The organism is Paenibacillus sp. J22P51, from assembly GCF_059692215.1.
The window spans coordinates 57,039-172,381 of the sequence record NZ_JCAUAZ010000009.1; the positions used below are offsets into that span (position 1 = coordinate 57,039).

Below are 115,343 nucleotides of genomic sequence, written 5' to 3' on the forward strand. Positions count from 1 at the left end.
GCGCGGGGCTTTAGTGCCCTTTTTGGGCGTTATGCGGGCCAGAAGCGCGCAGTTGCCAGGTCCGCCTTGCCTTTTAGGCCTTTTTTGGGCCTTACAGACGGTAGCGGGTCAAGCGCGCCGGGTTTAAGCGCCCTTTTTGGGCCTTATGCGGGCCAGAACACGCGGTAGCCAGGTCCGCCTAGCCTTTAAGGTCCTTTTTGGCCTTACAGACGCCCGCCTCCATCCTTACCCCTCCCGCTTCAACGTCGGGTCGGCATCCGTCCCTAGGAACGCGCGCGCCAAGTCGGTCACGCTTTTGCCCGTGAGCGTCTGGGTGATTTCCGGCACCTGGGCGATCATTTTGGCGATATCGCCGGTGATTCGATTCACCCCAGACGTCGAACCGTCCTGCGAGATCACAGTGATTTTGTCCACGTTGCTAAGCGGTGCCGCAATCTTCTCCGCAAGCTCCGGCAGGATGCGGAGAATTTCCACCGTCACCGCCGCCTGCGTGTACTGCTTGTAGGCTTCGGCTTTTTTCTCCAGCGCCTCCGCTTCCGCAAGCCCCGCTAGGCGCACGACCTCCGCGTTGGCCTTCCCTTTGGCAAGCTCCGCTTCTGCCGTGGCTTCGCCGCGCTTTCTCGTCGACTCCGCATCCGCCTCGGCTTCAAGAATTTGCCTCTGCTTGCTCACCTCAGCGCGCATAATTGCCGCCAGCTTCTCCGCTTCGGCTGGCTTAATGACAGAAGCCTCGAGCTCCTTCTGCTTCAGCTCGACCTCGATCTGGCGAACGGTTTTGTTCGCCTCTGCTTCCATCTGACGGATACGCACTTGTTCCGTCACGAGCAGCTGCTGAATTTGCTTTTGCTTCAATTCGTAGGCCAAATCTGCTTCCGCCTGACGACTCGTCGTCTCTTGCTTGAACTCAGCTTCCTTCATGCTGAGCTCCTTGCGGTACTGGGCCTCCTTCGCCGACGCGGCACTTTCCGCTTCAATGGTCAATTGATGCGCTTCTGCCTTGCGAATAGCCGACTCCTTCTCCGTATCCGCCTGCCGAATTTGAATATCCCGCTCTACTTCAGCTTTAGCAATGCTAGCGCTTTTGCGAATCCGCTCAACCTCAGGTACACCCAAGTTCTCGATGTAGCCCTGATCATCCGCTACCCGCTTCAACACGAAGGAAATGAGGTTAAGCCCCATTTTATCCAAATCCTCTGAACACGTTTCTCTCATCTTGCTGTTGAGCTCATCCGGGTTCTTGAGAATGGATTCTACCGTCAATTGCCCGACTAACCCCCGTAAATGCCCCTCTACGGAATGCAAAATCATCGCTTCCCGCTCAGCCATCGTATGGTCGAGAAATTGCTCGGAAGCGGTTGCGATCGCGATCGGATCACTTTGGATTTTGATTTGAGCGACGGCTTCGATTTTGAGACGAATACCTTGCAGCGAGAACATCGGCTGATCTGGCTTCACGTCAAAGCTCGTAAGCATCATGGAGATGGTTTTGTAGCTCTGAAAGCCTGGGATCACGAACGTCCCGCCGCCTTGTACGACCCTTTTGCCCCCTAAACCATACACGATCATAGCTTCATTCGGCGGCACTTTCTTATACGCTTTGACAATCGAAGCCAGTAAGATGAAAACAACAACTACTATAGCAACTACCATAATAAGCACAGAATACATCATATCTGCCGTACCTCCCCATCATTCAAATTCACTAAATTCCGTCACCGTAGCAACACCTTTGCTTATGTTCAAAATAACAACCTTCGCCCCTTTGGCCAGGGACTCACCGTTCTCTGAACGAACACTGATGGAGCGTGTTGTTCCTTGGAGCACATACACCATTTCACCCATGCCTTTCCCGATAATCGGAACCGTAAGCTTTCCCAACTGACCGCTAAGCTCAAAATCGCTCTCCTTCATGCTGTCATCATGCTTATAAATGACCTTGGCGTACAACAGAAAGAAGAGCCACGCCATCACAAGACCGGCAGCAATGGCAAGGAGAAGAATGAGTACACCACTCGTCATGCCGACCTTGTTAAGGATGTACCCCATGCCGCCGAACACGGTCAAACCCGCGAGCAGCGAGGACATATTGAACCAAGATGGGCCGTTATGCCCGTGTCCATGCGTACCGCCCGCATCGCCATGCAGCTCGAAGCTGTCCACACCGAAGAGTGTGATGAGCAACGTAAGTACAAGACCAACAAAAAAACAAACAATAAACAACGTCATCATCGGCTTTACCTCCCACATAAATATAGACGAATTTGGTAATAAAAGGTTTCGTTTCTGAAAATTAAGGAGTTGCTAGCGCATCCTTCTAATACTTCTTGCGTATAATCATTCGATGACTTATCGTTAATTCTATTAAAACGAAGGAGTAGATTATCCCATGCACACAAAAAAATGGACTTGGTTAATTTCGGCAGCGCTGGTAATCATGATGTTGACGCTAACGGGTTGTCAATCAATACAAGGCTTGGAACTCGGAAAAGCCATTCAAAATGGCGCGAACGTGAAGTCGTCCGAGTCAAAAGGCACGCTGCAGCTTGAGCTTATTCCTGGCGATACCTCAAAACTCACAGCAGAGGAAAAAGCAGCGCTGGCTGCCTTACAAAATGTGAAGGTTGAGCTTGCTGTAAAAACGCAGGATAGCCAGCACCTGTCCGTGGACGGAACAATTATTTACAGTAAAGGCACGATTCCTTTCAACGTTGCCACGGAAGGCACGAAGATCAATCTACATATTCAAGGCGCGCAAAAGCCGATTGTTATTGATCTTTTAGGCGGCGCCAATATTTCTTTCTTATCGTTCCTACCAAAAGCGGTCCAAGAACAATTCGGCAACAAAATACTTGAGATTAAACCAGCACTCGTCGGCCTTATTTTAGGTAACTCACCTGACCCAGCTCGTCTATCGATTGCACCGGTTACAGATAAAGTGAATGGCGAATCGCTTTCTTTGCAAAAAGCACACATAGAGCTTAGCGGCACTGAGTTGGCTTCCCTTCTGCAAAAGCTGCTTGCTAACGTTCTTGCAGACGAAGCTGGCCTCAAAGAAGTACTTAGCCAGTTGTACGATGCGCTCTCCCCTGTGATCCAAGAGCAAATTCAAGCAGGTGATAAAAGCATTACACTGCAGCTTCTAACGAACAAAGATCTGACACTTGGCTTCGTGTACTCCCCGATTCACAATTACCTTGCGGGGTTAACCGATTCCATAGATCCAACAAACGATATGTTTAGTGCTAATGCCTCACTTCAAGCAGATGTTTACATCGATGCTGATAAACAAGTTCGTAAGCAAAGCTTAGCGATCAACATGCCACTTACTAAATCAAAAAATGGCGCTTCCGCGATGAAGATTTCCTATGTAGGTGAATCTTGGAATTTGAATAAACCGGTTACGGCGAGCACGATTAATACGTCTGGTGCACTTCAACTTAAGCTAGATGCCACTGCGATCTATAAGGTGCTTGCTAATCAAGATAAGCAATCCTCCTTATACAAAATGCTTAAAGACGATCTGAAGGTGACGAAAAAAGATATTAATATGGCTACCGACGGGGCAGGCGCAACAGAAGATGCACCACAGCCATTCATTAATGCGAATGGGACAACAATGGTTCCGGTTCGCTTCGTTTCCGAACAGCTTGGCGCTGAGGTCGGTTGGAATGGCGAGCTGCGACAAGTGACGATTACAGATTTTGTAACTGGGAAAACGATCCTTTTAACGTTGGATAGCAAAAACGCAACGGTAAATGGCGCATCTGCTCCAGAACTAGAAAGCGCGGCTACACTTTCCAACAACTCTACTTACGTACCAATTCGCTTCATTGCGGAGCAGCTCGGCTGTGTCGTATCTTTCAATGACAAGACGCGTGTCGTCACGATCCACCGAGACTAAAACAGAAATAAGACCCATAGGCGATCACCCTTTTCGAACAGCTGAATAGTCTAGTATTGAACCTAGGCAAAAAGCCTGCTGCATGACGCAGTCGTACGAGAAGGAGTGATCGTTTTATGTATACAAATCCTATGCATCCCCATGGGCATCAAGGCCATCATGGACAGCAAGGACATCACGTTGTGTATCAAGCAGAACCCAATTGGCAGCACATGATGAAGCAAAAAAGAGACGGCATCATGCATGCTCTTCATCCGCATATGGGCCGCAAGGTCCGTATCACCACGATCGATGGGCATACGCATGAAGGTGTCCTGATTAATGCAGATGGTCACCACGTGTATCTTCATGTAGACCATCATGGTCACGGACATAACCCACACCACAGACCGATTTATACACCAGCGCAATATAACCAAATTATTACACTCGTGCTCTTTGAACTATTGGTTATTCTATTGCTTGCCTAAAACAAAAAGGCTCGCTCCTCAAGGTCCTCATAGGCCAAGTGGAGTGAGCTTTTCTACTGTTGCTGGATGGACCGTTGGGGGAATCAATATCCGATCTGCCTAAGATTTCAACCCCGCCTCTCGTTGCTACCGTTCTGAAAATAACTCTGATGTTTTTTCTGAAAAGTGGAATAAGCTTCCCTAATAATGGATATATTATCAAAGCTGCGTTAATGACTTACAAGCTCACCGGAACGATTTGATTCCGCTGATGAGGAGCGCAGGCACAAATTATTGTTGGAGGTTTATGAACACATGGAAACTGGTACGGTGAAATGGTTTAACGCAGAAAAAGGATTTGGATTTATCGAAATGGAAGGCGGCAATGACGTATTCGTTCATTTCAGCGCCATTACTGGGGAAGGTTTCAAAAGCTTGGATGAAGGCCAACGTGTGCAATTTGAAGTTGTTCAAGGTAACCGCGGACCGCAAGCTGAAAATGTAGTCAAGCTGTAGTCCTTCATCACATATTGCTTTAACTGCTTGCGCGTCAGAGTCAATTATGACAAGGAGGAGTTCGATTGTACTTTTCAAAAAAATCATTGGAACCAGTACCGGAGGAACAAACCAGCATCTGGACCTGCAGCACTGAACAGTGCTCTTGCTGGATGAGAGATAACTTTTCATTCGCGGATAGTCCCGCATGTCCGATTTGCAATTCATCCATGGTCAAGGATTTAAAGATGCTCCCCACCTTATCGAACACAAGCAGCAGGCGATGAATGCGTGATCGTTTGTAACGAAAAAGCTCTCACCGACTCCTATTGGAGTGGTTGAGAGCTTTTTCGTTGTTCGATGTGATACATTTGACAGACACGCTCACCTTACTTAATCTGCCTTCGGATGGACCATTTCTTCGGGACGGACGTAGCTGTCGAATTGCTCGGCCGTTAAGTAGCCGCTGCGAACAGCTGACTCCTTGAGGGTCAACCCTTCCTTGTGAGCTTGCTTCGCAATGCTGGCTGCCTTCTCATACCCAATATACGGGTTGAGGGCTGTAACCAGCATTAGCGATTGCTCGAGATTGCGCTGAATCACCGCGCGATTCGGCTCCATGCCTGCGAGGCAATGATCGTTGAACGAGCGCATGCTGTCGGCCAGCAGCCGCACGGACTGCAGGAAGTTGTGTATTATGACGGGCTTGAACACGTTCAGCTCGAAATTGCCTTGACTAGCGGCGAAGCCGATGGATGCATCGTTGCCCATCACCTGGCATACGACCATCGTCATCGCTTCGCTTTGCGTGGGGTTGACCTTGCCCGGCATGATCGAGCTGCCGGGCTCGTTCTCCGGAATCGTGATCTCACCGATTCCGCAGCGGGGACCGCTCGATAGCCAGCGAACATCGTTGGCTATCTTCATTAAATTCGCCGCCAACGCCTTAAGCGCGCCGTGGGCGTAGACGATCTGATCATGGCTGGTCAGCGCATGATATTTGTTCTCGGCCGAGACGAAGCGCGTGCCCGTCTCGCGAGTCAGGGCTTCGGCGACGCGGGCGCCGAACTCGGGATGCGCGTTCAGCCCCGTGCCGACGGCTGTGCCGCCGATCGCGAGCTCGCGCATCGTATCCACGGCGCTGCGCACCATGCGCGCCGTCATGTCCAGCATCGCCCACCACCCGCTGATCTCCTGCCCCAGCGTCAGCGGGGTAGCGTCCTGCAGGTGGGTGCGGCCGATCTTGACGATGTCGGCGAAGGCCGACATCTTGGTGTACAGCGTCGCCTGCAGCAGCTCCAGCGCAGGCAAGAGCTCTTGCTCTACAGCGATGACACCGGCCACGTGCATCGCCGTAGGGAACGTATCGTTCGAGCTCTGCGAACGATTCACATCATCGTTGGGATGGATGCGCGCGCCATCCCCGAGCAGTTCGCTGCCTCGGCGAGCGATCACCTCGTTGACATTCATGTTCGACTGCGTCCCGCTGCCCGTCTGCCAGACGACAAGCGGGAACTCGTCGTTCCAGCGGCCCTGCACGATTTCATCGGCTGCTTGCGAGATCGCCTCCGCTTTCTCCGATGGCAAGCCGCCGAGGTCGCGGTTTACGTGTGCGGCTGCTTTTTTGAGCAGCGCAAAGGCACTAATCAACCGCACCGGCATCCGCTCGGTGCCGATTTTGAAATTTTCGTAGCTACGCTGGGTCTGAGCCCCCCATAACTTATCCACAGGCACTCTGATTTCGCCCATGGTATCACGTTCTAATCTGTATTCTTGCGACATACATGCCCTCCTTGGTCTTTCGAAACGATTTCATCTTTATTCTGTACTCACGAATACCCACACTTTGGTAGCATAAACACGCCTCGCATAGTTTCCCCCATTATTGGCTTGTTATGAGCTGCAACTGGTTATCCTATTAACAAGCGAGCTATAATGGTGGATATTAGGTAATGCCCAAAGCTGTCTTGTGCTCTCCCACCGAGTTGTATTTGGTACAACTTTATGTTTAAAATTGTGCAAAATTCGTACGAATGTTGTAGTTAATACAACATTTTGAGCCGATTTGGGCGTATTTGATGAAAATAGGACAATAATGTTGTACAAAGTACATCATTCCTGCTATTTCATTGATTTTCTAACGATAATGTTGCATGAAATGCAACATTCGCTGACTGAGCGAGGGGGGCTGGGACACGATCTGGGTTTGGTTTGGTCTGGTTTGGTCTGGTTTGGTTTGGTTTGGTCTGGTTTGGTCTGGTTTGGTATAGTTTGGTCTGGTCTGGTCTGGTTTCCTTTGGTCTGGTCTGGTCTGGTCTGGTCTGGTCTGGTCTGGTCTGGTCTGGTCTGGTCTGGACTAGGCTCTTGCCCTGTCCCTGGCTCTGGCCCTAGCCCTAGCCCTAGCTTTTACTCTGACCTGAACCAAGCTCCAGTTCCGCCCCAGGCTCAAATACAGCCCCAGCTATCCGCCTGCTTCAGTCACTCACGACAACTAAACAAAAGGAGATACAATTATGGAAACAAAACTAGCAATCATCGTCCGTTCCACAGAGATTGATGTAAATGGACATGTGAATAATGCGAAATATTTGGAGTATCTCGAATGGGGGCGTGAGGAGTGGTATGAGGCCTGTGGGCTATCTTACGAGACTTTTGGTGACCTAGTGATTCAGACAGTAACGGTGAATATCAACATTAATTACCGCAAAGAATGCAAGCAAGGGGAACACCTAACCGTCAGCTGCCGACCTGAGCGAATGGGTCGTTCGAGCTATGTACTGCAGCAAGAGATCCGCAACCAACAAGGTGAGCTGTGCGCCGATGCACTCGTCACGAGTGTAACGATGGACAGTATAACGCGTACAAGCCGGGAGGCCCCGGCGGAGTTAAGGAAGTATTTTGCCTAAGAAGCCCTATCGGTTGCACCTCTCTTTTAACTAATCTTATGGCATTTTCACAGGACGTGTTATCGGACAATGAGCAAGAGACGGCGCGTCAGGTACGAATTCAGCCAGCTTACGCATGAAATAGCATGACTCTGGAAAATGATGTTCAAGAAAACGAAGTGTTGATTTCGATAGCAATTGGTTATTGCGGTATTGAACGACTATGCGCTGCACGAACTCATAGAAAGCTTTCACGGTCCCCAACACTTCCGTAGCAAATTGCATCTCTGCTGGGAAGCCTGGGGGCGTGAAGCGCAAGTAACCATGCATCGCGCGATTTTTCACCATGTAGGACGAAAATAGCGAAGCAAATTTATCCGTTTCTGCACCAAGTATACCCTCTACAGGGTCTAGCAGACCTTTTAGCAGCACAGCGTGCCCTAACTGGTCTTCCAGCCATAGATCCAACAATTGGGTCAACGCAAGAGGCACAGCTGGAGCCCCCTGAACCCAGTAGGTGAGCTGCCGCAAATACTCTCTATTTTCATTAATTGTCCCGTTAAAGTAAGAGGGAGTCAGATTTAGATTGACGCGATTCCACAGCCGCATATGCTGCATGTGCCCTTCTAGCCTACAGTAAGCGTCTGCAAGTGGATACACACTTCTCGCAAAGACCTGCATGTTGGGAGAATCCGCTGCATCTGTCCATGAGAGTCCCTTTGCTTGCTGAATCGCATCTTGAAATAGCGGGATGTACCTCTCTGCTTCCTTCCACCACTTCGTTTCAGTTGGAGATATATAATCCCTTAGAAAATGAGCATGATCCTCCAGTACCTCGAGCCAGAATAGATGCTCTTCCTTCACTGACATTCCCGTCTCTTGCATCTTCGCAGGTCCCTCCTCCGCACGCCATTCTTTCATAAAATGTATGAGGAGAATTAAGCCTCTAGACCGCATCATGGTTCAGAAGGCATGGGATGACTGCCTGCTCATCCTACGGCGAAACCATTGGAAATTTATACATATCCGTTTCACACACTATCTGTGGATAACTTCTGGCCAATAGGCGTTGGAAGACCATCCATGCTGGTCATATTTTTCGCTTGCCAGTAGTCCAGCAGTCCTTCATCGCCTTTCTTCGTTGCCCAATTCTGCAGCGTATTGCGCTCCCCCTCATAGGTGTAGAAAGGAATGCTGTAACCGCAAGACGATTTCACCTCATGGATATCTACGACCATGATCTGACGCGCACCCGGCAGCAGCTCGAACTTAGGCGCCAGTCGATCCCACTCTTCAGAGCCAGGCAGGACAACGCGTCCTTTGCCATAGAGCCTTATAATTTGAGGCGGTCCTTCGATGGCCATGAACATGATGGTAATACGGCCATTCTCCGCTAGATGCGCGCTGGTCTCATTCCCGCTTCCGGTAAGATCCAGATAAGCCACTTGATTCGCAGATAAAATTCGCAGCACATCATGCCCCTTCGGTGAAATATTGACATGCCCCTCGGCAGATAACGGTGCCGAACCCACGAAAAAGATATGTTGCTTCGCGATAAATGCCTCATGCTCCGGCAGCAGTGACTCGAATGATCTCCCCATATCGTCGCTCAACGCCTTTCCATTTTCTTCTATTATGCGCTCCTTTACCCTATTTGTGAAATATACAAATCAAGTATTGTTTATAGGAAATTCCTATAGATGACCTGCTAAATATAAGCATGAACTTGTTGTATATTTCCAGGCTCCCCGAGGGATACTTAGTTAGTTGAAACTTATAGGAGGTGATTGTATCATGTCAACAACCAACAGTAACGACAACGTAGTAAGTCATGCTATTAATGCTGCTGAGGCAAGCGCTGAAGACAGCCAATCGAAGCAACAAGTAGAAGAATTATCTTCATTGCTGCAAAGTGCAACAACAAATGCCAGCGACGAGGAAACCTCCTCACAGGAATAATCCGCTTCTGTTCCGCAGTATAAAGGGCCTCAGTCGATGCAATATTTGCATCCTAGCCAACACGAAAAAGAGCTTTCCCTTCGTTTAAACACGATCAAGGGAGAGCTCTTTTTGGTGCGTAATGTGAAATCGTTCCGAATCATTAACCAAACGCCCAGCGTTCGAATATGGTGTAGCAAAAACGTAGGGATGATGAAACATGAACGACCTGGACCTGGAATTGGAACACCAACCTGTAAGTATACAAACCTATAAGGTGCTGCGCGACAAATTAAATCTGTTATATCCTGCCGTGATCCACCTGGACCCACCAACGGTGCAGCATACCATCAACACAACCATTGTAGATGTCGTGAACAAGCAGCTGCATGATCAGGGCTACCCACATAACCCGATGACAGATGTTACCGCTTATTACGAAATCAAGACGAATGAACGTCGCGTACTTAGCCTGTCTTTGATCAATTATGCCTTCTCCGGCGGAGCCCACGGAATGACGATTCAGCATTCCTTGACCTTCAGCACGGAAACCGGGAAAAGTTATACGCTCAAAGAATTATTTAAGCCAGGCAGCGATTATGTCGCAAAAATTAGTGCAATGGTTGCCGCCGAGATCAAGCGCCGTGACATTCCTTTGTTGGTTGAGTTTAAAGGCATTCGCCCTGATCAAGACTTCTATATCGCGGATAAATCGCTGGTTGTTTATTTTCAGCTCTATGAGCTTGCCGCTTATGTATATGGATTTCTCTATTTCCCGATTTCGGCCTATGCCCTTCAGGACATCATTGCAGAGGACGGCCCGCTCGGAAAAATGATGTATTAATACCGGCTACACGCAAACGATAATCTGTCGGCTAAAGTTGCCTTTGTTCACGGCACAGCGTGAATCGATGTGGAAGCCCGCTTTGATCAAAAGAGGGTCGATCTGCTCGGTTGTTACAATCACCGCTCGCCGCGCTAGTTGGCGGGCGGTTTGCAGCATTGCCAGCTTCTCTTCCTCCGGAAGCACGGAGCAAAGATTGTAAGGCATGTCCAGGATCAGCGCATCGTAGATGGGCTGTGAACCGACAAGCTGCGGAACGAGCGACCGCATGTCTGCGATCTGGACCACATCCGGCATGCCGAAGTGGTCCAGATTCACCCGCGCGCCGCGCACGGCCAGCGGGTTGATGTCGTAGCCCACGATGTCGATGCCCATCGACATCGCCTCCACCAGCACCGTGCCCATGCCGCAGCACGGGTCAATGACCCGCGTGCCCGCCACCTCGGGCACGGCGATGTTCACCACCGCCCGCGCGAGGCGCGTACCAAGGGCGGTGGAGTAGTTCTGCGGCTTCTGCTGATGCTGAAGCCATATGGCTTCGCCGTAGCTGCCCTCGCCGAACAACCACCGGCCTCCCAGCTCCGTCACGGCGAACCATTGCTCCGGCCTGCGCATCTCGGCCTTGCCGCGCAGCCCTAGCCCCAGTTCGCGCTCGACGCTCCTTTGGCGGTCATAGCTGACCGCCGTGTCCGTCTCCGCGAACACAACCTTGAACGTTGCGCCGCGCACGGTCAACGTACTTAACTGCGAGGCCAGCGCCGGCAGGCTGTCGGCCTCAAAGGCAACATCCATCCGCAGCTTCAGAAACGGGCTGCGGCTCGGCTCTACCTTACGCGCGCTGACGGCGTAGCGCGCACCAATAAAAGCGTCTGCGCCCAGCAACGTGCGCAGCTCCAACTGACACAAGGCCTGCTCATCCTCATGACAGGCAAATACATAGATATGTTCCAATTTGCTATCCCTCACTCTTTCCTTCACACTAAGCAAATTCCTGAATAACCTGCTTCACGAACGTATCCATCGTTTTGCACAAAAACATATCCTTCCGATACACAATCCCCATTTCCTTCTGTGGAACGGGATCGATAATCGGGATCGCGCTAAGCTTCTGCTCACGCATCTGAACGCCCATGCCTTCCATATAGGATTGAGGCAGAATTGCACCGCACACATGGTTTTTCGCCATTTGCAGCAGAGATTCGAGCGTAGACAGCTCCACAATCGGCTTCCAAGCAAGACCTATCTGCGCGCAGCAATCATCCATCATTTGCCGAACGTAGAACTTCTGCTGCAGCATTGCAATCGGAATCTCTGTCAGCTCCGCCAACCGAATTTCCTTCACCTGATCCTGGGCATATGAATGCTGATCCGACACCACAAGCTGAAGCTTCTCTTGGTACAACGGCATACACCGCAGCTGCTCGTCCTCCTCCGGCAGAAATACCACGCCAACATCCAACTCATTGCTCAGCAGTTTTTCTTTGGTCTCCTCAGTGGCCAGCTCCATCACAGATAGCTCGATTTGGGGATATTTCGCATGAAACGTCATAATCGTCGCCGTCAGTAAATGATTCCCGGAACAGCCAATCCGCAATCGCCCGCGCTGCATCCCTTGCAGCTCATTCATCGCCATCTGGGCTTGCTCCAGCTCGTGAAAAATGTTTCGACTATGCTTACGCAGAATCTCACCCGCTTCGGTCACATAAATCTTTTTGCCGATACGCTGAAAAAGCGGAGATCCCACCCGATCCTCCAACAATCGGATCTGTTGACTGAGCGTAGGCTGGCTAATGCCTAGCTTCTCTGCTGCTTTGGTGAAGTGCAGCTCCTCACACACCGCCAAAAAATACACCAACAACCGATAATCCACCTAGCGTCCCCCGATCATAGTTATTAACTATGATAGTAATTGATAAATCGCAATTGATCAATGATTGCGAATTTTCTATAGTTAAGGGTAAAAGATTGTGAGAGCCCTCCAACTGAAAGGTGGCACAACATATGTACGGAAGCATTCGAATAGAAAAAAATCAAAGCGGCAAGCACATGCCTAATTTAGATGAGAATCTAGGATTTGGAAAGCATTTTACAGCGCATATGTTTATGATGGATTACGAAGAAGGCACAGGCTGGCACGATCCTCGCATCATTCCTTATGGTCCGATTTCTCATGATCCCGCGGCGATGGTCTTTCACTATGGGCAAGCGGTTTTCGAGGGAATGAAGGCTTTCCGCACCGAGAGCGATGATGTTGTCTTATTTCGCCCGGATCAAAATGCCAAGCGTTTAAATCGCTCTAGTGAACGTCTCAGCATCCCGCAATTGGATGAAGAATTCGTGGTTCATGCTATTCAAGAGCTAGTTCGCATTGATGCCGCATGGGTACCGAAGAAGAAGGGTTCCTCTTTGTACATCCGTCCGTTCGTCATTGCAACGGAAGCCGTTTTAGGTGTTCGCCCATCTACGAACTATTCCTTTATTATCATTATGTCGCCAGTCGATGCTTACTATGAGGAAGGGCTGCAGCCGATTAACATCCTTGTGGAAAGCTATTATGCGCGATCTGTGCAAGGCGGAACAGGCAATGCCAAAGTAGCCGGCAATTACGCAGCCAGCTTGAAGGCACAAATGCTGGCTAAAGAGCATAACTGTGCGCAGGTGCTCTGGCTCGACGCCATCGAGAAAAAGTATTTGGAAGAAGTCGGCAGTATGAACGTCTTTTTCAAAATTGGCGGAGAAGTGGTTACGCCTAGCCTTAGCGGCAGCATTCTCGAGGGGATCACGCGGGGAAGCATTATCCACCTGCTCAAAGAATGGGGTATTCCAGTATCCGAGCGCAAAATTTCCATCGAGGACATCGTGCAGGCCCATGCGGATGGGACGCTGGAAGAGGCCTTCGGCACCGGCACCGCTGCGGTCGTATCACCAATTGGCAGCTTACTGTGGAACGGAACGCCAATGGTTGTGAACCATGGGGAGATCGGTGAGCTCGTGGAGCGACTGTATACGACGATTACCGGTATTCAAAGCGGAAAGCTGCCGGACACGTTTGGTTGGATGTTAAAGGTTTAAATCTATTACGCCTGTGTCGCTGCGCGACATCTGGGCATGAACAGAACAAAAGACACCCTGCTGGGTGTCTTTTTATATCTTCTGCGGACTTTGGGTCCGGCAGCTGGTTTGAAAGGGAACGTGGTTCCGCTATTTCCGCTCTATAAGGCAATTATCTCTCCGAAGGGGAACGTAGTTCCCTTATTTCCACGAAAAACGAGTAAAACGACCGCAAAATGCACAAATAGCGCCCTCACGTTCCCTTTCGCTAGCCTGAAACCCTACCAGCTACTTCTCCTCGTCCTTCGCTTTCCCCTGCTCTTCCACCACATGACCATCAATATCGATGATATCCTTGCTGCTAACCGCATCATCGCCAAGGAAATCCCTCAGCTTGTTCTTGGCTTTACGCCTGACCTCATCATCAATACTTTTCGAAACTGCCGCTAAGGCAAAAGCTAACGCACTTAAATCATCCACATACCCCACAACTGGCAGCAGATCGGGCATTAGATCCAGCGGCAGGATGAGATATCCCAGCGCACCATAGATTTGAACCTTCGCGCGGAGCGGCGTTTTCGGACTATCCAATGCGTAAAAAAGCAGCAAGCCGGTATAAATCACTTTACTGCCAGCTTTCTTGGCACCCTTTTTCAACTTGGACCAGAAGCCATCAATAGAGAAGTATTTTTCATATTTGGAAGGATTCATTTCGCTACCACTCCATTCATCAGCAATTGCCATTTATATACCCACTATTTTACACCTATCTCACGCATTAAGTCTCGGTTTGATCTTACCTCTTATTGTTATGCTCTAATTGATTATAGTTAATCGCATCTGGCAACAATGGTGAGAAACCTCTACTTTCGGTCATACAAGGGTGTGACCGCGTTTTAAGTAGAGGATCCCTATATATAGTTTGATTATCGCCAAAGAGAAGAATGATTGCGGGAACCAAAAACTCATACTTTCTACTTTGGTAAAAAAATGGAGGCGTGTGGTTGTGGCAGAAATTAAAATTCTTGATAATGGTCCCTTGCTTGTAAGTGGAGTTACGTTACTGGACGGCGAAGGAGATCCCATGGAAACGAAAGAACAGATTCACTTGTGTCGTTGCGGACTCTCGTCCAACAAACCTTACTGCAACGGTGCTCATAAAGGAAAATTTGAAAGTCAGGTTCGCGACTAACCTTCCTAGTAAAGGTACGATCGTTCTATCCTTTCACTAACTAAGGGCTGCTCTCAAGTTGATACTTGAAGAGCAGCCCTTTGTTTATTTATCGTATAGACGATCGGCTTATCGCACCACTTTCGCTCTCAATGGTTATCGCCTGCGCGGCGCGCAGCTCATTCTGATCCGTGTACGCTTGCATGTCGAAAGGAACGTCTACAGAAGCAGGCAGAACCATGTACCAAACGACATACCCCTCATCCGTCTTTACAATTTCGGCCTCATATTCCTTTGCCCCTGTTTCATCGGCCTTCACAACGATATGCGTTATCGTCGTATCCCCTATTTCTCCGAACAACAGGGAGACCCCCTTAGACTTCCCCAAATCGAATGGCATCATCATATAGGAAAGTGCAGTATCCGATAATGCATCCATTTTATCTCCACCAAAAGCGTATCCCCCGCCAGAAGCCCATTTCCACCCCAGCCAAGTATTCCGTGCTATTTCTACTTGTAAATCTGTCCCACCATGATCTTGCAGTCGTTTACTGAATTGTAGAACGCCTCCGTGGACAGGCTCTCGAAGAATGGTCTTAAATGTATTCTCCAAGGAAGAACCTCGAAATTGTTGAATAGCCTCCTGCGGTGTTTGTCCGAGTGGAATACGTATGGTCTCTGTAAGACCCATCGCTTTGGACAGCCGCCAATCCGCTATTCCTCCTGGCTTTTCTATCACGTAGATCATGAAGTAGGTAAGGATTAGCATGACAAGAAGCATCCCCGTAATCAAAGCATACCGGGGCATTCGCTTAACTGAGATTAGCATATGCGTTCAACCTCCGTTCGATGGTATTCGAGCGCAACATGAGCGTATCGCCCTATTTTACCATTAGTTGGAAGTTCGTGTCACTCTGTTAGCCTCACCAAGAACCTTACACAAATCCAAGTTGGCTCAACTAACTTTTACCCAAGTCCATCCAAAGAATGTCCCTATACAAATGGCCGCTTATCCTGTAAGGTGTTGAAATTAACATCTTGCTGCAAGAAACGAGGGCTTACTTATGCGATCCATCTTGAATAAACTCACTTCCATTCGGCTGCCCTTCTGGGTCATGTTCATGAATACGTTCAGTATGGCCGTCGGATTTTATATGATGATCCCCCTGCTTGCCTCTTATCTATTGAACGACATTCTGCTGACAGTCAGCATGGTTGGGATTATCTCCGCGATTCGCAGCTTCAGCCAGCAAGGGCTTTCCGTTCTTTGCGGTACGTTGGCCGACAAGCTTGGATATAAACGCACGATTCTCATCGGGTTGCTCATCCGCACCTTCGGATTTGGGATGTTCGGCTTTGTCGACAGCATCCCAGGCTTTATCATCGCTTGCTTCTTCTCCGGCTTAGGCGGATCTCTTTTCAATCCAGCAAGTTATGCCTATTATGCGGCACTATCTACATCGAGTAACCGTATTACCATTTACTCCATTCGAGAAATGTTAAGCAATATGGGATTCGTCGTAGGTCCCGTCTTAGGCGCCTTACTCATGGGCTTTCATTTCAAATACGTCAGTTTGGCCGCTACACTGATATTCGCATTTTCCTTTTTCTTTAGCCTCTTCTTTTTGCCGACTATCCAGAGTGAGCAATCTCGCAAGGCCTATACGGGCATCTTATCACAAATGAAAACCGTGCTGAGCAATCGCCCTTTTCGTCGGTTTATGATATTCACGATGATCTCCTGGTCCCTTGTCACCCAGTTATATATCGCTGTTCCATTTCGTGTGCATCAGATCTCTTCCGATGCGAATATAGGGCTCATTTACAGCTGCGGCGCCGTCGTCATGGTCCTGCTGCAGGTTCCCTTATCCAAATTAGGTAATAATAAGCTCCATCCCTTTGGCGTGATGTCACTAGGTACCTTGCTGCTCGCAGGGGGATTATTTACAATCGGCATGATGGGTTCCATTTGGGGGATCTATGCGGGGGTTATCGCCTTCATGATTGGGCAGGTATTTTTACAGCCCATGATGAATACCATGGTTTCCGACTATGCCGGGGATGAGCAAATTGCCAGCTATTTCGGATTTAACGGCTTTGCCCTCTCCATCGGAGCCATCATCGGAAACGTAGGCGGAGGATATTTGTATGATCTGGGCAATTACCTTGGATGGCAGGGACTTCCTTGGATTTGTTTCTTCGTGTTTGGACTGATGAATATTGGTTTTATGCAAAAAGAACAAAGAACGAAGGCCACGGGAAGCTCAATTCGCAGAGCCATTTTATGAATTATCAAGCTGCTATTCGCCAGCTCTAACGATCTGGTAGCTTACGGCCATAACGCCGTTACTGTAACCTTTGGAGTCAATCATTTTGAGATTCACCACATTCTCGATCCCATCGAAAAGACGCGTGCCAGATCCAGCCACAACCGGGCAAATGTTGAGGTTAAGCTCATCCAGCAATCCCTCTCGCAGCAACGATCGCACAAGTGTAGGGCTGCCCGGAACCTGAATATTCAGGCCTGGCTGCTGTTTGAGCCTCGTAATTTCTTCTACGAAATCTCCTCTTAGCAGTGTGGCCGGTTGCCAGTCCAGCGTAGCGAGTGTCCTAGAGACCACATATTTCGGCGAGTGGTTCAAGAATTTCGCCATCGGTACATCACTGCTCTGGCGCTGCCAGAATTGCGCCAAAAACTCATACGTCTGCGGCCCCAAGAGTACCGCATCCGCTTTCGCCACACCCTCCGCGATTCGCTCCATGATTTCTGCATTGCCCCACTTCTTGGGCGAGTTTTCCGGTGAGTCGATGACTCCATCCAGTGACATGAATAGTCCTGCAACGATTTTTCTCATTGTGAATTTGCTCCTTCTACTTTGGCTTTAATGCCAATAACTCTGGTACTAGTGTTTCTAGCTGCATTCCGCGTGATCCCTTTAACAGTACAGCGTGCTGCTTCTGAACATTAGTTTCAAGTGTTAGAAGCAGGGCAACCTTATCCTTAAACGACTGAACTCTGCCTACAGGGAATCGTTTCTCTGCTTCTAACGCAATCTGTTCGGCGAGAATTCCAACGGTATATACATAATCGATTTTGTTAGGATCCATATGCTTACCAATAACCCGATGAAAGTCCCCTTCTTGCTCACCAAGCTCAAGCATATCGCCTAATATAAGATGTTTTCTATCGAAGCCATCTAGCTCTTCAAACGTTCGAATGGCAGCAGCCATCGAGATTGGACTCGCATTCCACGCATCATTAATGATCGTAAAACCAGCGGGCGCTGCGATTTTTTCCATCCGCATATTCGTGACCTTCAGGGTTTTGAACCCCTTCTGCATGTCAGCCACCTGCACACCTAGGCTTCTGGCGACGCAGATTGCAGCTAGTGCATTGGTAATATTGTGCTTACCAAGTAACGGGATGTAGTACTCATTGCCGTCTATCGTAAAATAGGAACCATTTGCATCCGTTCGTGTGGCTTCCGCCCGTAAGTCGTTACCGGATGCTCCTCCAAAACGGGTGCTCTGCACATTCTTCTTTTGACCAATATCCCGAAGCCCACTTAAGAGTAGCGGATCATCTCCATTGTAGATAATCAAGCCTCCATCCCTCAAACCATTCACAATTTCCATTTTCGCAGCAGCGATGTTTTCCTTAGATCCTAAGGTAGACAGGTGAGACACACCGATCATCGTGATAATGACTATGTCCGGCCCTGCAATATGCGAAAGACGATCAATATGACCTCTATCGCTCATTCCCATCTCAATGACAGCAACTTCCGTGCTTCGGTCCATCTCTAGCAGCGTCAAGGGTACACCAATTTGGCTATTTAAATTCCCTATCGTTTTATGAACTCGATAGGTAGCACCTAGTACCGCATTAATCATGTCTTTGGTCGTTGTTTTGCCATTGCTCCCCGTAACCCCAATGACCTTGACGTTCAACTCATTTCGATAGTTAGCAGCAAGCAACTGAAGGGCTTCTAAGCAATCCTCCACGTAAATCAAAGGAATATGAGTTGGTGGATTTGGGTGATCCTTTTGCCATAAAGATGCCACCGCTCCCTGCCTTATCGCTTCTTTTACAAATAGATGGCCATCCAGATTCCTGATAATCGGTATAAAAAGATTGCCTGGCTTCACTGTTCTCGAATCAATAGAAATACCTCGAATGATAAGCTCCTCATGTAAAGTCGATAAGCCACTCCCACCGGCCATTTGCTCAACTCTTTTTAACGTATGATCAATCATGGATTCACCTCATCCATCCTCATTGTTTTTCATATGGATAATATACCCAAATAGTAACATAAAAGAACAGGGGGGAGTTAGGAGGATAATTTTATAAACGCCTATTGCACTCTATATCACGCGATGATATACTCATCCCATGATATATCACAACGTGATACAACGACTCGTGATACAACAGACAATGATATAAGCCAAAGGAGATTTTATGGATAGCGAAAAGCTCTACCGTCAGTATTTACCGATGTCCGAAACGGCCTATTACATTCTGCTTTCCCTTACTGAGGTTCGGCACGGTTATGGCATTATTCAGTTTGTTGAGGAGCTGACGCAAGGTCGGATCCACCTAGGTCCCGGAACCATTTATGGCAGCTTATCACGAATGGAGAAAGATCGTTTAATTCAGGCTGTAGCTGAAGAAGAGCGCCGTAAGCTGTATCGCATTACCCCCTCAGGCAAAGAACTACTCAAGCTGGAGATCGCCAGAATCACGGAGTTATACGAAAACGCGAAGAAAGTAGAGGGATCTTTATATGAATGAGACCAAAAAGGTGTTCAAATGGTGGGATGGTTCGCAATCGGAGACCATTTCTGCATGGCTAGAGGATATGGAGGCGCAAGGCTGGCACTTACTTCGAGTGAACTGGAATGGCCTGCGGTTTCACTTTGAGAAAGGTGCTCCCCGCAAAATGAGCTACTGCGTAGATTACCAAATGAAGGTGGATCCTAACTACATGGGAATTTTTGAAGATACGGGCTGGGAGAAAATTTACAGCGGTGCAGGTTGGTATATCTGGAGACAAACCTATCAAGAAGCAAAGCCTGAAATTTTCACCGACATTGACTCCATGATCGAGCGGAATAAACGGCTTATCGGTGTATTTACGGCACTTACTGCCGCTCAAGTTCCTATGATCGTGATAAATATCGACAGTGCGATCTTTTATCCACTGCTGATCCTATATGTCCCTCTCATCGGCCTGCTTGGGGTTAGTTTATACAGACTAGTCGCTGCAAATAAAAGACTTCAAGCCAAAAAGGACATTCTCTGATTCGCTAGCTGCCTAGCTGAATGTCCTTAAATCACCTAGCTTCGTTCGGCGCCCTCTACTATCCAATGGCTCCATGCTCTCTCAGCATGGCAATCACCGCAGTATGTCCTTGCTCTTTGGCCAGATCGATTGCATAGACGCCGTCCTCCGACTTCGCATTTACATCCGCACCATGCTCCAGCAATAGCTCAATAATTGGTGTACTATCCTTATGGAAAGCTGCCACATGTAAACTCGTATGCCCATTGCTATCCATAATCGTCGGCTTCGCACGGTGAGCGAGCAGCAGTTGAATGACCTCTAGGCTCCGCTCGCCAGCGATTGCTGCGTGTAGTGCTGTATTAGAAGGAATATAGCTAACTCTGGAGTGCGATACGGCATTCACATCAGCTCCATTTTCCAAAAGCAGCTTGATCACTTCTACCTGACCGAAATGTGCCGCGAAGCCTAAAAGGGTTAGTCCGTCACTGTTCTCAGCATTGCTAAGCGAAAGATCCGTGTCCAGCAGTTCCTTTACTCGATTTGCATCGCCAGTGCGTGCCGCTGTAAATATGTCGTTGATCATGTAGGGGTGGCCTCCTCTAACTTGTATGTATGTCAATTCGGCGAAAATCTAGTTTTTTCCTTTTTTCCCTACTAAATAAATCATCCCTAAGCGGATTGCAAAAAAAGACCCCCAGCAACATCGCTGCAGGCCTTCCACGCTCCTTGCATCCCCCTATGAGCAACTAGGCTAATCGGCCGATATACATCAATTCTTTCGCTTCGGTTTGATCCTCAGCTCCGTCGATAATCCGTTGCACATCCTGAAGCGTTTCCTGCAAGGAAACCGTCACACCAGCTGCACCTGTCATCGCTTCAGCCACATACAAAGGCTGCGTAAGATAGGCCTCTAGACGTTCCCCGCGACCAAAGGTTTGGACTTCTGCAGCTGGTAGCTCCTCCAATCCATGTGCTTGTACCAAGAAGCGCAATTCCTTATAGCGGCGCAGCAGCTTCTTAGCCTTTTGACCAATGGATAGATGAAGCGCATCCGTATAGGACCCCTCGATAATTTCGGAGGTGGACAATACAGGATTTATCGATGGGTAAATGTGCCTAGCAGCTAAGTCCGCATCAAATTGCCACAGTGTTTCGAGTGGTCCATAAGGCAAATCCTCATCAACCGCCTCACCCTTCAGATCAACGAGCAGCGTAGTTAGGGATTGAACACCTGCAGCCTGAAGTCGGTCTTGCAATTGATAGAGCTCATTACTGAGCACATGTGAGCGGTCTGCGGCAAGAATGACATCACGTGCAGCACCGATCTTACTAATCTGCTGGAAAGCCTCCTCTACGTTGCTGCAAATGACATCCACATCACCTGTGACATCTTCGATTTCGGGGTGCTCCCCTTCAGGCTCCAGAAGAATGGTTGCATAGCCTTGCTTTTTCAACACATGTAAGAGCTCGGCAAGAACGACTAACTGGCCCATTTTCGGACGGGCAACTAAGCCCGTTGTGCCTCCTTTGGCTAATGGTGCGAACAAATCTAAGGTCTTAATTCCGGTTTCGATCATCTCGAATCTCTCCCCAACTAGAATAAGTTCATCCAAGCTGCAATTCGCCAAGGAAGCCAATGCGACAAGTGTTCGAACCTCGGCGCGGCCCACGGGAATTTTGCCGGTACACAGATTTGAAACTGTTGCAGACCGTAACCCAACCGCCCGAGCAGCACTCGTCAAATTAGGAACGCGCCCACGAAGCAATGAAACATTCAATCGAATATCATCCAATAGGTTCAATCTCCTTACTTTTAAGAGTAATACATTTTACGCCCAAATGCAACAATAATTACTTTGTAAGTTTTAATTTTTACTCCGAAGAGTAATTGCAGATGGATTCTCTCTACTTCAAGGTACATCTATATAGCACTTTTCCCTTTCCTGTCTGTACGCAGCCTTCCCCAGTTATGGATCAACATGTCCATCGCCAAGCCAACTAACCAATAAGCCATCACATAAATCACATAAGCTAAGACCGTTAATGGCAGCAAAGCACTACTGCCTGGCCACTTCGTCGTATTCATGCGATCAAACAACGTATGGTCAAGGAAATCCAACTTTGAAAGCAGGTTAATTGGCGGGGTAAGTCTTATCCATAAATTTGCCAACCCGATCCCCACACCATCGCACACACAAACCATACAGCTCAGTACGAGAAGCCAGAAGGCAACTCTTTTCAAAAATGACAATGGAAAGACCTTCTTTCTACCTTAGTTGGTGTAGTTCTTCTTCGACCGACTTCGCACTTCATGCAGATAAGTGGGCTATCAGGCTCCTTTTCTTTTAATTGAGCAGCATACATCTGCAAGGTCCCTGTTCGATCCACAAAAGCTTCTCAGCCGTTAGCTGTTCCAGTTCGATCGTCAGTGTCGTAACTTCTTGAAAGCCTCCTCCAAATAAAATGGACCATAATGCTAGGGGATTCGCAAGGGGGAGCTGGTTTTTCAAGTACTCGGAGAGCTGTTCTCTGCACTTCGCATCGAAACTGCCACCCACCCAATAGATATAAGGTTTGCTAATATACGCACCTAGCCCGTCTGGCGGGTACTTGCATACTGCAATTTGCAGCCCATCTATATCCAGTTTGTTGGCTGTGTACCTCACCTCGAGCTCATCATCCAGCTCGTCCCAAGGAACGGGACCGCTAGGGAGTGGATCCATCTTCTTGATTTCCTTGACTTTCATCGTTATGAGTCCTGCGAAATCAACAACAGGCAGCGGTTGTTCAGCGGAAAGGAATTTAAACACGCTCATATCTATCATCCTCCTTGATTAACGCCGTTTCCGGTCTAAGATACGTATCACTGACTACACACAAGGAATAACTGTAAAAATACAGTTAATTTTGCGGAATCCGGCAGCTTTGAGCAAATAACTGGATTTCCTGTAGTTAATTTAGCGTCATTTCCCCAATTTGCCGATTTAGGGGCAATTTAACTGGAGATTTTCCATCTAATTGGCGGTATTCAGCAAATCGAGTTAAATTAGCTGGAGGTTTTCCAGTTAGTCAGTTCGATGCGCGGCCAAATTTACCATATTGTCCCAATGTATCATAAAAGTGTAGCTAAGGCTCATTCTGTTCGAGTAGTATCCCAGCTATCCCCTTTCAACTTCCACTCCCAAACCGCAAAAAAAAAGCTACCCCCGAAAGAGTAGCCCAATCACTGCAAACAAACCAAACACCGATAACATCGCACCCGAGATGCGATTGATCCATAGGAACGCTGCTCCTTTGAGCCGCTCTCGGAGCAGGCCAACCAACAAGCTCAACAGCAACCACCACAGCGCGGAGCCTGTGAAGACGCCGAGCACCAAGGCGATGGCAGGCGTAAAGCCTGTATCCCCGCTGTCCCCCAGCCCAAGTCCTGCGAAGGCGCCCACGAACGACATGATGGTCATCGGATTCGTAATGGTGAGCAGCAGGGTGGATGAATACGATTTGAACAACGTGTCCCCTGTTGCTTTGGCGGCGTGGGCCGCAGGCTTGGAGCGGAAGGTTTGCACGCCCAAATAGATAAGGAACAGACCACCTACCAGCTGTAGAATCACCTTTTGATCCAACAGGAAGCTAGTGATTAAAGTCAGTCCAAAACCCGCGATGAAGCCATAAATCGCATCTGCCGTAGCTGCTCCAAGCCCAGATAGAAAGCCATGTAAGCGACCTAATGTCAGGGTTCTGCGCATGCATAATATCCCAATAGGACCCACAGGTGCTGCGATCGAAAAGCCAAGCAAAAGCCCTTTTAACAACGGGATCAGCATGAATTAGAACACCTGCTCACCGTCATAAGTAGCGATTTTCTTATATAGATCCGGACGACGATCTCGGAAAATACCCCATTCAATACGCTGAATTTCCAGCTGGTCCAAGTCAAACTCAGCAACGAGAACCGTTTCCTCGTCACGTCCAGCTTCCTGAACCAGATTACCCTGCGGTCCTGCAATGAAAGACGAACCGTAGAAGTTGATGCTTGATTCTTCATCTTCTTCCTTACCGATCCGATTCGATGCGATAACCGGCATCAAGTTGCATGCCGCGTGACCGCGCATGCACATTTGCCAGTGATCTTTCGAATCGATCGAGCCATCTTGCGGCTCCGAGCCGATGGCCGTTGGGTAGAACAAAAGCTCCGCACCCATCAGCGCCATCACGCGAGCAGCTTCCGGGTACCACTGATCCCAACAAACGCCGACGCCGATTTTGGCGTAACGTGTTTTCCACACCTTGAAGCCAGTATCCCCCGGGTTAAAATAGAACTTCTCCTCATACCCCGGACCGTCTGGGATGTGGCTTTTGCGATACGTGCCAAGAACAGCACCATCGGCATCAATCACAGCAAGCGAGTTGTAGCGAGCGTAATTCTTTTTCTCATAGAAGCTGATTGGCAGCACAACTGCAAGCTCCTTAGCGATTTCACGGAAGTGATTAATCGCTTTATTCGTCTCCAGCTCCGTAGCGTAACGGTAGTAGTCCGATTTTTCCTTTTGGCAGAAATATGGCGTTTCGAATAGTTCTTGAATCAAAATAATTTGCGCGCCTTTAGCAGCTGCTTCACGAACCAATTTCTCCGCTTTGGCGATGTTTTCTTCTATGTTGTCAGAACAGCTCATTTGCGTGGCTGCCACTGTCACTTTTCTCAATGGAATCACCCTTTCTTGCTGGCTGGCATTTGCTGCGTCGTGCAGTGAACATTGCCGCCTTCTTTAATGATGGACATGCCGTTAATTGTACGAATTCTACGGTCTGGGAACGTCGCTTGAAGCACCTCGATCGCTTTGCGATCCGTCTCCTCTGCTGTCCCGCCAAACACCGGCAATATAATGCCGCCATTCACGAAATAAAAGTTCAAATAGCTGAGTGTCAAACGCTGCTCTTCAAAGAATGTAAGCGGTGGTTGCTCGATCTGAATAATCTCGAAGGAGCGACCCTTAGCATCCGTCGCACTACGGAGAATCTCCAAATTCTCCTGCGTAATCGCATAGTTGGCATCCGAAGGATCGTTGCACACTTGCAGAATGATTTTGCCTGGAGCTGCGAAGCAAGCAATATTATCAACGTGACCATCGGTCTCGTCGCCGTCCAGCCCTTTGTTCAGCCAGATAATCTTCTCCACGTTCACGAAATTGCGGACATGCTCCTCAATCTCTGCGCGGCTCAGATCCGGATTGCGGTTCGTGTTCAGCAGACATTCTTCCGTAGTCAAAAGGGTGCCTTCCCCATCCACGTGAATAGAGCCGCCTTCCATGACGAGCGGAGCGTCAAAACGTTTCACACCATGATGCTCCGCGATTTGCGGGGCTACGTTATCATCGAGATCCCAAGGCGCGTATTTGCCGCCCCATGCGTTGAATTTCCAATTAACTGCCGCGATCTCCTGCTGTGCATTCAACACGAACGTCGGTCCATTGTCGCGGAACCAAGCGTCATTATGCTGGATCTCAAGGAAATCCACGTTGGACTCCGTGAACATCGCTTTCACTTGCGCTGCATCGGAAGGGTTAACGATCACGGTAACAGGCTCAAATTCAGCAATTGCCTTTACCAAATCCGCGTAGCCCTGGGACACAACCGCGTGATCCTCTGGGTAAACCATCGATGCTTGAACAGGCCAAGAGATAAAGGTTCTCTCGTGCTCTGTCCATTCTGCTGGCATGCTATAGTTTAAATCTTTAGGTTTCGTCATCATTCGTCATCTCACTTTATCTCAATATAGTTACTAATCTCGGGATTATTAAATAAAAAAACATCGTCTCCCATCATAACTCAAAAGTAGCTAAGGCTCAATGTAAATAGGTAGTTCCGTGACCAAATCTTTGTCGACAACCTACATCGCTTTACACATGTAACGGCTCCACCATTACCTGCCAGCATATTTCAAGTGCTTTTAATGAACATTAAAAGAGGATTCATTAGATAGCATACCCGAAAGGATGGATCACATTGGCAACTGTTCTGTATATTACCGCTCACCCTCATGACCATCAAACCTCTTACAGTATGGCTGTCGGAAAAGCTTTCATCGATGTTTATCGAGAAGCGAATCCCAGTGATGAAGTGATTCCTATTGATTTGTATCGTGTCCAAGTGCCGCATATTGATGCGGATGTTTTCAGCGGCTGGGGTAAGCTGCGCAGCGGGCAGGAGTTTTCCTCCTTAACAAGCGATGAAAGCTCCAAGGTAGGACGAATTAATGAGCTTACGGAGCAATTTATAGCCGCAGACAAATACGTTTTCGTTACTCCGATGTGGAATTTCTCGTTCCCGCCTGTGATGAAAGCTTATCTGGATGCTCTTTGCGTAGCTGGCAAAACGTTTAAGTACACCGAAGCTGGCCCTGTTGGCTTACTTTCTGGCAAAAAAGCACTTCATATCCAAGCCCGCGGCGGCGTGTATTCGGAAGGGCCGGCTGCAGCCATGGAATCTGGTCATCGGTATATCTCAATCATAATGGCTTTCTTCGGTATTACAGAAACGCAAGGTCTGTTCGTTGAAGGGCATAACCAATTCCCTGATAAAGCGCAGCAAATTAAAGCCGATGCGATTAGTAAAGCGCAAGATTTGGCGAAAAGCTTTTAAATAACGCCTACGTATTCCGCGAGTTAGTCGATTACTTCGACTTATTGCTGCCCCAGGGTTACTTTTGCTGGCGAGTTAGTCGATTTTTTCGACTAATTGCTGCCTCAGGGCTGCTTCTGCTGGCGAGTTAGTCGATTTTTTCGACTTAATGCTGCCCCAGGGTTACTTCTGCTGGCGAGTTAGTCGATTTCTTCGACTAACTGCTGCACTTGGGCGCTTCTGAGGGCGTGTAAGTCGATTTTTTCGACTTAGAGCTGCCCTTGGGCGCTTCTGAGGAAGTGTAAGTCGATTTTTTCGACTTACTGTGGCCTGAGGGATACTTTTGCGGGCGAGTTAGTCGATTTTTTCGACTTACTGTGGCCTGAGGGGTACTTTTGCGGGCGAGTTAGTCGATTTTTTCGACTTAGAGCTGCACTTAGGCGCTTTGAGGAAGTGTAAGTCGATTTTTTCGACTTAATGTGGCCTTGAGGGGTACTTTGCGGGTACGTTAGTCGATTTTTTCGACTTACTGCAGCCCAAGGGCTACTAGAAATAACACGAAGCTACCCTACCAGGGTGACCTCGTGCTAATTAACCTGCCGATGGTTCATTATGAACTGTCGGCATTTTTTGCGGAAAGCGAAGCACCTACTTATGTATCCCTCTGCCCATAGACACACTTTATTGCTATTCCCTGTGATTCTAATCACAGGGGTCCCCTCCTCTAGTTCGCTATACTGAAGGCATCAAGTCATTCTACCCGAAATGAGATGATCCGACATGCTAAGCGAACAAACCATCCGAATCATTAAATCCACTGTGCCTGTACTAGAAGTTCATGGTGTAGAAATAACCAAGCGTTTCTATGACAAGCTGTTTACGGCTCACCCGGAGCTCCTACATCTTTTCAATCACGCTAATCAAAAACAAGGCCGACAACAGACAGCTTTAGCTAATGCCGTTTATGCGGCAGCGAAGCATATTGATCGGTTGGAAATGATCCTGCCAGCTGTTAAACAAATTGCACATAAGCATCGCAGTCTTGGTGTTAAACCAGAACAATATCCCATCGTTGGGGAATATTTACTAGGTGCGATTAAAGATGTTCTGGGCGATTCGGCGACGGACGACATTCTCGGGGCTTGGGCTGAAGCGTACGGGGTCATCGCCAGTGCATTCATTGGCATTGAGTCTGATATGTATACGAACTCCGCTCTTCAGCCTGGGGGATGGAGCGATTTCAGACCGTTCATTATCTCAGGTAAAAAAAGAGAGAGCGACGTCATTACATCCTTCTACCTGACGCCGCAGGATCATGGTCCACTTGCTGCATTTGAACCTGGACAGTATGTCAGTATCCGTGTACAAATTCCAGGAGAAACGTACACACATATTCGGCAATATAGCCTCTCTCACACATCTGGACAGCCGTTTTATCGGATTTCAGTTAAACGCGAAGACACCAACCCGGCTGTTCCTGCGGGCAAAGTTTCTCTCTATTTGCACAACCAGATGCAAGAGGGAGACATTGTCTGGCTTTCTGCGCCGGCAGGTGACTTTACACTAGATCAAGCGGATACACGACCTGTTACGCTACTCAGCGGCGGTGTCGGACTCACCCCTATGGTGAGCATGCTGCATTCACTTGTAACCACGCAGCCGAATCGTAAGGTTACCTTTATCCATGCTGCTCAAAATGGTCAACATCATGCACTTCGGAGAGAGGTCGAACAGCTGGCTGAGGAGCATCCTCAAGTGACTGTTGCTTGGTGCTATGCTCAGCCGACAGATCTCGATATCAGTGAACGGGTATATCACAAGCTGGGCTATCTTGATCTGCCTTGGATCCAAAGCCTTGTGCCGACAGTGGATGGCAGCTTTTACTTCTGCGGACCCTTGCCGTTCATGAAAACCGTGAATCAATCACTTATCGCCTGGGGTGTTCCAGAAGCCGACCGTCATTACGAATTTTTCGGTCCAACAGGAACTCTCTCCTAAACAAACAAGGGAGAAAAGCCTAGTCGCTCTTTCTCCCTGTTTCTCGCAGCAGCCGATTCACGGTTTCTCGGCGAAGCCCAATGAACTGACCGATTTCCTCTTGGGTCAGCACGTCTGTCAGCTTCAATGTTCCTATATAATGTTGAAACCACGATTCCAGCTTCAACAATTTAGCCGCTGGAGCGATTTCTGTCAGCTGATCGATACGCTGCTGCATCATGCGCAGCTTGTCCTGCAATTGACGCGCGATCGTGCGAAAGTGGTCTGGGTTGCGTTCCAAGTCCTCATACCAGGGCTCAGCAGGCAGCACTTCAACATCACTTGTCACTAGCGCAATCGCTGTTGCATAGTAGGCGCTTGGACTAATCAGCGAATGATGCGGAATCGTCTCACCGGGTACAATAATATTGACGAGTGTCGTATTCCCGTCCTCATGCGATCTGACGATTTTCAACAGACCGGTATGCAGCTTGAATAGTGAGCCCGACTCTCCTTGGCGGAATAGGATTTCTCCCTTATGCAGTTTCATTTTCGTAGCTCCTTCAATATACAAAAAAGCGACAGCACTTTCTGCTGATCGCTTTTTCGATTTCACACTGATGACGGCGTGCTATAATTCTTTCTTCATCGGCTCGAATGGAGCTCGAGTCAACAGTCTAACCTGTGTTAATTTACCCGATAAGCTCACATACCAGTTCATCTGCTCAACCTTGCCAATAAGCCAAATCGAAATCAGCAATCCTGTTAGCGACACAAGCACCGCAATCGGTAAAGCCCACATCGAGACAGGATGAGCGAAATAAGGGATGAACGAGACGGACAGGATCGGTGCCGCATTCCATTTGAAAAATTGAATAAGAGTTATCGTTACAAGGGCTGTTAAAAAGAAAGAAATTGCGCCCGTACCTATCGTATAAAAAAGGCTTCCCATCGTAACTGCAATGATGGCTCCAATAATAATTCGTCGTATTTCTCTAATGTTATCCACGCGATGCATGAATAAAAAGCTGAATGCCCCCAGCGTTGGGTAAAAGACCATCTTCATCGATGGAAAGTGATAGGAAGCCCAGTAAGCGCCCATCAAATAGCAGCAAATAAGAAGTGAACGAAGAAACATCGTTGGTTCCCGTCCTTTTCTGTATGGGATATAAGAAGTCACAATTAGACCAGACCTCTCCCATTTTACAAATGATCCAAGCGTAGGTCAATGACTTTAAGTTGCCATTTGGAGACCTAGCTCCGATCCACCGACACCGTCGTCGAAGCAAAGAACTTCGCCACAGCAAAAGACGCCGCCCCAAGCACAGTCGACCGATCACCAAGCTCCGAAAACTCCACCTTCAGCTGCTTACGTGGATGTGGCAGAGATCGCTTTTCCAACAGCTCGAGCAAAGGCTTCATAAGCCATTTCTCACCGCCAGCCAGCCGACCACCGAGAATAATAAATTCCGGATTATACCCATTAATGATGTTCACCACACCGACCCCAAGGTAATAACCCAGCCGCTCAAAAAGCGAAATGACCTTCGCGTCGCCGCTTTCGGCTTTGCTAAGCATGGTTTCCAGGTCGACTTCGCGCCCTAATTCTTGCCCCGCTTGCTCCAATAACGCATGCTCCGATGCGTAAAGCTCCCAGCAGCCTAAACTGCCGCAGCGGCATTTGGGACCGTCATGCTGGATCGAGATGTGGCCGATCTCGCCAGAGAAACCAGTCGCCCCGCGATAGAGCTCGTTTTTAATAATAATGCCCGCACCGATCCCCATTCCGATGGACACATAAATGAGATTCGCGGTGTCTTTGCCTGCGCCAAACTGCTTCTCGCCCACTGCCCCAGCATTCGCTTCATTATCAATCACAACAGGCAGCCCGAATTCAGCTTCGAGCTGGCCCAGCAGCGGCACATTTTCCCAACCCAGATTCGGGGCAAACAACAAATTCCCCTCCTCATCGCAGATACCTGGCACGCCAAGTCCAATACCAATAACGCCATAAACGCTCTCTGGCGCTGTTTCTATTAGTTCACGAATCGTCGTTTTCAGCAGGCGGGTAACCTGCTCCACGCTCTCATTGTGATGCTGGATGCGATTCTCACGAATCACTTTTCCCGTTAGGTCCGTGAGCACAGCCAAGATATCATGCACACCAAGATCAACGCCAATCGCATATCCCGCTGTTCCGTTAAATAGCAGCATCATCGGCTTTCGCCCGCCGCTGGATTCCCCTACACCGATCTCCTCGACGAGAGAGCTCTCGATGAGTTCATTCACGAGACTAGATACTGTCGCCTTCGTCAGCCCTGTAATCTCAGCGATTCTAGCGCGTGAGATCGGTGAATCTGTGCGAATGTGATGCAAGACAATTGTTTTATTTATTTTTTTCACGAGGTTTAAGTCGCCTGTTTGTTTCATGGTTATCCTCCATACCGTTCCAAATGCTGCGAGTCATCGCTATGGAAATGATTCTAACATAGAAGACTTTTTCGTGCATCAACTAAGTTTGTTTAATGAATTTACAAACTATTCAAATGATGCTATGATGACTTCATAAGCATTTATCATTCATTTATACGGAGGCTGAATTCATGAGCTACTTTGACAACATTCAACCAGTTAATTACGAGGGCCCGACATCGACGAACCCACTTTCTTTTAAATTTTATAACCCAGAGCAAGTCATTCTAGGCAAAACAATGCGTGACCATATGCGTTTCGCAGTTGCTTACTGGCACTCCTTCTCTGCTAATGGTTCTGACCCATTCGGCGCTGGCACTAACATCCGTGCTTGGGACAAATACGACGGCTTAGAGTTGGCGAAAGCTCGCGTTGACGCTTGCTTTGAGCTTCTAAACATTCTAGGAGTCGACTACTTCGCATTCCACGATCGCGATATCGCGCCTGAAGGCAATACCTTGCAAGAAACCAATGCAAACCTCGACGAAATCGTTGGTTTGATCAAAGATAAAATGGCTTCCACAGGCAAAAAGCTGCTTTGGAATACTGCGAACATGTTCACGAACCCGCGCTTCGTTCACGGGGCAGCTACTTCTAACAATGCAGAAGTTTTTGCTTACGCTGCAGCGCAAGTGAAGAAAGCTTTGGATCACGCCAAAGAGCTTGGCTCTGAAAACTACGTATTCTGGGGCGGCCGCGAAGGTTATGAAACGCTTTTGAACACGGATCTTGGACTTGAACTCGACAACCTTGCTCGCTTCCTGCACATGGCTGTTGATTATGCCAAAGAAATCGGCTACACAGGACAATTCCTAATCGAGCCTAAGCCGAAAGAGCCTTCCAAGCACCAATACGATTTCGATGCAGCTACGACACTGTCGTTCTTGCAAAAATACGACCTGCTTCCTTACTTCAAATTAAACCTTGAAGCTAACCATGCTACACTTGCAGGTCACACATTTGAGCACGAGCTTCGTGTAGCTCGCGTTAACGGCATTCTTGGTTCCATCGATGCAAACCAAGGCGACTTGCTGCTAGGCTGGGATACAGATGAGTTCCCAACTGACTTGTACTCGACAACTATGGCGATGTATGAAATCCTTTTGAACGAAGGCGGCATCGGCCGTGGCGGTGTGAACTTCGACGCAAAAGTTCGTCGTACTTCCTTCGAGCCAATCGACGTCGTTTATGCACACATCGCAGGTATGGATGCATTCGCACGCGGCTTGCAAGTTGCAGCTAAATTGATCGAAGACAAAGTATTCGACAACATCCTTGACACTCGCTACGGTTCCTTCAAGTCCGGCATCGGCGCAGACATCGTGTCTGGCAAAGCGGACTTCAGGTCACTAGAAGCTTATGCACTTGCAAATAACGGACCAATCGTGAACCAATCCGGCCGTTTGGAATTGATCAAAGCAACTGTAAATCAATATTTGCTTAACGCTTAATCTATGTAGAACATGTGAAAAATCCCGCTTCAGCCGTCAGGCTGGGGCGGGATTTCTTTTGTTTAACACTTCGCTTCCTCCAGCAGTAGCTTGGCGGACATGCGCAGGTCTAAGCGATGAATGTTCGACTTTGCAGCTACTCAGTTGCTGAGACCAGAGCATACTTGCCCCCCACAATAAATTAACTGGATTTTATGTAGTTAATTCCGTCTCAATTACTGCCGCAATTGAAATAAATGGAAAATATGTTGCTAATTTAACCGCATTGGCTTGATAATCACGATAGTGGCAATTTTAACTGTAGTTTTTCCATCTATTCATCTAAAGTAGCCAATTTGAGAGGAATTAACTGTAGTTTTGCAGTTAAGTTAAGTGTCTGCCTCGGCGGGATTTCGCGTCACAAGTGGAACACGCCTATTTCAGTGCATCGCGGGCTGCTAGCGAATTAAGACTACTCTTCCACTTTAATTTCAGTTGCATGGGATGTTGCATTTACGTGTTGAACAGGAGTCAACGCGTCGTCATCATTGTTATCACGAACTGTTTTTTGCAGAACAAACGAGGACATCGTCAGGAACAAAGCGGTTACGGCGTAGTACCCTTTGACGGAAAGCAGCTGCTCTAGATTAATAATCCCGATGAACATGCCCAGCAATGCTAAGGCGAAAGAGCTCCATGCCAAAAATGTAAAGGCCGATGTATTCCGTTTGCGGGATTCGAACCCGTCCTCCAAATTGTCTCGAATGACTTTCTGCAGCACGAACGCCGACATGGTGAGAAACAGTGCACATACCGCAAAATAACCCTTCACGCTAAGTGATTCTTCCAGTGTATATATCCCAATAAACATTGCCACGAAAGCTCCAATAAAGGATGCCCACGCCATAAAAGTAAAGGCTGTTGTATTCCGTTTCCGCTGATTCATCATGTTAAAATCCCCCTATCGTTGCCCTGCAACGTTATGAATGACTTGCTCTTGATACTCAGTATAGGGTGCTCTGACCGCTCTAAATAGTACTATCTTCCAATAGTACCTACTCCTAAGACTTCATTACATACACATACGCGCAAAGTGACTCCCTAGTGATGAAATTCAACCTTACAGCACACATTTGCGCGCAAACTGGCGTTGTAGTGATGAAAAACATCACTACAGCCCAGATTGGCAGATGAAACAGCCCTTTCTCGCTCCGTAGTGATGAAATTCAACCTTACAGCACACATTTGCCCAAAAGCTGGCGCTGTAGTGATGAAAAACATCACTACAGCTCAGTTGGCAGATGAACAGCTCCGTCCGAGCACTTTTTACACAAGCCACAAACCCCTCTCGACTTTACCCCGCTCTACCTACCTGACGAGGAACCATTTGACACCCACTTTTTAGTACTGTATAGTACTAATCATGACAAAGACAAAAAGAGTAACCAATCGTGATGTTGTGCTTCAAACCGCTATGAACCTCTTTCTAACAAAAGGCTATTTGGCCACTAGCATGGACGAAATCGTACTCACAAGCACGGTGTCGAAGACGAACATTTACTATTATTTCAAAAGCAAGGAAGAACTCTTGGCCGCGATTCTCGATCAACTCATCCAAACCTATACGCAGATGATGCAAGACATTGCAGCTCGTTCAGATTTATGTGTTCAGGAGCGTTTTGACCTGTTGCTTCAAAACATGACAGGCACCGAGGCTAGCTTCTTAGCTGGCTGCCCCTTCCTCACCCTGTATACTCAAATGCCGCAGGAGGCGGACGAACTCAAACGGAAAGTGGGCTTATTTTTTCAGGATCAAATACACTTGGTCGAAGAACTGCTCCTCGAAGGTGTGCACAAAGGGGAATTCTCCCCTACTCTTCCTACTAAAGCTGTCGCTGGGCTCATCGTCTCTACACTCGAAGGTGCACTATTTCTGCAGCATGCGAAACAAGATCCGACTTTACTCGGTCAAACTCTTACTACTTTAGCTGGTTTGCTAAAGTAATTTTTTTAGCCATCATTAGTACTAATCAGTACTAATGATGGCTAAAACGAAACGGAGGCTATTCTTTTGGCTCATATTTTTATGACTGGCGGTACAGGATTTATCGGAACCCATACCTTAGATCAACTTTCCCGTGAGAACCACACGGTGTACGTGCTCGTTCGCTCAAAGTCGCGTTGGAAGCAGGTTTGTAAGGGGTTAGATTGGCCGGATGCGGAAGGGGAAAAAAGCAATACTTACGAGCATATCAGCGATTCACGCCCGTTCGCCAGTCGCATCCACCCGGTAATTGGCGATTTGAGTCTGCCCGGACTTGGCTTGAGCCCATCTGACAAGGAGAAGATACTGACTGCAGATGTGATCATTCATGCAGGCGGGCCCATGGATATCCGGATCAGCGAAAGCGAGGCACGAATCGTTTTCCTGCAAGCTGCGGAGGAAATGCTTCAGTTGGCTGCGGATTTTCAGCAGTGTGGGGGATTAAAGCATTTTATCCACGTGGTCGGGTTCAAAAGCCCTTGGACCGATGAGAATATGCACAATCCCGCTCCACTAATTGCGCATTTAGAGCAAGGTCCGCCTTATGAGCATATGAAATGTCTCGCGGATTTACGAATTCGAGAAGGGGCTAAGACGTTGGGATTCCCTCTATCTATTGTTCATCCTAGCGTTGTCATTGGTAACTCGCTGCATGGTGAAACCCTTCAAACCGGCGGGCTCGGCATTCTCGTCCGTGCTACCGCACGAGGTCTGATGTCTATCGTACCCGGTGGGTCTACACATTGGCTGCCGCTTGTCCATGTCGATCATGTCGCATCCTTCATCAACTTATTAACGAAAGAGGCTGCACCATCCACCCAAACCTATTATTTGTTGGATGATCCCAAGGTGAGCCCTTCTATGAATGAGCTTGTTACAATGATCGCCAAAGAGCTGCGTGTCAGTAAGCCACTTGGATCAATCTCGCCAAAGTGGTTGAGCAAGCTATTAGGTACTCCATTAGGACAAAAGCTCGGTATTCCCAAGGAATCCCTCGAGTTTATTGTGAACAAGACAACTCCTTTCCCGATTGCAGTCAAGGAAAGCTTGCTGCAACAACATAGGCTGCCTAATAAAGTTCAAGGTGAGATGCTGCCTTTTACGATCGCAGATCTTGATTTTCAGCTCGTGCATGGTCACATGCACAATGAGGGGTTTGTGCGTGGAAAGCGTGGGCCTTTGGCTTGTCTAGAGCGGAATGCGACCATTGAGCAACGTACAACGGAGCAGAGTCTGGGATGGAGCCAACTAGAGCGAATAGAATCGAAGGACTCAAGACAACGCGTAGAACGAATGCCATTCGGTCAGCCAAAGCCCCCCCTCCTCTTTGTGCACGGCACGCTAAGCGGAGCGGATTGTTTGCTCCCTTTGGCGGCGCAATTCCCAGAGCACGATGTCTGCCTGGTCGATCTGCCAGGCTTCGGGCGTTCGCCCTACCATCACGCTGCCGACGTGATGGAGGGCCACATCGCAGCGCTCGTCGAGGCGATCCGCGCCTTCGACAGCCCGGTAACGCTCGTGGGCCACTCGTTGGGCGGCCTTCTAGCCGCCCACGCCTACGCTCGCGTACCGGAACGGATCCACAGGCTGCATCTGTTGCAGCCTGCCCTGCAACCCGCCGCGCGCAAGTACCGCAGCGCGCGTCTCAACAGCCTCGCGCTGCGCTGGCTGCGCGAGAAAGGCCTGCGGAAGCAGCTGCTGGCGCAGGGCTGCTTCGTGGACATAAGTGACATACCGACTTCGTATGTCACTTATGTCCTGCAAGAGCTGCAGTCGCCGCGTGTGCGGAAGACGACTGCAGCGACTCTCTCTGCGCTGACCCGCGCAGAGGGGTTGCCCCCGCAGCAGCTGGCGGCGCTGCAGCGGGAGGCTTCGATCCTGTGGGGCACACAGGATCGCGCATTTGCTTTGGCGGAGGAACTCCGCTCCGCCAATACGGTGGAGATCGAGGAAGCGCACCACTTCCCGATCTCGCACCCGGAGCTTACAGCCAAGCTGCTGCGACAGCAAGGGCTGTAGCCTTTAGCCTTTTAGCTTTTAGCTTTTAGCTCTTAGCTCTTAGCTCTTAGTTCTTAGCCCATAGCCCTTTCCCCTCAGCTCTTAGCTCCTAGCTCTAAATCTTTTGCCATTACACACCTGCAATCTAGCTCGCCTATCTGCCCCTCAAGATGCAGATAAGCGAGCTTTTCATCTTTTTCCTCCAAGACATTCACCTATCGCCCACCAGCCGAATAGGATATAGAAAAGTAGGCTCGGATACAGTCATTTCCGACTCCCCATCTCCTGAGCCTCCCACTTTGGGCGTCTCAGATGCGCTTTAGCGAGTTTCACAAGCTGAGACTGCCTTCATGGAGGCTCGGCTATCTTTTTCAAGGAGGAAAACCCTATGCAAATTCACGTTGTCCAAAAGGGACAAACGCTGTATCGCATTTCGCAAACCTATGGCGTGTCGGTCGAAGAGGTGGCAGCGGCGAATGAGTTGACCCCCAGTCAAACGTTAGTCATCGGACAGGCATTAGTTATTCCGATTGTCGGCTCCTACTACTGGGTGCAGCCTGGCGAGGGCTTGTACCGAATCGCACAAAAGCTCGGCATAGACCTAGACACACTCGCTTCCGTCAATGGACTTACGTTATATCAAACATTACCCAGCGGCTTCCGTTTGTATATCCCCCCAACCCCGCGCAAACAAGCCGAGGTGAATGCTTATATTGAACCAAGAGGCGCCGATGTGTCGCCCGTTCTCGTGCAAGCTGCTCGCGAAGCGGCCCCTCATTTGACCTATTTAGCTCCCTTCAGCTTCCGTATTAACCGAGACGGCACCTTGGTCAACCCGCCGCTTAACAATATGCGAGAAATCGCCCAGCAGCATGGTGTCACCCTGATGATGGTGCTGACCAACCTGGAGAATGATCAATTCAGCGCAGAGCTTGGTCACGTTATCCTAACTGACGAAGCTGTTCAGAACCGCCTGCTTCAAAATATCGAAACAACTGCTGAGAAGCTCGGGTTTAGAGATATCCATTTTGACATTGAACACTTGCTGCCCGCTGATCGAGAGGCTTACAACAGGTTCCTGCGCAAAGCAGCGGATCGCTTTCATCGCAAAGGATATCTGATCTCCACTGCACTCGCGCCAAAAACAAGTGCCACACAAGCCGGTGCTTGGTACGAAGCCCACGATTATAAAGCGCATGGCCAAATTGTTGATTTTGTCATCATTATGACCTATGAATGGGGATATAGCGGTGGACCTCCTATGGCCGTTTCCCCGATTGGACCTGTTCGTAAGGTACTTGAATATGCACGCAGTGAAATGCCCTCTTCCAAAATCATGATGGGTCAAAATTTGTACGGCTACGACTGGACGTTACCCTTTGTCAAAGGAGGCGCCTATGCCAAAGCCGTTTCACCACAGGCTGCTATCGATTTGGCCCGTAAATATAACGCGCAAATTCTGTACGATTACACCGCGCAAGCTCCGCATTTTAATTATTGGGATGATGCTGGCAAGGAGCACACAGTCTGGTTTGAGGATGCACGCTCCATTCAAGCCAAATTCCGTTTGATTCAAGAGCTCGGTCTGCGCGGTATTAGCTATTGGAAGCTGGGACTCAAGTTCCCGCAGAATTGGCTGCTGCTTGAGGAGAATTTCAAAATCGTAAAACGTGGTTAACGCATTGAGCCCCCTTACCGCAAGCATGTGGAGATGGGGCTTTTCTCTTTTTCGACATAATTAACAAAATCTCAACAAATTAAATGCTCATTTCCCTTCATTTTCCTTACTGAAATGCCGATTAAAATAGATATCTATTTTCATCAAGCAGATTCTAGCAACAGTTGTAATGGAGGGAAATGAAGCATGAAGTTTAGTCACAGTAAGTGGTTGTCCCTGGTTATTATTTTTGTACTAGCAAGTCAGGCTATTTTCACAGGAAGTGCTTTGGCAGCTGATGAAATTTCGAAGCTGGTTTTGAACAAAAATGAACTCAGCTTACAGGTCGGCAATACAGCTAACTTATCGGCTACGGCTATATTTGTCAGCGGTTCAACGGAAAATGCGACTGTCAAAACAGACTGGAATTCTGGATCAGCAGATGTGGCATCCGTGTACGCAGGTGTCGTAACTGCCAAAAAAGAAGGAAAAGCCGTCATTACTGCTACTTACTTGGGTAAAACGGAAGTTGTCACGGTAACGGTCAGCAAAAAAGTGAAATCGTTAACCACAGATAAGCAAGCCCTTGATCTTCGTCTCGATGCGACGGCCCAACTCACAATCACCGCTTATTACGATGACGGCACCTCGGAGAATGTGACGAGCAAGGCCGATTACACGGTGAATTCGAGCTCAATCGCAACGGTGACGAATGGTTTAGTCAAAGGACAAAACCCTGGAAGTGGCACCATTACGGTTACCTATTTGAATCAAACCTTGGAGTTAGACGTTGATGTCGAGGTTGTTCGTCGTCTGGATGCTGATAAATCGGAAGTCTCTTTGCTCAAGAATGGTACTTACCAAATGAAACTGATGGCTACCTACCCTGACGGTAATCCGAGCGACGTAGCAAGTAAAGCCGTTTGGACAACAGATAATGCTAAAGTAGCTGATGCTGTTAATGGTAAAATTACGGGCTATAGTGTCGGTAAAGCGAAGTTAACTGCCACTTATGGTACGAAATCGATTACTATCGATGTTGATGTAGATAGCACACTGAAACTCGAATTAAATAAACAAAGCATTTTACTTAAGAAAAATGCTTCAGGACAATTGAAACTGATGGCTACCTATACCGATGGCGAGCCAATTGATATCTCAGATCGTGCTGAGTGGTCATCCAGTGACGATGATATCGTTCAAGTAACGAAAGGCAATCTACTAGGTACAGGAATTGGAGAAGCCACCGTTTCTGCCAAGTATGGCGATAAGACAGTCTCGGCTAGCGTAGATGTTGAGGTTCCTCACCGTCTAGTCGTTAGTAAAGATCTGGTTGTCATGCAAGCTACTGACACGAACCAGAGCCTAATTTTATCTGCAACTTATGCAGATGGGACTACGGATACCGTAACCGACAGTGCTACTTGGAGCGTAGATCATGAGGACATTGCTATTGTAAGCAAAGGTGTAATCAAAGCTTTTAAAGCAGGTGTTGCTACGGTAACCGCTACATATGGCGGTAAAACCACCACAACTCGTGTAGAAGTAGACGTACCTTCGATCATTAAAGCTCAGAAAGCTGTTAATATGCAGATTGGCGATTCTACCAATGTTAAATTAACCGCTTATTATAAAGACGGCCGCGGCGAAGTCGACGTGACGGAGAAAGCAACTTGGACGACAAGCGATGGGAAAATTGCAGAGGTTCGCAGCGGTGCGATTACTGGTGTTTCCACAGGAGCTGCAACCGTGACTGCTGAATACGGGACACGAAAAGCCGTTATTCAAGTTTCGGTAGGCGAATTGAAGAGTCTTACCATTAGTGAAGAGAAGTTAGACATGAAGAAGGGCGGATCCGTTACTCTTACTGCCGAAGCATTATACACGGACGATACTAAAAACAATGTAACAGCTGATGTTATTTGGACAAGCAGCAACGTCAAAATGGTTACAGTCGATAAAGGTGTCGTAAAAGCCATCGCGTCTGGTGAAGCGACATTGACTGCTGAGTTGGATGACCAAACAGTGACCATTCCGGTACGAGTGGATATGGCCAGTGAGTTGACAGCGAATGTGACTAGTCTGATTTTTGATTTAAATGAAACAAGACTTATTAAACTTGAAGCAACAGATGCTAACGATGCAGTAATTCCCGTGACGAACGAGGCCGAGTGGAAAACTAGCAATAGCAGTATCGTTACGGTGTCCAAAGGTCTAGTGAAGCCAGTTGCCCGCGGTAAAGCGACCATCACGGCAACCTACGGCGGTCAAAGCATTTCTATCCCGGTAGAAATCGGCGTAATTCAAGGACTTACAGCCGATGTATCCTATTTCGTCACCAAAACCGGTTCCAAAACACAAGTGAAATTAGAAGCCGTATTGTCTGATGGTTCAAAGAAAGATGTATCAGAAATTGCGGTATGGAAAGTCACTTCCTACAAGCTAGGTACCGTGGATAAAGGGCTTTTCACAGCGACAGCTTCAGGGAAAACGACGATCACTGGCTCCTATGGCGGTAAAACGGTAGCTATTCCGGTAGAAATCGACTCCCTGAAATATTTGAAAACCAATGTTGTCAAACTTACGCTTAAAGAAGGCGAAACAGCGAACGTGGAAGCATGGGCTACTTATACAGATGGATCCGAAGAAGATGTGACCAAGCCAGCCTTATGGACAACCTCCAATATCATGAACGCAGACGTGAAGGATGGCATTATTAAAGCAACGGGTAAAGGGACTGCCCGTATTACCATTTCATTTGCCAACATGAGAACAACGGTTCAAGTAACAATTACGAAATAACTCTATTGTAGAACCGTCGCCTGCCTGGGTATCCAGAGGCGGCGGTTCTTTTGTTTATCATCGAACCAACATCCATGCGTTCTCTCCATGCATAACTTCTTGTACACGGGGGAATATATGTTTACCTACCCGAATGACCCCTATCTACTAAATACCTGGAGGTATGGATAATGGTTACCCGATCTTTCAAATTAGCTTCTATTTCTTTCCTTACCTTTTCTCTTCTGCTCGGCGCACATCAATATCGGTTGCATGCGCATGGTCATGATCCGCACGTTACACAGACCGAAAACCTGCAAAGCTTGAAGACAGGCTCTGCCACGATGTATCAGACCAATCCCTTCGGCATGCCAGGGGCAGACGCGCGTTTACTCCCTGCAACCAACCTGAACGGCTATGCTGCTGCTTATGGGATTACGCCGCCAACGGCCTCGACTCTACAAGCTAAGTCCGTTGTCACTACACCCAAAAATAAAGCCAAGCCTTGGTACGCTTACTTCGGTTTATTGGGCTTACTCGGTTTACTTGGACTAGGATCCCGCTCCAATTCCTCTTACTAGGAATAACGTCAGGGCATGCTTCCTGGGCTTTGGATACGAGATTTCCAATTATCGTCTTTCACGAATGTGCTTTTCACAACTTAAAGGAGCCTAGTTCCTGTTCTGGGAATGGGCTTTTTTGCATTCTTATATAGACAAATGTTTATTGCATAGACTTTTGTTTTGGAGTGCGATAAGATAAGGAGAGAACGACGAAGGAGGGGAGCTTAGCATGGATCGTGAACAGCAAATTCTAGCGCTTATCCGTCAAAATCCATTCATTTCTCAGCATGAAATGGCCGGCATTATCGGTATTTCCCGATCTGCCGTGGCTGGTTATATTGCTTCGCTGACCAAGAAGGGAACGATTCGCGGCAGAGCGTATGTCACCTCGGATGAGAATATGGTTTTCTGCATCGGCGGAGCGAATCTCGACAGTAAAGCCATTAGCAAGCAAGCTATCCGCCTAGCTTCCTCCAATCCTGTGACGGTAACCGAGTCCTGTGGCGGCGTTGCTCGCAACATCGCTGAGGCTTTAGCCGGACTAGCTTGTCAAACAGCCCTCCTAACGGTGGTTGGTGACGATAAAGCAGGCCAGTGGGTGCTGGAAGAAACGAGGCGTAAAGGCGTAGACGTTAGTCAAGCCATCGTGCTGAAGGGAGAGAACACGGGATCATACACCGCCCTTCTCGACTCTTCAGGCGAGATGTTTCTCGCTTTTGCCAATATGGACATTTATGATACATTCACGCCTGTCATGCTCAGGGACAAATGGTCCCATATTGCCGCCGCCAAGCTCGTGATCGCGGATACGAACCTACCAAGTGACACCTTGGAGGAACTGATCCGCCGATGTCAGGAGGAGGATATCCCGCTCTTCATCGATCCCGTTTCCTCGGAGAAGGCAAAAAAGCTGCCGGCCGATCTTTCCGGAGTTACGGCTATTTTTCCAAACTTAGAAGAAGCCGTTCAACTCTCCCATACGCCCCTTACCATGGACCAGGATGTTATTGATATGTTTTATTTAGAGCCTGACTACACGAAAGTCGCTGGCGTCATTCGAGAACGAGGCGTGAAGCATGTTTTCATTACGCTCGGCAGCCAAGGGGTTCTCTATGTAGGTGAAGAAGGTGAACAATACTTCCCTCCGATTCCGACCAAAGTGGTTGAGGTTACAGGTGCAGGCGATGCTTTCTTAGCTGGTATTGTCTATGGCGTTACCCGCCAAGAATCGTATTTGAAATCCTGTGAATACGGCCTTGCAGCTGCACATATTACCCTTCAAACCAGTCAATCCACGTCCAGCGAGCTGAACGAGGAACGCTTACAACTTACGATAAACACGATGACTAAAGGAGATTAAACCCATGTTACCTAACTCATACTTAACTTTTACCAACGAAGTGAAAGAAGCACTCGCGAACAATAAACCCATCGTAGCGTTGGAAACGACGATTATTTCTCATGGCATGCCGTACCCACAAAATATCGAAATGGCGAAAAAGGTAGAGCAAATTATCCGTGATAATGGCGCTGTCCCGGCAACAATCGGCATTTTGGATGGCAAAATCAAGATTGGCTTAAACGAGCAGGAGCTTGAAGCCTTCGCAACGAATAGTCATGTCGAAAAAGTGAGTCACCGCGACTTCGCGTACATCCTCTCCTCTGGCAAAATCGGCGCGACCACGGTATCCGCGACGATGATCGGTGCTGCCTTAGCAGGCATCGAGGTTTTCGCTACTGGCGGCATCGGCGGTGTCCACCGCGAAGGAGAAACTTCGATGGACATCTCCGCTGACTTGACGGAGTTAGCCCAAACGAACGTCGCCGTCGTCTGCGCCGGCGTCAAATCGATCCTCGATATTGGACGTACGCTCGAGTATTTGGAAACCCACGGTGTGCCCGTGGTTGGTTACCAAACGAGCGAATTCCCGTCCTTCTACGCCCGCGAGAGCGGCTACGGCGTAGACTTCCGCCTCGATGAGGCAGCCGATGTAGCAGCCATGCTCCGCACGAAGTGGGAGCTAGGCCTCAGCGGTGGCGCCGTCATCGCCAACCCGGTCCCAGCGGAATCCGCTATGGACCATGTCGAGATCGAAGCCGTCATCCAGCAGGCGCTGAATGAGGCCAAAGAGCAGAACGTGACCGGTAAGAAGGTCACGCCGTTCTTGCTAGCGCGGATTAAGCAGCTGACCGAGGGGCGCAGCCTGGAGACGAACATCGCGCTCGTTTACCACAATGCGCAGACCGCCGCAAGGATTGCGGTAGCGTTGAAGAACTAATGAACTGACAAAAGCCTCATCCACTGGGATGAGGCTTTTTCTTAGCTCATACGATTATTCATTTTCGGAAGAACTCGCATTAGAGGATGAATTTGCTTGAAATACCTCAGCAGCTTCCTCAGAGGAAAATTCTGTATCATCTTGACCAGGGACAGGCAATTTATTTAATTCCGTGGATTGAACTTCTGCTTTGCTTGCCTGATTATTAGATTGGGGCATTACTGACACCTCCCTCATTAAATTCACAACAAAGGATAGTTTCCCACAACACTCGTTTTCCATACATCCACAATTTACTTATCTATATAGAGACTAGCTTATCGCGGGATGATATTCTTGTTATTAGTTGAGAGGCTCTCATCTGATCAATCCATATACAGCGGATTACTTACAGCCGCGAGAAGCGTCTCTTGAACCTCGGTGAAATAGCGCCATACCTCTGCACGATAAAAGGTTCTTCCTTCCATTTCACCCAACAATTCCAGCGATTGCTCATGGTACGCAACACACGAGACCTCAACGCCTCGGTCTGAGATCAGTTTCACCTTATCGCCTACCTGCAGCTCATTGACTACAAGCGTAACCCTTCCCTGACGCTCTGGTGCATGTGCAGGCACAACATCGCCCATGTGAAATGACCCTGCGTTAAGCTCTAGTGTAGGTCCTTCCGGCGAGAAACTTAGAAACACACGGCCTGTATCAATCCCATCCAATACCCCTTGGACTGTCCGACTAGCTGCATACACCCATGTTGTCGGCATGCTATGCCTGACGTGGCCTCCTTGACTATGGAAATCACTTCCTCCTACAGCAATCAAGCGTTTCCCGCTGCAAAGCTGCTCATGCCACCAAGTTAGCGTTCTTTGATTGGCCCCCCGCCAGGGTCCGTTCCAGATTTCAACCCAATCGTAATCAACTGTCCAAGCCCACTCCCAACCACAATTGGGACAATGCGGATGATTGAGTACAATGCGCGCGCCGTTATTCCTTGCTTCTTGCATACGTTCCTGTACCTGTTCCGAGCTTACAGCACGGAAATCCTCGATAGGGCGAATCGCTCCCAGAAAATTGGCATGTCCATGATTCGTGGTTAGCTCCATACCAGGGATCAATACGACACCCGTCTCCCTCGGATAAGCAAGATTCTGACTGTAGGTGTTATGATCGGTCATCGCTAGAAAATCACAGCCTAACTCTGCCATCATTTCCGCATTCTCAGCTACGGTCAATGCTCCATCGCTATGAACCGTGTGCATATGGAGATCGCCCTTAAGCCAACGGCCTTGCATCGTTGTGCATGTCACCTCTACACGCACCGTACAACCCGCAGGCGGAATCCGGTACGTCCCCAGTAACACAGACCACTCACCTGCCGCCAATTCACCGGGGATATAACCAGGAGTTGCATGTTCTAACGCTATGAAAAATTCGGTGCGCGCGCCGCCACTCCAGCCTCTTACACGCTCGGCATCCTTAACACCTAAATCAATAACACAATCCCCTGGTCCATTCGCTTCCACCTCGATACGAACGTGTATACGTTCCAAGCTGCTAGTAACCTGAAAGGGTACCTCCAAATAACGATCCATTTCTTCATTTGCAATCAGACGAGTTAAGATCATTGCGCCTCACTCCCCTATTCCTTCGTTGCTCCGACCATCAGGCCGGTTACGAAATATTTTTGAACAAACGGATAAATCACGACTAACGGTATAAGTGCCAGCATAACCCCAGCCATCCGTACATTAGGCGTCATAAATAAATTACTGCTGGTTGCATCAGACTGAATAACCAGTGCGCGCAGCGCTACTTGCAGCGTATATAGCTTTTGATTGGTAATATACAATAGACCCGGCGTAAGCTGGTTCCATCTGGACACGAATTCAAACAAAGTAATCGTTGCTAGTCCTGGTTTAGCTAGCGGCACATACATGGTGGAGAAAATTCGAAACTCTCCTGCGCCATCGATCTTGGCAGACTCCGCCATTTCATAGGATACAGCGCCAAAGAAATTTCGCATTAGTAAAATACTGAAGCCAGAGATCAAGCCATACAGAACTAATGCTGATACCGTATTTAATAGGCCTAGCTCTTTGTTTACCACGTAAAGAGGAATCATAACCGCTTCATTCGGTACCATCATCGTAAGTAGGATAAAGCTCGTCAGCAGCTTCCGTCCAGGTAAGCCCTTATGCAGCAGCACATAGCCCGCCATCGCGCAGAGCAGCACATGCGCGAATGAGCCTAGCAACGTGACGAGTACATTCATGCCGAATGGCCTCCATAGCTCAACGCGCTGCCACACCGTCCGATATCCTTCTATACTTAGCTCCGATGGCCACAACCGAAGCCCCGCATGCATAGACGAGATATTAGAGGAAATCGAAATCATAAAGGTATTCCAAATCGGCAATATCATGGTAGCCACAAGCAGCAGCAAGAATAGACCATTGGCTAATTGAAAGGGGAAATCTTGTCTAATTAACGATTTATTCCTCACACGAATTCACTCCTCGTCATAACGGGTTAATTTCCTAGTCACAAACACCAGAATTAGCGTAGCCAGTACAACCAGAAAGCCTGCTGCTGAAGCGACACCCATGTTAAACTCAAGGATCCCCTTTTGGTACGTGTATGTCATTAAGACATCTACCTTCCGAGCAATAACTGGATTACTCAGAATCATCATTTGATCAAACATGCGAAGCATACCAATCATATTCAGAAGTGTAACGACCTTCATGGTCGGAATAAGCTGTGGTAAGGTCACATAGCGAATTTGCTGCCAGCGTCCCGCCCCATCCATCCGAGCAGCTTCGTATAGGGAGGGGGATATCGAGACTATTGCAGCTAAGTAGAGAATGCAGGTAAAGCCCATTTCTTTCCACGTATTCGTCAGTATCATTAAATAGCGCGCATAATCGACCTCTGCAAAAAAATGAATCGGCTTCGCTGCTCCTAGCAGCTTCAACAGCTCATTGACAAATCCGCCATCTGGCGATAGCATCATGATCCAAATCCCGCCTACAACAACCCAAGAGAATAAATGCGGTAAGTAAATAACCATTTGCGTCAGCTTTTTAAACCAAGTTTTGAGTACCTCATTCAAGGATAAAGCCGTAATAATCGGAGCAAAAAAGCCTAATACGAGCATACCCGCTCCAATCACTAGTGTGTTTTCCAGTACGCGCCAGAATACCGGATCATGCCAAACCGTTTGGTAATTCTGAAGTCCAACGAAGGGACGATCCCCGATCATACGGAAATTTTGCATCGAGATTTGCAGGCCCTTAAACAACGGGAAATATGAGAAAATCGCAAAATAGATCACAATTGGTAGCATCATGACATACAACACACGATAGCGAGCCCATGCCGTCACTTGTTATTCCCCCTTGTCTGTGAATGGTAAAGCGGCGGCTGGGGAGTAGCCCCCGCCCCCGCTTCTGCTCATTTAGTCAATTAAGTTCACGGCTTTCAGCTCATCATGCATCTTCTTCACAGCATCTGCCGCTGGCATTTTGCCCATCATCGCTTGGAACGCATAGTTCGTCACGATTTTCTCGGCATTAGGCCAATCTTTCGTAGAGTTCTCAATCGTGGCGTTGCTATCAAAAATGATTTGGCGTCCTTCTAGTGCGCCCGGCAGTGTACCAATCGGATTCTTAAAATTTGTGTTGTTCGGGAATGGTGCTCCATGGTCCATCCCATGGCTAATACCATCAGGAGTTAACGTATACTTCCCGTCTTTCACTGTGTAATCTGTACCTTCAATCCCTAGTGTGCTCAGGATATTCCCTTTGTCCGACTGCCAAAACTCCAGAAACTTCATAGCGGTATCCACATGCTCAGCATTCACTGGAATTCCCCACACACTTGGATCTCCACGACGAAGCATAACTTTGCCATCAGGGCCAACAGCACCCGGAATTGCTTTCGCTTTAAAATTAGGATCATCCGTTTTCTTCATATTGTTAAAGAGACCTACCCATGCATCCCAGTACGTAACCATACCTACTCGGTTCGTTAGAAAAAGCTCTCTCATTTTGCCAGAATCATTCGTCGCAAAGTTGGGATCTAAAATGCCTTCCTTATACAACTTTGCAAACCATTCATAAATAGGAACTGCTGCATCTGTCGCGTAAGGAATCGTACGCTTGCCATTGGCATCGACCACATATTTATATTTCACACCCGCTGCGCTCATAAAGCCTTGAATATCATATAAACCTGCAGTAGACAAACCGTACGTGTCATCCTTTCCGTTGCCGTCTGGATCCTTCTCTTTGAAGGCCTTCAAGGTCTGATAGAAATCATCCAGCGTTTTCGGCTGCTGCAGCTTCAGCTTATCCATCCAATCTTGACGAACAGTCGGCAGTGTGCCGCCTTCTGATTTATTAAATACACTGTAGATCTTCCCGCCATTGTAAGTAATCATGTCCCATTCTTTGGTAGGAATCACTTTCGGATCCGATAATACTTTAGAAGCCTTAATTTTATCGTTTAATTGCGTCAGTGCGCCTTGTTCAACTAAGACGTCCATATTGCCCTTCCCCATGTAAATGAGGTCATACTTTTCTCCAGCTGCTATTGCTGCGTAAAGCTTCTTATCGTAATCTGCCGCTGGTTTCTCAATCGTCACCTTAATCCCTGTCAAGCGTTCAACTTCCTTCTCAAATAACGCGTTCTCTTCTGGCGTCTTCCCTCCGACAACACCACTGAGGATACGCAGCGTTTCTTGCTTGGCTGGCTTGGATGTCTCACTAGGTGAGCTTGCCTGTGATTCCGTTCCTGTTTTCGTGCTGCACGCGGTCACAAGTAAACTTGTCGATAGGGCAACGGCTGCGATCATTCCTACTTTTTTATTCAACATGGGTATGGCCTCCTATTTGGTTCTTCTCTATTTGTTAGTATCTGTTCTCACTTTGGCGCAGGAGTCTCTAAAAACGAGGCTCGCTGGAATTAATATGCGTTTTACATTGGTGTTCGGCTCACGCAGCTGTTCGATCAGCAGCTTAGCTGCTTCACTCCCTAATACTTCTCCATTCAGCCTGACTCCAGTAAGCGGCGGTTTAAATTCAGGAGCATATATCGAATCGTCGCTAAACGCGAACACAGATAAGTCTTCTGGTATTCGCAGCTTAAGCTCATCGGCAGCTTGGTAAACGCCTAATGCTACTTTATCTGTATCTGTAATAATGGCAGTAATCTGCGGGTAAGAAGTCAGTAATCGTTTGGTTATCTGATAGCCATAAGCCGTCGATGTTAATTTCCCATCTTTGTAGACGATGAACTTAGGTTCAATAGGCACGTCTGCTTTTTGGAAGGCTCTCATGAAACCCAACTCGCGATCTTGAGCCACTGTTCTTTCCTTCGGTGCGTTCAGAAATGCGATGTGCGTATGGCCTAGCTGCAGCAGATGTTCCGCAACAAGTTGTCCCATACCGATGTTGTCATTATCTACATAGGACACACTGGATTCGAACTCTTGATGTGGTCTTCCAATGACAACGAGCGGTAGATTTCGCATGATCCGTTCCGAGATTCGTTCATCATTCTCAGCTGGATCGAGAAGAATATCACCATCAACAGGATCTGTCGCTACATACTCAACTTGCTTGGAGAATTCGGTTGACAATGCGTTCACAAGTAAACGATAACCTTGGCTGTAGCACTCTCTTAGCACTCCATTAAAAAGGCTTAGATGAAACTGACTAAATTTCACCTGTTCACCCGGCATATTAAGTCCAATGATATTCGTCCGCTTGTTCGCTAAACTTCGAGCCCAATAATTGGGTCTATAGTTCAGATCCAATGCAGCATCCAGAACGCGCTGTGACACCTCCTTGCTAATGGGTCTCTTTTTGCTAAACACGTTTGAAACGGTGCTTTTCGACACCTTAGCTACTTTCGCAACATCATCTATGTTTGCCATATGGGCTCGCCTCACTTCTCTTTAATAGTAAACCGGTTTTATCAAGGCAGTTTCATGGTTGGGTAAATGAATTGTAAATAAAACAGGCTGTTTAAATAGGCGGTTTTCAGTTATATCAAGGGTTTCCTAGGATTTGCAGCATAGGAAATGAATTAAATCATGAAACCGGTTCGACGATTTTCTTCTTACGCTAAACAAAAAGAAGAAGAAGAACCCATGGCTTTTACCTGCCACTGGTTCTTCTTCTCATTTTGTATTACGGACTCTTCCATCTATTCGTCTACTTCATTAACCTGCAACAGCCTGCTTTTTCTTTTTCCACGGCCGGATCACCGAAACGCAAATAATAAACACCGTGACAGCGGCTTGTACGTAGATGGCATATTGACGCAGCCTCTGATTGTGCAGAAACTCTGGATTTGTTAATGCCAGTGCTTTTTCCGTCTCTAAGAGGGTCATATTAGCCAGCATCAACTTATCCACAACGAATATGCCTATGATGGTTTGTCCGACAAAAAGAATCCATTTCACGGCGACCCACCGATGCTTGAAAAATCCCCAGCTTGTTAGAAAGCCATACAGAAAAGCTACAAGCAGCGTGCCTACCGCCCCCGTTCGGATAATCATGTCACTGAGAACTACAATCCTTTTGTACGTAGCCAGCGTATCTTCATATGTCGCAAGACTGATGCCCATATTCAAGGCTAAAGAACTCATAATGCCGCCAAAAAATAGCGCAACAAGCGATATATGCACAATTTTCAACCATTTCATGCCGACTGGACTTAATTTTTTCATTAAAAATCCTCCCCCATGCGTTAACTAAGGAGCATTATACCTGCACAATGTTGTGAACTTGTGAAGATGCGTTGCGATTTGGATGAATGTCCTCACAAGCAGGTAGAGTAAAGGTATACTAAGCTTAATTCGTTATGGAAATGAGGATTATTGGCATGACACACACGCTTTTACTCGTCGATGATGAGCGGCAGGTGCTCGAATTCATGGAACCCTATCTGCGTCAGGAAGGCTTTCATATTGTTACAGCCACAACGGGAACGCAAGCTTTAGCACTCGCCCACGAACATAAACCTGCACTGGTTGTACTAGACTGGATGCTGCCGGAAATGAGCGGGATCGAGGTCTGTCGGCGTTTGCGCAGCGATTCCAGTCATGTTGGGATCATTATGGTGACAGCTAGAACGGATGAGACGGACAAAATTGTGGGGCTAGAAGTTGGCGCCGATGACTATTTGACGAAGCCGTTTTCCCTACGGGAACTGGCTGCCCGTATTCGTTCGGTCCTGAGAAGGCTCGCTGTCCATGAAGAGGGCGAAACGGAGGAGCTGCAACGCGGCGATCTGGTGATTCATGAGGCGAAATGCTTGGTACGTAAACGCGGCCAAGAGATCTCGCTCACGCCAACCGAATTTAAGCTGCTGCTCACACTGGCCGCAAGACCAGGCATTGTGTACAGCCGACTACAATTGCTGCAAAGCGCTTTGGAGGATGATTTTCTGAACGATGAACGCACCGTAGATGCGCACATTAGTCATCTGAGGAAGAAAATAGAGGACAATCCCTCATCTCCCCTTTTCGTGCAAACGGTATATGGGTTCGGGTATCGGTTCGGTGATCAGCTATGAGTGTGCGGCGCAAGCTGTTTATTACGATGATTTCCTTCATTGTGGGGATGGGCATCATTTTTGCGTTAGTCACGCAGTTCTTGACGAGGGATGTGCTGCAGGTCATGGTCGAAGCCTCGCGGCAGGATGAAATCGGCGAAATTTCACAGTCCCTCCTGCAATACTATCAAACGAATGGAGAGGCATGGACGGGGATTGATAGCTATTGGAGAGCTAACACGCCTAAGTTGCTTGATGAACGTGAGGCAAATGTGATCCTATTGTCATCGGATTCCCGTGTCGTGTTAACGAGTGGAAATACCCCTTCCAAAAGGGTGCGAACCTTCGGTATCCGCAGCAACCTCCTATTGGGTGACCAACGGATAGGCACGCTGATCTACCATGATGCAGGTGCGGAAGTGATGTCCCAGCTGCGCATCGGCGTTCTCAGATCGACCCGTTTCCTGCTCGTAGCCGGGACTTTCGCCTTCGTGGGGTTTTCCATATTCCTTATCTATTGGCTAGCTAGACGGCTAACCGCTCCTCTTCGCGTGCTCATTCCTGTTCTCGATCGACTGGGCAAAGGTGAATACGGCATTCAAGCTCCTATTATCAGCCAAGATGAGTATGGCAAGGTGGCTGCAGCTTTTAATGTCATGTCTGCCAAGCTTGGGCAAGCAGAGATGCTGCGCCGTAATATGGCCGCAGACGTAGCGCATGAGCTGCGAACACCGCTGACCATCATCAGCGGCAAGCTGGAGCTTCTCCAGCAAGAGGCGCGGCCTATTCTGCCGGAGGTGCTGCTACCGTTGCAGGATGAGCTCATTCGCTTAACGCGGCTTGTCGATGATCTTCATCAGCTATCGCTGGCAGAAGCCAAAAAGCTTCCGTTAGAGCGGAAGCCTGTTGATATGTATGGTCTACTTGCGCGCATAGTGGAGCATATTGCGCCTGATGCACAGAGTAAGCGTTTAAAGCTCTCACTTCATAGCGCTGTCGAGAACGCTGTCCTCAGGGTCGATGCTCATCGCATGACGCAAGTGTTCTATAATCTGCTGAACAATGCCATCCGATATACGCCCGAGGGTGGTGAGGTCGAAGTCCGTATTGAAAGACAAGGCGACCAGCATCTTCGTTTCTCCTTCTGTGACACAGGCATGGGGATCGATACCACGCATCTGCCGTTCCTGTTCGAACGTTTCTACCGGATGGATGAAGCGCGTGCCCGCAATAGCGGCGGTATGGGGCTTGGTCTCGCCATCGCCAAGCAATTGGTTTTGGCCCATCAAGGGACCATCGAAGTGAGCAGTCAGTTAGGTGAAGGCTCGGTGTTTACGGTCATCCTTCCTTTATCCTTGAACGCTATATCCGATGCGACAGGGTGATTACTCCGTGATCCATTGTGTTTTTAATGCAAAGGGAACACGTGCTGCCTTCGTTGGAATAACTTCTGGGTAACCAATGTAGATAAAGCCGACCATCTCTTCTTTGCCAAAGAGACCGAAGTTCTCTTGCATTTTCGGATGATACGTGGGATCGCCGGTACGCCAGATGCTACCCAAGCCCAGCGAATGTGCAGCTAGCATCATATTCTGTACGGCGCAGTGAACAGCTGCATACTCCTCAATCACGGGTACGACTGGCTTCTCGGCTGGGGAGACAGCCACCGCGATAACGAGCGGAGCTCGAAACGCTTTCTTCTCATTGCTGCTGCGCAGTTGCTCTTCTTCTTCCTCAGACAGCGCCGCATCTGCACCCGCCTTCGCTTCCGCAATGGCGACATCGGCATATCCGCGGCCCAACAGCTTTCTGCCTTCGCCCGACATCACCCAGAACCGCCAAGGTTCCGTATTCGCGTGATTCGGTGCCCAGACAGCAGCTTCCAATATCTCTTCAATCAGCGCGTGCTCGATGGGGTCCTGCTTGAGTTTCCCAATACTGCGCCGCTGGCGAATCGCTTCTTTCACTTCCATGCTTCCCACTCCCACTTCGGTTGATTTTTTTGTAGCCGCTCGCGGTATTGCAGGCGCTTAACGCCCTTTTGGGGCGTTAAATCCTTGCCTCGGCACACTTTTGGCCGCGATAGCGCCCTTTTCGGGCCTTATGCGGCGCCATCGCGCCACTTCAGCGGTGCTGCCGCCGCTTTAACGCCCTTTTGAGGCGTTAATGCCTTGCCTCGGCACACTTTTGGCGGCGGTAGCGCCCTTTTCGGGCCCTATTCGGCGCAATCGCGCCACTTCAGCGGTGCTGCCGCCGCTTTAACGCCCTTTTGGGGCGTTAAGCCTTGCCTCGGCACACTTTTGGCGGCGATAGCGCCCTTTTCGGGCCTTATGCGGCGCCATCGCGCCACTTCAGCAGTGTTGCCGCCGCTTTAACGCCTCTTACGATTTCATCTACACTTAAATGTACATGTTCCCACCCGTATTTTCAATTTCCGTCTTCTTCGGACACGATGCTCACACAGCCAACCAAGCCAAAAAAGGACCCCAACGAGCCTAACCTCGTGGGATCCTTCTACAAATCGTCTATGTGTGCCAAACCTTATTTATCTTTTTTAGCGTGTGAACCGTCGCAGTTCCCCTCCGTGTTTTGCGTGTTGCCGCATGCACATTTACCCATGATCTCTACCTCCTCCAAATGTTATGTTGTTGGGTTTATTATACCCACCTCACTTACATTTGTAAAGTAGTTAATTAAAAGTTAGTAAATGAGGATAATTATCATTCTCAGTTGGCCCATTCTCCCGCTAAATATACGTCAAATTCAGCTTTTTATCCGTGGGAAGGAAGGATACCAACAAGCCGGTAAATACGCACACAACCGAATCACGGTATGAAAGTGTATCATAGAAGCGAACTGTTTTTCTTATCTTAAAACCCATCTTGATTTAGCACTCTCTTAGTGAGACTGCCAGAAATTTGACAATGACGTGGATGATCGGGCAAGCTATAGTTATAGCAACAAGACAAGCACGTGAAATACTAGATGACTAGATACTAGAAACACCAAACTCGTAATATGCCAAGGAGGCCCTTCCTATATGAAATCTAATAAAAAACTTACGCTGATCTCGACGACTGCCATGGCTTTATCATTATTCGCTTCTCTGACACTCGTTCAACCTGCCTCCGCCGCTGTCAAAACAAGCGCTGATTTTACAGATTTGGCTGGAAGTAACGCAGCTTTGAAGACCAAAATCGATCGTATGATCGCTGATGGTATTTTCGAGGGAGTCACGGATACTTCTTTCGGAATCTCACAAAATATGACTCGTGCTCAATTCGCTAAAGTAGCTACGAAAATCTACAATATCCCGGTTGATCTTACTGTTAACGTGTCCAGCTTCACAGATGTTCACGCGGATGACGCGGCTAACGGTTGGGCGATCCCTTATATTGAAGCGGCCAAAAAAGCCGGTCTCATCGACGGCGTTACAGATACAACCTTCCAGCCTGGCGAATCGGTTACGGCGGCCCAGTTGGATACCGTGCTTCTTAAAGGATTAGGAAAAACGGTTTCTATGACAAGCTCACCTTGGTACACTGATGCGGTTAAGCAGGCCACTGCGCTTGGTATTCATCCAACTAGCAAAGCTGGCGACCAAGCCGCGACCCGTGAGGATCTCGTTCTTAGCTCGTATGGGGCTCAAGATGCATTCAAAGCTCAGAATCTGCCGATCGTATCACCATCGACCCCAAGCAATGTATCCATTGTAGGTGATTATCATTTAGCTAGCGTCATTGATAGTGGTTTGACTAGCTCCGCTACAGGTACCATCACACAAACGATGGCTGAAGATCCTACTCAAAGTAAATTTGCAAAAGAGATCAAAATTAAATTAACATCATCTGCTGGTGAAGATATTGCGATTCCGGGAATTGTACAGTCTGTTGTCTCCTCAGATCCTGGCATTGCCAAAGTAGGACTTACTTCCGACCATCATGCCTACGTACTGGGGAACAAACCAGGAACCACTGACGTAAGTGTTATTGTGCAAATTGGTAATGGAGAAGCCAAAATACTGCATGTCAGCGTAACTGTCCAAAGCGATCCTGTGAATGTGAAGACATTGACAGCAGGGGAAACTTCTCTTACTAAACCAATGGCAATAGATGTTGCTGACAATGTGTACAAAGCTAATTTCAACGCTTACACAGCCATGGATCTTACGGCTACAGATAGCTATGGAAACACGTACAAGGGCCTCGACATTCTAAATTACAACTTTGCTCTAGGCACTTTATTTCTCACGAATGATGTGCAAGGCGAAGCAGGCTCCACTGTTGGCTCAGTATCGGTCGATTCCGATGGTACCGTGGATGTAACGGGTAATGTGACATATTTTGAACTTACAGCAGTTTCAGCAACGGGTGTAAAAGTTACAAGCTACGTTACACTAACGAAATAAAGGTAAGTTGGACTAAGGAATGCAGCTCCCCGCCCGGGGAGCTTTTTTGTACGAGGACGCACACTAGCCCACATTTCACATATATTGCTAGTGCTCATCATTTTACAGAAAGGGGTCGGTCTCGATGTACAACGACCCAACCATGTATCCATATCCCCCGGTTCAGTATCAACAGTATCCTGTTCATCCCTACCACTATGCGCCTTACTGGGCGTGGGATCGCAACTTTCCGCCTGTTAATACCAAAATGCTTTCTAGCTCGGTTGTTACCTCTGAGCACCTGCTGAAGGATGCTTCCATCCTCGTCAAGAAGCTCACGGACCCCACAGTCGCCCAACAATTAATGACGAATGCTCAGAATGGCAATCAAAAAGAAGTAGATCGCATCGTTCAATCCTTTGGCAGTGAATCCGCTATTGAAACCAGCTACACCCCCAGTGCTGTACAGTTCGTGGTTGGCCCACGTATCACTGGAAATCCATGCTGCCGAATCACGCTAATGCTCAAATGGGGCGAATAACGTACAAAGAGCAATCCATTCCCACTTGGGATTGGGTTGCTCTTTGGCTTGATGGCTAACCACCCGACAGGGTGATATAACACATATTCAGGAAACCTCAACGAACATCCACCGCATGCCAAATCGGCCAAGTGACAGCTAGCCAATGAGCTGCTGCTATGAGCACAATCCAGTAGAGGCTATAATACACATCCAACTTGGAGTAAGAGGATACATAATAATACGTTCGTTTGCGACTCATCGAAAAACGCTTTGCTTCCATGGCAACGGCCGTCCTGTGGGCACGGCGAATGCTTTGAGCCAGCAGCGGGATCGCGATCATCCGCATCGTGGTATACCACGATGTCAGCGGATTCCGCTGCTTACGCTTGCCTCTGACCTTGAGCGCGTATCGGAGCGTCTGCAGCTCTTCGAGAATGACAGGCAGCATTCGCATGGCTGCCATGAAACTGTACGCGTACTTCGGCGCGACCTTCCACTGCTGCATCATCGCGTAAAACAACGCGACAGGCCGCGTGGTCAAACTGAACAGCAAGCCCACGGCGGCTACCTGCATACCGCGCAAACCAAGATGGATCCCGCGGTAAAAGCTTTCCTCGGTAATGCGTACAATCCCGAAGTGAAACCATAGGGTATCCCCGTTACCGAACATCATCATCCCGGCTGAGGATGACACAAAGAGCAGCAGAAATGGCGAAGCATACAGAAGCAGCCTTTTGGCTGGATGACCGGACAACAAGGCAAGCGGCAATAACGCGCCCAACGTCAAGATCAGCATCGTATTGAGATTATGTGTGAAGACGACAACGATGAATAGCAAAATCGATGAGATAAGCTTCACACCCGGGTTTACCCGATGCAGCCACGTTTCGCGAAAGCTGAATGTTATTTGCATAGCAGCGGCCCACCTCCCGCGACAACTGTCACTACGGGCGAGGGCGCGCCTTCCGTCACACGCCCCACTTCGACCTGCCAGACGCGCGTGGCCCAGCGCTTCACGATCTCGTGATCGTGCGTAACCATGACGATCACGGTCCCGCTGGCGCGCAGCCGCTCCAGCTGCTCGAGCATGCGCAGCGTGCCGCGCGCATCGAGCCCGAAGGTGGGCTCATCCAGCAGCAGGATTCGTGGCCCGCGAACCATCGCGGAGGCCACACTGAGCCTACGCTTCTGGCCCATCGAGAGCTGGAAAGGGTGCCGCTCGCGCAGCGCGAGCAGGTCGTACTCCCGGAGCAGCAGCTCGGCCGCTGCCCACTGTCCGTTCCTCGGCTGACCCTCTGGCAAGCCATAGGCCAGCTCCTCCTCTACGGAGTTCGTGACGAACTGGAACTCCGGGTTCTGAAACACAAAGCCGACTTGCTCCGCAAGCTGCTCGACTTTGTTGCCCTTCACACCCGCGATCACACAACTTCCGCGGGTCGGAATGAGCCGCATGATCGCTAGGAGCAGCGAGCTTTTGCCTGCACCGTTGGCACCGACAACGGTGATCCAGTCTCCTGGATATACGCTAAAGTTATCCACAGAGGTCCTGGTCTGCCCGCCGCGAAGCCCCACGAAATCTTGAAAAACCATAACGGGCTCAATGGACTGAGCGCTTTCTGGCGCTTTCCTTGGGTCGTCTACCCTCAAAGACGCTAGTAAGTTCTCGTCAGCAGCTCCCTGATGTTTCACTCTCGCTTTCTCTTGATTGATCCCCTGTTCCAGCTCTCCCTCAACAGCTCTAGTCCCTTGCTCCTTGGCATAATCCTCCCACACCTCGGGATACCAAATGCCATATTCCCTCATTTGTGCTTTGTACATCTCGAACATAGCACGTGGCGATCCATCCGCTAAAACCCTACCCTCGGGTGTCAGGATGATCAACCGATCGAGCAGATCCAGCATGCCGCTAATTTTGTGCTCTACGATGAGGAGGGTTTTGTCCCCGCTAATTGTCCGAATCGTGTCCCATACCTGCTTCGTGCCCTCTTCATCCAGCAGCGCCGTGGGCTCGTCGAGAAAGAGTACCTCTGGCTCAAGCGCCAGTACGCTAGCAATCGCTAGGCGTTGCTTCATCCCTTGAGACAGTGTGCTTATCAGCGTGTGAGCATTAGGCACCTGAAGCCCGACCAAGTCCAAATAGTACCGAATGCACATAGGCATCTCTTCCCGCGGCACTTCCTGATTTTCCAACACGAACGCGATCTCTTCGTCGATATAGGGCATACAGAACTGCGTATCTGGGTCCTGAAACACATAGCCCCACCGGCTAGGTCTGCGAATCTCATCCGCCTTGAGCGGCAGCTCGATCATGTCGGGTACGATTCCACTCAGTACTTGAAGCAGGGTCGATTTCCCGCAGCCGCTAGGTCCCAGAAGCAGCACCTTTTCACCGGGCTCGACGGAAAAGGAAACCCCCTGAAAAATCAGGGGGGCGTCATCGCCAGGATATTTTAACCTTAGGTTGGTAACGCTCATTCCCTCACTCATCTTGTTACCCCAGCACGTCGTAATCTTTTTTGGACACCGGACGAATCAGATTCAGCACACCTGTGCGAGACAATGCGCTCGTTAAATAATACGCGAACACCCCAGCAATCAAGGCGCTGCCCAGTAGACGCAGGCTAACAAACAATATGTAATTCCAGAAAGTAAGCTGATCGATATACCCATAGTACGTATCCACAAAAATGGACATAATGGCCGATGCAAATGCTGCGAGTATCGTTACCCCTACATTCGTGCGACGATAGCGGAAAGCAGCAAATATCAGCTCCGCACCAAGCCCTTGAAGCAAACCAAACACGAGCGTCGCCACTCCCCAATGGCCGCCATACAACGCCTCAATCGTTGCTGCCGCCACTTCTGCCAACAGGGCAACCCCAGGCTTACGAATGACGAGGAAAGCGAAGGTTGCGGCCATGAACCACATCCCGTAGCTTAACTGCTCCGCATGTATTCCTAGCGGTTTCATCAGATCATACAACGGTCCCCAAATCCGATAAATCACACCGAATACCGCCGATATGACAATTGTGATCAAAATATCGGTCAGCTTTAACCCTTGTTTACTTGCTTCCTTTTGCGCCATCTTCTACTCGACTCCTTTTCCCAAATCCATATTTGTCAATGAGATAGGCGAACACGCCAACCTTGGATACATGGTCCCTTTCGCCCCCTAAGGGACAAAAAAAGCCCACCGGATTAACGGCAGGCTTGAACATTCGTGCATAAAAAGCACATAAGGTCTCTACGCTGGCATTATCCAGATCAGATTAACGGTCAGTGGCATAGGGCCACTATCTCAGCCTGACTTCATCAAGCACCCGTGTTGCTATTCATTTGGCTTAACTGTAGCGGATTAGCCACCTTTTGGCAATCCTTTTTTTCCCAAAAGGATTTCGCGCAACGCTTACTTTTCGATCAGATGCTTCAGATCCTGCGTTAACCCGCTCAATTGACGGATGCTGTCCACAATATCCTGTACGCGATGCTGCTGTACTTCAGCGCTTGCCAGTACCTCCTGAACGGAAGCTGCCGACTCCTCTGTGATCGCTGCAACGGACGTCATCTCTTCTGCGACACGCTGTGAGGAAACTTGCAATTGTTGATTCATGCGCTGCAGATGCTCTGCTTGCTCCATGACTTCCGCTGTATTCGTGTTGATGACCTCGAACAATTGGCTTACGCTATCTGTCGATTTCTTACCTGATTCTACGGCTGTAATCCCAACGGCAACCTTCTCAACGGCTGTCACGACTTTAGCCTGAATCGAGCCTAGGATTTCCGAAATATCGGTCGAGGCGATGTGTGCATTTTGCGCCAGCTTTCGAATTTCGTTAGCCACAACGGAGAAGCCTTTCCCGTGCTCGCCTGCACGCGCAGCCTCAATGGAAGCATTCAACGACAATAAATTCGTCTGATTCGCGATCTCGGCAATGGTGGAAACAATGTTCCCAATTTTCACGTTCTCTTCGTTCACTTCATTCATGATGTTGGAGGTCTCGGTGACGATAACGGTAATATCATTGATTTTGAGCGACAAATCTTTCATCTGGGTCTTGCCTTCATTCGTCATTCGCGCCGTATCCCGAGATCTGCTGCTCATTGTATTCGATGCCGCAGTGGTCTGTTCAACCGTCTCATTCACATGCTGAATGGCTGAAGTAATATCGTTAATACTAGATGCTTGTGATTCAATACCGATGGTAATTTCCTGAAAAGCAGCAACCACTTCCTCAGTAATTCTACCTGTCACAGCGGCGTTCTCTTGTAAGTTTCCACTTGATGTACCCAGCACTTCTGTCGTCGTACGCACGCCTGATAGCACTTCGTCTGTTTTGGTCCGTGATAGCTCAGATTCTTTCGCGCTTTTGGCAACGTTCGTAAGCATTCTTGTCCCGATTTGGCCTTGACCGATGAGAGTCATGATCGTGAGCAGATAAAAAGCATTAACCCCAATCGTATCCACTTGCGGCGTAAGCGTTGTTATGTAAACATTCATAATGACCATCCCAAGCACACCATTCAGCACAAGCGGCTTGTAGTCCATATATAAAGAAATGAGGGCTAAACTAAGATACAAAATAAGTATACCAATTAAAGACGAGCTAGTTGACATGAAAAAATAAGAAATCACACTTAGCCCGACCGCAATAATATATTTCGTATAAGGAATTGCAGTCTTCTTCCAAGTTAATATCGAGCAAAAGATTGCAATTGGCACACCGGCCGAGAAGAGCGTTAACATCGTGGTTACAGATGTATACGCAGCCGCGACCCCAAGTGCAAGACACGCCCATAAAAGCTTAACCATTAAGCTATTCCTTCTGTTTAATTCGAGCAGTTGATCAGACATCGTTTATCCCCCTAAATAACTTCTACAAAATTAGACATTTTCCTACACTATTCAACATCAAGGTCTTTAAACCCTCTATTTTTGATGCCAAAATCAGGAACACATTAGAAGTTGACTTCTACCCCATAGAAAAACTACAATTTGTAGTGTCTTCATTATTTTTCAAATATTATCTAGGATGGATCATTCCACGATGCAGGAGGGACAGAAACGATGACAACGTTGCTTTATATCGGACTAGTCATGCTGATTGCAGCTATTATTGGTTATGTGCTGGCAGCTAGAATGAACAAAGATAACACCTCTCGGTTAAAAAAAGCCGAAAAGCAAGCCCTGAAAAAGAAGCATAAAACTTGGCTCCTTATTTCACACGCGCTGCTTATTATCGCTATTGGCAGTGTAGGTACTTCTCTCATTCAAAGCTCCGCCGGCAAGTATAGTCTAGACAAGCTAAATTTCCATGCACCTATTAAGGTCACTACAGATAAGGATTACGGACGCGATCACAAGGATGGTACCTTAATGTACGAGATGAAAATCCCTACCTCAGGCACACATAGCCCTCACGATTTGAAGTTCGGTTTCTATAAGGAGAGACCTGGTTACGAGATGCTTGTCCATAATTTAGAGCATGGCGACATCATCATCCATTACCATCCCGATGCACCGAAAGAACTGCTCGATCAAATCGAATATTTGACTCATTTCACGACGGCTGGTGCTGGCGTTCTCGCGGTACCTAACCCAGATGTACCTGCAGATCAAGAGGTTGTCGTGACCGCTTGGACGAAAACAATGGCGCTTGCTAAATACGATGAGGCCAGCGTTGGTACATTTATTTACGACTATATCAACAAAGGTCCTGAGCAAATCCCTGCTAACGTGCGACTCGGCGGCGGAACTATGTAGTTATTTGCGAATGGTTTCACGATCTGAAACTAGCTCAGTTGGCACTAAACCCGTGATTCTACGGAAGACGCGGTAAAAATATGAAGGATCGTTATAGCCGATAAATTCGGCTATTTCGGTTACGGTCAGTGCGGAATGACGCAGCATGTAGACAGCTGTTTTGATCCTCGTGACGTGCACGAATTCACTGATCGTTTGACCTGTGACTTGGCGAAAAAGGGATGCCGCGTAATTCGGAGACCGGCTAATGCAGGCGCCTAACTCGTCCTTGGTCACATGCTCGCGGTAATGATTCTGGATATACCCCTTCATTTGCTCCACGAGAAGTGCGGTTGCCGAGGTAGTGGCCGCTTGATCCCACTCCCGTTGGAGATACACAAACAGCTCTTGCAGATGCGCTTCGCATAGCGCCATGTAATAGGGCTGTTTGTCTTGCCATCCGCGATAGATCAGTCGCAGCCTGTCTGCGATAATGTCAAATTTGCCCGTTTGACGAGAAGTATGGGACGGTTGTTGGAGCAGCGGAAAGATGTCAGCAGCTGCTTGTGCATCTATATGGAGCACAAATTTTTCATGAATTTTTGTAGGCACACTTCGACCATAATATGGGGTAGCTCTCGGAATGAGCAGCCATTGACCCTTCTCAAGCACTTGTTTTTTCTCGTTGATCCAATACACACAGCGGCCATAGATCACGAAAATCAGTGTCCAAACCGGACGGTTATTGGGCTGTTCCTCGTTCCAAGTGCTGCTTTTATCATAGTGAAACCCTGTTAGCTGCATAGGATCCCCGTCTCCTTTTTCGTACTATATTACATATATCATACTATAGTTCATAGAAACTCACATCAATAAGGCATATAATGAAGCCAACTAATCTCTTACATTCGAAAGGAAGTCCTTCACGATGCGTAAAACGAAAATCATTTGTACGATGGGTCCCGCGTGTGACTCCGTCCCTACCCTGAAAGAATTAATTCGCTCTGGCATGAGCGTTGCCAGATTAAATATGGCTCACGGCGATCTGGACGAGCACCGCGGTCGTATTCAGCGCGTGCGCCAAGCTGCGCAAGAAATGGGTGTTATTATCCCGATTCTGATGGATATTAAAGGCCCAGAAATCCGCATCGGTCAATTGAAAGATGCTTCTTATGACTTGCAAACGGGCGATCGCATCGTATTGACAACGGAACAAATTATCGGAGACTCCAGCCGCGTATCCGTGAACTATCCAGGCTTGCCGCAAGATGTTAAACCGGGCAATCTCGTGTTGATCGACGACGGCTCCATCGAGCTGCGCGTTGAAATGATCGATGATACAGAGGTTACTTGTACGGTACTGAACCCTGCTCAGTTGAAACAGCGCAAAGGTGTTAACTTGCCGGGTGTACGCACTTCCCTGCCGGGTGTAACAGAGCGCGATGTCATGCACATCAAATTCGGTGTTGAGGAGAATATTTCGATCGTCGCAATGTCCTTCGTTCGAAACGGAAACGACGTTCGTGAGGTTCGTGCGCTTCTGGAGCAGCACGGCGCTGGCTTAACGCCGATTATCTCCAAAATTGAGAACGAAGAAGGCATGACGAACTTCGCCTCCATCTTGGAAGCGTCCGACGGCATCATGGTTGCCCGTGGCGATCTGGGTGTTGAAATTCCGACGGAAGAAGTTCCGATTGCACAAAAAGATATGATTCGCGCTTGTAACCTCGCTGGTAAGCCTGTTATTACAGCTACGCAAATGCTGGATTCCATGCAGCGCAATCCACGTCCGACTCGCGCAGAAGTGAGTGATGTGGCCAATGCCGTGCTTGACGGCAGTGATGTTGTGATGCTCTCTGGTGAAACAGCCGCAGGCAAGTATCCGATCGAGTCCGTGACGATGATGGCGACCATCGCTGAGCGCGTTGAGCAAACGATGGTGCGCAGCTCCTTGGTTGATGCACAGCTTCAGTCCAACAACGAAATCACTGAGGTGTTGTGCCAAGCGGTAGTATCTTCCGCGAACAAGCTGCATGCAGCGGCGATTCTAACACCGACCGAGACTGGATTTACAGCGCGGATGATCGCGAAATATCGCCCAGAAGCACCGATTATCGCGGTGACGAACAGTCAGCATGCGATCAGCCAATTGAGCATGGTACAGGGCGTTATCCCTGTTCTGGGCGAGTTCTGCGAATCCACAGATGCAATGATCCGCTCTGCGATCAACCAAGCGGAGACGCTTGGTTATGTAAAAAAAGGCGACCTCACCGTCGTCTCCGCCGGTATTCCGGTTGGGAAGTCCGGTACGACCAACCTGTTGAAGGTTGAGCGGGTTTAGGGTAGCTCGCCTGTACAGTTCTCTTCTGCTGCGCAGCAATCAAAGCCTGTCCTACGGGAGCATGTCGCAATCCACGCCCACTCGGCGTCGACTGAAGGATTAGATGGAAAACCTCCATCTAATTCCGTTCATTTCCGCCCGCGGGGCGAAATAACTGGAAAAGCTCCAGTTATTCTCGAGGAATCGCGAGGAAGTCGGCGGAATACGGAAGAATAGATGGACATTTTCCATTTATCGGTGAATTTCGGCCGAATTCCGGCAAATTAGATGTACTTTTTACAGTTAAATTGCCTGCATAGCGCAAACTTGATAGCCCCCTTCCACCTTTGTCCTGTGGAGTGGGGGCTTTTTGATTTATAGAAGGCGGGTGCGATGGCCTTGGATTGACCTGCGTGTTGAACGCCTAAATTAGTTGGAAAATAGGGTACACTAGCGCTAGAGTATCACTTTACTATCAAGTAACGGAGGCCGCACGTGATTATTCGACTTGGATTTGTATCCACCGCAATGGCGATTTTCAACAACACACCTAGCTCGACGTTCACGTACAAGCTTTTCTCGGAGCGGCCGCGCGAGGAGGCCATGCAGCGGGCCATTGAAATTGGCCGCAAAAACCTTCAAGCCACACAGCGCATACTCTACTATAATGCCGCTCACGGCATTCGGTTGTTTCGGCTGTCATCCGCACTGATTCCGCTAGCTACCCATCCGGATGTGAGGATTGATGTTGCCGCGGAGTACGCGGATGAGCTTCGCAAGCTCGGTGACTTCGCAAAGGAGCATGATATTCGGCTCAGCATGCATCCGAACCAATTCACGCTGCTTAACGGAAGCGATAAGGTTGTCGATGCCGCCATCGACGATTTGAATTATCATGCGGCCATTCTAGATGGCATGGGGTTGGACGAGACCGCCATCATTAACATCCACGTTGGCGGAGTGTACGGCGACAAGGAGGCTGCGACGCAGAAGCTACTCGACAACGCACCGAAGGTGCCCGAGCATGCGATGCGGCGGCTTACGTTCGAGAACGATGATAAAACGTACACGTTGGAGGAAACGCTCACCGTGAGTCAGAAGCTGCAGCGGCCGTGCATGCTGGATTTGCACCACGACTGGTGCAATCCCTCCGCCGTTTCACCCATCGAGCTAATTCCCCAGATCGCGCAGACATGGGGCGACCTGCCGATGAAAATCCATGTCTCCTCGCCAAAAAGCGAGAAGGAATTTCGCTCGCACTCGGACTACATCGAGCCGGAGATGCTGACGGCTTTTCTAAAAAGCTGCAAAGAGATCGACCTCCCGCGCATCGACGTCATGATTGAAGCGAAGGTGAAGGATTTGGCGCTGTTCCGCTTAGCCGAGCAGCTTGGCAAAATCCGCGGCGTTAAGCGACTGGAAGGCGGGGTTTTGAGTTGGTGAGGCTGACTTACCGTGACCAAGAAACAAAAAAAGAACCGATTCTGATAAGATCTCAGACACGGTTCTTTTTCGTCGTATCAAGGGCTGCATTGGCCATGTGTATATTTTTCACATGACGCAAGGCGTTAATTTCACCGCCAATAATGATAATGAGCGCAGAGATGTAGAACCAGGTCATCAACACGATGACCCCGCCGATACTGCCATACGTCGCGCTATAGTTCGTAAAGCTGTTGACATAGAAGGAGAACCCCAGCGACGTACCTTGCCAACCGATGGCCGCGAATAAGGCGCCTGGCAGTACACTTTTGCATGTTAAGCAGGTATTCGGCGCGATGTAGTAGATACCTATGAAAACGACGAAAATGATGACAAAGTTAATAATCCACCGCAGATGGTTCCACAGCTCAATATGTGCTGCCGCGATATGAACATGCTCCGCTGTCCAATCGCCAATCCTATGGCCAAATACGCTGAGCAGCAGCGCCGATACGATCACAACTAGCATCCCTAACGTAAGCATAACAGCTAGGAAGCGAGAATGGATGAAGCTTTTACGCGCCGGCAGTCCGTACGCTTTATTAACTGAACGCACGATCGCATTCATCGCCGCGCTAGCACTTACTAAGGCCAAAATTAATCCGAATGAGAGGGTTCCGCCTCTTTTGACATTGAGCAAATTACTAAGCGTTTCCTCTAACCAGCCCGCTACAGCACCTGGAATATACTCACGGATTAAACCAATTACATCATCAGATGAGAACGGTAAGTACCCTAGTAAACTTATCACAAACAGCAGCAGCGGAAATATGGAGAGCAGAAAGTAGTACGCGCACTCAGCTGCAAGACCCGTGGCATCGTGTTCGTTAAACTGTTTCCACAGTAATTTAGCGTAAGATTTAACCATACGTCTATTTTTCCTTTCATACGGCTTTATTTGTGATATAATCGATGGTTCAGTCTTTCAAAGGCATGCAAGAAACATTGTTATGAAACAGGTGGTCACATGAATTCAATTCCTATGTATACAACGCCATTAGGCTTTAAACCAACCGCAGAGCGTCCCGTGCCCCATGCGAAAATGGCGCTTCTTACGAATAGCACGGAGCTCGTGCCCGAAACGGATCCGGATGCTTATTTTTTTCGCGATTTGGAGCAGCACGGCATCCTACTAAATGAAGCTCAAATCAAGGCTGTGCGCCATTTCAAAGGCCCTCTTCTCACACTTGCTGGCGCAGGTTCGGGTAAAACGACCGTACTTGTGTGCCGAGTCGCTTACTTGCTACGTGTCCATCAGGTACAAGCTGCGAATCTGCTTCTTATAACGTTTTCGAAAAAAGCCGCTGAAGAAATGCGTGAACGTCTCACGACGATGCCTGGTCTTCATTCTAGTATGGCTAACGTGATGCAGGTACGAACGTTCCATGCTTTTTGCCTGCGATTACTGCGTATGAACGGGCTTCAGCAGGAGATTATGAGTGATGGGCGCTTTCAGCAAATCGTTTTCAAGCGAATCATGCTTAGTATGGGCTTACAGGATACGTATCAGCCTGAAGTGCTCATTTCACTGCTTTCCTCCTACAAAATGCAGCTCATGGAGATCGAGGATCTCCCCGAAGGTACGGAAGAGGAGCAGGAAGTTAAGAAGATTTTCTTGCAGTATGAACAGTGGAAAATGGAGCAAATGAAGATCGATTTCGATGATATTTTGATCAAAGCGTACCAGCTATTGCTCCATAATCCCGATATATTGCGCTCTATGCAGCGGAAATTCACATACATCAGCGTCGATGAATTTCAGGATACGAATACGGTTCAGTATGAAATTATTAAAATGATTGCGGCCGCCCACCAGAATTTAATGGTTGTAGGTGACGATGATCAAACAATTTATTCGTTCAACGGGGCGAAAAATGAATTTATTTTGCAATTCCATGAGCAATACCCTACCGCAACAACTGTTACGCTGGATATCAACTATCGCTCAACGTCGAGTATTGTTGGTTTGGGCAATGCGATTATCAAGCACAACGTGCAGCGGAAAGCCAAAACGCTTCTTGCAACAAAGGAAAGCACGCTAAAGCCGCATTATGTTAAACCTGCGAACAGCGACGATGAGGCGGATTGGCTAATCAACGACCTTCGGCTTAAAGTCGCAGAGGGCGGCAGCCAGTATGGGGATTTTGCGATTTTGTATCGGACTGCGAGCAACAGTCGGGCCATTATTGAGCAGCTCATCCTGCATAACCTCCCTTTTGTGGATTATGGCACCAATGATTCCTTCTACGAACAGTGGATGGTCAAGCCAATTATTGACCATTTGCGAATTGCGCATGAGCGGCGGAATTTCGAAGCCATCGAAGGTGTCCTCCCCTCATTATATATTGGACGAGACCAAGGCATGCGTATTATTCAAGATCAGGAAGCGATTCAGGCGAAAAAATGGCCCTTAATCCACCTGCTTGGGCTTCCGCAGTTGAAGGATTTTCAGAAAGACAAGCTGAAAGCCCGCATTCGTTTGATCAAATCTCTCGTGGAGATGACGCCGTTGGCGGCGATTCAAGCGATTCGCAAGGATTTCTACGATGCGTTCCTCGAAACGAACAAGCGCAGCAAGCTCACACAGCATCGCGAGATGCTGAAAGAAACGCTGGACGAGCTGGAGTCCTCTGCCAAGCGATTCAATACGGTGGAGCAATTTCTTTATTTTATCCATGAAGTGGCGGAAAAACGCACGGAAATGAGGGTGCAGAGCAAAGAACAATTTGCGGACAAAATTTCGCTCATGACCATTCATAAATCAAAGGGACTCGAGTTCCCGATCGTGTACCTGCTCTGTGCGATTGAAGGCAATATGCCGCATAGCTCGGCACTGGATGCAAGCCATTTGGACGATGTCAAAATGGCCGGCGTTGCGGGGCGCGACAAGGGAACCGCCGCGCTCGAGGAAGAACGGCGACTGGCTTATGTCGCCGTGACAAGGGCGAAAGGCGAGCTGCTGATCAGCTCGCCGGCGTTCTATCGCGGGAAGAAGGCGGAGCCTTCCCGGTTCCTGCTGTCCGCGTTCCCTGGCGCGGACGCAGGGGTTGTGACCAGCCGCAGCAAGCCGGCTGGCGGGTTTGGTGCGGCCGCTGGCGGAGCGGCGGCCGGGCGGTCAGTCGCTGGCGGAGCTGCGACTGGAGGGCGGTCAGCCACCAGCGGAGCCGTGGCTGGCGGTAGTGCTGCGACCGCGACCGAGCGGGTCGCGGCGTGGTTGTGCGGCGCGACCGGCTGCAAAGCCTGGTCGCGGATCTCTTCGCCGCAGGAGGCACGACTCGCGGCGAAGGCGTGCCCGCTCTGCGGCGCGGGCATGGTCAAGGGCAGCCGCGAGATCGCGCTGGCGCGACGGTAACAGGCGGCGCGATCTCGCGCGCCGTTCACATTGCCCCAACCATGCATGTTGTACTCCGTACAACATTTATCATCCAAATCCACCTTGTTCGGCTCGGATGTTGTAAAAATACAACATTTTAGAGGATTTTATGTCCTTTTCGGCCAAATCGAGTATTTATGTTGTATGAAATACAACATCCCCTTCTAAATGAAGCTTCAATCGATATAATGTTGTACATTCTACAACATCCGCTCTCTTCAACGCCAAAGAGCAGCCATCCCACATGGGATCGCTGCTCTTTTTCTTTTCTCCCAACTACCTCTTACACTAACTCCCTCAATGCACTTAACGCCGCATCATAATCCGGATGATCCTTCATTTCAGTCAAATACTCCACATAACGAACCGTGTCATTCGCATCCACGATGAAAATCGCACGCTGATCCAATTGAATCTCTTTGATAAGCACGCCGTAAGCTTGGCCGAATGAGCGATTTTTGTAGTCAGACAGGGTGACGACTTTATCAATACCCGCAGCGCCGCAGAAACGGCTTTGAGCAAACGGTAGATCCACGGAGATCGTCAAGATGACTACTTCGTCACCAAGTTTGTCGGCTTCCACATTGAAGCGGCGCGTCTGAGCGTCACATGTTCCTGTATCCACGGAAGGCACAACGGATATTAGCTTTATTTTGCCTGCATAATCCGCTAAGCTTACTTCGGTCATCAGATCCTTATTTACTCTAAAATCTGGCGCTTGATCCCCTACTTTAATTTCTGGCCCAAGCAAAGTGATCGGGTTTCCTCCAAGTGTAGCTACCCCCGTGCGCTCGTGTACGTGTGTTAGTGCTTGTGTCATATCAAAATCCTCCTAAGATATATTTGAATGGTTAAACCCCTGCAATAACAGCCTTCAATTTCTCTTTACTCTGCACCCCAACAAGCTGATCCACCACTTGCCCATCTTTGAAAATAAGTAAAGTCGGAATGCTCATCACGTTGTACTTAGCAGCGGACTCTGGGTTATCGTCTACATTGATTTTAACAATTTTGGCGGTGTCACCGACTTCGACAGATAGTTCATCTAGGATCGGAGCGATCATTTTGCATGGGCCGCACCATGGCGCCCAGAAATCGACAAGGACGGTACCGGTCCCAGTTTCTTTTTGAAAGGTAGCATCGGAAATGTGATTAACGGACATAGCTCATTCCTCCTTGAATTGTTTGTTCTTCTTGCTCTTGTGAAGCATGTTCAGAGATAAATCGTTCGGCATCGAGTGCTGCCATACAACCACTACCTGCTGACGTAATCGCTTGACGGTAGATACGATCCTGCACATCGCCACAGGCGAACACACCTGGTATCGACGTTTGTGATGTGCCCGGGATCACCTGCAAATAACCGAGCTCATCGGTTGGCAGCTGCCCGCCCAAGAAGCCTGTGTTCGGGGTATGCCCGATCGCGAGGAAAATCCCATCCGCCTCCAGTAGCTCCTCTTCGCCTGTAACGTTGTTGTGGACTTTCAGTCCTGTCACACCCAGCGGTCCCGCCACCACTTCAAGCGGTGTACGATTCAAGCTCCATGCCACTTTGTTATTGCCGCGAGCATGATCCTGCATGATTTTTGAAGCTTTGAGATCATCTCTGCGATGCACAACTCGCACTTCAGACGCGAATCTCGTCAGGAATTGCGCTTCTTCCATTGCAGTGTCGCCGCCGCCAATGACAATAATTTTTTTGTTCCGGAAGAAAAATCCGTCGCAAGTTGCACAGGTACTGACTCCTTTGCCGATATTGTCGGCTTCACCAGGAATCCCTAATTTCTTAGCTGTTGCACCTGTCGAAATAATTACCGAGTCTGCGGTCAATTGTCCGCCATCCTCGAGAAATAAAGTAAATGGACGTTTGGAGAAATCCACCTCCGTTACGCGTCCTGACTGAATCGCAGCCCCGAAGCGCAGTGCCTGTTTCCGCATGTTGTCCATTAACTCTGGTCCTGTGATTCCATCCGGGAAACCTGGGAAGTTATCTACCTCTGTTGTCGTGGTCAGTTGACCACCTGGCTGTATCCCTTCAATAACAAGCGGCGACATGTTGGCTCTCGCTAAGTAGATAGCTGCCGTTAGTCCCGCGGGTCCTGTTCCGATAATAATCGCTTGGTGATGCATAGGAATCCCTCCTTTTTTACTACCGTTATGCATAATATCATTTTTATATTTTACACAATTTAATTTACAGCAAACTTTATGAGTAGATCATATCAATCTTACTTTATTTTGTCAACAATTAAATTGCACGCAATCTATTTTGATGTACCAAACATGTATTAATCTCATCTTCAGCTTACGCTCATACTCCCTTCAGCTTGGACAGGCATAATGGGTTACAGAACGAGAACGACACAAACAGCCACATCACGAGAGGAAGAATATAAATGAATTCAAAAAATAATCGCAAATGGGTATGGACATCATCCGTGCTTTTGGTAAGCTTGATCGCTTATGCCTCCATATTTCCACCTGTTTCTAAAAATGTCGATACGAAAGCCGTTGCCAAAGTCAACGGAGTTGAAATAAGCTCGGCCAAGCTTTATGACGCTTTGGTAGCCAGCGGCGGCGCGCAAACATTAGACTCTATGATCACGGAAGAGCTTGTCAGCCAAGAAGCCAAAAAAGCCGGAATCCAAGTAACAGATACGGATATTACGAATGAGATTCAAACGATTAAAGCCACATATGGCTCCGAGGACGAGTTTAACCAAGCGCTTAGCAGCTACGGAATGACACTGGATGATTTGAAGAAAAACATGCAATCCCAAGTGATGCTCAAAAAGATTTTGGAACCACAAGTTACCATCACTGACGATGAAATCAAGAAGTATTATGATGAGAATTTAGAATCGTTAAAAACACCTGCGCAGGTTAAGGCTTCTCATATCTCTGTAGCAACGGAAGCTGAGGCTAATGCTATTCTAGCGAAGCTGAAAAGTGGCGGGGATTTCGCAGCTCTTGCGAAGGAGAGCTCAACGGATACAGCGACTAAGGACAAAGGCGGAGAGCTTGGCTATATTTCAGCAGGACAAGTGGATCCAGCTATGGAAGCCGCGGCGTTCGCTTTGGAAACAGGCAGCTTAAGCTCAGCAGTACAAACGGCTACAGGTTACGATGTTATTAAAGTAACGGATCGTAAAGCTGCTTCAACACCAACACTTGCGGACAAATCCGCTACGATTAAACAAACCTTAGTTGATCAAAAGATCACAACGCTTTCCCAAACTTGGTTGGAACAGAAAAAATCAGAAGCGAAGATCGAAAATAATCTTGCTAGCTTTGCCAAGACAACCTAAGCCAGACATCAACAAAAACCCCCTTAGCTGTCATTACAGCCAAGGGGGTTTTCCTCATGCTATGGTGTGCGAAGCTTCATCTCGTCCAGACTCTTGAATTGATACCCCTGCGCACGGGCAGCATCAATGATTCTGCCAAGCGCTTCCGTATTATCACTGGATACGGAATGCAGCAGGATAACGGCGCCTGGATGCAGCTGGGCCATCACGTTTTTGAAGGCATATTCCCAGCCCTTTTGCTGCTTAGGCTCCCAATCGCGATACGCAACGGACCAGAATACATTCGTGTAGTTAAGCCCTTGGCTGACAGTTAGCGAACGGTTATTGAAAATGCCCCGCGGCACTCGTAGATAGTGCATCTCCTTTTGACCGGTAACCGCGGCGACCTCATCTTTCACTTGGTTAAGCTCTTTCTGAATTCGTTCCGCTGGAATTTGACTCATATCCGGATGGCTCCATGAGTGGTTACCGATCAGATGCCCCTCCGCCGTCATGCGCTTCAACAGCTCAGGCTCCGTTCGAATATAATGGCCTGTCACAAAGAAAATAGCCGGGACTTGCTTCTCTTTTAGCACATCCAGAATTCGACCTGTGTAGCCTTGTTCATACCCGTTATCGAAGGTTAAGTACAATTCCTTTTGCGACTGATCGCCTGTAAATACAGCCCCATGCTGCTTTAATAGCCCCTTAAAGCCCTCTTGATCGATTGACGGCGGCTGACCGTTAACGCTCTTTTTGAATCCAAAATGATACGTCCCATCCGCAGACACCATAGTCACTTGCCCCACCAATAGTGCCAGAGAAAGCATTAGAATTCGCATGATTTTCACGTGGATATCATTCACTCCTTGCCTGGTATGATGAGTTGTTGTGAGTTACAGCCAACTTGGACTGTTACTAATATGCCACACCACGGCAGAAGATTATGTGCAAACCGCATGGGTTCAACCCACATTAAATTTTTTCTCATCCGATTTCTGTGATATCCCCCCATTCCACTTGGCTTTAATCTGAATACAATAGAGTACATGATCTGTAGGGGTGGAGATTTCGATTCGTAGACGTGATACTAAACCAATCAAGGAAGATTTACTGCATATCCTGAAGCTATCGTCCGAGGAAGACATTTATACAGCACAATATAATGGATTTTCACTAGCCGACATCGCGAGAGCTAACCAGGTTGATGTACAGAAGGTCATTGAACTCCAACTAGCGGAGCTAACGGAGCAGCTTCAGGCTCGCCTATTCAATGGCAGCATCACTCCCGAGCAATATTTGGCTCAGCGCGCTGAATTGCCAGAAATCATAAGTAAAAGTGTATATGCAATGTGAGCGCGGCACCCCTATTGGGGTGTTTTTTGTGTGTGGAGTCTTGTTGCCGCCCTGTTTTTGTGTCAGTATGAGAAAAACTCATCTCGACTTTGTGGAGACCCCTACCGTTTACGTTATTTCGAAAGGACTGCATGCCTTGTGAATTTTCATCAAATGATCCAGCTTATCCCGCTAATTGACCATATTCAGACACGCCGGCCATGAACCTATTATTTGCTCGCAAGCTTATGCTTGTCATCCCGATCAAGGTGATTACACCATTCAAGTACCGGAAAACCAAAGTCGTCGATTACGTCATCATTACATATACCATGCTGCCTGAGGATCATTCTTGGACCGTGCAGGGGCATCTCACAACCTTAAGCGAAATCAAAATTCATTATATGCTCGATGAAATTATCCGACGAACGCAGGAGCTTGATCCTTTGACTGCCTGGGAAGACACGACACATATCATGCGAATGAGAATGATGCTGGAGCGTATTCTGTTTATCTATCTGCACGAATCCGATTTGACTCAGGAGAAAAAGTCAGCCACGGAATCGATCGAAGGCACGGGCAAGTTGCACTTTGTGCAACATTATTGCTACATAAGGGCATATTGAGGTCTCTATGTTGCATTTCGTGCAACATTATCTGGTGTTTGGGGCGATTTCGTTTAATTCTTCTTAAAATGTTGTATCAAATACAACATGAAGTGCGATCAGCCCCGAAATACCTTGTTATGTTGTATGAAATACAACATAACAGAGGCCAGCTACTCTTCACCAACTCTTACTCTTACTCTTACTCTTATTCTTACTGCTACTTCTACCGTTGATCCTTGCCGTCACATGTAGCTCCAATTGTTTCAAACTAGTTATTCCTGAAGAACTTATCGCGCGGAAACCTCCGCTAATGCTAGATTTTTAGGCTTGTCCAGGGGCGGTAGGTGCCTTGACGCACAACCTATGTCTATCAAACAAGGCATGCGGTGCCTTCCTTAGTCTTTAGCTGTATAACCTACAGTTAATTTATGCAGATCTGATGATTTTGCAGGAATAGCTGGAAAAAATGCAGTTAATTTCTTGGAATTTTGAAGAATCGAGCTAAAACTTGAAAATTAGCTGTAGGAAATACATTTAATCCGTCGTTTAAGTGAAACAGGGTTTAATTAGATGCAGTAAATCCAGTTACATGTTAAGTCTGTGCAGCTTACTGGGGTTGGGAGCAACGCCAAAAAAGGATGCCCAACCGTCACCACGGTTGGCATCCTTTTCGCTTTACCACGCTAGATCATGCCTCGCAGGCGATCCGCTATTACACGCATCATACTGCGCAGCACATCGATGTTCTGGAAGCAGAAGCTCAGCATAAGATCACGATGCAGCTGGAGCAAAACGGTCGGTTCCTTCGCGGTGCAATCCGCTGAGCGAGGGCCGCTGTCGATGATCGCCATTTCGCCGAAAAAGGCTCCTTCTCCCAACAGCGCGAACTCTTCGCTGCCACGATGGACGCGGATGCTACCCTCGACGATCCCATACATGGTATCTCCGAAGTCACCCGCGCGACAGATCGCCTCGCCGGTCTCGTAAGCAACTTCCTCAACCATTTGAGCCAGCCAAATGAAGTCATTCGGTCCCAGATGGGCGAAGAGGTCGATCTTCTGCAGCACGAGAATCCGACGTAAAATGATTTCGTCCCTCGTCAGTTCCGTAGTACCCCGAGATTCCTGTAACGCCGCTGCGGCAGCCTCTACCAGTGCAAGTTCAACCTCCGACTGTGCCGCTTCAAGCTTTTTATCTCCTGCTTGCTCTCGCTCTTGTCCTACCGCTTGCTCCACCACGGAAGCCTGACCTTTCCCCTGATCACGCTCCAGTTCGGAACGCAGTCTGCGCGAAAGCAGCTTCATCATTTCAACAGCAATGCTCGTCTGATCGAACATCATATCGTAGAACACGGACGAATCCAGGCGCCACAGCACCATATTTACTTCCGCTTTAATCGTTGCTGTCCGGGCGCTGTTCGTCAGAATCGCCATCTCACCGAAGCAATCACCGAGATTTAGCTCACCTAGAAGCTGATTTTTGCGATACACACCAGCTCGACCTTCATCTACCAGCATAAGGGAATCTCCTGGATCTCCCTCTTGAATGATGGTATTTCCTTGTTCGACGGCCATTTTATGCAGTCTCTTGGCAATAACAGATAGATCTCTACTCGTGAGTCCCTGGAATAACGAAACACGACGAAGCAGCTGCACCCGATGCATCAAATCTGCGAGCTCGACGTTCACAGACACTTCTGACGACTTCCGAAGTGTATGGTACTGAATCGTTTGTGTCAGCCATTCGTCCCCTTGCTCAGCTAACCAGTTCAAATGCAGAGTAAGTTCTGCCTTGCTTGCTGATACCCTGGCAAGCTTCCGCGAGCCTGCCATGAATTTAGCCATTTCCGTACGCAAAGCCCCTTGAAGCGTCTGATCGATGACCTCCTCAGCATTAGCCTGCTGACGTGAGTCACCTTCTGACCAGTCTAGATACACCGCCTGCATCGTTTGTCCATCATGTATGAGCGCCAGCAATAAAAACACACGCCGAGTAATCGCTGTACGAATCTCGCCAATCATATTCGCAATTTCCGCATAGTCATCTACGCCATTGACGCTTGCACCATGCTCAGCGAACTGTGCATAGAGCTGCAACTCTTGGAAAATATACGACTCCACTCGTCGACTATCGGGCTGAGGCAAGTACTTACTCATGCGTTGCAACGACTCTAGCATACGGTCACGCAAGGCATAGGGGGCTTGCTCATAGCAAGTAAACAACATATCCATCGCCCGCGGTGTGGCCATGCGTTCAAACACAGCAGGTACATACAAGCTGATTCCCCGATGCTCCAAGTAGGGCGCCAGCTTTGGCAACACATCATCCTCGTCATAGGCTGCGAGCGCGTCGATGGCGTAGCGCCGGGTATTGCTATCTTTTAGCATATCAATTATCGGTACAATTAACGGTGGCACGTGAAGGATCGCCGCTGACTCCAATGCACGAATTCGAACTTGCGGGCTATTATCCTGCAAAAGCGAAATGAGCGGCTTGTAGAAATTTTTCACACGGATCTGTCCGAATAACGCAGCCATGGCGATCCGTTCCTCTTCGTGTCCGCTCTCCATCATCTCTTTGAGCTTCCCTACCGCGCGGAACATGCCTTCAATGCTGTAATATTTGACTAACCCAGCGATTGCTGCTGCTTGAACCTCAACGGCTTTATCTTCCAAGTGCACCGTAATCTCATCTACATACTCTTCTTTCGCATAGGCCGAGAGGGCAATGATCGCTCTCGCTCTAACTTGTACATGTTCGGATGCTGTCAGGGTCTGCAAGATGGGTTCGAATCCCTCTGGCACCTTCATCTCCACATACGCCAAGGCTTCTAAGCGAATTTCGGGTATGGGATGACGCAGCAAACCGTCCAAATGCGGTGTTAGGTCAAATGAACTTGTCGCCTTCAATAGACCGAAAGCATACAGCGCTTGCTGCTTGTCCGAGCCGTTCAGCGCATCGATCAGGATTTGCCGAGTAACGGAATCCATGAGGTTAAGCTCGACCTTTTGCAGGTCGTCGCCGCCTGTTTTGAGATTCGATAAGAGTGTTGTTAAGTACGCTTTCTTTACCTTGATGCCCGCAAAAATCCCCACAACGAGCAAACCGAGTACAATATAACTCAGTTTCTCTGGGGCTACGAATCGTGTAACGAGGAGAAGGCAGATGGCCGCAAGTCCTTTGGCACCATTACGGACAATCCCGTCCAAAAAGCCCTTCGCTTTATTCCGCCATTCCGGAGGAACAGGGAACATCACCAATTGGCTCACCGAAGAGTAAATCGTGTCGCCAACGACCTTATCGCTTCCTTTGACAACAACCGCCATAGCAAGGATCGGCAGCACTAGAATCCCAAGACTCCCTGCAAAGAGGGCTATCGGGAAAATCAACAGCGCTGTCATCACGCCGAATCGCGTAATCACACGCCCTGAAACGAACAATTGCACAGAGAGGGCAATCAACCCAGAAAAGCCGTAGAAGCTTCCCATGAAGCCGGCTAATGCCTCATTTTGCAAGGTGCCGCGCAGAATAACCTTGAACTGATAATCGATTAAGGTTAGCGAAACAACGAGTGCAGCCGCCAATATCGCGACATATTTGAGATGCGGTACGCTCGCGAAGAGGCCTTTTTTTTGCTGGACAGATGACGGCTTTGATGCTGCTTTGCGCACCAGATCTGGCTTCGAATCACCGCTGTCTTTGGTCATACCCAAGATGACAATCACGGCGACAAGGCCGAGTAACTGCAGACCGGCATACACATAGATTAAATTCGCCGTTCCTACGAGCGGAACCAGGACTTTTAGACCGAAGCCGCTTAATATCCCGCCCATAATGCCCCCGCTGCCAACGAGTCCAATCATCTGCTTCGCTTTCCGCTGGTCCATTACCGATGTAGCAAACTGCCAGAAACAGACGATCATCAGAAAATTGAACACATCATAGCCGATATAAATGACGGGAAATACCCACCGCAGCTCCAGCCCTACACCGAATCTTGAGATCAGCACGAAGGTTGAAATCAATGGAATCATCAGCTTTAAAAGAGTTTCAAGGCGTACCTTGGGGGAGAAACGTTGGAACACGACGCCTGCCGTAATCATCACGAGTGCCTGCGGCAAGTACATCAAGGACAAATAGGAATTGTCGAATCGACTTAGGAAGAGGGTATCTGCCGCCGTTCGCCCGATTGTTGAAGCAGATACCACAAAGAACAAGTAAGCAAATAACAGAAATACTTTCCTGTATTCCTTTTTATCCTCGGTGAATTTATCTAAAAAAGATTGGTACCTCTTACTAATACTGATGACCACACGACACCTCATTTTTCAAATCAAACCATTAGACTCTCCCCTAAAATTGTACCAGAAGTCCTAGGAAAAAATAACTACTTTTTCTGCAAAATACACGTTAGAAGCACAAAAAAAGACATCATCCGAAGATGTGTCTTACTCTAGTAGACATCTGTTATATTCTAAAATTGTCGCCTCGCCAGCTGCGAATCGCTTTCTTAATCGCATCCGGAGCCATCCGCTCCGCTGCCGCCTTTTTACATAGAGCAGGAAATTCCTCATCTGATGCAAAACGCAACGCCGTAATTTGACTCATCGTCAGCCTCTTATCCAATAGCTTCTGCGTCAGCACAAAGTGCCGAAGGTTCTCTTCTGCTCGAATCGCTCTGTCCTGTGCCTTAATCGGGTAAGAACGGATCAGCAAGAAGATCACAACCACAATCACAGCAAGGAGGACAAACATGATCGCAGGCAGTACCTGATCGTCGGCCTTTAAGGCGCTAACTAGCTGCATGATGGATAGCACCACTAAACCTAGCGCTAACAATGAGAAAATGTAATGAAACAACGGATGCATACGCCGATGATTGACATAATTTTGAACCTTCATCTACTTATTTCCCCACAATCTCAGTAATCTCACTCTCTAATAACAGATAACGGTGCACACTACGCATGATAGGCACTTTCGTCAAATTGTTCTTGTCCACATATTGCTTCATCTGATCTTTCGACAGACCTAAGATTTTACCCGCTTCCATTACCGTGAGTACAGCTTCGTTGCTAGTCGCGTTGAAGGTTGTCTTCACCTTTTGATTCCAGTCTTCAAATGATTGCATGTTTTCGCACCCTTCTCAATCCGATCCTTCTATTATAGCACGAAAACACCTGTTTCACCCAATTACCTTCATCTGCCACCTAGGACTCCTCTTCACTCATCAGCGCCAACAGTGCTTTCGGCAACGCGAATTGCTGATTGCTTATCATAATCTGATTCAAGGCATCCTCAGCAATATCCGCCTGTTCTTCCTTAATCAAGCCGATTTCCGCATGCAGCCGCTCCATCTGTGAATCGAGTGCAGCCGCGGAGGCTGCTGCTTGCTTCAACTCCTCTAAGAGACGGGCAGGTACAGCTTGGTTGCCTTCACTAAATTTATAAAATATCTTATGCTCCAAGCTCGCCCAACAGTCCATGGCAATCGTACGAATTTGAACTTCCATACAGACGCGCTCTTCGCGGTCCGACATATGTACAGGTACCTCAATGAGCAAATGTAAGCTTTGGTACCCATTCGGCTTCGGATTTTTGATATAGTCTTTTTCGCTCAAAATATTGAGATCATTCTGGTTTCTTAGCATCTTAGAGATGACATAGATATCGGAAACGAATGAGCACGTAATTCGCAGGCCGGCTATGTCCTTCACGCTGCCCTTAATGCCTTCGAAAGAGAGCTCTCCCCCTTTGCGCATCAGCTTTTGAAAAATACTTTCGGGTGATTTCAACCGAGACTTCGTGTGTTCAATCGGGTTATATTCATGCAGCATCTCGAATTCTTGGACGAGGATTTCGATCCTAGTCTCCATTTCATCCAGCGCAAACTTATAGGTCATCATGAAGCGAGTAATGTCGTGCTTAAACTTCTTCAAATCATTCATTGAAAGCTGATTGCTGATCATATTCATGCCGAATTCCATCCTTTGATCATGGTTAGTTGCCATTCTTTTCTAGTTTAAATCACAAAGATCGCCCGAAGCAAATTCAGCGAGTAGAAAAGACACCGCTAGGGTGTCTTAAGTGTCCGTTGTATGAATTAGTGCATTTTATACGTGTTAATCACGTCTTGTAAGTCTTGGGCAATGCTAGCTAGCATCTGAGAAGATGAAGTTACTTCCTGCGAGGAAGCTAGCAGTTCTTCAGTAGCTCCGGCCACATTTTGCGACAACTCGGATGTAAGCTTCGCTACGTGCTCCATGTTGGTGACCGTTGCTGCGACTTGCTGCGAGCTTGCTGCCATTTGCTGCGCAGCTGCAGCTGTTTCCTGAATTTTGGAGGCAACTTCTTCGGCAGAACGAACAATTGCTTGGAAGCTTTGTTCCGTCCGGTCGACGGATTGGAGTCCTTTGTGCACCTCAGCGAGCCCGGCATCCATAGCCTTGACTGCCTCTTGCGTATCCTGCTGAATGTTGGTCACCACGCCTCTGATCGCTCCAACCGACTCACCGGTTTGCGTAGCAAGCTTGCGAACCTCTTCCGCGACAACCACGAAGCCTTTGCCAGCTTCACCGGCACGGGCCGCTTCAATCGCCGCATTCAGGGCGAGCAGGTTCGTCTGGGTCGCGATCTCGCCGATCATTTGCGAGACTTTGCCGATGTTCTGCGAGTGCTCAGCCAGTTGGTGAATCGTTTGATTCGCCTGCGTAACCGCGCTGCTTAAAGCATTCATGCTCATCGTCACATGGTGAACGTCCGCTTGGCCGTTACGAGCTTGCTCCGATGCGTTGATCGACAGGTACGACACGTCCGACGTGGTCTCGGCAATGCGCTGCACGCCAACCGCAATCTCGTCCATCGCACGGGCACACTCCTGCGCGTTCATGCGCTGTGCTTCCGCTTCCGCGGCAATCGTTTGAATGTCCACAGCTACATGCTGGGAGGCTTCACTATTTTGCTCCGAGCTGGCAAATAACTGCTCCGAAGAGGAAGCTACCGCGCTGGAGGATTCCTGCATACGGCTCATGACCTCACGCATCTGACGCGTCATGCCATTCACAGCTGTAACAAGGACGCCGATCTCGTCTTGATTGCTGAAGCGAAGCTCGGAGACGGTTAGATCTCCTTCCGCCATGCGATCCAGCACCTTCGATGCCGCAATAACGGGTCTCGTAATGTTGCGAATCATGATCCAACTAATCGCAATGGACAACAGCACTGCGCCGATCAGCAAAATAATCGCACTGACAATACTGCTGCGATACAACGAGGCGTTCTCCTCCACGCTTTCATTCGCGCCTTGCACGTTGAGGGTAACCATCAAACGACTGATCGTTTGTACACTATTGTAGCTCTGGGTTAGCTCCTCATATAACCTGTCCAGCTCTTGTTTGTCTGGTACTTTGGTGTATTTGAGGTAATCGCTTTTTAGCGTGCCCCAACGTTCCAGAATCATGTTGAAATTTTTCGTATCTTCGCCTCCCGTGAGGGTACCTTTGTAACTTTCAAGCGTTTTGTCGCCTTTGATAATTGTAGCTTCAATGTCACGCGTTAACTCCAGCTTCGTTGCAGCGTCCTTCGGGCTATGAATACCTGAAAGGTCCTTCGCGAAATGCTCCGTCAAATAACTAAACTCTTGAATCAGCTGCGTTCCTGTCATCCAGTGCTGAGCAATGTCCGTAATATCCTGCTTCATATTCTTCATTCTTACCATATCGGTAAGACCCAAAATCGCCATAAACAGCAATACCACCGCAAAGGAACCGATTAGCTTTTGTCTCAAATTCATTTTCAATCTCGTATTTCTAAACCATCCAACTACATTCCCTGCCAATTTCATGTATATCCCCCGAAAAATTCATTTTATGAGAGCGACTTTCGATCCCAGTTTACCTTATCGGAAAAGTATGAGGAGAATTCAATAGAAAATATTAACCGCGTGTTAATTTTCTTAATACATTTCTCGTATGGACACATAGGTGTCATATCCGTGAGAGCGGATGGGAAAGTGGAGGGGGATTCTTGCGCAGAGTTCACGGCGGCGGAATATCGGCTTGGCCTTGGCCGCCAGTGTATGGGCGAGAGATGAGTGACTAACTTTGGTGGCGGGGCGGGATGTAAATGAGTAACGTTACCTTGTTGGGCGGGCATGGGTGCGACTAACTGTAAAAGCTACAGCTAATTTCTTGAAAACTAGCCAAATTGAGCGAATAACTGGACTTCCTACAGTCTTCCAACCTTCTATACCACCCCCTCCCGCCAAAGATGACCATAAAGCCCCTTCTTTTTTCCCAAGGTTGTACATAGAAATGGAAGGAGACACCCCCGAAAGGATGTGCTTTCCTACTATGGCGATGCAACACCTGCTGTCAAACCAAATGGAGCTCTTCCTGCAATATGGACTAGCCATATTTTGGACAATCACTTATATCCTCATCATTTTTCAAGGGTTCAAGGATCGTGCCTGCTGCATGCCGCTGCCAGCAATTTGCGCTAATATTACGTGGGAGTTTCTGTTCGCGTTCGTGATGCCTTTTCACCCGCTGCAGATGATCATTTCGCTTGTCTGGTTCTTGCTGGACTGTGTCATTCTGTTCCAAGCCGTCTACTTTGCAAACCGTCAATTTCCGCCACGCCTACTCCTGCCTGCGATTTTCTCCTTACTTGTCATTTCTCTGCTGCTCCATGTAGGGATGGTTGTTGAATTTCATGATCCAGAGGGGAAATACACCGCTTTTGGCATCAATCTGATGATGTCGATTCTGTTTATCCAGCTGCCATTCAAACAAGGCCTCAAAGGCCAGTCTATCTACATCGCCTACTACAAAATGATCGGTACCCTGTGCGCATCCGTGCTCTGCTACTCGTTGTATCCGGACTCTTTTCTACTTACGATCATGTGCGTGTTAGTGACAATTGCGGATATTGTTTATATTGTGATCGTTCATCGGGCGGTTTTGGCGGCTCGGCTGGCTTCTAGCTTAAATATCCATAGATAGGTATAGGTTTAAACTCAACCATTTTGAATAATAATAACTAATAACTTTAAATTACTTTAATCTCATTTAAATTAATTGAAAAACATAGCTGAAAGCATTAATATGGAGGTATGGGGTGATGTTAATGCCGATAACCTATGCGGAAAAAAACTTATTTAGTAGGAATGCACAAGAAATCGTAGTTGAGCTACTTGATCGAAGCTACGATAACAGTGTTTTATTATTTAAAGTTCTAGCACATTCTGTGCAGAATAATGCTACTCTTGTACAAGCATTAGATGAGTCAATATTCGAAAATACAGAAGTGTTTAAGGAGCAATTTTCAAACTTATTACAACATGCACTGACCCAAGCATATACTCAAAAAGAGGTAGTTGCAGAGTCAACGAAAGATTTTAGTATAAAGGAGCTCTCGAAATATTTTGGAGTCTCTGTCGTTTCCATACATAACTGGTTAGACCAAGGCCGCTTTGAGGGTATCGAACGTGCGGGTGACCACAAACACAATCGTATTCCTGGAGATACATTTTACATGACAGCTGCGGGTAAAAAACTCAAAGTCAATGATGTAGTTAAAATGTGGGAACAACAACAGCTAGAACATGAACAACAGAATCAACTAGATGACAATTTAAGCTATTATATACGCCAAATCGCGATGTATGAGCATAAATATCATGGCGAATATGATGCGACGCTCGGCGCTAAAAATGAACTCACTCCCGAAGAAGAAACAGACGCTCAAGTTTGGAAGCACTTGCTAAGGAGGCAAACACTTGAGTTTAGAAATACCAAAGAGTAACTTCATTTTTATCGAGAAAAACTTTTCTGATATTATTCAGGAAGTTCGAAATGGTGCACAAGGCCTCGCAAGCGATACTAGAACAATTCGTAAAACAATCGTTTTTCATGATTTCTCCAAAATGTACTGTATCGAATTTCTGGAGGAAACCAAAACAGAAATTGAGCTTTATTGGTATGATTGGTATACAGAAAATCAACAACTAATTATGAAATTCCATGCTCACTATCATGCCGATGGAACACCGGCGAATATTACTGTTCATGATCCATTCCACATTCAAAATGATACATATCGAGGGCCTAATACTCATTTTCGTGAACTCACTCATATCTTAGAATTTATTCGATTAAGACAACATACCCTCAAGAAATAAAAAAAGACACCCAACAGGTGTCTTTTTCTCTCTGCCTATGTCAAAATCGGCAGCTTCACATGGCTCGGATATGCCTCCGAGTGATAGATCTTCTGCGTCACCACGACCGGCTGCGGATCCTCATACGGATTCAAGCCGGTATTGGTGTTCGGGAACGCAATCATTTTACTGGACGAAGTCACAGTAAATCTCAAACGGTGTCCTCGCGGGAAGGTATGCGCGATATTTTGCATAAAAATCGCATACTTCTCCACCTGCCCTGGCGTCAGCAGCTCCGGCGCATCCAAGCCGTTGCGATACTTTGCACGTACGATGTAGTTGGACAGCTTGATGGAGTTCCCCTTCGAGTCCACATCGCTTAAGGTCACAACCCAATCCGTGTCAACGCCGCTGCTCGACGCGTACAGCTCACAAGACAGCTCGCCTGCCACGGTCACTGCCGCCTCCAACACCTCGCTCGTGTACACGAGGATGTCGTTCCGCAGCTCATGCTTCCGCATGTTCTCCGGCTCACGCTCGCCGCTGTCCGCGACCGGCTCTTCCGGGTCGTACACGAACGCGTCCGACTCGCTTTCCCCATGTTGCGTCTGTTCCCCAAGCGTCAACACGCCATCTCCAAGGCTGGAGTTGGCTCGTCCGCTGCTGCCCAAATACCACTTAGTCGCCTTCGCCTCGCTCGGCGTCCAATCATCGGAGGTCCGCCACTCGTTGGTGCCGACCACATAATAACTAGCCCGAGGCTCCTGCTCGATGCCATTGGCAATGCCCTTCAAGAACCGGTCAAACCAGCGCAATACGTTCACATCATAATTATACACAACGGCATCATTGCCGAAGCTGGTGTCCAGCAGATCTCGTGCGCGGTTCGGGCCGTGCTCCCAGGGGCCGAGCCAGATTTTGCGATTCGGCACATCGTGCTTGGTGAGCATCCGCCACGTCTCCGAAACCCCGGCGCTATCGCCGTCATACCAGCCCGAGATAACGAACATCGGCACCTTCACATGCTCTCCACGCTCACTATACGTACAATTGCGCCAGAAATCGTCGTAGTCGGGATGCTCGCTCCAGAGATCCCACGGACCCGAAGCTTTCCCAATCATCTGCTGCGGAATCTCGCGGATCGGCCTAGCGTCAACAGCCTTCTCAGGGCTGACGGTTTTGCCTGCGAAGATATCAAAATCCGTTCGCGTCCCCACCGACTGCGCCAACGTCCAGCACAGCAATGGCCACGAGCACACGGTCCCGCCCTTGCGCACCGTATCCACGAACGGCGAACCGACGTTCACTTCGTTCACTACCGCCTTCAAGTTGGGGTGCCCGCTCGTCGCTGCTGCAGTGACCACGTAGCCGAGGTAGGACGCACCCCACATGCCGACGTTGCCATCGGACCAGTCCTGCGCGACGATCCAATCGATCGTATCCGAGCTATCGTCACGCTCATAGAAGAACGGCACGAGCTCTCCTTCGGAATCGGCACGCCCACGAACATCCTGATTAACGACTGCGTAGCCTTTGTTCGCCCACCGTTTAAAAAACGTCTTCCGCATATTACGGTCATAGCACGTGCGGATCAGAATCGTCGGCAGCTTAGCGCCTGGCGCTACGCCCTCTGGCAAATACACATCCGTCGCCAAACGAACGCCATCCCGCATCGGGATCAGGTCTGTTCCGAGGTCATTTACCCCATACTGTGTAGCGGACAATAAAGGATCCGCATATTCCACCAGTGGTGTTAGACCTTCATATCCCTCCACGACCAGTACTTCCATGCCATAGCGGTTCGGGGCTACGAACGCCACGATGCCGCCATCCACCGTCACGATATCGAGGGCAGTATCCTTACGCAAGGCCCATACTTGCGAGGTCACCATTCTACCCTCTACCTCTGCGGAATACTGGATATGCTTCTGATACAGCTCACCGTTCCCCAACGTAACGGAATCACCCTGCCACTCTGCACCAGCATAATGCGTCTGATTCGCCATGATTTTGTGCAAAGGAAGAATAAAGCCTGCCTGCTCCGCCAGCACATTTTCCTGCATCTGCGTCCGCCGACGTGGATCCACTTTGGCATGGAGAATCGCGCTCTCCGAAAAACGAATCGTCCCCTCATATACGCCAGCTGCATACAGCTTATAACTGCTCGTCCATCGCTCTCTCGTCATCTCTGCCATCTCCTATCCACACACCGCTTCAAACACACGCAGCCAGTTGCCGCCCATCATTTTCCGAACATCCTCATCCGAGTAACCTCTTGCTACCAAACCACGGGTAAAATTAATAAAATAGCTGTACTTCTCCAGCCCCTTCACCGTTTCCGTCGAAGGCCCGTCCCCTTTGGCAAAGCCAATACGAGGCGCAATATGTTCTTTAAAATAGACCAAGGACCACGCCACATCACTCATCGGCCAGTCCGTGCCAATACCGACATGGTCGACGCCGACCAGTCGGACGAGGTAATCCATATGATCGAGCACATGCTCAATCGTCGTATCATTCGGATCCCCGTGGACGAACCACGGCATCGCGAACACGCCAATTACGCCGCCTATTGCGGCAATGGCCCCAAATTCTTCATCGCTTTTGCAGCGCATATGGTTATAAATCGCCTCAACACCCGTATGGGATGCGATCACTGGCGCTGTTGAAAGCCTGCACGCGTCTAGCGTGGTTTGTTTGCCGCAATGACTCGTATCGACGAGGATGCCCAGCTCATTCATTTTGCTAATAAAACGCGCACCGAACTTGCTCACGCCGCCGTTGGCCTCTTCCGCACAGCCGGAAGCTATATAATTCTGATTGTTGTACGTAAGCTGCAGCACTCTCAGCCCAAAATTGTACATCGCCTCGAGCAGCTCCAGATTTTTGCCAAGACCGTCGGTTTCCTGTGCGGTTACGATCCCCGCTTTTAGGCCGCTAGACTTCGCTTCGCGTATCTGCTCCGCCGTCACAGCTTTCACAAGCCAATCGTTCGCATCGAATTGACGCTGGATGTCGCCCATGCTGATCAGAATTTTCTCCACGCTGGATACATCCAGTTGACGATTCCCCGCCGTGATACCGGAGCGGTACCACTCCTCCTTAAACTCGGAGATCTCTCCGCGAGCCGCCATGTCGTGAATAATTTTGCTTGGCATAGCGCTATATGTCCACGGATCCTCCCTATGAGGCTCACACGCTTCCCGAATGCTCTCGGACACTGCCTCCGGAATAGCCTTAGGGGACAGCGGTCCCTGGAACAAAAGATCAATAATAATCGAGCTCTCATGCAGCTCCCGTGCGTGTGCCTCTTGCTCTGGTGTAAGGTTGAATGGATAAAGTCCTTCTGTCGAATTCATCGATGCTCACTCCTAGAAGTCAATGTGGGTTCCTTTGTGCGTGCGAATCGCTTCCTTGTAAATATAAGCGGCCGCTGCCAAATCCTCGCAAGCAAGCCCTAATGATTTAAACAGTGTGATGGAGGCGTCGGAGCGTCTCCACTCTTTCGCGCCTACCAACAACTCACCAATTTCAGCTAAAATGTGGCCCTCCCCAATCGCTCCCTCCTGCAGAGGGATCAGGTAATCACCCGCTTCATTTACAGCGGATTCCGTGCGGTCCACGAACAGCTCTGCCCGGCGCACCAGCTCGGTATCAAGCTCGCGGTCCTTCGCCCGGCAGGCACCGACGGCATTCAGATGCGCGCCTTCTTTGATCCAGGCACCCTGTACGATTGGCGTCGTCGACGCCGTTACCGTGCAGATAATGTCCGCATCGGCCACAGCCGCCTGTGCGGATGAGGCGACCTCGACAATGACAGCCGGATAGCGACTTTCCGTCTCAGCTTTGAGCTTCTCGGCATGGGCTGGGCTCGGCCCCCATACCTTAATCTTCACGATCGGTCGCACCAGCAGCATCGCCTCGATATGCGTGCGGGCCTGCTCGCCGGTGCCAATCACCGCAAGGGTTGCGGCCTCGGGCTTAGCGAGCAGCTTCGTTGCTACTGCGCTGACCGCTGCCGTTCGGATGGCGGTGATTTTCGTGCCATCGACAATCGCCTCCAATTGGCCATTGGTCGAATTGAACAGTGACACAAAGCCTTGATGCGAAGGGAAGCCATTGCCATGATTACCGGGGAATACAGTGATCACTTTGGCACCAACCTTCTCATCTCGCTTCAAGTAGGTCGGCATCAGTCCCATCACATTGCCGCCTTGCAGCGGAACAACGGATCGTAACGTTTGTACGGCTTGTCCATTCGTCAAGTCGGTGAGCACAGCTTCCATGATTTCGATACAGGCTGACATCGCAAGCAGCTCCAAGACTTCGGTTGACTTGATGACTAATATGGGAAATCACCTGCTTCTATGTTGTTTTTAACATTATAGCAAAGTCAGAGGACATGGCGCGAAAAATGCGGCTAGAGTTACAGGCCAATCAGTCTGCAACAAATGCCCTCGCCCGAGCGATGGCCTCATCGTAAGTGGCCTCTCGCCCGCTGCTCCATGCAGCGGGATGGTCGGCTTTTAGCTTAGGCCAGATTTCTGTCGCCGTCGCATTCGTAAACCCGCCGCCGCCAATGTTGGCAGATAGCTCCTCATACGCGCCTCCTAACCATGCAGCAAGCTCTGGTCGCCTGCTGGCTTGCGCCACGAGAGAAGTACCTGCCAAGCCGCTCAAGGTACACATTTTATCACTTAATTCATAGGTTATCTCCATACTCTCACGGCAATAGCGTCTTGCATCATCCACCTGCTTATCCGCCAAAGCGATCGTACCTAACATCCGAAATAAAGCGGCTTCTTCATGCGAGTCCCCAAGTTTTCGGCACAGCTGTAAGCCTTGCTCGATGATGCTTTGAGCATCGGTATAGTCCGACTGGTTCATCAAGGCATAAGCTTTAAACCTTAGCAAGGAGGAGATCTCCCATTCCGCATGTAACTCCTTCAAAATCACATATGCTTCATCAAAAAGCGCAACAGCCTGCTGGTATTGTCCTATCACATTGTAGCCAAGAGCCATATAATAAAGCGCCTTCGCCTTCAAAGATGGAACACCGAGCTTATTCGCCGTATCCAAGGCTTCCTGGATGTATTGAATCGCCCGCTGCTGGTCCAAGTTATACGACATATTTACTGCTACCAGCAGTGCACGAACTCTCGTATGGGGAAAAGCAGCCGTATTTGGCACATCCAACCACATCTGCAGCCTATCGTGGCCCTCACGGGATAAACCAAGCATCGTCCAGAAGCTCCCCGAGGCGGAAATCAAACGCCCTGCTGTCTCAAGCATGGTTGGTTGTGAGACCGCAGACTGCTGACTCCAATCCATGGCTACACGCAAGTTAGGCATCTCTTGCGCCCACTCCTTGATCGTGGAGCCTTGCATATGAGGCGTGCGTATGCCTGCAGCACTTTGTTCAATAAAAGCCAAATAATAGTGACAATATACATCCATAAGCTGATCCTGTTCGCTAGCTTCGATCAGCTTCTCATGTCCATACTGGCGGATAGTAGATAAAAGGCGGTAACGGATTTCACCTTCGCGTTCTTCCGAAATCACGAGAGACTTGTCGATGAGCTGACTAATCAAATCAATGACTTCGAAATCCTCCACACCATCTCCACTGCAAATCGACTCCGCAGCCGTCAAAGAAAAACTGCCTGCGAAAACGGATAGCCGGCGCCAGAGGATGCGTTCGGCATCATTTAATAACTGATAGCTCCAGTCCATCAAGGCACGCAGCGTCTGCTGACGCGGGAGTCTCGTCCGATCCCCACCGCTCAGTATGCGAAAGCTCTCACCTAAGCGCTGAGCGATTTGTTCAACGGTCAGCGCTTTCACCCTGGCAGCGGCTAGCTCTAGTGCAAGAGGGATACCATCCAGACGTTGACAGACTTCCACAATTGCAGCGGCATTCTGGGCCGTCACTGTAAAGCTAGTCTGTACAGCCTGAGCTCGGTCTACGAAAAGCCGAACAGCTTCATAATCCAGAAGCTGTTCGACGGATGGTTGCTCATCGGGACTAGGAAGAGATAAAGTCGGAATACGCCATAGCGTTTCCCCAGTAATATTTAATGGCTCCCTGCTCGTCACCATGATTTGGATGCGCGGGCATGTTTGGAGCAGCATAGCAGCTAGCTGTGCGCATGCATCAATCAGATGCTCACAATTGTCCAGTACGAGCAACAGCTGTTTCACTTGTAAATACTCCGCTAGCGCTTCCTTGATCGACTGCTGATTCCGCTCCTTAATGCCGAACACGGCAGCTACAGCTTGGAACAACAAGGCAGGCTCCTGTAAGGGTGCTAATTCCACCAACCACACCCCATCAGGATAAATGGCTGTAGATTCATGTGCCAGTTGCAAAGCTAATCGTGTTTTACCAGCGCCACCTGGGCCCAACAAGGATAGCAATCGTGTATGCGGAAGACGTTCATGCAGCTCACTTAATTCATTGTCACGTCCTATGAAGGGCGTAGTTTGTACGGGTAAAGGATTCACAGGACCCTGCATAGAGCGCAGCGGCGGGAATTCATTTTTCAAGCTAGGATACATCAGTTGATACACCTGTTCAGGCGCGGAGATATCCTTTAAACGGTGCGATCCTAAATCGATCAACTGGATCTCCGACGGCAGGTGACTGTTCACTAATTCGGCTGTTGCTGTAGATAGTACCACCTGGCCGCCATGCGCTATTGACCGCAAACGAGCGCAACGATTGACGGTTACCCCATAGTAATCCCCCTCGCGCAGCTCGGCTTGACCTGAATGCAGAGCCATTCGCACACAGATCGGTTGCGAGATTGGCCATTCGGTATCCGCCAGCTTCATCTGCACAGCTGCTGCAGCACGAACCGCGTTCGAGGCCACGGAGAAGACGACAAAAAAGCTGTCTCCCTCCCCTCTATGCTTTACGACAATGCCGCCATTCTCGGTGAAAATAGTCGATAATATCTCATCGTGGCGTCGCAGCGCTTCCTGCATCTCAACAGGATACGCTTCCCACATTTTCGTGCTTCCTTCAATATCCGTAAAAAGCAACGTAACAATCCCCGTCGGTAAAGACCGCATATCTCTCGCACTCCCTCGGCTTTCCTCTATGTGGTCTAACAATGTATCTCTGATTGTTACCTAGATTATATCAGAATTTACCACCTCTCGACATCGAAATCCTTTCTTCGACAGCTCGAGGAGCAGCAAAAAGAGCGCCCTGAAGGCGCTCCTTTGAGGTGAATCATTAAGCTAGCTAGCGCTAACCTTACGGTACTTGAGGAAGCTGCCAATACGCCATACACAGATGTACAAATACGCCAAGACCATCGTCAATACGGCGAATTCCGAAGGATCCAAACCTTTGAAATACTGGGATAATATCAAGCGCACGGCAATGACGGCAATGATCACATACTTGAAGTTGGGGTTAGGCTTCGCATACACCAAACCATCCTCCCGCTTCTCATAACCGGTATGGTACAGCATAATACTGCCAAGCCCTACGCCGAGCACACCTGCACAAAGTAGTTCCCAGAGAGCTGGGATATGAAATGGTTGATTCGGGATATGTGTGAGCGAGCTAATGCTAAGTCCGAACACAATGAGAAGCAGGAAGACTGGAATCAGCATGCCTCTCCCTTTGTTCCGAATCGGTTTCGCTTTGCCTCGCGTTCTTAGCCAAATGACTAAAATAATAACGACAGCACCAATTCCATAACCGATGAGTGTTTCAGCATTCATATCATCGTGCCCCTTTCAATAACTAGTTGTACGAAAATTATAAGGTCACTTGTAAGAATTTACCTCCGTCTTGAGACCGACACGAAGTACTTGGATGAAAAAAGCACCCCGCGGGGTGCCTGTTTTATGGTTTGTATGTAGCTTATCCAGACTAGGATTGAAACATTTGCTTCACTAACTCTTTATTGCGCTTCTTAAATGCTTGATTATGTGAAGAGACCATCGCGAACTTCTCAGCTGTAGGCTGGATGTACTGTTTGGCTTTATTCACCGCATTCGCCGCGTCTTGGAACGCTCCCGCGATCAGATGCACTTTGCCTGGATGATGAAGAATATCCCCCGCTGCATACAGCCCTGGCACCGAAGATTCGCTGTTCGCGTTACCCGCGATATAGTAATTTTCAGCTCTCTCGATTTCAATTTCACTGTTTTCGAGCAGTGTCGTATCGCGATCATAGCCATGGTTGATAATCACTTCATCCACGTGAAAGGAGGTCACTTCGCCCGTCTCATGGTTCGTTAGCTCAACGCGTTCAATGGATGCGTCCTCCCCAGAAGCAACAAGCTTCGTAATCGAGGTGTTCAAGTAACACTCTATAGAACTATTCTGGAGCTGCTTCACTTGGGCTTCGTGCCCTGTCAGCTGCTCTTTGCGATAGCTCAAAATCACCTGCTTCGCGAAAGGCTCCAGCTCATTGGACCAATCCACAGCCGAGTTGCCGCCGCCCGAAATGACAACAGTCTTATTCTTGAAGCGCTCCAGTGACTTCACCGTATAGTTCAGATTCGATACTTCGTAGCGCTCTGCGCCTTCGATCTCCAGCTTTTTCGGGTTAAGGATACCGGAGCCGACAGCCACGATCACGGTTTTGGAGTAGTGAAGCTGCCCCGATGTGGTGCGCAGGACGAAGATATCATCTTCGTTTTTAGCGATAGCTTCTACCTTCTCATTCAACACAACCTCTGGACTGAAAGTAAGACCTTGCTCAACAAGCTGTGTGATCAGCTTCGCTCCTGGGGTCGGCGTGATGCCGCCAACGTCCCAGATCATTTTTTCGGGATACACATGTATTTTTCCGCCTAGCTGCGGTTGGAACTCAATAATTTTGGTCTTCATTTCACGAAGCCCACTATAGAAAGCCGAGTACAGCCCTGCAGGGCCCCCGCCAATAACCGTTACATCAAACAATTCGTTCTGTTCCATGCTTATTTCACTCCTTACCACCAATTGCAATTGAGAATCATTATTAATGAATGATACTGCGTTTTGATGATTTTTTCAACTGAAATAAAATGGGGAGGATGGCGATGGCGTTGCACCTAACTACCTCCCACCACTTCACATTATCAAACTAGTCAAGTAACCTCAGCTCGCCAGTGGTCCGAGAAACACTTAGGGCAACCGCTAACGGAACGTAGTTCCGCTATTTGGTCACTTTGTGTAGATTCCGCCAACTTGCGGAACGTCGTTCCGCTATTGGAATGAATTTAGCCTGCAACGAGGGAGATACGGCGCATTAGCGGAACGTAGTTCCGTTTCACGTGGCAATTGCCCCATTTCGGCAAAATAGCGGAACGTAGTTCCGTTCCTTCTGGAAGGTGCCTGCTTCTGGGGATCCGCGCTTCAGATCACTCCTACGAAAGACCAAAACGCCTGAGCACAATTGTGCCCAAGCGTTTTCCCACTCCCTACACAGGGATCCGCACACGAAATGTGCTGCTTACACCCAGCCGACTCTCCACATTAATGTTCCTATGCGTCGCATCCACGAGGTTCTTCGCGATCGCAAGTCCAAGCCCATAACCGCCCGCCTGGCGTGTTCTTGCCTTGTCCTGCCGGTAGAACCGGTCAAAAATACGCGGAAGCCCCTTGGGCGCAATCCCCCTACTGTTATCCCTCACGTTAAGCTGAAGCCGTTCACTCTCTTAGCTGCCTTGTTTCCACACGAAGAATGGTAGTATGATAGGGGGATACTTATATTAACCAGAGGTAAATTAAACAATGAAGATTCGAGATTGGGACATTAATTTAAAAATCCGCCTCGGCGGAGAAACTGCATTTAACGTTATTTTTTGGGCATTCTTTCCGTTTTTATCGATCTATTTCGCCAATTCGTTCGGTAAAGGCTGGACGGGTATTCTTCTGATCTTGTCGCAGGCGCTTTCTGTTTGCGGCAATTTATTAGGCGGCTACTGTGCGGATCGCTTCGGGCGTAAACGGATGATGGTTATCGCAGCCTTGGGCCAAGCGCTTGGTTACGGCATCTTCGCAGTCGCCGCTTCCCCATGGCTCGCCATGCCAATTATCAGCTTTATGGGCTTCAGCTTGGCTAGCTTCTTCGGCTCCTTGTACTGGCCTGCCAGTCAAGCGATGGTTGCGGATGTCGTAAAAGAAGAGCATCGCGCCAGTGTATTTGCCATCTTCTATACGACCGCGAACATGGCTGTAGTTGTGGGACCTTTACTCGGCTCCCTCCTCTATAAGGACAATCCGTATCTCGTGCTGGTCGCGGCTTCTGTGATTTGCGTATTACTGGCGCTTATGATGTCACGGCGCTTACACGAAACACTTCCCAAACAGCTAGCCGATCGTCATCGCTCACAAGCTGATACACATTGGTACCAAGCCATCGCCGCGCAGCTTCGTGACTACAAAATCATTGCAACGGACCGCGTATTTCTGTTGTTCGTCATCGCGGGGGTGCTGCTTTCTCAAACCTTCATGCAGCTGGATTTGCTTTTTCCCGTATTCTTGGAAGAAACCATGCCGTTAACGACAATCTTCTCCTACAACGACTGGGATCTCCAGCTAACAGGTAAGCAGCTATTCGGCTTGATCGTCTCCGAAAATGGCCTATTCGTAGCCCTCTTTACCGTCATCGTGACCAAATGGATGCTGGCTTACCGCGATCGCTATGTATTCATCGGCGGGGCCCTATTCTACGCGCTAGGCATGGTGATGTTCTGCCAGATGTCAACCTTCTGGGGATTGACCATCGCGATAGCCGTCTTCACGCTTGCCGAGCTCATGTCCGCAGGACCACAGCAAGCCTTCGTGTCCAGATTGGCGCCAGACCATATTCGCGGTCAGTATTTCGCAGCCTCCAGCTTACGCTACACACTCGGACGCACGATAGCCCCGTTATCTATCCCGATCAGCAGTTGGATTGGCTTTACGTGGACGTTCATCTTGTTGGCGGCGCTTGCTGTGTTGTCTGCTGCCATCTACAACATGATGTTTAATCAGTATGATAAGCAAACTGCGGCTCAGTAGGCTCGGTTGACTAAATAAAAGCACCCGCAAGGGTGCTTTTTTTGGAGGGGGCATCATCATGTACAGGTTCATTTCATTTATCGTTGCGGCCTTAGCATTTATCTCGATTTATATGATTTCTTTGAAAATCATACGGTTTGCGATCTTAGATCATTTAACATTGCGCTTACAGCTACAAAGTATGGTTGAAATATTGAGCCTACTTGTCATCGCAGTTACCTCTCTGGTCTCAACCGTAACATTGCTGAGGTATCTGCTGCGAAAATAGAGAACTCCCCAGTTAGCCTCCACTCACCAAATAACTGGAAAATACGTAGTTAATTTCGGAGATTTTCGCTTCCAATTCACTTTAACTGGAAAAAATACAGTTGTATTCGCGCATTCTCGCTTGTCGGCCAAGATGGATGAATTTAGATGGAGGAAATCCATTTATTCATCTAATTTTGCAAAAATACTCAAAAATAGCTGGAGAAAATCCATCTAATTCGAGCTGCACGCTGAAGCGGAACATATCGCCTACCTCTGGTCGGTTACCTTACGCTATTCCTTACTTCTTTTCACAAGCAACGCCATCGTTGTCTCCATCCAGCTTCGAGCTGTAGCCAGGCTCGCCTCTTTTGATATTGTAAGCACCAGCCGCATTCGCCTCTTTGCAGGAGTTGTAGGACACGGTTGGTTTTGGCTGCGACGTAGCAATTGGTTTAGGTGTAGCCGATGGAGATGACTTTGCCGTTGGCGTTACACTCCCCTTCACCACACCCTCGTGATACCCATCCTCTTGCGCATAATTCTCTACGCTCCAGATGTTCACCCCTTTTTGCTGAGCTGTCTTCTGAATCTCCCGGAACTGATCGACATATTTCACGTTCGGTGGGTAAATATAGGCAACTCTGGCGTAGCCCTTTTCGAGCAGCAGCTCGTTGAACATCTTATCCCCAATGTATAAGTAACACAGTAATCTGCCGTATTTGTCCCTCTCCGATACATCCAATTCAAGCTGGACGTCCTTGCCTGTTAACATCGTTTTCGCATAGTTGGACGCATCCAACGCAAAAGGCTGAACCGGCTTTTCGGGATCCACGCTTTCTGGCGTATCTACAAGAAGTAAACGAATCGTCTCTTCTTTGACTTTTCCACCCTCAGTAAAAGAGACCTTCATAGTATCGCCGTCGACGACCCGAACAACTTTAGCCTGAATTCGCTTATTCGCTAAAGGCACGGCTGTAGTTGCTGCGGGGGTGGCCGTCGCTGATGCCGAAGGACTAACGCTTGGTGACGTGCTAACCGTTACGGAAGGCTTAGCACCCTGAATGTTCTCTACTTCTGGAGCACTGCAAGCCGTTGACAGCAGGATGAGTATACTGGCTCCAGCAGCCATGAGCTGTCTTTTTGCTTTTTGGGTCTTATTGAACAAGATGTGTGGCATTTGATAAAACCTCCATGTGATGACTGTTTTCTATCTGTCTATGAAATTATATCAGACTTCAGACTATGATGAATTCAAAGATATGAGAAACGCACCCTTATGGGTGCGTTTTCATATCTGTAGGTCTTTTAACAATCTTCCGATGGTCCATGTTGCCCGGATCCCAGCGTCTGGTGGCGGAGGAAATACAATACGATGATCGGCGGACTTAATGTGCGGTGCGATTTCTTCAAAAATGCTCTGTAAAGATCAAAAAATAGTTTATTTCACTAAGTTTAATTGTATAATTGTACTAACAGTTGAATAACATAATAAGGAGTGAATCCAATGACTAAGGTGATCGATATGGAGCGGAAAGTTACGAAATTTGGGAATAGCCTAGGTATCACCATGACCGAAGCATTGAAGCAAATAGGTCTTGAGCTAGGTGACGCTGTTCACATTGAGGTGAAAGAAGAAAATGGTGAAATTATTCTTCGAAAAGCAAACAAAGTTTCCTTGCCTGCAGGAATAAGCCCGGAGTTTATTGAAACGTTGTCGAACGTCATGGAACGTTATGACGATACATTGAAAGGCCTGAAGGATCGTTAGTATGAACACAATTCGTTATTTGACTGTTAAAGAAGTAATTGCTGTCAATGTGGCCCTTATTCAGAAATATAGCCCTGGCGAGGATATTGGGGTCAAAAGTACTCCTTTACTAGAATCGGCGGTTCTCCGCCCTCAATCTTCTGCTTTTGGTGATGATGCCTATCCATCTGTATTTGGGAAAGCTACAGCACTTTTTGAATCCTTAGGCCAGAACCCTCCCTTTCAAAATGCAAATAAGCGAACAGCTTTCACCGCGCTAGTCATATTCCTACAGCTGAATGGATATCGCTTTGATATGAATCAAAAAGCCGCTGAGGATCTTACAGTCGATATGGTTAATCATCATTTCTCGTTTCAAGATCTTACACGAATAATCAGTGAACACTCCGTGGAACAAAATTAAATTTTTTTCTAACTTAAACGAAAGAAAAAGCACCCCTGAGGGTGCTTTTTCCATTCATTCAACCTATTCCTTGCTACCCTAAGGTGTACCGCCTCGATAAGAAAGCGCCAAATCCAGCACATGCGCTGCTTCGTCATAAGAGCCAATATCGGTCTTCCGATTGCCATCAAAATCAGCGACGACACCACGCCTACCTTGGCCTTGTGCCCAGGGTCCAAACTCGTTATCCAGCGGCTGGAAACGGTTCTCTCCTTCATACTGGAACACTCGCCAAATGCCGGTCTCCGCCGTATAGGCAATCAAATCGCTTCGCCCATCACCATTCGTATCGCCAACTAGCAGCTGATCATTATTTCCAAAGGAAACGCCGCCTGCTGTCTGGGGATCAGCGAACATGCCATGCCCTTGGTGATACAGAATGGATACTTGCTTCTCCTTGCGGGAGACACAAAGAATATCATCTGCATCAGGGTCCTTGAATTTGGCTGTGAAAAACTCCGTATCTAGCGGGAGAGACAAGTCAGATTCTGTATAAGCCAACTGCTGATTGCGCAAGTCGACTTGCACTAGGCCTCTGTCCCCTTTTGCGATTAAGCCGTTACCAGCGGTAGAGCGCAGTGATCGAACAGAGCTTAGACCTGTAGGTAAAGTACCGATGCCCTTAGCTGGCAGGAACTGTTGCTTATCCGCCAAGGCCACACGCACATTTCCCGTTTCGGCGTTATAGGCTAGCAGATCTTGCTTCCCGTCGCCATTGGCATCGACGAGCAGCAGCGTTTCTTCCGGTGCAAACGCTTCTCGTAACCAGACCTGCGAAGCTTCCTGCTGTCTGTTCCTCGGCATAGCATAGTTACCAGGAATAACCACAACGCGGTGCATCTGTCTCAGGACCACATCCGCATGCCCGAGACCTGTGACGTCGCCTAGCATCACATTTTGCAGCTTCGTTCCCGGTGGCAGCGTAACCCGATGCGCAGGGGTGAACGGGACGACATCATACAAGGACATCCAGCGATAGTCTAGCTTCTTGAAGCCCGTAATCAACTTGTGGAGTAAGGAAACCGTGTCCCCTTCTTTATATTGATAGACGGGAAAGCCGTCTCTCTCTTCCGGTTTCCCCTCTGCGTCCACAACAGGTTCCAGATGCGTAAACTCCAAGAAGGGATGGAAGTAAAAGGAGGCTAGCTCATCATCCGTCGCAGCTTTCTGCAACATCTGATCGACCGAATTCGCATCGCTTACGTAGCGATAAGGCGCCGGAATATAGACAGAACCCAAACTATCTTGGCCGAACGTATTGACCGTATCATAGGTATTAATATCGTCGCGGGCATTTTTGGCGTAGAGATCTGGTTGATACATAAGACCGACGAAGGAGCGGAAAACGCCCTCCTGCTCACGGGTATCTTTATAGTGTGGAGACTCCCAGAACGCGGGATGTAAGTCAGCCCTAGCGAAAGCAGCTAAGCTCTCTTTCATCCGCTCCGCCGCATAGGAGATTTCCTGCGTTTCTGGTGCACCTTTGATATTAAATTCAGAACCTGTTCCCGAATTATGCTCGCCATCGGACCGATACGTCTCTCCGTACTGATGACGGTATCCATGCATCCCCAATACACCGCCATGCTGCTCAGCCTGTTGGAGAAGCTTTATAAATGCGCTTACAACTTCATCCGGATTAGGGTCGTCAATTCCTTTCTCCTTCCATACACCGTCCGCTTGCAAACTCATCCTTCTCGGAATCACAGCGACATGAAAAGGCACATGCTCAGACTCCACATATTCCATCACGGCTCGCAATTTACCGAGACCTTCCAGTGTGTTGTAATCACCGCCAAGTCCGACATCCTCCAGACGGATCATCACGTGACGTTTATCCCTATTAGGGGAGATATTCGACTCTGTATTCGTAGGGATATAAGCGGCCAGCGCAACGGCTGCGATAACGCCACCAACGATGCCTATTCCAATTTGCTGCCACAATTTACGTTTCACGCTAGACTGCTCCCCCATTTATGTAAAACGTAGATTATCTCTATGATTTCGACAATTTCCTCTAAATTATATATGAATTTATGGCGTCTTACTAGAAGAGTTTGAACTAAGGTTAAAAAGAAAGAAAGCTAGGCACAGAAGACTTGAAATCGATTCCAATTTATTGAAAATATGCCGTTCAAGGATGACTTTTAATACCGTCTCTTCAATGTCTTACGGACACTGGAGACGTTATTCTGCCACAACAGCCATGCTATCAATTTTAACGGACTATATCGCTGCTATTCTATTCAATTAAGCTTCAAACAGCCAACAAATCGAATTATAACGGCGCTGAAGTCCGTTACATGATAAACGCAGCCTAATTTACCATATTAGCGGCTTTCATGTCCGTTAGCGCTAGGATATTAGCATGTTGACGGGGAAACTAGACGTTAGAGTTGTCATATCGTTGGAAGACATCGACTGTAACGTAAGCAAGCTTGTTGGTTTTCCGAATTGTAAATATGATCTTTACGTTGGGATAATACGCCAATAACATGGGCACTCTATGATAGAGATATCTTATTGTGACGGAGGCATCTGAATATGACAGCAAAAATAGGTCTCGTATTTTTCTGTATATTTTCCCTATCGGTTTTAGGTGTTGCTGCAAAAGAGAGTCAGCCCGACAAGCTTTCGGAGAAACGCACAGATAAGCACATTGTTCGTCCGTACTCACCTGCACTTTATGACTCCACGGAACAATTTGAATACGAATTTGAGTGGCAAAATGGGAAGATTGTTGCGAATCCTTGATGGAATCGTGTATAGATGAGAAAAAGCACCCGCGAGGGTGCTTTTTCAATCTTACTCTCTTCTCTCTTCCCGAACAGGCTTCACATGTCGCGGAATCTCATTCCCTTCCGTAGAGACATATTCAATATCGAAATAACCACTATAACCGAAAAGCGGTCCAAAAAATCTATTGTTCACCTTCACATCAATTCGAAACTTCTCTTTCTCATCATCATACCACTCACAAACATCCGCATAACCGGAGAACAACATTGGAAACCGAAACCCTACAGCTCCCTCATAAAAATATTGCTTCCCTGACCTAAGACTCATACCCCCATTATTTGCAACGCGCATATCAATTTCCACAGCCAAATGCTGGTGTGTCCCAAGATAGTCGATGATTTTTCGTTTCTTCGGACTGTAAATCATCGTGGCATCAAAGCGTCTCTTCCGATTGGGAAAATGATAGGTTCGAATCCAAGTAACCGTCTCTCGCCCAAAGCTATCCTGGTACGCGTAATTCTCAATTGTGAAAGGGATATTTCCCCCTCCTTGTGGAAAAAGGATGTTCCTCCAACTACCGAGGGCTAGGAAGGGTAACGTATACCATTTCCCGAACCAAACCTTCTCCATTACCCCTTTTCCAATAGATGCGATGTGATGTTTACTACCAAAGCCGAATCGCTTCTGAATCTGGGGGTGGAGCTTAACAAAATCCTCACCGAGAACTTGTTCGTAAATGGACATCATGCCTGTTTTCTCCCTTCAGAGGGAATGCGATGGCATCTTCTTGCACTCGGAAGCTCGAATGAGCTCAGCAAGCTAATCATCGACAACGTAATCATTGCTAGATTCAGAGTGACCGGATTGAATGGTGCGACATAAGTCGCTGGGTGTGTCCATGCACTAACGCCAAGTAGGACTAAAATCACTATATTTATCTGATGGAGTTTCCTACGCTTCTGTCCTCGCAGAATGAGGAACAATATTCCGAATCCAATTTCACCTAGTCCTAATAAAGTCAGGATGGGCCTACCATAAGCGGCGCCTACAATTCCCTGTAAAATATCCATTTCCCCCGAGTCTGGTACTAACAACTTAGGTACCAGCCCTTGATACACCCAAATGAGAAACAGGCTGAGCGTTTGAATCATTTCTATTATAGCGCGCCTAAACGATGCTTGAGGGGAAATGCCCTGCTCTAGCCATAAACGTAGACTATCAAAACTCCAGGCTGTTGCCCAACCCATGATAGGTCGGAATACGAACCGATCGATCCAATAACCGATTACACCGAATCGTGATCTGTAATCATATCTAGTTAAAAAACGAATACCGTCATCTATCGGTTCATATCTCCAAAAGCCAGCCCCTTCAGATATGAGCGATATCGGATTTCCTGAACTGAACTTTAGACTAGATGTCTTAATGCCATCCTTCTCAACCGACCCAGCGGTCTCGCCTTCTCCAGCAATACTGAGTCCAAATCCGATATTGGTCTTATATATAAAGCGTTGTGGCTGAGCTTCATCAGGCTTGGGGAGATAAGTGATCTCCGAGAATCTTAAATCCCATTGTTGATGCAATTCGGGCGTCTGCGTATGTGTCCACAACTTATCCATCGATGCCTTCATGTAAATTTCCACGTAAATGGGTTTTCTTTTAGCCATAGTCAACCTCCTACTGCCTCCCTTATTCGCCTATTTTCCAGTTAAACCCTTTTATTATCATTTTAATTTAAGCTTTGCAGACTGAATCTTCTACAAGAAAAAGCACCCGCGAGGGTGCTTTTATTTTATTTCATTGACCATCCTTATTACTCAACCCATGCTTCTTCCCCCACTCCCCCATACTCTCTAGGATCGGAATAAAGCTTCTTCCCGCATCCGTAAGTGAGTATTCCACCTTGGGAGGCACCTCTTGGTATACTTTTCGATGGACCATCTGATCCTTTTCTAACTCTCGTAGTTGTGCGGTTAATATGCCTTTGGATACACCTGGTACCAGTCGTTGAAGCTCGCCAAATCTCCTTGTTTCCCGTAAATGCCAAAGTATAATGATTTTCCATTTGCCTGCAATGACATTTTGGGTTGCTGTAACGGGGCAGACTTCGATTTGTTCCTCTGGAATTTCACCCTGAAACGACGTTCGGGACATGCACAATCCCTCTCTCTCCTTATGGTTCTATTTTTATGACTAGATCACATTATAATGACTACTTACAAATTTCAACCTACTATAATAATATATGACTATAGCTAATTTTCCAACTACAACATTCATTTTATAAATAGGAGGACATCTACCATGTCAAAAATCGTGGTTACCGCGGCAACAGGTGAATTAGGCAAATTGGTGGTTCAGCACTTACTGACCAAGGTGCCGGCAAGCGATCTTGCCGTTAGCGTTAGAAACGTTGAGAAAGCATCCGTCTTTGCTGATTTAGGCATTGAAGTTCGGTATGGGGATTTCGATGATTCCGCATCGATGGAGAAAGCTTTTGCAGGTGCATCCAAGCTTTTACTGATTTCTTCACCACAAGATGAGTCCGTCAGTCGCGTTCGCAAGCATGTTAGTGCCATTGAAGCAGCCAAAAAAGCAGGCGTGAGGCATATCGTTTACACGAGCTTCGCATTTGCTGATGTAGATGCTTTTGCCCCACTCGCTCATGTACATCTTGCAACGGAGTATGCGCTTAAGGCTTCTGGCATTCCAACCACTGTCTTGCGAAATACCTGGTATCAGGAATTGTACATTCACCCAGGACTGCAAGCTAACATTGAGAGTGGCCGTCTGATAAATTCAGCAGGAACAGGGAAAATTAATACAGCAACACGCGATGATTTAGCCTTGGCTGCAGCAACGGTCCTTGCAGAAGATGGACATCAAGACCAAGTCTATGAGTTAGCATCTTCTGAATCTTGGAGCTATAATGAATTAGCAGCCATGTTATCCCAGATTTCAGGCAAAAAAGTAACTTACCAATCCGTCTCCGACGCCGACTCCTATGCAGGTATGCTACAGGCTGGACTTCCTGAAGGGCTTGTACAGTTCTTAGTTGCCATCGATAGTAAAATGGCCGCTGGAACGGAAGGGCGTACTTCCAAAGACCTTGAAAGACTTATCGGGAAAAAACCGACTTCCATCCAAGAAAGCATAGCGCAATTATTCAATAAGTAATCGTTTTATAAATTCAACATAGAGGTGAATCCTATGATGCAAGTAGAAATATGGTCGGACTTCGCTTGTCCGTTCTGTTTTATTGGCAAACGCCGCTTCGAGCAAGCACTAGCGGACTTTGCACACCGTGATCAGGTCGAAGTTATCTATCGCAGCTTTGAGCTAGATCGTCATGCACCGAAGTATGTTCCACATGATGTGTACGATATGCTCTCTTCAAGGTATGGCATGAGTCGTCAGGAAGCCATTGCGATGAATGAGAAAATGCGTCAGCAAGCCATTAGCGAAGGTATCGACTTTCAATTCAGCGGCATCGTGCTGACGAACACATTCGATGCTCATCGTTTACGGCTATTTGCCGAGAAGCAAGGCAAGGGTGCCGCAATATCGGAGTTGCTGTTCCTCGCTTATTTCAGCGAGTCCAAGAACATAAGTGACCACGGTATTCTTGCAGACATCGCAGCAGTCACAGGGCTTGATCGGGAAGAAGCCCTGTCCGTGCTCGCGAGTGATCAGTTCGCCGAGCAGGTACGGGCTGAAGAAGAGGATGGCAGCCGCCTCGGGATCCGTGGCGTTCCGTTCTATATCATTAACCGGAAACATACGTTGTCCGGAGCTCAACCAAGCAGCGTTTACCTGAACGCCCTGCAGCAGATATGGGATGCCCAACAGCCGCCGCAGGCTGCAGCCACGGCAAACGACGAAGCTTGTTTAGACGGCACTTGCGTCGTTCCGAACAAGCCATAACGATGGCAAGTCCAGCGTCTTATTAAGAGAATTAACATGTACTGATACAAAGAAGAAGCACCCTCGCGGTGCTTCTTCTACTTTTATGTTTTCGCTGCAAAACCCAATTGGCGGTCTATTTCGATTGTGCCACGAATCCTCTGAAAGCTCACGCATCGCTTCTACTCTACCCGAAATTCGCAATTGCAAGATCGTGTAGTCTTTTTTATTCCGTTTTATGGTAAAGTAAGTGTGATCGACATTTTTCTTCACAATATCCAAAACTTCCAACATTCAGATGAGGTTTCGAAATGGGTCTATACTTAGATTTGAAAACCATGCTGCTGACTCTTGTCATCGGGCACCTGTTTACCGCTGTGTTCATTATCGCTTATTGGCGTCAACATAAGAATGAAAAAACAATAAGGTACTTTTTCTATGCAAAATGCATGCAAGCGGCGGCGTGGCTGATTTTAATGCTTCGTGGCGGCCTATCGGATACGCTTACAATATCCCTTGTGAACTCGTCACTTTTTATCGGCTTTGCGTTTGAAACCATCTCCGTACTGAAAGTTCAGAATATCCTGAGCAAGCTGACACGCAACGTGTATATCGCTTTGGCAATCACTAATATTGTCGCCTTTCATGCCATCCTTCTTTTTCACAACGAAGAGAAATTCAGAATTTTCTTTGTTTCCATTGGTATAGCTGCGGGACTTCTATTTCCAGCATACAAAATGATTCAAAGACGAGCCGCATCCACGTTAACCCATGTCATAGGCTATTTCTATCTTACGATCTTATCATTTCTTCTAATTAGGGCTGTCTTTGCAGTATTCTTCGATACATTGATAAGCTATTATCATATTAACGGTAATCAGACCATGGTGCTGTTAGGCCAATATTTCGTTATGATTGCGGGAAATACAGGATTCTTTCTCTTGATGAAAGAACAAACAGACCAAGCCCTGCTTCGACTAGCTAATTATGATGATTTAACCGGTACACTTAATCGCAGGACGTTCATCACACGTACTAATCAATACCTTGCCGCCTATACGAAGAAAAAGAAACCGATCACCCTGCTGCTTTTTGATATTGACAATTTTAAATCGATTAATGATTCGTTCGGCCACGATGTGGGAGATCGCGTGCTTGTTGATCTCACCACACGTCTGAAGGAGAACTTGGGCTCAGATGATCTATTCGCTAGATATGGCGGGGACGAATTTGCCATTATCTTGCCTGGCATGGATGAAAAGGAATCATCGCGTTATGCTGAACGGTTTAGACAAGCCGCGGAGGAATCGCAGATTCCCGGGTTACCTCTCTCTTATACAATCAGTCTGGGTATTCTTACGCTTATCCCTGATGAAGAGACCCATCTCGAAGAGCTTTACTCCACTTGTGACAAAGCCCTCTATCGCGCAAAAAGAAATGGTCGAAACGGCGTGTTTCGAGGGTATGTGGACAGGCAACTCATGCATGCTTAGGAGCATTCATGTAGATAGATTTGAATGAAAGGCTGTCGCTGTTGCGGCGGCCTTTTGTGCTTCGCTCCGTCATTGCCGACTAGCCTCCTAAAGGAAATGCCGAGGGTCTGACCGATGTTTGTGACAAACTGTTTAACATTTGCTTTTTTAATAACTTGGACGACAATTTTCCTGATACTTTTCAAACCATTCTTGTTAATTTAATCCTAAGCGCAATAACCTTGACAGAGAGTAGGTAGGTAGGTAGGATGATTTCTCTAAATGATAAGCCCATGTATCTAACACAATTCGCAAAGCTAATCCAAATGGATGAGCATCGGCTATTTCGTATATGCAAGGGGATCGAGGAAAACGGGTATAGATTTAACCGTAACGAACACGGGCATATCGATCTATCGGAGAGTGATATTACGGTCGTGTTGAGTTTTTGTTGGTAAAAGTGGTGGGGGCGCTCAAGCAGTGAGAAAAACCCGCTCCATGAGCGGGTTTCAACGTCATTTATGATCTTTGGGGTCCTTTGGATCTTTAGGATCTTTAGGATCCTTAGGCTTCTTCGGTTTCTTGTCATGGTGCTTGTCGGTGTACTCGACATTAGGCGCCTTCAACCCGCCTGCAAGAACAGTCTCTCTGATGTCTTCACCGAGGTAGAAGCTCAAATGCGGCGGCTGATTGTAAGCCGTGTTCTGCCATGCGATACCGTTCCTATATACTGGGTCATGCATGAGCGTATAAATTCGGTACTCCGTAGGAATCGTGGTACTGTGGATTCTAAGCTCCGAGCTGTCTGTTGTAGGCAAAAGAACTTCTTCACGCCAGTCTCCTAAGATATCGGCCTGTAAGGTCGGAGTTGCCTTTGTTCCATTGTTGCTGACAACGTCTGCGAAGCTTTTCAAAGGCTCTGATTTCTTCGTAATTTGATTAAACTTCGTAATCGATGTACTATCTAGCAATTCATTTAGTAAATCCCCATCCCAGTGAAGGGCGAAATTCACGGACACTCCCGCCGTTCTAAAGCTATCGGCAACGACTTGGCCCTGTACGTTGTAAATGCCTCCACCCGATGCTGGAGTTGTACCGCCAGTTCCCCAGAACTCAAATCCAGGGCTAGCAGTAATATTCGCCGCCAAACCACGTCCTGTGTCTACGTAACCATTGTAGGACATCAGTGTTTCCCCAGTTGCAGCGTCGTGGAGCTCTACAGATGCAACGGATGGAACTTCATGTACCGCCATAACCTGAAGACCTTCTCGCGCAGGGTCAAATGCTCCTACATGAAGCGCGTCACCGTGTGAACCTTGTTCGCGCTGCATCTCGCCATCCATTTCATAGAGAATGGTGCCGTCCTGATCAAGGGTCAGCGAACCTGCTATGATTTCGTCATAGCCGTCATTATCCACATCTGCCGTGGCAAGATTATGAAAGCCTAAGCCTCCACCTCTGCCCGCTTGTGCGGAGTCAAATGTCCACTCCTCCTTGAGCTTGCCATGAACTAAGCTGTAGGCTACATACGTCGTCCTTTCATAATAGCCTCGGCCATAAATGGCGCTCGGCTTCACGCCGTCCAAATAAGCTAATCCTGCCAGGAAGCGGTCCGAACGATTATGCCAAGTATCTCCCCATGAAGCAACATCTCCAAGCGGGAATGCATAATCAATCGTGTCAATCACCTTACCGGTTTCACCTTTAAATACGGAGATATATTCGGGCCCGCCGGATATATGACCAGCCTCATTCACCCATTTGCCATTATCTGCAGGGTTGCCGATTACGCTGATAACTTTGCTGCTGTCGAATTTTCCATCCGTTGTCCCGTAGACCGTTGTTGCATCCGCGGTTTTAATGAGAAATTCGCTTTTGCCATCCCCATCATAATCCGCGATGATAAATTGATGATAATGGGCTCCTGATGTGAGGTTAAGCCCCATATTCATCCGCCACAATAGCGTGCCGTCCATTTTATAAGCATCAAAAATCGTCGGCCCCGTCATCGCGTTCTGTGAACTGTCGATTGCGTTGGATGGGTACCATTTCACAACAACCTCGTACTCACCGTCACCGTCCAAATCCCCTACACCAGCGTCATTGACACTATACGTGTAGCTGCCGGTGGCCGTTGTTCCTCCCTCTGGCTTTTGCATCGGGATAGAAAGATAATCGTTAGCTGCTGCTACAGCTTCGTCTGTATCAGCTGAAACTCCCTGAACAAGTGTCTCCACTTCATAGGTGTCTCCGGCAACGCCAGTCGTGTCCGCATAGTTGGTAACAGTCAATGGTGCCGTATTCAGCTTTTGCCCATTGCGGTAAACATTGAACTTCACATCTCGCTGGTATTCATCTGCAAGCAAGCGCCAGCTTACAAATATACCTTCATTCGATTCTAGAGCGATAACTCCCCTATCCAGCCACTCTGTCTGCCGTGCCGTATTCGGCGGGGTGAGACGGTTGTACACATATTGGGTGGCATATCTGCCAAAGCCATTCTCCAGGCTCGCAGGAACTGCAAGCTCCCCCTTAAATGTGTAAACGCCAGGTTCATGCGGATTCCAAGGCTTCCCAACGTTCGTCCACTCGCTTACAGGCACATTTACCTTACTATTATTAGCTATGGTAACACTGACGGATTGCGGTAAACCGATGGAATGGATGTCCGGTGTTGTTTGATCAACGTACACGGTTTGATACTGTAATCTATCCACCTTCGTAATACGATTGTCGGGGATCGGCTTATGATACACACCGAAATTATCGAGGTATGTCGTCCAGGCAATATTATTACCCGATGTCCGCATGCCCACCAATTTAACCGAAGCGACTGATCCATCAAAAGCTACACCATTCAACGATGACGTAAATTCTTGACTAGTCCCCGCTGCTTTATCGGTTAGCTTGAATTTGACGACCTCATTTTCCACATCAAGATTAACCCCTACCGTATACCACGCTTGGGGATTCGTAATTCCCGTGCTAGCCGCAGGCTGCTTTCCGGCAAAATATTGCAATGGTGCCTGATTCGTGTTATTTACCGTAAACACCGTATTGCCGGAGCTATCGAGGATCCTGAACTCGCCGCCGTTCTCGCTAGGATTGCTGGCCGCTTTATCATTCACCTTGCCAGGGTACCAGTCGAATTGAACGAGAATCTGGCTCCCTTTCACAGACGTGCCAAAGTTCTTCGTTGCCACACGCCCCCCGCTTTGGTTCGACTGGGTGAACTGAAACATCGGGGTGCTATTCCCAGCCACTTCATATGTATTAATCGATACGGTAGCATTCGCTGTCGTAAATCCCCAGAATGCAGGATCCAGCGCAGCCGTATCGCCAAAATCACTATAATAAACGCTGTCGAGTTCGGTCCCATTATTTCCTTCAGCTGCGGACGCTATTGTCCAGTTTGGTATAAAGAGAACGCTTGCAAGAAGTAACGAAACGACTTTTCTCCATTGTCTGCTAGTTCGCACTGTTATTTCCACTCCTTCTGTTCGAGCTATGAGAGGATCTTGAATACTCTCGCTAATTCCTCATCGTGCAAGGTTTTGCATATCCTAAGAATCACTTTCTGCCATCCATCAGAACCGTTCCTTACCATCCCCTCTCCGCCAAAAAGAATCCATTACGATGACCCATACAGCTCATACTTGTTGGTATGATTGGCCCGTGTACTAACTGTAGGACTTGACTGGCTACGCCGTCTATTAGACATTTTTTCAAAAATGAAATTCTCTTGTAGGAAGCCATTTGGCAGTTATATGACATTTTTGACTAAACTTCTCTTTTCTTGATCCCGTATGTAAAAAGGTGATAAAAGCATAAAAAAATAGACCTCCTTGGCCGATTAAGGCAAGTAAGGTCTATTTCTCAGTAGTTATTAGTTTCCCCATTACAAGGTCATCTAGCTCAAGCCATAATTCGTAACTAGCGCAGCCAAGCCACCTGCGAAACCACTGCCAACAGCTTGGAATTTCCAGTCACTACCATGGCGGTAAAATTCACAGAAGACGACAGCTGTTTCTATAGAAAAATCTTCACCCAAATCGTAGCGAAGAATCTCATTCTTATTAGCTTCATTTACTACCCTTACGAATGCGTGGCTAACCTGTCCAAAATTTTGAGCACGTTGATTTCCATCGTGAATCGTAACTGTTATGCCAATCCGACTGATTGACGGTGGGACTTTGGCAAAATCGATCATAATTTTTTCATCATCACCATCACCTTCACCCGTACGATTGTCTCCTGTATGAACAACAGCGCCATCATAGGCTTTAAGGTTATTATAGAAAACAAAATCAGCTGCTGATTTCGCTTTGCCATCTTCATGAAGAAGAAACGCAGATGCATCGAGATCGAAATCTCCACCGCCATTATATTTATTGGTATCCCAGCCAAGTCCTACAATTATTTTCGTTAGACCTGGGTTTGTTTTGGTTAGGTCAATTCGTTGACCTTTGGATAAATCAATCGACATCGTTATCGCACCTTTCAGATCAAATAATAAACATTGAATCATTGGCCTTTAATACCAGTATATAGGGTTGCCTACATACACCGCAATGATTCGACTCCTAAAATTCCCCCAAAGAGGTACATATTCGAACCGCATTGACTAATCACCAGTCACTTCTTCCCATGCAAGATGTTCTTTATATAGCTGGGCAATACAAAGGAAGCCTGAAACGTTTCAGGGTTGATATACTTCGTATCCTGCCACTGCAAACGATTCAAATCCGCCTCCAGAGGGTCCCACTTTTTAGATGCAATTACAAAGCTCCATATCCCGCCGGGAAACGAAGGGATAGAACATAGATATGGTTTCACGATTGGAAACAGCTTGTTCAAGCTGCGAACCGTGTTCCGAAAAATACTCTGATTGTAATAGGGAGATCCTGATTGAAAGACAACTATACCGTCATCTGTTAGACTATCGTATACGTATTGGTAAAATTGTTGTTTGTATAGACTGGTGGCTGGTCCATAGGGATCAGACCTATCTACAAGAAGCACATCAAGATTCTTCTTCTGTTCTTGAATCCACTTATATCCGTCCCTATAGATCATACGGATACACCCTTCCCGCTCATGGGTGTTTTCCTTTGTCATCCATGTCTTGCAAACGTCGACAACTCTCTGATCAATTTCCACTACGTCTATCTGCTCCACACTTGCGTACTTCAGCGCTTCGCGGGAAGGGCCGCAATCGCCCCCGCCGATCATGGCCACTTTTTTAGGTTCTTGATGAGTGGTCATAGCCAAGTGAGTAATCATTTCGTTATAAATAAAGCCATCTTTGGATGTGACCTGAGGGGTTCCATCGAGAACAAGCATACGGCCGAAACCTTTCGTATCCACGATACTTATTTCTTGAAACGGCGATTGTTCGTAATACAGCAGCGCTTCAACCTTATAGCCGACTTCCATATCTAGCTCCGGTATATCATCCCACAGCCACAGATCCTCATTTGCTTCTTTGTAATAGCCAGTCAATGAATTCTTGATGTTCGTCACGCGCTCGTCCCCCTGCGCTGCCATTTAGAAACTCTATCCAGAAGCAGCCCGTCAGATCCAATATTTTCACCTGTAATGAAGTCTTTCATATAATAGGAAAGGTATTTACCATAGCCACTGTCGGTTTTAGACAACAATTCGTCAACAAAATAAATACCATTAGAAATCTTATCCAACAGCAACGTGGATATGGCCCCATAGATGCCGCATGCTACCTGGAAATAGGTCGCGTTCGTCTTGAACTCGGAAAATACGCTTTTATTACTCATGACGTTGTACATATATCGTTCCTTATCTCTATAAACGAGAAGCACGCCTACCAAATCTTCTCCATCCAGTTCGGCTTCAGCAGGGTCTAGCACCTTATGCTTCCAATTCCAAAGATCGTCCGTATTGCCGAGATTGGCACGAATTAACTCCGTCGTATAATCATTCACGCGATATATAAAGCCTGTCTCCATATTGTAAGCATATCCCATAGAAAGAACCTCTTCATGCGGCATCAAACATCCGTGGAACTGTTTGTTTCCAAGCGATACCTTAAACTCCAGCTCGTAAACATCATGATAAAGAAGCATAGGCATATGCTGCCTCATAAACATCGGATAGTTTAATATGGCTTCATCTAGGAAGCATTCGGGAGACCATGTGCAGTATATCGTTTTCTCCTGAGCTAGCGACCGATCGGCATAAAAGGAAGTATCATGCTCGATGATATAGCAGCCGAGCGGCGTTTCACCGGGAGTTTGCTTCATCATGTCCAAAGCCATCCATTGCACGACACCCGGATTCATGCCGGATCCGATAATCGCTTTCAAATTCGTGAAGCGTCCTCTATTTTCTTGAAAAATGCGAAATCGTTCCAATAATGTGAATCCCTCAAGCTCTTCATTTTCGTCTACCATTGTATTCTCTAAAGCAGAGTTAATATATGGAATGCCCAATTCATCGCAGCATTGAAGCATCTCAATGGTATCTGCCCAAGATATGTCGATGACAAGCGTTGTCTTCGTACGGGTTAAATGCTTTCGAAGCATTTTCAAATTGCTCAAATCGAACTGATGTAATGTAATTACATGGCTTAAATGGGGGAGAAATGATTCGTAATAGGCCATCTCCTTTTGTTTCCAATCAATTAAATGAATATTACACCGGCTTATAAACCCATGGACAGGGTCATTGATATCCTGAAACGACTTGTCTAATATGGCAAGAATGGATTTAGCCACTCCACCGGCGCTGCCAAGAATACTTATAGTTAATTTCTGGTTGTCCACATCTGCTCACCTCCTATTTACCTAAAATACAATTAATTAATGATGTCCGTGTATGACCCCTTTCCTTCTACTTTTTCGTGTTTATCATTGATAGAATATGTAAATCTATAATGATTTGACAGAGGCAGCTATCTTGCAAAGAGAGTCATTCTGACACACAATTTATATGTAACATCGAAACTATTTTCATATTTTTCGGTTCCTATTAGGCATTAAACGTACCGTTCTACTAGATTCGAATAAATAGTAGTAATACTAGTCAAGGGGATTGGTGGCTTATCAAAACATTCCGGGCAATCTTAAGAGGTCGAAATGAGGTTCCCCCTGTACGAACTATAGCCAGTGGAAATGCCTTATTACAGCTGAACAACAGAGGGAACCAACACAGTTATATTCTTGTTGTACGAAATATTACTCGTGTAACGCAAGGACATATTCATCTTGGACGAGCAAGTCAAATGGTTCCGTTATTGCTTTCCTATTTGGTCCATCAAATTTGGTATAACTGTTAGAAGAGGAGTCGTTCGAGGTATCCTGACGAGTGCAGATTTAGTTGGTCCACTTAGAGGAAGATCCCTCCAAGATTTGGTACGCGAGTTCGAAAACGGCAATGCCTACGTGAATGTCCATACTCATCAAAATCCTGATGGTGAAATTCGCGGCCAAGTCACTCGCTAAAGATTCACTCTGCTAATCGGACCGTATCCAAAAGCAACCGAACCATCGATCTTTACACATGATTTTGCTTCACGGCTTTTAGCGTTTTCCACACGTCCGTTTTCTCCCATTCGTCCGCTAGAGCAGGTAGCCGCAAACTTAAAAAGACCACCATCATTCCCAGTTTTTCGGGGGTGAGGGTGGTCTTTTCATTCTCTAAGCAGGCCTGTATAGTTTGCTTTCTTACTGCATTAACTTCAATATTCTCTTTAGATTAACCGTGAATATGGCCATAGCGCCTTGTAACTCCATACCCCAAGTTTTACTGCTTACGATTTATAAAATAGAGCTGTTTGACTTTCTCGAATCCATCTACATAATCAAATGTAAAATTGGCAACAGGCGGATGCCTTTTAAACCACTGATCAAAGACCCATAACGCACTGGGCGATTCGTCGACGCTGCCTATATTGCCGTTATCATACTCCTGGGAGAGAAACCTAAGCCAGTTATTGGTGTTCTCATGGTCTTCTTGAATTGCTGTCCATAAAATCCACCTGCCTGTATACATCGTATGCAGATCGCCGGAATTACCTCTCTCATATTCCATCTTGGCCCAACGTGAAGCGATGGTGCTATAACCGTTCTTCTGGGCGCCTTGAAAGAAAAGCCACCATGCGGAGTAGGGCTCATTGATTGAACCGTAATTGCCTTGATCGATCTCAATCTGGGCGCGAAGAATCCACCCGGAAGAGGAGTCCGGAATAAAATTTGTCGCTTGTTCGGCAATCCATCTCGGCGTATTGGGGATATCTAAACGGCCAGGGTCCCCAAGAGACAACTCTAAACGCGCCCACTCTTCCCATAAAGTATGGTACCTCGGCAACTCCTTGGTAGCTTGAGCGAAGATCCAACGTGCGGTATGTGGCGTGTTTATATCTCCGATTGTACCCCTTGTCCACTCCAACACACCCCATTCTTTCCAGATCTCGCCGTTCTTGTGGTTATGGTCAATTCCTTCCTTGAGCAGCCATACGGCGGAATACTGTTGATGAACACTGCCAATGTTTTGCTGCCCTTGTTCAAACTGACTCCAGGCGATCCACCCCTCTGCATACCGGGGACATTGTGAGGTGAACTGACAGGCAATCCATCGCGCTGTATACGGTTCCTCCACAGAGCCAATATTGCCGCTCTCTCGCTCCATGCGTAACCAATATCCATAAACGTTCTGATCATGATGGCCATTATCGCAAAAGGTTTTCAATATCCATCGCGCAGTATTCTCTCGGTCCACTGCCCCTTCATTGCCGCTCATCCATTCAAATTGAGCCCATAGACTCCACAATTGGCCGGAACTCGGGTTTAGCGTCGCCCCCTTTTTAGCAATCCAACGCGCGCTGTTAGGTATCTCGATGCTTCCAATATTATCTAACTTCGCCTCTATTTCGCACCAGGTATCCCAGCTCTCCGGATTGCTGGGGAAGTGAGTCGTCATCTGGGCGGCGATCCATCGTGCTGAGTACAGTTGCTCTACGGAACCGAAATTATCACTTTGCCGCTCCATGTGAAGCCAGAACGCATAGACGTTCTGATCATGGTTGCCGCTTGTCAAGTATGTATATAAAATCCACCTAGCGCTGTTCGGTGTATAAATAGCCCCTTTGTTCTCGCGCATTTC

107 protein-coding genes, 2 pseudogenes and 1 riboswitch (1 of these 110 only partly in view) are annotated in these 115,343 nt (G+C 48.1%); of the genes and pseudogenes, 46 read left to right on the plus strand and 63 right to left on the minus strand.

Features of this window, described 5'->3' with window-relative positions; all coding sequences use genetic code 11:
* Nucleotides 1-225 precede the first annotated feature (225 nt).
* Nucleotides 226-1,671, minus strand: coding sequence for a flotillin family protein (locus tag AC58QC_RS19390; protein ID WP_477589095.1), 1,446 nt, complete (start codon nucleotides 1,669-1,671; stop codon nucleotides 226-228).
* Between the two features lie 18 nt (nucleotides 1,672-1,689).
* A complete protein-coding gene (locus AC58QC_RS19395; RefSeq protein ID WP_497416749.1) occupies nucleotides 1,690-2,229 on the minus strand; it encodes an NfeD family membrane protein in 540 nt (179 codons plus the stop codon).
* Between the two features lie 157 nt (nucleotides 2,230-2,386).
* On the opposite strand from AC58QC_RS19395, the gene AC58QC_RS19400 reads away from it, so the two are divergent.
* The 4 genes from AC58QC_RS19400 to AC58QC_RS19415 all read left to right on the plus strand — a co-directional run bounded on the left by AC58QC_RS19400 (nucleotide 2,387) and on the right by AC58QC_RS19415 (nucleotide 5,132).
* A complete protein-coding gene (locus AC58QC_RS19400) occupies nucleotides 2,387-3,901 on the plus strand; it encodes a copper amine oxidase N-terminal domain-containing protein (protein ID WP_497416750.1) in 1,515 nt (504 codons plus the stop codon).
* Between the two features lie 116 nt (nucleotides 3,902-4,017).
* Nucleotides 4,018-4,371 carry a hypothetical protein gene (locus AC58QC_RS19405; protein WP_497416751.1) on the plus strand — a complete coding sequence of 118 codons (354 nt, stop codon included), beginning with the start codon at nucleotides 4,018-4,020 and terminating at the stop codon, nucleotides 4,369-4,371.
* A gap of 294 nt (nucleotides 4,372-4,665) precedes the next feature.
* The gene (locus AC58QC_RS19410) at nucleotides 4,666-4,866 is read left to right on the plus strand and encodes a cold-shock protein (protein ID WP_028555458.1); all 201 of its coding nucleotides are present in this window, start codon (nucleotides 4,666-4,668) and stop codon (nucleotides 4,864-4,866) included.
* 65 nt (nucleotides 4,867-4,931) lie between these two features.
* Nucleotides 4,932-5,132, plus strand: coding sequence for a cold-shock protein (locus AC58QC_RS19415; protein WP_082562262.1), 201 nt, complete (start codon nucleotides 4,932-4,934; stop codon nucleotides 5,130-5,132).
* A 106-nt stretch (nucleotides 5,133-5,238) separates the two neighbouring features.
* Here the strand turns inward: AC58QC_RS19415 and fumC are convergent, their stop codons facing one another.
* A complete protein-coding gene (gene fumC, locus AC58QC_RS19420) occupies nucleotides 5,239-6,627 on the minus strand; it encodes a class II fumarate hydratase (protein WP_497416752.1) in 1,389 nt (462 codons plus the stop codon).
* A gap of 731 nt (nucleotides 6,628-7,358) precedes the next feature.
* Between fumC and AC58QC_RS19425 the strand changes: the two genes are divergently transcribed.
* Nucleotides 7,359-7,751: an acyl-CoA thioesterase gene (locus AC58QC_RS19425; RefSeq protein WP_497416753.1), complete on the plus strand. Its 393-nt coding sequence runs from the start codon at nucleotides 7,359-7,361 to the stop codon at nucleotides 7,749-7,751.
* A 36-nt stretch (nucleotides 7,752-7,787) separates the two neighbouring features.
* Here AC58QC_RS19425 and AC58QC_RS19430 read toward each other — a convergent pair whose 3' ends face one another.
* Nucleotides 7,788-8,615 (minus strand): DUF2935 domain-containing protein, encoded by an 828-nt coding sequence (locus AC58QC_RS19430; protein ID WP_497416754.1) that lies wholly within the window; start codon nucleotides 8,613-8,615, stop codon nucleotides 7,788-7,790.
* A 146-nt stretch (nucleotides 8,616-8,761) separates the two neighbouring features.
* Nucleotides 8,762-9,331, minus strand: coding sequence for a pyridoxamine 5'-phosphate oxidase family protein (locus tag AC58QC_RS19435; protein ID WP_497416755.1), 570 nt, complete (start codon nucleotides 9,329-9,331; stop codon nucleotides 8,762-8,764).
* Between the two features lie 193 nt (nucleotides 9,332-9,524).
* Between AC58QC_RS19435 and AC58QC_RS19440 the strand changes: the two genes are divergently transcribed.
* Entirely contained in the window at nucleotides 9,525-9,689 is a 165-nt protein-coding gene (locus tag AC58QC_RS19440) for a hypothetical protein (protein ID WP_497416756.1), read from the plus strand.
* A gap of 199 nt (nucleotides 9,690-9,888) precedes the next feature.
* Complete coding sequence (locus AC58QC_RS19445; protein WP_497416757.1) at nucleotides 9,889-10,512, plus strand: DUF3298 and DUF4163 domain-containing protein; 624 nt, start codon at nucleotides 9,889-9,891, stop codon at nucleotides 10,510-10,512.
* Nucleotides 10,513-10,518: 6 nt separating this feature from the next.
* Here the strand turns inward: AC58QC_RS19445 and AC58QC_RS19450 are convergent, their stop codons facing one another.
* Together AC58QC_RS19450 and AC58QC_RS19455 are read right to left on the minus strand one after the other, a co-directional pair.
* A complete protein-coding gene (locus AC58QC_RS19450) occupies nucleotides 10,519-11,463 on the minus strand; it encodes a TRM11 family SAM-dependent methyltransferase (protein WP_497416758.1) in 945 nt (314 codons plus the stop codon).
* Nucleotides 11,464-11,491: 28 nt separating this feature from the next.
* On the minus strand, nucleotides 11,492-12,382 hold the full coding sequence (locus AC58QC_RS19455; protein WP_497416759.1) for a LysR family transcriptional regulator: 891 nt from the start codon (nucleotides 12,380-12,382) through the stop codon (nucleotides 11,492-11,494).
* Between the two features lie 131 nt (nucleotides 12,383-12,513).
* Here AC58QC_RS19455 and AC58QC_RS19460 point away from each other — a divergent pair, with 131 nt between their 5' ends.
* Nucleotides 12,514-13,584 (plus strand): branched-chain amino acid aminotransferase, encoded by a 1,071-nt coding sequence (locus tag AC58QC_RS19460; RefSeq protein WP_497416760.1) that lies wholly within the window; start codon nucleotides 12,514-12,516, stop codon nucleotides 13,582-13,584.
* Between the two features lie 267 nt (nucleotides 13,585-13,851).
* Here the strand turns inward: AC58QC_RS19460 and AC58QC_RS19465 are convergent, their stop codons facing one another.
* Nucleotides 13,852-14,274 (minus strand): DUF1232 domain-containing protein, encoded by a 423-nt coding sequence (locus AC58QC_RS19465; protein ID WP_497416761.1) that lies wholly within the window; start codon nucleotides 14,272-14,274, stop codon nucleotides 13,852-13,854.
* Nucleotides 14,275-14,569: 295 nt separating this feature from the next.
* Between AC58QC_RS19465 and AC58QC_RS19470 the strand changes: the two genes are divergently transcribed.
* Complete coding sequence (locus AC58QC_RS19470; RefSeq protein WP_497416762.1) at nucleotides 14,570-14,755, plus strand: CDGSH iron-sulfur domain-containing protein; 186 nt, start codon at nucleotides 14,570-14,572, stop codon at nucleotides 14,753-14,755.
* A gap of 88 nt (nucleotides 14,756-14,843) precedes the next feature.
* Here the strand turns inward: AC58QC_RS19470 and AC58QC_RS19475 are convergent, their stop codons facing one another.
* A complete protein-coding gene (locus AC58QC_RS19475; RefSeq protein WP_497416763.1) occupies nucleotides 14,844-15,563 on the minus strand; it encodes a hypothetical protein in 720 nt (239 codons plus the stop codon).
* A gap of 235 nt (nucleotides 15,564-15,798) precedes the next feature.
* On the opposite strand from AC58QC_RS19475, the gene AC58QC_RS19480 reads away from it, so the two are divergent.
* Entirely contained in the window at nucleotides 15,799-17,022 is a 1,224-nt protein-coding gene (locus AC58QC_RS19480; RefSeq protein ID WP_497416764.1) for an MDR family MFS transporter, read from the plus strand.
* Between the two features lie 12 nt (nucleotides 17,023-17,034).
* Here AC58QC_RS19480 and AC58QC_RS19485 read toward each other — a convergent pair whose 3' ends face one another.
* Together AC58QC_RS19485 and AC58QC_RS19490 are read right to left on the minus strand one after the other, a co-directional pair.
* A complete protein-coding gene (locus AC58QC_RS19485) occupies nucleotides 17,035-17,589 on the minus strand; it encodes a dihydrofolate reductase family protein (RefSeq protein WP_497416765.1) in 555 nt (184 codons plus the stop codon).
* Nucleotides 17,590-17,605: 16 nt separating this feature from the next.
* Nucleotides 17,606-18,991, minus strand: a complete 1,386-nt coding sequence (locus tag AC58QC_RS19490; protein WP_497416766.1) for a UDP-N-acetylmuramoyl-tripeptide--D-alanyl-D-alanine ligase — start codon at nucleotides 18,989-18,991, stop codon at nucleotides 17,606-17,608.
* Nucleotides 18,992-19,199: 208 nt separating this feature from the next.
* Between AC58QC_RS19490 and AC58QC_RS19495 the strand changes: the two genes are divergently transcribed.
* Together AC58QC_RS19495 and AC58QC_RS19500 are read left to right on the plus strand one after the other, a co-directional pair.
* Nucleotides 19,200-19,532, plus strand: coding sequence for a PadR family transcriptional regulator (locus AC58QC_RS19495; protein WP_497270453.1), 333 nt, complete (start codon nucleotides 19,200-19,202; stop codon nucleotides 19,530-19,532).
* On the plus strand, nucleotides 19,525-20,043 hold the full coding sequence (locus tag AC58QC_RS19500) for a DUF2812 domain-containing protein (protein WP_497416767.1): 519 nt from the start codon (nucleotides 19,525-19,527) through the stop codon (nucleotides 20,041-20,043). The genes AC58QC_RS19495 and AC58QC_RS19500 overlap by 8 nt, the downstream gene beginning before the upstream one ends.
* Before the next feature lie 58 nt (nucleotides 20,044-20,101).
* Here AC58QC_RS19500 and AC58QC_RS19505 read toward each other — a convergent pair whose 3' ends face one another.
* The 7 genes from AC58QC_RS19505 to AC58QC_RS19535 form a co-directional block, all read right to left on the minus strand.
* Nucleotides 20,102-20,608 carry an ankyrin repeat domain-containing protein gene (locus AC58QC_RS19505; RefSeq protein ID WP_497416768.1) on the minus strand — a complete coding sequence of 169 codons (507 nt, stop codon included), beginning with the start codon at nucleotides 20,606-20,608 and terminating at the stop codon, nucleotides 20,102-20,104.
* A gap of 163 nt (nucleotides 20,609-20,771) precedes the next feature.
* A complete protein-coding gene (locus AC58QC_RS19510) occupies nucleotides 20,772-21,818 on the minus strand; it encodes a P-loop NTPase family protein (protein WP_497416769.1) in 1,047 nt (348 codons plus the stop codon).
* A 128-nt stretch (nucleotides 21,819-21,946) separates the two neighbouring features.
* Nucleotides 21,947-22,276, minus strand: coding sequence for a hypothetical protein (locus tag AC58QC_RS19515; RefSeq protein ID WP_497416770.1), 330 nt, complete (start codon nucleotides 22,274-22,276; stop codon nucleotides 21,947-21,949).
* Nucleotides 22,277-22,370: 94 nt separating this feature from the next.
* Entirely contained in the window at nucleotides 22,371-22,841 is a 471-nt protein-coding gene (locus tag AC58QC_RS19520) for a hypothetical protein (protein ID WP_497416771.1), read from the minus strand.
* A 384-nt stretch (nucleotides 22,842-23,225) separates the two neighbouring features.
* On the minus strand, nucleotides 23,226-23,849 hold the full coding sequence (locus AC58QC_RS19525) for a LysE family translocator (RefSeq protein ID WP_497416772.1): 624 nt from the start codon (nucleotides 23,847-23,849) through the stop codon (nucleotides 23,226-23,228).
* Between the two features lie 3 nt (nucleotides 23,850-23,852).
* Nucleotides 23,853-24,728, minus strand: coding sequence for an N-carbamoylputrescine amidase (gene aguB / locus AC58QC_RS19530; protein WP_497416773.1), 876 nt, complete (start codon nucleotides 24,726-24,728; stop codon nucleotides 23,853-23,855).
* 5 nt (nucleotides 24,729-24,733) lie between these two features.
* Nucleotides 24,734-25,774 (minus strand): agmatine deiminase family protein, encoded by a 1,041-nt coding sequence (locus AC58QC_RS19535; RefSeq protein ID WP_497416774.1) that lies wholly within the window; start codon nucleotides 25,772-25,774, stop codon nucleotides 24,734-24,736.
* A 254-nt stretch (nucleotides 25,775-26,028) separates the two neighbouring features.
* On the opposite strand from AC58QC_RS19535, the gene AC58QC_RS19540 reads away from it, so the two are divergent.
* Both AC58QC_RS19540 and hmpA read left to right on the plus strand, forming a co-directional pair.
* Nucleotides 26,029-26,664 carry an FMN-dependent NADH-azoreductase gene (locus AC58QC_RS19540; RefSeq protein ID WP_497416775.1) on the plus strand — a complete coding sequence of 212 codons (636 nt, stop codon included), beginning with the start codon at nucleotides 26,029-26,031 and terminating at the stop codon, nucleotides 26,662-26,664.
* 759 nt (nucleotides 26,665-27,423) lie between these two features.
* The gene (gene hmpA / locus AC58QC_RS19545) at nucleotides 27,424-28,641 is read left to right on the plus strand and encodes an NO-inducible flavohemoprotein (RefSeq protein ID WP_497416776.1); all 1,218 of its coding nucleotides are present in this window, start codon (nucleotides 27,424-27,426) and stop codon (nucleotides 28,639-28,641) included.
* 19 nt (nucleotides 28,642-28,660) lie between these two features.
* Here hmpA and AC58QC_RS19550 read toward each other — a convergent pair whose 3' ends face one another.
* From AC58QC_RS19550 to AC58QC_RS19560, 3 genes are all read right to left on the minus strand, one after another.
* Nucleotides 28,661-29,170 (minus strand): Crp/Fnr family transcriptional regulator, encoded by a 510-nt coding sequence (locus AC58QC_RS19550; protein ID WP_497416777.1) that lies wholly within the window; start codon nucleotides 29,168-29,170, stop codon nucleotides 28,661-28,663.
* A gap of 81 nt (nucleotides 29,171-29,251) precedes the next feature.
* Nucleotides 29,252-29,758 carry a hypothetical protein gene (locus tag AC58QC_RS19555; RefSeq protein WP_497416778.1) on the minus strand — a complete coding sequence of 169 codons (507 nt, stop codon included), beginning with the start codon at nucleotides 29,756-29,758 and terminating at the stop codon, nucleotides 29,252-29,254.
* Between the two features lie 116 nt (nucleotides 29,759-29,874).
* Complete coding sequence (locus AC58QC_RS19560; protein ID WP_497416779.1) at nucleotides 29,875-31,050, minus strand: ROK family protein; 1,176 nt, start codon at nucleotides 31,048-31,050, stop codon at nucleotides 29,875-29,877.
* Between the two features lie 173 nt (nucleotides 31,051-31,223).
* On the opposite strand from AC58QC_RS19560, the gene xylA reads away from it, so the two are divergent.
* Nucleotides 31,224-32,543, plus strand: coding sequence for a xylose isomerase (gene xylA, locus AC58QC_RS19565; RefSeq protein WP_497416780.1), 1,320 nt, complete (start codon nucleotides 31,224-31,226; stop codon nucleotides 32,541-32,543).
* 451 nt (nucleotides 32,544-32,994) lie between these two features.
* Here xylA and AC58QC_RS19570 read toward each other — a convergent pair whose 3' ends face one another.
* Both AC58QC_RS19570 and AC58QC_RS19575 read right to left on the minus strand, forming a co-directional pair.
* Nucleotides 32,995-33,315, minus strand: coding sequence for a YiaA/YiaB family inner membrane protein (locus AC58QC_RS19570; protein WP_497416881.1), 321 nt, complete (start codon nucleotides 33,313-33,315; stop codon nucleotides 32,995-32,997).
* Nucleotides 33,292-33,471 (minus strand): annotated as a pseudogene (locus AC58QC_RS19575) (YiaA/YiaB family inner membrane protein); the annotation flags it as partial. The gene AC58QC_RS19570 and the pseudogene AC58QC_RS19575, both read right to left, overlap by 24 nt.
* Before the next feature lie 474 nt (nucleotides 33,472-33,945).
* Here AC58QC_RS19575 and AC58QC_RS19580 point away from each other — a divergent pair.
* The 7 genes from AC58QC_RS19580 (at nucleotide 33,946) to AC58QC_RS19610 (ending at nucleotide 43,844) form a co-directional block, all read left to right on the plus strand.
* Nucleotides 33,946-34,527, plus strand: a complete 582-nt coding sequence (locus tag AC58QC_RS19580) for a TetR/AcrR family transcriptional regulator (RefSeq protein WP_497416781.1) — start codon at nucleotides 33,946-33,948, stop codon at nucleotides 34,525-34,527.
* A 66-nt stretch (nucleotides 34,528-34,593) separates the two neighbouring features.
* Nucleotides 34,594-36,585, plus strand: a complete 1,992-nt coding sequence (locus tag AC58QC_RS19585; RefSeq protein WP_497416782.1) for an alpha/beta fold hydrolase — start codon at nucleotides 34,594-34,596, stop codon at nucleotides 36,583-36,585.
* 367 nt (nucleotides 36,586-36,952) lie between these two features.
* Entirely contained in the window at nucleotides 36,953-38,242 is a 1,290-nt protein-coding gene (locus AC58QC_RS19590) for a glycosyl hydrolase family 18 protein (RefSeq protein WP_497416783.1), read from the plus strand.
* Between the two features lie 186 nt (nucleotides 38,243-38,428).
* Nucleotides 38,429-41,023: an Ig-like domain-containing protein gene (locus AC58QC_RS19595; RefSeq protein ID WP_497416784.1), complete on the plus strand. Its 2,595-nt coding sequence runs from the start codon at nucleotides 38,429-38,431 to the stop codon at nucleotides 41,021-41,023.
* Nucleotides 41,024-41,193: 170 nt separating this feature from the next.
* Nucleotides 41,194-41,583: a hypothetical protein gene (locus AC58QC_RS19600; RefSeq protein WP_497416785.1), complete on the plus strand. Its 390-nt coding sequence runs from the start codon at nucleotides 41,194-41,196 to the stop codon at nucleotides 41,581-41,583.
* Nucleotides 41,584-41,794: 211 nt separating this feature from the next.
* Complete coding sequence (locus AC58QC_RS19605; protein ID WP_497416786.1) at nucleotides 41,795-42,925, plus strand: carbohydrate kinase; 1,131 nt, start codon at nucleotides 41,795-41,797, stop codon at nucleotides 42,923-42,925.
* Between the two features lie 4 nt (nucleotides 42,926-42,929).
* Nucleotides 42,930-43,844, plus strand: coding sequence for a pseudouridine-5'-phosphate glycosidase (locus AC58QC_RS19610; RefSeq protein WP_497416787.1), 915 nt, complete (start codon nucleotides 42,930-42,932; stop codon nucleotides 43,842-43,844).
* Between the two features lie 54 nt (nucleotides 43,845-43,898).
* Here AC58QC_RS19610 and AC58QC_RS19615 read toward each other — a convergent pair whose 3' ends face one another.
* The 7 genes from AC58QC_RS19615 to AC58QC_RS19645 form a co-directional block, all read right to left on the minus strand.
* Nucleotides 43,899-44,063 (minus strand): hypothetical protein, encoded by a 165-nt coding sequence (locus AC58QC_RS19615; RefSeq protein ID WP_497416788.1) that lies wholly within the window; start codon nucleotides 44,061-44,063, stop codon nucleotides 43,899-43,901.
* 146 nt (nucleotides 44,064-44,209) lie between these two features.
* Nucleotides 44,210-45,466 (minus strand): CehA/McbA family metallohydrolase, encoded by a 1,257-nt coding sequence (locus AC58QC_RS19620; protein WP_497416789.1) that lies wholly within the window; start codon nucleotides 45,464-45,466, stop codon nucleotides 44,210-44,212.
* 14 nt (nucleotides 45,467-45,480) lie between these two features.
* Nucleotides 45,481-46,344, minus strand: a complete 864-nt coding sequence (locus AC58QC_RS19625; protein WP_497416790.1) for a carbohydrate ABC transporter permease — start codon at nucleotides 46,342-46,344, stop codon at nucleotides 45,481-45,483.
* A 6-nt stretch (nucleotides 46,345-46,350) separates the two neighbouring features.
* Nucleotides 46,351-47,226: an ABC transporter permease subunit gene (locus AC58QC_RS19630; protein WP_497416791.1), complete on the minus strand. Its 876-nt coding sequence runs from the start codon at nucleotides 47,224-47,226 to the stop codon at nucleotides 46,351-46,353.
* A gap of 72 nt (nucleotides 47,227-47,298) precedes the next feature.
* Nucleotides 47,299-48,717 (minus strand): extracellular solute-binding protein, encoded by a 1,419-nt coding sequence (locus tag AC58QC_RS19635; protein WP_497416792.1) that lies wholly within the window; start codon nucleotides 48,715-48,717, stop codon nucleotides 47,299-47,301.
* A 27-nt stretch (nucleotides 48,718-48,744) separates the two neighbouring features.
* Nucleotides 48,745-49,779, minus strand: coding sequence for a LacI family DNA-binding transcriptional regulator (locus tag AC58QC_RS19640; protein WP_497416793.1), 1,035 nt, complete (start codon nucleotides 49,777-49,779; stop codon nucleotides 48,745-48,747).
* A 288-nt stretch (nucleotides 49,780-50,067) separates the two neighbouring features.
* Nucleotides 50,068-50,577 (minus strand): DUF2269 family protein, encoded by a 510-nt coding sequence (locus tag AC58QC_RS19645; RefSeq protein WP_497416794.1) that lies wholly within the window; start codon nucleotides 50,575-50,577, stop codon nucleotides 50,068-50,070.
* Between the two features lie 155 nt (nucleotides 50,578-50,732).
* Between AC58QC_RS19645 and AC58QC_RS19650 the strand changes: the two genes are divergently transcribed.
* Together AC58QC_RS19650 and AC58QC_RS19655 are read left to right on the plus strand one after the other, a co-directional pair.
* The gene (locus tag AC58QC_RS19650; RefSeq protein ID WP_497416795.1) at nucleotides 50,733-51,425 is read left to right on the plus strand and encodes a response regulator transcription factor; all 693 of its coding nucleotides are present in this window, start codon (nucleotides 50,733-50,735) and stop codon (nucleotides 51,423-51,425) included.
* Complete coding sequence (locus AC58QC_RS19655; RefSeq protein ID WP_497416796.1) at nucleotides 51,422-52,789, plus strand: sensor histidine kinase; 1,368 nt, start codon at nucleotides 51,422-51,424, stop codon at nucleotides 52,787-52,789. The genes AC58QC_RS19650 and AC58QC_RS19655 overlap by 4 nt, the downstream gene beginning before the upstream one ends.
* Here the strand turns inward: AC58QC_RS19655 and AC58QC_RS19660 are convergent, their stop codons facing one another.
* Nucleotides 52,790-53,377, minus strand: a complete 588-nt coding sequence (locus AC58QC_RS19660; protein WP_497416797.1) for a nitroreductase family protein — start codon at nucleotides 53,375-53,377, stop codon at nucleotides 52,790-52,792. It abuts the gene before it with no gap.
* 1,067 nt (nucleotides 53,378-54,444) lie between these two features.
* On the opposite strand from AC58QC_RS19660, the gene AC58QC_RS19665 reads away from it, so the two are divergent.
* Together AC58QC_RS19665 and AC58QC_RS19670 are read left to right on the plus strand one after the other, a co-directional pair.
* Nucleotides 54,445-55,812, plus strand: coding sequence for an S-layer homology domain-containing protein (locus AC58QC_RS19665; RefSeq protein ID WP_497416798.1), 1,368 nt, complete (start codon nucleotides 54,445-54,447; stop codon nucleotides 55,810-55,812).
* 124 nt (nucleotides 55,813-55,936) lie between these two features.
* Entirely contained in the window at nucleotides 55,937-56,332 is a 396-nt protein-coding gene (locus AC58QC_RS19670) for a YuzC family spore coat inner layer protein (protein ID WP_497416799.1), read from the plus strand.
* 97 nt (nucleotides 56,333-56,429) lie between these two features.
* Here AC58QC_RS19670 and AC58QC_RS19675 read toward each other — a convergent pair whose 3' ends face one another.
* From AC58QC_RS19675 to AC58QC_RS19690, 4 genes are all read right to left on the minus strand, one after another.
* A complete protein-coding gene (locus AC58QC_RS19675) occupies nucleotides 56,430-57,227 on the minus strand; it encodes an energy-coupling factor transporter transmembrane component T family protein (RefSeq protein WP_497416800.1) in 798 nt (265 codons plus the stop codon).
* Nucleotides 57,218-58,801 carry an ABC transporter ATP-binding protein gene (locus AC58QC_RS19680; RefSeq protein WP_497416801.1) on the minus strand — a complete coding sequence of 528 codons (1,584 nt, stop codon included), beginning with the start codon at nucleotides 58,799-58,801 and terminating at the stop codon, nucleotides 57,218-57,220. The genes AC58QC_RS19675 and AC58QC_RS19680 overlap by 10 nt, the downstream gene beginning before the upstream one ends.
* Nucleotides 58,802-58,805: 4 nt before the next feature.
* Complete coding sequence (locus tag AC58QC_RS19685; protein ID WP_497416802.1) at nucleotides 58,806-59,402, minus strand: ECF transporter S component; 597 nt, start codon at nucleotides 59,400-59,402, stop codon at nucleotides 58,806-58,808.
* Nucleotides 59,403-59,540: 138 nt separating this feature from the next.
* A riboswitch (TPP riboswitch) is annotated at nucleotides 59,541-59,651 on the minus strand.
* Nucleotides 59,652-59,723: 72 nt separating this feature from the next.
* Nucleotides 59,724-61,169 (minus strand): methyl-accepting chemotaxis protein, encoded by a 1,446-nt coding sequence (locus tag AC58QC_RS19690; protein WP_497416803.1) that lies wholly within the window; start codon nucleotides 61,167-61,169, stop codon nucleotides 59,724-59,726.
* A 213-nt stretch (nucleotides 61,170-61,382) separates the two neighbouring features.
* Between AC58QC_RS19690 and AC58QC_RS19695 the strand changes: the two genes are divergently transcribed.
* Nucleotides 61,383-62,078, plus strand: a complete 696-nt coding sequence (locus tag AC58QC_RS19695; protein WP_497416804.1) for a DUF3105 domain-containing protein — start codon at nucleotides 61,383-61,385, stop codon at nucleotides 62,076-62,078.
* Here AC58QC_RS19695 and AC58QC_RS19700 read toward each other — a convergent pair whose 3' ends face one another.
* Nucleotides 62,079-62,861, minus strand: coding sequence for an AraC family transcriptional regulator (locus AC58QC_RS19700; protein WP_497416805.1), 783 nt, complete (start codon nucleotides 62,859-62,861; stop codon nucleotides 62,079-62,081).
* Nucleotides 62,862-62,985: 124 nt separating this feature from the next.
* Here AC58QC_RS19700 and pyk point away from each other — a divergent pair, with 124 nt between their 5' ends.
* Together pyk and uvsE are read left to right on the plus strand one after the other, a co-directional pair.
* Complete coding sequence (gene pyk / locus AC58QC_RS19705) at nucleotides 62,986-64,398, plus strand: pyruvate kinase (protein ID WP_497416806.1); 1,413 nt, start codon at nucleotides 62,986-62,988, stop codon at nucleotides 64,396-64,398.
* Nucleotides 64,399-64,872: 474 nt separating this feature from the next.
* Nucleotides 64,873-65,820 carry a UV DNA damage repair endonuclease UvsE gene (gene uvsE, locus AC58QC_RS19710; RefSeq protein WP_497416807.1) on the plus strand — a complete coding sequence of 316 codons (948 nt, stop codon included), beginning with the start codon at nucleotides 64,873-64,875 and terminating at the stop codon, nucleotides 65,818-65,820.
* Nucleotides 65,821-65,872: 52 nt separating this feature from the next.
* Here the strand turns inward: uvsE and AC58QC_RS19715 are convergent, their stop codons facing one another.
* Nucleotides 65,873-66,727, minus strand: a complete 855-nt coding sequence (locus AC58QC_RS19715) for a YihY/virulence factor BrkB family protein (RefSeq protein ID WP_497416808.1) — start codon at nucleotides 66,725-66,727, stop codon at nucleotides 65,873-65,875.
* A gap of 99 nt (nucleotides 66,728-66,826) precedes the next feature.
* On the opposite strand from AC58QC_RS19715, the gene AC58QC_RS19720 reads away from it, so the two are divergent.
* Nucleotides 66,827-69,211, plus strand: coding sequence for a UvrD-helicase domain-containing protein (locus AC58QC_RS19720; protein WP_497416809.1), 2,385 nt, complete (start codon nucleotides 66,827-66,829; stop codon nucleotides 69,209-69,211).
* A 304-nt stretch (nucleotides 69,212-69,515) separates the two neighbouring features.
* On the opposite strand, the gene tpx is transcribed toward AC58QC_RS19720, so the two are convergent.
* The 3 genes from tpx to trxB are packed head-to-tail and all read right to left on the minus strand — an operon-like array spanning nucleotide 69,516 to nucleotide 71,362.
* Nucleotides 69,516-70,052 (minus strand): thiol peroxidase, encoded by a 537-nt coding sequence (gene tpx, locus AC58QC_RS19725; RefSeq protein WP_497416810.1) that lies wholly within the window; start codon nucleotides 70,050-70,052, stop codon nucleotides 69,516-69,518.
* A gap of 31 nt (nucleotides 70,053-70,083) precedes the next feature.
* On the minus strand, nucleotides 70,084-70,395 hold the full coding sequence (trxA, locus tag AC58QC_RS19730) for a thioredoxin (RefSeq protein WP_497416811.1): 312 nt from the start codon (nucleotides 70,393-70,395) through the stop codon (nucleotides 70,084-70,086).
* On the minus strand, nucleotides 70,385-71,362 hold the full coding sequence (gene trxB, locus AC58QC_RS19735; RefSeq protein ID WP_497416812.1) for a thioredoxin-disulfide reductase: 978 nt from the start codon (nucleotides 71,360-71,362) through the stop codon (nucleotides 70,385-70,387). The genes trxA and trxB overlap by 11 nt, the downstream gene beginning before the upstream one ends.
* Before the next feature lie 266 nt (nucleotides 71,363-71,628).
* On the opposite strand from trxB, the gene AC58QC_RS19740 reads away from it, so the two are divergent.
* The gene (locus AC58QC_RS19740; protein WP_497416813.1) at nucleotides 71,629-72,540 is read left to right on the plus strand and encodes a peptidyl-prolyl cis-trans isomerase; all 912 of its coding nucleotides are present in this window, start codon (nucleotides 71,629-71,631) and stop codon (nucleotides 72,538-72,540) included.
* 59 nt (nucleotides 72,541-72,599) lie between these two features.
* Here the strand turns inward: AC58QC_RS19740 and pdaA are convergent, their stop codons facing one another.
* Nucleotides 72,600-73,361 carry a delta-lactam-biosynthetic de-N-acetylase gene (pdaA, locus tag AC58QC_RS19745; protein ID WP_497416882.1) on the minus strand — a complete coding sequence of 254 codons (762 nt, stop codon included), beginning with the start codon at nucleotides 73,359-73,361 and terminating at the stop codon, nucleotides 72,600-72,602.
* A gap of 220 nt (nucleotides 73,362-73,581) precedes the next feature.
* Between pdaA and AC58QC_RS19750 the strand changes: the two genes are divergently transcribed.
* Both AC58QC_RS19750 and AC58QC_RS19755 read left to right on the plus strand, forming a co-directional pair.
* Nucleotides 73,582-73,875: a hypothetical protein gene (locus AC58QC_RS19750; RefSeq protein ID WP_497416814.1), complete on the plus strand. Its 294-nt coding sequence runs from the start codon at nucleotides 73,582-73,584 to the stop codon at nucleotides 73,873-73,875.
* Nucleotides 73,876-74,075: 200 nt separating this feature from the next.
* Nucleotides 74,076-74,480, plus strand: coding sequence for a hypothetical protein (locus AC58QC_RS19755; protein WP_497416815.1), 405 nt, complete (start codon nucleotides 74,076-74,078; stop codon nucleotides 74,478-74,480).
* Nucleotides 74,481-75,145: 665 nt separating this feature from the next.
* Here AC58QC_RS19755 and AC58QC_RS19760 read toward each other — a convergent pair.
* From AC58QC_RS19760 to AC58QC_RS19780, 5 genes are all read right to left on the minus strand, one after another.
* Nucleotides 75,146-78,775: an Npt1/Npt2 family nucleotide transporter gene (locus tag AC58QC_RS19760; RefSeq protein WP_497416816.1), complete on the minus strand. Its 3,630-nt coding sequence runs from the start codon at nucleotides 78,773-78,775 to the stop codon at nucleotides 75,146-75,148.
* Nucleotides 78,776-78,929: 154 nt separating this feature from the next.
* The gene (locus AC58QC_RS19765; protein WP_497416817.1) at nucleotides 78,930-79,364 is read right to left on the minus strand and encodes a DUF6526 family protein; all 435 of its coding nucleotides are present in this window, start codon (nucleotides 79,362-79,364) and stop codon (nucleotides 78,930-78,932) included.
* A gap of 4 nt (nucleotides 79,365-79,368) precedes the next feature.
* Complete coding sequence (locus AC58QC_RS19770) at nucleotides 79,369-79,593, minus strand: hypothetical protein (protein ID WP_068661631.1); 225 nt, start codon at nucleotides 79,591-79,593, stop codon at nucleotides 79,369-79,371.
* Between the two features lie 79 nt (nucleotides 79,594-79,672).
* Complete coding sequence (locus tag AC58QC_RS19775; RefSeq protein ID WP_497416818.1) at nucleotides 79,673-80,437, minus strand: GTP pyrophosphokinase; 765 nt, start codon at nucleotides 80,435-80,437, stop codon at nucleotides 79,673-79,675.
* A gap of 128 nt (nucleotides 80,438-80,565) precedes the next feature.
* Nucleotides 80,566-82,305: a methyl-accepting chemotaxis protein gene (locus AC58QC_RS19780; RefSeq protein WP_497416819.1), complete on the minus strand. Its 1,740-nt coding sequence runs from the start codon at nucleotides 82,303-82,305 to the stop codon at nucleotides 80,566-80,568.
* 508 nt (nucleotides 82,306-82,813) lie between these two features.
* Here AC58QC_RS19780 and AC58QC_RS19785 point away from each other — a divergent pair.
* The 3 genes from AC58QC_RS19785 to AC58QC_RS19795 all read left to right on the plus strand — a co-directional run bounded on the left by AC58QC_RS19785 (nucleotide 82,814) and on the right by AC58QC_RS19795 (nucleotide 84,642).
* The gene (locus AC58QC_RS19785; RefSeq protein ID WP_497416820.1) at nucleotides 82,814-83,464 is read left to right on the plus strand and encodes a transmembrane-type terpene cyclase; all 651 of its coding nucleotides are present in this window, start codon (nucleotides 82,814-82,816) and stop codon (nucleotides 83,462-83,464) included.
* 118 nt (nucleotides 83,465-83,582) lie between these two features.
* Complete coding sequence (locus tag AC58QC_RS19790; RefSeq protein ID WP_497416821.1) at nucleotides 83,583-84,266, plus strand: hypothetical protein; 684 nt, start codon at nucleotides 83,583-83,585, stop codon at nucleotides 84,264-84,266.
* On the plus strand, nucleotides 84,241-84,642 hold the full coding sequence (locus AC58QC_RS19795) for a toxin-antitoxin system TumE family protein (RefSeq protein ID WP_497416822.1): 402 nt from the start codon (nucleotides 84,241-84,243) through the stop codon (nucleotides 84,640-84,642). The genes AC58QC_RS19790 and AC58QC_RS19795 overlap by 26 nt, the downstream gene beginning before the upstream one ends.
* A 35-nt stretch (nucleotides 84,643-84,677) precedes the next feature.
* Here the strand turns inward: AC58QC_RS19795 and AC58QC_RS19800 are convergent, their stop codons facing one another.
* The 7 genes and pseudogenes from AC58QC_RS19800 to AC58QC_RS19830 all read right to left on the minus strand — a co-directional run.
* On the minus strand, nucleotides 84,678-86,807 hold the full coding sequence (locus AC58QC_RS19800) for a CocE/NonD family hydrolase (protein ID WP_497416823.1): 2,130 nt from the start codon (nucleotides 86,805-86,807) through the stop codon (nucleotides 84,678-84,680).
* A gap of 12 nt (nucleotides 86,808-86,819) precedes the next feature.
* A complete protein-coding gene (locus tag AC58QC_RS19805; RefSeq protein WP_497416824.1) occupies nucleotides 86,820-87,980 on the minus strand; it encodes a dipeptidase in 1,161 nt (386 codons plus the stop codon).
* 12 nt (nucleotides 87,981-87,992) lie between these two features.
* Entirely contained in the window at nucleotides 87,993-88,970 is a 978-nt protein-coding gene (locus AC58QC_RS19810) for an ornithine cyclodeaminase family protein (RefSeq protein WP_497416883.1), read from the minus strand.
* 88 nt (nucleotides 88,971-89,058) lie between these two features.
* Entirely contained in the window at nucleotides 89,059-91,695 is a 2,637-nt protein-coding gene (locus AC58QC_RS19815; RefSeq protein WP_497416825.1) for an adenylate/guanylate cyclase domain-containing protein, read from the minus strand.
* A gap of 171 nt (nucleotides 91,696-91,866) precedes the next feature.
* Entirely contained in the window at nucleotides 91,867-92,358 is a 492-nt protein-coding gene (locus AC58QC_RS19820; RefSeq protein WP_497416826.1) for a CcdC protein domain-containing protein, read from the minus strand.
* Nucleotides 92,359-92,509: 151 nt separating this feature from the next.
* On the minus strand, nucleotides 92,510-93,562 hold the full coding sequence (locus AC58QC_RS19825; protein WP_497416827.1) for an NAD(P)/FAD-dependent oxidoreductase: 1,053 nt from the start codon (nucleotides 93,560-93,562) through the stop codon (nucleotides 92,510-92,512).
* Between the two features lie 485 nt (nucleotides 93,563-94,047).
* Nucleotides 94,048-94,266, minus strand: a pseudogene (locus AC58QC_RS19830) (ATP-binding protein); the annotation flags it as partial.
* Nucleotides 94,267-94,360: 94 nt separating this feature from the next.
* Between AC58QC_RS19830 and AC58QC_RS19835 the strand changes: the two are divergent.
* Both AC58QC_RS19835 and AC58QC_RS19840 read left to right on the plus strand, forming a co-directional pair.
* Complete coding sequence (locus tag AC58QC_RS19835) at nucleotides 94,361-95,632, plus strand: MDR family MFS transporter (RefSeq protein WP_497416828.1); 1,272 nt, start codon at nucleotides 94,361-94,363, stop codon at nucleotides 95,630-95,632.
* Between the two features lie 58 nt (nucleotides 95,633-95,690).
* The gene (locus AC58QC_RS19840) at nucleotides 95,691-95,900 is read left to right on the plus strand and encodes a hypothetical protein (protein WP_497416829.1); all 210 of its coding nucleotides are present in this window, start codon (nucleotides 95,691-95,693) and stop codon (nucleotides 95,898-95,900) included.
* 279 nt (nucleotides 95,901-96,179) lie between these two features.
* Here the strand turns inward: AC58QC_RS19840 and AC58QC_RS19845 are convergent, their stop codons facing one another.
* Nucleotides 96,180-97,058, minus strand: coding sequence for a thermonuclease family protein (locus tag AC58QC_RS19845; RefSeq protein ID WP_497416830.1), 879 nt, complete (start codon nucleotides 97,056-97,058; stop codon nucleotides 96,180-96,182).
* Nucleotides 97,059-97,385: 327 nt separating this feature from the next.
* Between AC58QC_RS19845 and AC58QC_RS19850 the strand changes: the two genes are divergently transcribed.
* Both AC58QC_RS19850 and AC58QC_RS19855 read left to right on the plus strand, forming a co-directional pair.
* Nucleotides 97,386-97,649, plus strand: a complete 264-nt coding sequence (locus tag AC58QC_RS19850) for an AbrB/MazE/SpoVT family DNA-binding domain-containing protein (RefSeq protein ID WP_497416831.1) — start codon at nucleotides 97,386-97,388, stop codon at nucleotides 97,647-97,649.
* A 1-nt stretch (nucleotide 97,650) separates the two neighbouring features.
* Nucleotides 97,651-98,052, plus strand: coding sequence for a type II toxin-antitoxin system death-on-curing family toxin (locus tag AC58QC_RS19855; RefSeq protein WP_497416832.1), 402 nt, complete (start codon nucleotides 97,651-97,653; stop codon nucleotides 98,050-98,052).
* A gap of 78 nt (nucleotides 98,053-98,130) precedes the next feature.
* On the opposite strand, the gene AC58QC_RS19860 is transcribed toward AC58QC_RS19855, so the two are convergent.
* A complete protein-coding gene (locus AC58QC_RS19860) occupies nucleotides 98,131-100,047 on the minus strand; it encodes a DUF2334 domain-containing protein (protein ID WP_497416833.1) in 1,917 nt (638 codons plus the stop codon).
* 588 nt (nucleotides 100,048-100,635) lie between these two features.
* Between AC58QC_RS19860 and AC58QC_RS19865 the strand changes: the two genes are divergently transcribed.
* Nucleotides 100,636-100,845 carry a hypothetical protein gene (locus AC58QC_RS19865; protein WP_497416834.1) on the plus strand — a complete coding sequence of 70 codons (210 nt, stop codon included), beginning with the start codon at nucleotides 100,636-100,638 and terminating at the stop codon, nucleotides 100,843-100,845.
* A gap of 51 nt (nucleotides 100,846-100,896) precedes the next feature.
* Here AC58QC_RS19865 and AC58QC_RS19870 read toward each other — a convergent pair whose 3' ends face one another.
* The 3 genes from AC58QC_RS19870 to AC58QC_RS19880 all read right to left on the minus strand — a co-directional run bounded on the left by AC58QC_RS19870 (nucleotide 100,897) and on the right by AC58QC_RS19880 (nucleotide 102,984).
* The gene (locus tag AC58QC_RS19870) at nucleotides 100,897-101,577 is read right to left on the minus strand and encodes a DUF4166 domain-containing protein (protein ID WP_497416835.1); all 681 of its coding nucleotides are present in this window, start codon (nucleotides 101,575-101,577) and stop codon (nucleotides 100,897-100,899) included.
* Nucleotides 101,574-102,497, minus strand: a complete 924-nt coding sequence (locus tag AC58QC_RS19875) for a DoxX-like family protein (RefSeq protein WP_497416836.1) — start codon at nucleotides 102,495-102,497, stop codon at nucleotides 101,574-101,576. The genes AC58QC_RS19870 and AC58QC_RS19875 overlap by 4 nt, the downstream gene beginning before the upstream one ends.
* Before the next feature lie 130 nt (nucleotides 102,498-102,627).
* Nucleotides 102,628-102,984, minus strand: coding sequence for a winged helix-turn-helix transcriptional regulator (locus AC58QC_RS19880; protein ID WP_497416837.1), 357 nt, complete (start codon nucleotides 102,982-102,984; stop codon nucleotides 102,628-102,630).
* Nucleotides 102,985-103,134: 150 nt separating this feature from the next.
* Between AC58QC_RS19880 and AC58QC_RS19885 the strand changes: the two genes are divergently transcribed.
* The 3 genes from AC58QC_RS19885 (at nucleotide 103,135) to AC58QC_RS19895 (ending at nucleotide 106,226) form a co-directional block, all read left to right on the plus strand.
* Nucleotides 103,135-104,007 (plus strand): SDR family oxidoreductase, encoded by an 873-nt coding sequence (locus AC58QC_RS19885; RefSeq protein ID WP_497416838.1) that lies wholly within the window; start codon nucleotides 103,135-103,137, stop codon nucleotides 104,005-104,007.
* A 33-nt stretch (nucleotides 104,008-104,040) separates the two neighbouring features.
* The gene (locus AC58QC_RS19890; RefSeq protein WP_497416839.1) at nucleotides 104,041-104,754 is read left to right on the plus strand and encodes a DsbA family oxidoreductase; all 714 of its coding nucleotides are present in this window, start codon (nucleotides 104,041-104,043) and stop codon (nucleotides 104,752-104,754) included.
* Nucleotides 104,755-105,044: 290 nt separating this feature from the next.
* On the plus strand, nucleotides 105,045-106,226 hold the full coding sequence (locus AC58QC_RS19895; protein ID WP_497416840.1) for a GGDEF domain-containing protein: 1,182 nt from the start codon (nucleotides 105,045-105,047) through the stop codon (nucleotides 106,224-106,226).
* Between the two features lie 494 nt (nucleotides 106,227-106,720).
* Here the strand turns inward: AC58QC_RS19895 and AC58QC_RS19900 are convergent, their stop codons facing one another.
* The 4 genes from AC58QC_RS19900 to AC58QC_RS19915 all read right to left on the minus strand — a co-directional run bounded on the left by AC58QC_RS19900 (nucleotide 106,721) and on the right by AC58QC_RS19915 (nucleotide 113,005).
* Nucleotides 106,721-109,684, minus strand: coding sequence for a rhamnogalacturonan lyase (locus tag AC58QC_RS19900; protein ID WP_497416841.1), 2,964 nt, complete (start codon nucleotides 109,682-109,684; stop codon nucleotides 106,721-106,723).
* 431 nt (nucleotides 109,685-110,115) lie between these two features.
* Nucleotides 110,116-110,691, minus strand: coding sequence for a TerD family protein (locus AC58QC_RS19905; RefSeq protein WP_497416842.1), 576 nt, complete (start codon nucleotides 110,689-110,691; stop codon nucleotides 110,116-110,118).
* 149 nt (nucleotides 110,692-110,840) lie between these two features.
* Complete coding sequence (gene speE / locus AC58QC_RS19910; RefSeq protein WP_497416843.1) at nucleotides 110,841-111,728, minus strand: polyamine aminopropyltransferase; 888 nt, start codon at nucleotides 111,726-111,728, stop codon at nucleotides 110,841-110,843.
* On the minus strand, nucleotides 111,725-113,005 hold the full coding sequence (locus AC58QC_RS19915; RefSeq protein WP_497416844.1) for an S-adenosylmethionine decarboxylase related protein: 1,281 nt from the start codon (nucleotides 113,003-113,005) through the stop codon (nucleotides 111,725-111,727). Before AC58QC_RS19915 ends, speE begins: the two co-directional genes overlap by 4 nt.
* A gap of 335 nt (nucleotides 113,006-113,340) precedes the next feature.
* Here AC58QC_RS19915 and AC58QC_RS19920 point away from each other — a divergent pair, with 335 nt between their 5' ends.
* Nucleotides 113,341-113,517, plus strand: coding sequence for a CHRD domain-containing protein (locus AC58QC_RS19920; protein WP_497416884.1), 177 nt, complete (start codon nucleotides 113,341-113,343; stop codon nucleotides 113,515-113,517).
* Between the two features lie 106 nt (nucleotides 113,518-113,623).
* Nucleotides 113,624-113,683: a CHRD domain-containing protein gene (locus AC58QC_RS19925; RefSeq protein ID WP_497416885.1), complete on the plus strand. Its 60-nt coding sequence runs from the start codon at nucleotides 113,624-113,626 to the stop codon at nucleotides 113,681-113,683.
* A gap of 301 nt (nucleotides 113,684-113,984) precedes the next feature.
* On the opposite strand, the gene AC58QC_RS19930 is transcribed toward AC58QC_RS19925, so the two are convergent.
* A protein-coding gene (locus AC58QC_RS19930) for a P-loop NTPase (protein ID WP_497416845.1) crosses the window boundary here: on the minus strand, nucleotides 113,985-115,343 show its final stretch. It continues 2,295 nt past the right edge of the window; the window shows 1,359 of its 3,654 coding nt (coding positions 2,296-3,654); its start codon lies off the right edge, out of view; its stop codon occupies nucleotides 113,985-113,987.

What these genes read in the sequence shown, in the direction of transcription:
- AC58QC_RS19805 (WP_497416824.1), bottom strand. Translation starts at nt 87,980, where the DNA reads ATGAATTCGACAGAAGGACTTTATCCATTCAACCTTACACCAGAGCAA.
- AC58QC_RS19645 (WP_497416794.1), bottom strand. Translation starts at nt 50,577, where the DNA reads ATGAAAAAATTAAGTCCAGTCGGCATGAAATGGTTGAAAATTGTGCAT.
- AC58QC_RS19615 (WP_497416788.1), bottom strand. Translation starts at nt 44,063, where the DNA reads ATGCCCCAATCTAATAATCAGGCAAGCAAAGCAGAAGTTCAATCCACG.
- pyk (WP_497416806.1), top strand. Translation starts at nt 62,986, where the DNA reads ATGCGTAAAACGAAAATCATTTGTACGATGGGTCCCGCGTGTGACTCC.
- AC58QC_RS19665 (WP_497416798.1), top strand. Translation starts at nt 54,445, where the DNA reads ATGAAATCTAATAAAAAACTTACGCTGATCTCGACGACTGCCATGGCT.
- AC58QC_RS19780 (WP_497416819.1), bottom strand. Translation starts at nt 82,305, where the DNA reads ATGAAATTGGCAGGGAATGTAGTTGGATGGTTTAGAAATACGAGATTG.
- AC58QC_RS19880 (WP_497416837.1), bottom strand. Translation starts at nt 102,984, where the DNA reads ATGTCCCGAACGTCGTTTCAGGGTGAAATTCCAGAGGAACAAATCGAA.
- AC58QC_RS19775 (WP_497416818.1), bottom strand. Translation starts at nt 80,437, where the DNA reads ATGAATATGATCAGCAATCAGCTTTCAATGAATGATTTGAAGAAGTTT.
- AC58QC_RS19825 (WP_497416827.1), bottom strand. Translation starts at nt 93,562, where the DNA reads ATGGAACAGAACGAATTGTTTGATGTAACGGTTATTGGCGGGGGCCCT.
- AC58QC_RS19535 (WP_497416774.1), bottom strand. Translation starts at nt 25,774, where the DNA reads ATGATGACGAAACCTAAAGATTTAAACTATAGCATGCCAGCAGAATGG.
- AC58QC_RS19680 (WP_497416801.1), bottom strand. Translation starts at nt 58,801, where the DNA reads ATGAGTGAGGGAATGAGCGTTACCAACCTAAGGTTAAAATATCCTGGC.
- AC58QC_RS19480 (WP_497416764.1), top strand. Translation starts at nt 15,799, where the DNA reads ATGCGATCCATCTTGAATAAACTCACTTCCATTCGGCTGCCCTTCTGG.
- AC58QC_RS19765 (WP_497416817.1), bottom strand. Translation starts at nt 79,364, where the DNA reads ATGAAGGTTCAAAATTATGTCAATCATCGGCGTATGCATCCGTTGTTT.
- AC58QC_RS19715 (WP_497416808.1), bottom strand. Translation starts at nt 66,727, where the DNA reads ATGGTTAAATCTTACGCTAAATTACTGTGGAAACAGTTTAACGAACAC.
- AC58QC_RS19610 (WP_497416787.1), top strand. Translation starts at nt 42,930, where the DNA reads ATGTTACCTAACTCATACTTAACTTTTACCAACGAAGTGAAAGAAGCA.
- AC58QC_RS19460 (WP_497416760.1), top strand. Translation starts at nt 12,514, where the DNA reads ATGTACGGAAGCATTCGAATAGAAAAAAATCAAAGCGGCAAGCACATG.
- AC58QC_RS19425 (WP_497416753.1), top strand. Translation starts at nt 7,359, where the DNA reads ATGGAAACAAAACTAGCAATCATCGTCCGTTCCACAGAGATTGATGTA.
- AC58QC_RS19700 (WP_497416805.1), bottom strand. Translation starts at nt 62,861, where the DNA reads ATGCAGCTAACAGGGTTTCACTATGATAAAAGCAGCACTTGGAACGAG.
- AC58QC_RS19405 (WP_497416751.1), top strand. Translation starts at nt 4,018, where the DNA reads ATGTATACAAATCCTATGCATCCCCATGGGCATCAAGGCCATCATGGA.
- AC58QC_RS19525 (WP_497416772.1), bottom strand. Translation starts at nt 23,849, where the DNA reads ATGCTGATCCCGTTGTTAAAAGGGCTTTTGCTTGGCTTTTCGATCGCA.
- AC58QC_RS19495 (WP_497270453.1), top strand. Translation starts at nt 19,200, where the DNA reads ATGGATAGCGAAAAGCTCTACCGTCAGTATTTACCGATGTCCGAAACG.
- AC58QC_RS19690 (WP_497416803.1), bottom strand. Translation starts at nt 61,169, where the DNA reads ATGTCTGATCAACTGCTCGAATTAAACAGAAGGAATAGCTTAATGGTT.
- AC58QC_RS19650 (WP_497416795.1), top strand. Translation starts at nt 50,733, where the DNA reads ATGACACACACGCTTTTACTCGTCGATGATGAGCGGCAGGTGCTCGAA.
- AC58QC_RS19505 (WP_497416768.1), bottom strand. Translation starts at nt 20,608, where the DNA reads ATGATCAACGACATATTTACAGCGGCACGCACTGGCGATGCAAATCGA.
- AC58QC_RS19685 (WP_497416802.1), bottom strand. Translation starts at nt 59,402, where the DNA reads ATGGCGCAAAAGGAAGCAAGTAAACAAGGGTTAAAGCTGACCGATATT.
- AC58QC_RS19390 (WP_477589095.1), bottom strand. Translation starts at nt 1,671, where the DNA reads ATGATGTATTCTGTGCTTATTATGGTAGTTGCTATAGTAGTTGTTGTT.
- AC58QC_RS19555 (WP_497416778.1), bottom strand. Translation starts at nt 29,758, where the DNA reads ATGTTTCTTCGTTCACTTCTTATTTGCTGCTATTTGATGGGCGCTTAC.
- AC58QC_RS19580 (WP_497416781.1), top strand. Translation starts at nt 33,946, where the DNA reads ATGACAAAGACAAAAAGAGTAACCAATCGTGATGTTGTGCTTCAAACC.
- AC58QC_RS19885 (WP_497416838.1), top strand. Translation starts at nt 103,135, where the DNA reads ATGTCAAAAATCGTGGTTACCGCGGCAACAGGTGAATTAGGCAAATTG.
- AC58QC_RS19600 (WP_497416785.1), top strand. Translation starts at nt 41,194, where the DNA reads ATGGTTACCCGATCTTTCAAATTAGCTTCTATTTCTTTCCTTACCTTT.
- AC58QC_RS19695 (WP_497416804.1), top strand. Translation starts at nt 61,383, where the DNA reads ATGACAACGTTGCTTTATATCGGACTAGTCATGCTGATTGCAGCTATT.
- AC58QC_RS19520 (WP_497416771.1), bottom strand. Translation starts at nt 22,841, where the DNA reads ATGAGCGTGTTTAAATTCCTTTCCGCTGAACAACCGCTGCCTGTTGTT.
- AC58QC_RS19660 (WP_497416797.1), bottom strand. Translation starts at nt 53,377, where the DNA reads ATGGAAGTGAAAGAAGCGATTCGCCAGCGGCGCAGTATTGGGAAACTC.
- fumC (WP_497416752.1), bottom strand. Translation starts at nt 6,627, where the DNA reads ATGTCGCAAGAATACAGATTAGAACGTGATACCATGGGCGAAATCAGA.
- AC58QC_RS19755 (WP_497416815.1), top strand. Translation starts at nt 74,076, where the DNA reads ATGAACCTATTATTTGCTCGCAAGCTTATGCTTGTCATCCCGATCAAG.
- AC58QC_RS19500 (WP_497416767.1), top strand. Translation starts at nt 19,525, where the DNA reads ATGAATGAGACCAAAAAGGTGTTCAAATGGTGGGATGGTTCGCAATCG.
- AC58QC_RS19465 (WP_497416761.1), bottom strand. Translation starts at nt 14,274, where the DNA reads ATGAATCCTTCCAAATATGAAAAATACTTCTCTATTGATGGCTTCTGG.
- AC58QC_RS19440 (WP_497416756.1), top strand. Translation starts at nt 9,525, where the DNA reads ATGTCAACAACCAACAGTAACGACAACGTAGTAAGTCATGCTATTAAT.
- trxA (WP_497416811.1), bottom strand. Translation starts at nt 70,395, where the DNA reads ATGTCCGTTAATCACATTTCCGATGCTACCTTTCAAAAAGAAACTGGG.
- AC58QC_RS19895 (WP_497416840.1), top strand. Translation starts at nt 105,045, where the DNA reads ATGGGTCTATACTTAGATTTGAAAACCATGCTGCTGACTCTTGTCATC.
- AC58QC_RS19590 (WP_497416783.1), top strand. Translation starts at nt 36,953, where the DNA reads ATGCAAATTCACGTTGTCCAAAAGGGACAAACGCTGTATCGCATTTCG.
- AC58QC_RS19490 (WP_497416766.1), bottom strand. Translation starts at nt 18,991, where the DNA reads ATGATTGATCATACGTTAAAAAGAGTTGAGCAAATGGCCGGTGGGAGT.
- AC58QC_RS19605 (WP_497416786.1), top strand. Translation starts at nt 41,795, where the DNA reads ATGGATCGTGAACAGCAAATTCTAGCGCTTATCCGTCAAAATCCATTC.
- hmpA (WP_497416776.1), top strand. Translation starts at nt 27,424, where the DNA reads ATGCTAAGCGAACAAACCATCCGAATCATTAAATCCACTGTGCCTGTA.
- AC58QC_RS19890 (WP_497416839.1), top strand. Translation starts at nt 104,041, where the DNA reads ATGATGCAAGTAGAAATATGGTCGGACTTCGCTTGTCCGTTCTGTTTT.
- AC58QC_RS19570 (WP_497416881.1), bottom strand. Translation starts at nt 33,315, where the DNA reads ATGTCGGCGTTCGTGCTGCAGAAAGTCATTCGAGACAATTTGGAGGAC.
- AC58QC_RS19720 (WP_497416809.1), top strand. Translation starts at nt 66,827, where the DNA reads ATGAATTCAATTCCTATGTATACAACGCCATTAGGCTTTAAACCAACC.
- tpx (WP_497416810.1), bottom strand. Translation starts at nt 70,052, where the DNA reads ATGACACAAGCACTAACACACGTACACGAGCGCACGGGGGTAGCTACA.
- AC58QC_RS19620 (WP_497416789.1), bottom strand. Translation starts at nt 45,466, where the DNA reads ATGATCTTAACTCGTCTGATTGCAAATGAAGAAATGGATCGTTATTTG.
- AC58QC_RS19560 (WP_497416779.1), bottom strand. Translation starts at nt 31,050, where the DNA reads ATGAAACAAACAGGCGACTTAAACCTCGTGAAAAAAATAAATAAAACA.
- AC58QC_RS19845 (WP_497416830.1), bottom strand. Translation starts at nt 97,058, where the DNA reads ATGCCACACATCTTGTTCAATAAGACCCAAAAAGCAAAAAGACAGCTC.
- AC58QC_RS19740 (WP_497416813.1), top strand. Translation starts at nt 71,629, where the DNA reads ATGAATTCAAAAAATAATCGCAAATGGGTATGGACATCATCCGTGCTT.
- AC58QC_RS19875 (WP_497416836.1), bottom strand. Translation starts at nt 102,497, where the DNA reads ATGGCTAAAAGAAAACCCATTTACGTGGAAATTTACATGAAGGCATCG.
- AC58QC_RS19400 (WP_497416750.1), top strand. Translation starts at nt 2,387, where the DNA reads ATGCACACAAAAAAATGGACTTGGTTAATTTCGGCAGCGCTGGTAATC.
- AC58QC_RS19670 (WP_497416799.1), top strand. Translation starts at nt 55,937, where the DNA reads ATGTACAACGACCCAACCATGTATCCATATCCCCCGGTTCAGTATCAA.
- AC58QC_RS19550 (WP_497416777.1), bottom strand. Translation starts at nt 29,170, where the DNA reads ATGAAACTGCATAAGGGAGAAATCCTATTCCGCCAAGGAGAGTCGGGC.
- AC58QC_RS19435 (WP_497416755.1), bottom strand. Translation starts at nt 9,331, where the DNA reads ATGGGGAGATCATTCGAGTCACTGCTGCCGGAGCATGAGGCATTTATC.
- AC58QC_RS19445 (WP_497416757.1), top strand. Translation starts at nt 9,889, where the DNA reads ATGAACGACCTGGACCTGGAATTGGAACACCAACCTGTAAGTATACAA.
- AC58QC_RS19815 (WP_497416825.1), bottom strand. Translation starts at nt 91,695, where the DNA reads ATGCGGTCTTTACCGACGGGGATTGTTACGTTGCTTTTTACGGATATT.
- xylA (WP_497416780.1), top strand. Translation starts at nt 31,224, where the DNA reads ATGAGCTACTTTGACAACATTCAACCAGTTAATTACGAGGGCCCGACA.
- AC58QC_RS19905 (WP_497416842.1), bottom strand. Translation starts at nt 110,691, where the DNA reads ATGTCGATTGATTTATCCAAAGGTCAACGAATTGACCTAACCAAAACA.
- AC58QC_RS19855 (WP_497416832.1), top strand. Translation starts at nt 97,651, where the DNA reads ATGAACACAATTCGTTATTTGACTGTTAAAGAAGTAATTGCTGTCAAT.
- AC58QC_RS19865 (WP_497416834.1), top strand. Translation starts at nt 100,636, where the DNA reads ATGACAGCAAAAATAGGTCTCGTATTTTTCTGTATATTTTCCCTATCG.
- AC58QC_RS19595 (WP_497416784.1), top strand. Translation starts at nt 38,429, where the DNA reads ATGAAGTTTAGTCACAGTAAGTGGTTGTCCCTGGTTATTATTTTTGTA.
- AC58QC_RS19835 (WP_497416828.1), top strand. Translation starts at nt 94,361, where the DNA reads ATGAAGATTCGAGATTGGGACATTAATTTAAAAATCCGCCTCGGCGGA.
- AC58QC_RS19635 (WP_497416792.1), bottom strand. Translation starts at nt 48,717, where the DNA reads ATGTTGAATAAAAAAGTAGGAATGATCGCAGCCGTTGCCCTATCGACA.
- AC58QC_RS19485 (WP_497416765.1), bottom strand. Translation starts at nt 17,589, where the DNA reads ATGAGAAAAATCGTTGCAGGACTATTCATGTCACTGGATGGAGTCATC.
- AC58QC_RS19870 (WP_497416835.1), bottom strand. Translation starts at nt 101,577, where the DNA reads ATGATGTCCATTTACGAACAAGTTCTCGGTGAGGATTTTGTTAAGCTC.
- trxB (WP_497416812.1), bottom strand. Translation starts at nt 71,362, where the DNA reads ATGCATCACCAAGCGATTATTATCGGAACAGGACCCGCGGGACTAACG.
- AC58QC_RS19395 (WP_497416749.1), bottom strand. Translation starts at nt 2,229, where the DNA reads ATGATGACGTTGTTTATTGTTTGTTTTTTTGTTGGTCTTGTACTTACG.
- AC58QC_RS19675 (WP_497416800.1), bottom strand. Translation starts at nt 57,227, where the DNA reads ATGCAAATAACATTCAGCTTTCGCGAAACGTGGCTGCATCGGGTAAAC.
- AC58QC_RS19430 (WP_497416754.1), bottom strand. Translation starts at nt 8,615, where the DNA reads ATGCAAGAGACGGGAATGTCAGTGAAGGAAGAGCATCTATTCTGGCTC.
- AC58QC_RS19800 (WP_497416823.1), bottom strand. Translation starts at nt 86,807, where the DNA reads ATGACGAGAGAGCGATGGACGAGCAGTTATAAGCTGTATGCAGCTGGC.
- AC58QC_RS19785 (WP_497416820.1), top strand. Translation starts at nt 82,814, where the DNA reads ATGGCGATGCAACACCTGCTGTCAAACCAAATGGAGCTCTTCCTGCAA.
- AC58QC_RS19655 (WP_497416796.1), top strand. Translation starts at nt 51,422, where the DNA reads ATGAGTGTGCGGCGCAAGCTGTTTATTACGATGATTTCCTTCATTGTG.
- AC58QC_RS19840 (WP_497416829.1), top strand. Translation starts at nt 95,691, where the DNA reads ATGTACAGGTTCATTTCATTTATCGTTGCGGCCTTAGCATTTATCTCG.
- AC58QC_RS19475 (WP_497416763.1), bottom strand. Translation starts at nt 15,563, where the DNA reads ATGCTAATCTCAGTTAAGCGAATGCCCCGGTATGCTTTGATTACGGGG.
- pdaA (WP_497416882.1), bottom strand. Translation starts at nt 73,361, where the DNA reads ATGCGAATTCTAATGCTTTCTCTGGCACTATTGGTGGGGCAAGTGACT.
- AC58QC_RS19790 (WP_497416821.1), top strand. Translation starts at nt 83,583, where the DNA reads ATGTTAATGCCGATAACCTATGCGGAAAAAAACTTATTTAGTAGGAAT.
- AC58QC_RS19410 (WP_028555458.1), top strand. Translation starts at nt 4,666, where the DNA reads ATGGAAACTGGTACGGTGAAATGGTTTAACGCAGAAAAAGGATTTGGA.
- AC58QC_RS19770 (WP_068661631.1), bottom strand. Translation starts at nt 79,593, where the DNA reads ATGCAATCATTTGAAGACTGGAATCAAAAGGTGAAGACAACCTTCAAC.
- AC58QC_RS19850 (WP_497416831.1), top strand. Translation starts at nt 97,386, where the DNA reads ATGACTAAGGTGATCGATATGGAGCGGAAAGTTACGAAATTTGGGAAT.
- AC58QC_RS19820 (WP_497416826.1), bottom strand. Translation starts at nt 92,358, where the DNA reads ATGAATGCTGAAACACTCATCGGTTATGGAATTGGTGCTGTCGTTATT.
- AC58QC_RS19640 (WP_497416793.1), bottom strand. Translation starts at nt 49,779, where the DNA reads ATGGCAAACATAGATGATGTTGCGAAAGTAGCTAAGGTGTCGAAAAGC.